The organism is uncultured Tateyamaria sp. (assembly GCF_947494755.1).
Classification (GTDB): Bacteria; Pseudomonadota; Alphaproteobacteria; order Rhodobacterales; family Rhodobacteraceae; genus Tateyamaria.
This window is the reverse complement of the sequence record NZ_CANLVZ010000001.1, coordinates 280,148-395,490: the sequence shown is the minus strand read 5'-3', so window position 1 is coordinate 395,490 and position 115,343 is coordinate 280,148. Positions and strand designations below refer to the sequence as shown.

Here is a 115,343-nt window from a genome sequence, read left to right as displayed (position 1 = left end):
CCGGCATAACCACGTCCGTCACGAACAGATCCACATTCAAACTCGCGTCTTCCAAGGTCTTGAGGGCCGCTTCGGCCGAGTCCGCCTCGAGCACTGTATAGCCGCGCAACCGCAGCGCGCGACTGGCAAAGGCGCGCACCGGCGCTTCATCCTCGACCAGCAGGATAACACCGTCCCCATGTTTCGGTTCAGACGCGACAAGGGGCTTGGCGACCTTCTTCGGCTTCTCTGCCGTCTGCTCGAGAACCGGGAACATAATTGAAAAGCAGGTGCCTTCATCCAGCTTGCTGTCGACAAAGATGAACCCGCCGGTTTGCTTTACGATGCCATAGGCTGTGGACAGTCCCAGACCCGTCCCCTCACCTGTGCGCTTCGTTGTATAAAACGGTTCAAACACTTTTTGCAATTTGTCCGCCGGGATACCGACTCCCGCATCTTTCACGCGCAGACAGACATAATCACCAACGGGCACACTCACACGGTCACGTTCCAACGGTTCGGTAAGGGTGATGCACTCGGTTTCGATCTCAATAACCCCGCCCTCGCGCATCGCGTCACGCGCATTGACAACAAGGTTCATCAACACCTGTTCCAACTGGCGTTTGTCCGCGCGGATCGGTTTGAGGACCGGGTCATGTGTCAGGCTGAGGCTCACCTTTTCACCCACCAAGCGGTTCAGCAAATGGGTCAGGTCAGACATCGTGTCGCGCAGATCAAGCTCTTCTGGACGCAACGTTTGCTTACGTGAAAACGCGAGAAGCTGGCCAACCAAGGCGGCGGCACGATTGGCGTTCTGATTGATCTGCACGAGGTCGCTATAATCAGAGTCGCCCTGGTCATGACGCAGCAAGAGCAAGTCGCAATGGCCCGAGATCGCCGTGAGCAAATTGTTGAAGTCGTGCGCCACGCCGCCAGCCAACTGGCCAATGGCCTGCATTTTCTGGCTTTGCACGAATTGCGCCTCAAGCGTTTTCAATTCGGTTGCGTCCGCGAGCACGCCGACAATGGACACCTCATCAAGGTCATTCATGCGGTTCAGGGCAACCTGAACAAACATCTCCTTGTCGGTCCGTTTCAATCGCAAGAATTCGGATTGCTGAACGGCACGGCCTGACACGGTTTCGCCAAGCCAGTCGGAAATCGGGCGCCCTAGCCCTTCCATGATGGCCGAGATGTGCACCCCTTCGACAAGGTCGGGCCCGATAAGGTCTGCCCCTTTGCGGTTGAAACTGCGCACCGTTCCGTCCGGCGAAAAACGGACCAGCGGAACAGGCAAATCCTCGAAAGAAGACCATGCGCCGGTGTCTGCCTTGCCCTCAGGCGGTGGCAGCAAATAGACCGCTGTGCGCCCGGCACCTGCATCAACACGGGTCGCCAAAACGTCGACCGGTCCCTCGGCTGTTGCGATGCCATTGGTTTGTCCATAGGCAACCGGCAGCTTTTCAAATACCGCATCCAGCGATTTGACGCGCCCCCCGATCAAGGTGCGCGCAGGCTCGTTCATGTATAAAATCGCGCCGGTGCGCCCGATCATGATCATGGGCAAGCCCGGGCCGTCCGCCCCGCGCCCCTGACCGATGTCGGGCACCGCCTCAAGCCGCCATAACAGCCTGGAATCGCCCATGTCATGCACGGCCAACCGCATGTGGCCTTTGCGCGTCACAATATCTTCGCGCGCGGAGCCTGCATCCTTGGCCACGCCCTGCAGGCGGAACAAAATACCGCCCGGATTGGCAAATGTGTTGCGCAAGGTGCCTGCAAGCGTTTCACCGCCGCGCGTGCCATAGGCCTTGCGCGCGGCAGCATTGGCGCGGACTACTTCCCCGTCTTGGTCACAGACGAAGCTGGGCGACGCGTCTTTCTCGATAAAGCCCGACACCGCCTCAATGGTCATATTGCGCCGCGCGTTTGCTTGGCGCGTTGCAAACATGACGGCAAGGCCCAGGCCAAGTAGGCCCAAAGATGCCGCCGTCAGGCCCATCTGGATCACCCGTTCGGGCACCAACGCGGCCATCACCCCAAGCAGTACCGCAGCCCCCAACACACTGTAGGCATGGGTACTGCGCATCTGCGAAAACCGAGAGTTCGTGGCCGGGGAGAGCGCGCTATCGGTCACCAAAAACCTCATCCTTGTCGATTCGTTGCACGTGTTGTGCCTGCAAACCCGTTAATTGCGACTTAATCGACATATAGAAACAGGCGCTCGGAGCACCTTAGCACAACCATACCGATTGTCTCTATGCTTAAGGTTGTGTCGCCGTCAGCGCCGCGCAAGCCGTGCCAGAAAGAAGCCATCCCCCTGATCATCCACTGGCCAATGCGTCATGCTCAAGGCGTCCCAGTCCGGGTTTGCATCCAGAAACCAAGCGATCTGAGCGTCGTTCTCGGCCTGCAAAACCGAGCAGGTCGCATAGGCCAAGACGCCCTTTTCCGAGACCAGAGGCACCGCCGATTGCAAAACGGAACGTTGCAACGCCACAAGCTCCTCCAGACGCGCAGGTGTCAGCGCCCATTTCGCCTCGGGCGCGCGGCGCCATGTGCCAGCGCCCGAACAGGGAGCATCGCACAGAACAAGGTCAAAGTGCGCGCTTTGGTCCACCGCGTCGGGGGCCAAAACCTCGATCGTGTGCCCGCCTCGGTCCGCACGCGCGGGCAGATCCCGCATCCTTGACGGGTTGATATCATGGGCGCTCACGGTCCAGCCCTGCGCGGCCAAGGCCAACGCCTTGCCCCCGCCGCCTGCACAATAATCAAGGGCACGGCCTTGCCCGATCAACTGTGCGATGGCGGCCTGCCCGGAGGCATCCTGCATCTCGACCAGACCCTCATTGAACGCGCGCGCGCCACGGACGCGGCGCGGCCCCTCAATCACGGTTAACGCCGTCGCAGCGCGGGCATTGGGCGCGGTCTCGACCCCGTCAGAGGCGAGCATCTCTCGCGCGGCAGCCACATCCGTCTTGGCGGTGTTGACCCGCAAGGATATTGGGGCCCGTTCGGTCAGTGCCATTGCAGTGGCCTCTGCGCTGTCGCCAAGGCTGTCTTTGAAGATGTGGACAAGCCAATCCGGCATATCCCATCGATCACCCTGCATTTCTGGCGCTTGCCCCGCGGCGCGCTCCTCAACGCTGAGCGGTGCGGGGGCGTGCCCGACGCCGTCAAAGACCGCATCCACATCCAGACCTGCCCCGCGCATACGGCCGATCATCCGCGCACGGCCCGTGACGCCGCCACCGCGCAGCGCATCACTGCGCCAGTGGCGCAACGCATCAAAAACGTGATCACGGATCGCGGCACGGTCTTTGGAGCCTGCAAAGCGGTTGCCCCGCGCCCACCGGGTCAGTGTCTGCTCCGCCGGTTGACCCGCGACAATGGCGTCCAGAATTTCGATGGCCGCAGCCACGCGTGCGCCGGGTGTCATGGCTCCGTCCTTACTTTAATGTAACGCTATAAGCGCCTGTTATATCACATAACCCGATAGTTCGGCGACTCGCGCGTGATCTGCACATCATGCACGTGGCTTTCTTTGAGGCCCGCGCCCGTGATCTTCACGAAGGCGCAATTCTTGCGCATCTCTTCGACGGTAGCGCAGCCAGTATATCCCATCGCAGCGCGCAATCCGCCGACAAGCTGGTGAATGACTGCCCCGGCCGAGCCCTTGTAGGGCACCTGCCCTTCGATCCCCTCGGGCACCAGTTTGTCGCTGGCCGCATCCTTCTGGAAATAGCGATCCGCCGAGCCGCGTGCCATGGCCCCAAGCGAGCCCATGCCGCGATATGATTTGAAGCTGCGGCCCTGATACAAGATCACCTCGCCGGGCGACTCGTCCGTTCCTGCGATCATGGAGCCGACCATGGCGCAGGACGCGCCCGCCGCGATGGCCTTGGCAAAATCGCCCGAGAACTTGATGCCGCCGTCCGCGATCACGGGCACATCACCCGCCGCCGCCGCGCAGTCCATGATGGCCGTCAATTGGGGCACGCCAACCCCGGCCACCATGCGCGTGGTGCAGATCGAGCCGGGGCCGATACCGACCTTGATCGCATCCGCACCCGCATCGATCAGCGCGCGGGTGGCGGCACCTGTGGCCACATTGCCCGCAACGATCTGCACTTCATTGGAGAGGTTCTTGGCCCGGCGCACCGCCTCGGCCACCCCTTCGGAATGTCCATGGGCAGTGTCGATCACAATCATATCGACCCCAGCATCCACCAGCGCCTCGGCGCGCTCAAACCCCGCATCGCCAACGGTCGACGCGGCAGCAACACGCAAACGGCCCAGACCGTCCTTGCAAGCCGTTGGATTCAAAACCGCCTGTTCAGTGTCCTTGAGGGTCAGCAGCCCCGTCAGCTTGCCTCCCTTGTCGGTGACCAGCAACTTCTCGATCCGGCGCGATTTCATCAGGCTGATGGCCTCGTCCCGGTCCGCAGGTTCGACGAGGATGGCGAGCTTATCAGAGGTCATCATGACGGACACGGGGGTCGCGTCGTCACTGGCAAAGCGCATGTCGCGGTTGGTCACAATGCCCACCACACGGCCCTGATCGTCCACGACCGGAAAACCCGTGACCCGGTAGCGATCTTGCAGCGCCTTGGCATCGGCCAGGGTCTGATCCGCACGCAAAGTGATGGGGTTATAGACGATCCCGCTTTCGAACCGTTTGACGCGGCGGATCTCGCGGGCCTGCGCCTCGATGTCCAGATTGCGATGGACAACGCCCATGCCGCCGGCCTGCGCCATCGCGATGGCCATGCGCCCTTCGGTCACGGTATCCATGGCCGAACTGAGCAGCGGGATGTTGAGATCAATGCTGCGTGTGACGCGGGTGCGGGTGTCGGCCGTGCTTGGCAGCACGTTCGACGCGGCCGGAACCAGCAGAACATCATCAAAGGTAAGGGCCTCACGAATCTCCATCACACACCTCGCAACAGGGAGTTTCAGTTGGCACGTCCCTATTTCACGGGCCGGGTTGAATGGAAAGGGGCAATCGCGCGTCTTGCACGTTCCGGCCCGCGCGATCAGAGTGCGCGCCATGACACATGGATATGATGCTGGGCGGTTGAACCTGCCCTTTGTGGGGATCGCGACCTTTGGCAAACGGCCATATGTCGAGGATTGGAGCGCTTTGGACGCCGATGTGGCCATCCTTGGCGCGCCCTTTGATGCGGGAACCCAGTGGCGGTCAGGCGCTCGTTTTGGTCCGCGGGCAGTGCGCGAGGCGTCCACGTTGTTCAGCTTCGGGCATGCCGGCGCTTATGATCATGAGGATGACGCGACCTACCTGCCCGAAAGCGTGCGGATCGTGGACATGGGCGATGCGGACATCATCCACACCGACACCGAAGGATCGCACCGCAACATCGAAACCGGCGTGCGGGCGGCACTCGCCGCAAAGGCGCTGCCCGTCACCATCGGTGGGGATCATTCGATCAACATCCCCTGCATCAGGGCCTTTGATGATCAGGGGCCGATCCACATTCTACAGATCGACGCGCATCTCGACTTCGTGGATGAGCGGCACGGTGTGCGGCACGGTCACGGAAATCCCATGCGCCGCGCCGCCGAGCAGCCTTACGTGACGGGCCTGACGCAAGTGGGCATCCGCAATGTCAGCTCGACCGCGAAAGAAGGATATGCCGATGCGCGCGCCATGGGTGCCGACATCCTGTCGGTGCGCCAGGCCCGCGCCCTGGGCCCCGACGGGGTCGTTGCGCGACTTCCCAAGGACGTGCGGGTCTACATCACCATCGACATCGACGCCTTTTGCCCATCCATTGCACCCGGTACCGGCACCCCGAGCCATGGTGGGTTTCTCTATTACGATGTGCTCGAGATGTTGCAGCGGGTCAGCCGCTCCCATGACGTGGTCGGGATCGATCTGGTCGAGGTAGCACCGGACTATGACCCGACAGGCAGCACGGCTGTTCTGGCGGCCCAGGTGCTGATGAACCTGCTTGGGTTTGTCTTTCATGCACGCGGTCATCACTAGGGTCAGCAGCGATCAGGGGCCAGACCCCCGGCCTGCGGCCTCCCGCCGGAGGGTCGGTTTCCATCCAAATACGACGCTGCATTCGGCGAGGATGTCGTTTGTCCCCTTTCGCACAGCGTGCGCCCCGGTATTGTGACCGAAATTCCAAGACCCGAGGCCCCGCATGAGCACCGATCCACTTGTCGTTTTCACACCGTCCGGCAAACGCGGACACTTTCCCGCCGGCACGCCGATCCTGACGGCGGCCCGGCAATTGGGGGTGGACCTTGATTCCGTCTGCGGCGGGCGCGGGATCTGTTCGAAATGCCAGATCACCCCAAGCTACGGCGAGTTCTCCAAGCACGGCGTAACGGTCGAGGAGGACGCCCTGTCGGAGTGGAACACCGTGGAAGAGCGCTACAAATCCAAGCGTGGCCTGATCGACGGGCGTCGCCTTGGGTGTCAGGCCACCGTGCAGGGCGATGTGGTGATCGACGTCCCCCCCGAAAGCCAGGTGCACAAGCAGGTGGTGCGCAAGCGGGCGGAAGCGCGCGACATCATCATGAACCCCTCAACCAAGCTCTATTATGTTGAGGTCGAAGAGCCGGACATGCACGAGCCTTCGGGGGACCTCGAGCGTCTGGTGCGCGCCATTGAAGCCGATTGGGGCATCACGAACATTCATGCCGATCTGCATATCCTGCAGACCTTGCAGCCTGTGCTGCGCAAAGGCGCGTGGAAGGTCACCGCCGCAATCCACCTGGGCGACGAGGAAAACGCACCTCGCATCATGCATGTCTGGCCGGGCTATTACGACGGGACGGTCTATGGCCTTGCGGTCGATCTCGGCTCGACCACTATCGCCGCCCATCTGTGTGATCTTATTTCGGGCGAGGTTGTCGCCTCTTCCGGCATCATGAACCCGCAAATCCGCTTTGGCGAAGACCTGATGAGCCGGGTCAGTTACGGTATGATGAACGCAGGCGGTGCCGGTGAGATGACGCGCGCGGTGCGCGAGGGCATGAATGCACTGTTCACCCAGATCGCAACCGAGGCCCATATCGACAAGGGACTGATCGTGGATGCGGTGTTTGTCTGCAATCCGGTCATGCACCACCTCTTTCTGGGCATCGATCCTTTCGAATTGGGACAAGCCCCGTTCGCGCTGGCGACATCCGACAGCATGCGCCTGCGCGCCGATGATCTCGACCTCAACATCCACCCCTCTGCCCGCATCTATCTGCTGCCCTGCATCGCGGGCCATGTGGGCGCGGACGCCGCCGCCGTTGCCCTCAGCGAAGCGCCCGACAAATCCGAAGACCTCGTGTTGGTCGTCGATGTCGGCACCAACGCCGAAATCCTGCTTGGCAACAAAGACAAAGTGCTGGCCTGTTCGTCCCCCACCGGCCCTGCCTTTGAAGGGGCACAGATCACCTCCGGTCAGCGCGCCGCCCCCGGTGCCATCGAACGGGTGGAGATTGACCCCACCACCAAAGAGCCCCGGTTTCGCATCATCGGTGTCGATCTGTGGTCGGACGAGGACGGCTTTGATCATGCCGCGGCCGCCAGCGGGATCACCGGCATTTGCGGCTCGGGCATCATCGAGGCGATTGCCGAGATGCGGCTTGCGGGCCTGCTCGATCCGTCGGGCCTGATCGGCAGTGCGGCCCAGACCGGCACCGACCGCTGCATCGAGGACGGACGCACCCATTCCTATCTGCTGCATGACGGGACGGCCACGGGCGGGCCGCGCATTACCGTCACCAACCCCGACATCCGCGCCATCCAGATGGCCAAGGCCGCGCTTTATTCCGGGGCGCGCCTGTTGATGGACAAGTTCGAGGTTGATCGCGTTGATCGCGTGGTGCTGGCCGGGGCATTCGGTGCGCATATCTCACCCAAACACGCGATGGTGCTGGGGATGATCCCCGACGCGCCGCTCGACAAGGTGACCTCGGCGGGCAACGCCGCAGGCACAGGCGCACGTATCGCTCTGCTGAACCGGGACGCACGGCGCGAGATCGAAGAGACGGTGCGCCGCATCCACAAGGTCGAGACGGCCATCGAGCCGCGCTTTCAGGAGCATTTCGTCAACGCCTCGGCCATTCCCAACTCGGCCGATCCCTTTCCCATCCTGAACAGCGTGGTCTCCCTGCCCGATGTCAGCTTTAACACAGGCGGCGACAGCGAAGGGGGCGGCCGCCGCCGCAGGAGGCGCACAGCATGAACACGGATCAGGAAGAATTCTGGGACGTCAGCGCAGGCCCCGCTTGGGTCGCCTTGCAGGAACAGATGGATGCCCTGATGCAGCCAGTGCTGGATCTGGTGTTGACCCATGCGTCGTTGACGCCGGGGATGCGCGTCCTCGACATCGGATGCGGCACGGGGGCCAGCGTTCTGGATGCGCTCGAGCAGGTCGGAGAAGACGGCCACGTGACCGGTGTCGATATCGCAACCTCCATGCTGGCGCTGGCACAATCCCGGTTGGACGGACGCACGAATACTGATCTGATCAAGGCAGACGCCCAAGGTCACAGCTTTGAAGGCCCGCTCTATGATGCGTTGATCTCGCGCTTTGGGGTCATGTTCTTTGACGACAGTGCGGCGGCGTTCGCAAACATGGGCCGCGCGCTGGAACCGGGCGGCGTGATGACCTTTGCCGCGTGGGGGCCTGCCCCGCAAAACCCGTTTTTCATGGACCCCGCCGCAGCGGCTGCCGAGGTGCTGGGCCGCATGCCCAAAGTGGATCGCTCCCTGCCCGGCCCGTTCGCCTTTGAGGACGCGGAGCGGACCTGTGCGATGCTGGAGACCGCCGGATTGGTCGAGATCGAGGCGGACGAAATCGACCTGCATCTCACCCCGCAAGGCAGCCTCACGGACGTCGCCAACCTGTGCTGCGATATTGGCCCCGCTGATCGCGCCTTGCGCCATTTTGAGGCGGATGAGGCACAACGGGCAGCCCTCGGTACTGCGATTGCGGCTCGTTTTGCGGCATATGTGCAGGGCGACAGAGTGCGCATCCCGGCCTGTATCAATCTGTTCACCGCCCGCAAATCGGCTTGACGGCAACCGCCGCCTTGCCTATCCCACGATCAGCGCGCGGGTATGGTGAAAAGGTATCACGGCAGCTTCCCAAGCTTTAGTTACGAGTTCGATTCTCGTTACCCGCTCCAACCACCCATCACAGATCAGACACGAGCTCTCACCGATCCGTGAGGCCGCTGACGCATGGCTTGTGACACGGGGCCACCTGCGCCATGTCGATCCCATGGCTGAGGTAATCCCTTCCTTCTGGTCCATCGCGACCGACCCGACCGTGATGCGGCGCGCGTCCAAGATTGCGCTGATCGTGGGCATCGTCATTGCGTTGATCAACCACGGGGACAAAATGGCGAGCGGTGCGATGACCCCCATCGCCTGGGCCAAATGCATGCTGACCTTCCTTGTGCCCTACTCCGTCTCCACCTACTCTTCGGTCATGGCCGTACGGGATCGGCTGCAAACCCTCGGAGAGTAGCCCGATTTGAACATTCTGTTCGTGATGTATGACCAGTTGCGGTTCGACTACCTCAGCTGCGCAGGCCATCCCACCCTGCACACCCCCAATTTCGACCGGGTCGCGGCCAAAGGCATGCGGTTCACCAATGCGTACGTGCAATCCCCGATCTGTGGCGGGTCGCGCATGTGCTATTATACCGGGCGCTATGCGGCGAGCCATGGGGCGCATTGGAACGGCTTTCCGCTGCGGGTGGGTGAGCAGACGATGGGCGATCATCTGCGCCGCCTCGGCATGTCCTGCCACCTGATCGGCAAGACCCATATGAGGGCAGACGCCGCAGGTATGGAACGCCTTGGCCTTGATCCGGGCAGCGTGATCGGGGTGCGCCAGTCCGAGTGCGGCTTTGACCCCTGGGTGCGTGACGATGGGCTCTGGGCCGAAGGGCCTGACGGATTTTATGATGAAAAACGAAGCCCTTACAACGAATATCTCAAGTCGCAAGGCTATGACGGCACGAACCCTTGGGCGGATTACGCCAATGCGGGCATCAAGGACGGCCAGATCGCATCCGGCTGGATGTTCGACAACACCGACCTGCCCGCCAATATCCGCGAGGAACACAGCGAGACACCCTGGCTGACATCTGAGGCGATCAAATTCATCGACGCAATCGAAGGGCCGTGGTGCGCGCATCTGAGCTATATCAAGCCGCACTGGCCCTATATCGTGCCCGAACCCTATGCGTCGATGTACGGGCCCGACCACGTGCCCGCTCCGGTGCGCAGTGACGCCGAGCGCGTCGATGCACATCCGATCTTTGATGCCTTCATGAACGGCCCCGTAGGCCGTGCCTTTCAGGATGAAGAGGTCCGCGCCAAGGTGATCCCCGCCTATATGGGTCTGATCAAACAGTGCGACGACCAGTTGGGCCGCCTGCTCGACCATCTGGAGGCGACAGGGCAAGACAAAAACACCATGATCGTGCTCACCTCGGATCATGGCGACTATCTGGGCGATCACTGGCTTGGGGAAAAGAACCTGTTTCACGACCCTTCAGTCAAGGTGCCGATGATCCTCTACGATCCGCGCGGCGCGGCAGACAGCACCCGCGGCAAGGTCTCGGACGTGCTGGTCGAATCCATTGATCTGGCCGCCACCTTTGTCGAGGCCGCAGGTGGCACCGTGCCCGACCACATCATCGAAGGGCGCAGCCTGTTGCCCTGGCTGCGTGGCGAGGCTCCGGACTGGCGGCACTACGTGATCTCGGAATACGATTTCTCCGCCCAACCGCCCGCCGCAAAACTCGGCCTCGCCCCGCGCGACTGCCGCCTCTTCATGGTGTTCGATGGGCGCTACAAACTTATGCACTGCGCTGCGGACAGCCTGCGCGAGATGCTGTTTGACCTGCACGAGGACCCGCAGGAATTCAATGACCTCGCCAAAAGCGACACGCATCAAGACGTCATCGCACGGCTGACCGGATATCTGCACGAGTGGGGCCTGCGCATGTCGCAACGGGTCACCAAATCCGAAGCAGATATCGTCACCTCGCGCGGCGCATCAGCCACCAAAGGCGTGCTGCCCTTCCTCAAGGACGGCAGCGAGGTCGAGGCGCGACTGACCGAGAAATATCGCGGCCCCGCCCGGCAGAACCACCTGCCGAAAGACTGAGGCGTATCGGCAAAGACCCGCCAGTATTTCGCGCCCTGCGAGAATAACGCACCGGTCTTTCTGCGCCCATGTCACAAATGTGTTGAAAAGCCGGGCTAAGCCCTGATCACGCGCTATTTCGCGCCTCAACATTCCAGCCCTACGGAGCCAGATATGAAAGATATCGACCTAGCCACCATGTCCCCTGATGAGTGGGACGAGATGAACTTTCCCCGCCCTGACGTTCAGGACTTCGACCGCGTGGTCGAGGCCGCGATTTCGCGCCGTGGGTTCATGGGCGGCGTGGTTGCCTTTGGCTCTGGTGCTGCTGTCATGGGCACCTCTATGCTGAAAGGGACCGCGGCGATGGCCGGTCAATCCGACCGCTTCGCCTTTGAACAATTGCCCATCCAGACAGACGGCACCGTCCATGTGCCCGATGGATACGAATGGAAGGTGATGGTGCGGTGGGGCGATCCGTTGTTTTCCGATGCACCCGCTTTTGACGCCGCCAACGGTGTCCCCTCCGCCGGGTCGGACCGGGTGTTCGGCGAGAACACGGACGGGATGGAGTTGTTTAACATCGGCGGTGGCACCGAGCTGATCGCCGTGAACAGCGAATACGCCAATCGCAAGATCAACCTGCCCAACACCGAAGAGGGCGTCCCCGCCTCGGCCGAAGACGTCGTGTTGTTGCAGCAATTGCAGGGTGTCACGGTGATGGAAGTCGCCGAAGGCCCCGATGGCTGGGAGGTCGTCGTCGACAGCCCCTACAACCGCCGCATCCATCACAATACGCCCATGACCATCGACGGCCCCGCCGCAGGCCATGACTTGCTGAAAACCGAGGCCGATCCGACCGGGACTGCATCGCTTGGTACAATGAACAACTGCGGGTCGGGCCGCACGCCCTGGGGCACCTATCTGACCTGCGAAGAGAATTTCAACGGCTATTTCGGCTCCACCGACGGCTTGCCCACCGACGAAGTTTTGGCCGCCGGCTACACCCGCTACGGCATCGGCGAAGAGGGTTGGGGATATGACTATCACAAGTGGGACGCCCGCTTTGATGTGAGCCAAAACCCGAACGAGCCGCACCGTGTTGGCTATATCGTGGAAATCGATCCCGCCGATCCCGACAGCACGCCGATCAAGCACACCGCCCTGGGCCGCTTCAAGCACGAGAACGCCGCCTGCGCGCTGACGCCCGATGGCCGGGTCGCGGTCTATATGGGAGACGATGAGCGGGGCGAGTTCATTTACAAGTGGCTCAGCCGCGACAAATACGTTCCCGGCGGGGACACCTCGACGCTGCTAAGCGAGGGCCAGCTTTACGCCGCAAAGTTCAACGATGACATGTCGGGCGAATGGATGGCCCTGACCCCTGCCGCAACCGGTATGGATGCGGCCAACATCGCGATCTTCAGCCGTATGGCGGCCTCCGCGGTGGGTGCGACCACCATGGACCGTCCCGAATGGGTTGCGGTGAACCCGACGGCCGTCGAGGCCTATTGCTGTCTGACCAACAACAAGAACCGCGGCGTGAAACCCAATGCGGGCGGGGATGACACCTCAGCCAATGGCCCTAACCCACGAGAAGAAAACAACTTTGGCCAGATCGTGCGCTGGCGCCCCGATGGCGACAACCACGCCTCGACCACGTTCGAATGGGATCTCTACGTGATGGCCGGAAACCCGGTCGTGCATGGCGACACCGCCTATGGTGGCTCGGACAACGTGAACGAGGGCAACATGTTCAACGCGCCCGACGGGATGCAGTTCGACAGCACCGGCATCGTGTGGATCCAGACCGACGGCGATGATGAAAACGAAGGCGAATTCGCGGGCATGGGCAACAACCAGATGCTGGCGGGCGATCCCGTAACGGGTGAAATCCGCCGCTTCATGACGGGCCCACGGGGATCGGAGGTCACCGGCCTTACCTGGTCAAGTGACCGGCGCACGATGTTCGTCGGCATCCAGCACCCGGACGAGCCGTTCCCCGATGGCGAAGGCTCCCTGCCCCGGTCCTCCATCGTGGCGATCAAGCGCACGGATGGCGCACTGGTCGGCTAAAGCGACCGGGCTGCACCAAAGGCACGAACGGGCGCAGAGAAATCTGCGCCCGTTCTTGTTTGCGCCCATGATGGGGCGTGACGTCGACGGTCACCTTGGCGGCGCGATCCACATCAGCGCTCAAGCGTAGTCAGAATGCGGCTGTCCAGCGAATTGAGTGACCCGAGCCGTTGGGCCAGCGCATCTGCATAGCCGCCTGCGGATTCCGTTGTCGGGCGCAGCCCGTCAAAGATCTGGCGGTCCGAGTGGATGACGATGATCTTGGTTTTGCCCAGAGAGGTGTCATCAACCAGAAAGGCCAGCTTGCTGCCGTCCTGCCCATCCGCCGCACTGTGCGCTACCCGAAGCCTCAGATCGCCCTCGCGCCCGGCGCGCAGGTCCGCAAGGCTGTTGTCGGTCATGAACAGGTTTGGCAGCAGATGAAAGACGTTGCCCGAGACATCCAAGGCAGACACAAACAGATACCCCTCCGTCATCTCGGGCGGGACGATGACCTCGATGACCGGATTTTGGCCGACATAGAAATCGCCCGTCGCATTGAGCGCGCCGTCCGCCCCGTTCTTGAAGTCGATGCCGACCCCCGCCTCGGGAACATTTGGCAGGACGCCATCAATCAGACAGAGCGTGGGGTTCAGAATGTCGACCTCAAGCGCGAGGCTGCGGTCCCCGATGGCCTCCGTCAACTGATCCGACAGGCTGTCGCGGGTCGCGGCACTTTCAAGCCGCCCGGCCACAACCACCTGCCCCCCGTTTGGATAGCCGGTTAGCGGCGCATCCATCACCTGCAGATCGCCGCAGTTCTGATGGGCTTGCAGGATCGGGGCCAAGGTCTGTGGGTCCAGAAACCGGGGGCCAAGGTCGATGCGCGCCACAACATCGAGCGCGCCCTTGATCTCTCCATCGGTCAGGGCTGCGGTCAGCGTGTCCTGTTCCGTTTTGTCGTAGGTCAGCCCGCTGATCTGGACGCGCTGTGCATCTGCATGCACGCGCCAATCGGGCAGATGGCTGACCGCATCGACAAGGCGCAGAACATCCGCGTCCCAACTGGACGGGATATCCCCTGTGGCCAGGGTCAGTTCGGTAGTGCCGCCCGACTGCCCGACCAGGCTGTCCAGCGCATCGCGGGCCGATTCGGACGGAACATGACCCACCGCCAGCGGCTGTTCGTTCTCGGCACGCGACACCACCAGCGTGTAGGGATCGACCACGGGGTATCGCGGGCCAAACAACCCGTCCAAGGCACCCGACACGTAAGCGCCCGCGCCCATGGCTGCGACGGCGAGCACGGCCAGAATTGGCACGATGCCCCGCCGCTTGGGGGGCGCAGCAGAAGGCGGTGTGGTCTCGGCTGGAGCAACGGGGGCCTGCGTGACCGTGGGGGCCTCGGGCGTGGGGTCCGGCGCAATGCGGCGTACCACAACCGTGCGGTCGTCGTCGGGCGCATCAGCGGGCGCAAGCGCATCCAGCACCGCTTGCGCGGTTTGCAGGCGATGTGCGCGGTCTGGCGTGGTCATCCGGTCGATCAGTGACTTCAGCGGCTCGGGCACGCCGTTGGTGTCCAAAGGCTGCGCCTTGATCTTGACCACGTCCATCAGGTTGTTGCCGATATTGGGCTTCTTGCCCCGGAAGGTCGACAGCAACAACGCGCCCAACGCGTAGATATCGGCACGCGCGTCGGTCTGACCGCTCAACTGCTCGGGGGCGGCATAGGCGTATTTGCCCGCGAACTCATTGCCCACGATGGTCTCGGCACCGGGATTGGTGTCCTTGGCGATGCCAAAGTCGATGATCACCGCGTCGTTGGGATCACCATCGCGCAGGATGATGTTGTCGGGCGACAGATCACGGTGAACGATATTCTTGCGATGGGCGGCAACCAGACCCTCGGCCACCCGGCGCGCCACGATCAGCAGGTCCTCCGCCGACATCCCACCGTCCTTGAGCTTGCGATCCAGACCCGGGCCATCGACATAATCCATCACCAGATAGACATGCCCATCATCGGTGCGCTGGTTGTCGTAATAGCGCACAATCGCATCATGGCGGATCTCGCGCATCTCTTCTTCGCGGGTCATCAGCGCCAGAAAGGCCTCGTCGCGTGAAAACTCGGTGCGCAGCGCCTTGACCGCTACGACGCGGCCCGAAATCTCGCTTTTGGCGCGATAGACTTCGGATGTGCCGCCAAGGCCGAGCACCTTGTCGATGCGATACGTGTTGTTGAGCACATCCCCGATTTGAAAGATGCCGCGATTGGTCTTGGAACTCACAATCGGTCCTCGCGTCGGGACTTGGTGCCGCAACCCATGTTCACGCCTAGCTCAACGCTTGGAATTCGACGCGCCGGTTGACATCGCTTAACGGATCGTCCGGATCGAACGGGAACCGCTCGCCCGCGCCCACCGCCTCCATCCGCTCGGCCGGATAGCCGCAATCAGAGGTCAAGAACCGCTTCACCTCTTCGGCGCGCAGTTTAGACAGGCGTTCGTTGTAGCTGGCGGACCCTGACGCATCGGTGTGCCCCAGAATGCGTATCTTTTGAACATCAGCCGCCTTGAGCGCATCGCATAGCGCACCCAGCTTCGGCTTTTGATCGGCGCGCAAGGCCGCGGAGTCAAAGTCGAAGGCCACGTTCACGTTCACCTGCTCGTCCTTTGGAACGATCACGGCAAGCTCTTCGGCCACTGGCGCAGTGGTGGTCGTGGTCGCGGCGACCGTGGTGTCATTGGTCGTGGCGGTATCGGTCGTTGCGATGTCGGTGCTTGGCGTTGCAATCACCAATCCACGCGTTTTCTGCTTTTTGAAATTTTCCGTCATCTCTTCGACGGTTTGGTCGGCCGCGTTCTGTGCCATGGCGGGGGCCTGGAGGCCAGCAAGGCTGACCGTGGCTGCGACCAGAAATGTGTCGAGGCGTATCATTGGAATTCCTTCATAAAAATATATGAGCAATCTGCCCAAAGCGTATCGCACCGGGCGGCACATGCCAAATTTTTTCGCCGCAGGGGTTCGGGATGCGCTGGCCGGGTGGTCAAGCTCTCTGTCCTCCTTGCGTCCAGCATTTTGTTGCGACATCCGATCTGACGCGGATACCATTCCCCAACGTCAAGTGGGGACTTCGTCATGATTCGACTGAATTTTCAAATACTGATCGCACTGCTTTTTCTGGTTGGCGGCATGTTGCCTGCCACTGCCGAAAAGCGCACCGCCTTCCTGTTGGGCAACGGCGCCTATGCGCATGCCGCCAACCTGCAGAACCCGTCTGCGGACGTCCGATTGATCGGTGAGGTCCTCGAAAGCCTTGATTTCGACGTCACCCTGCACGAAGACCTCACGCGCGCCGAAATCGGCCAAAGCCTGTCGCAGTTTCTGGACGACAACAAGAATGCGGACGTCACCTTCGTCTACCTCGCAGGGCACGGGATGCAGTTTGAAGGGCGCAACTACTTCCTTGGCACCGATGCCAAGCTGAGCACTGAATTTGACATTCCGTCAGAGACGACGCCGATTGATGCGATCATCAAGGCGGTTCAGAACAGTGCGCGCGCCTCGCTGATCTTTGTGGATGCCTGCCGCGACAATCCGCTAGCCAATGCGTTCTATCAGGACAATTTTTCCGAAAGCCGGGCGTTACAGACCCGTGGACTCGTGCCGCTGAGGGCCTCTGCGCAAGGTGCGATGGTGGTGTTTTCAGCCTCCCCCGGTCAGGTCGCCTATGATGGGGCGGGTGCGAATTCGCCCTTTGCCGCCTCGGTCGCCCGCCATCTGGACACGCCCAACTCCGAAATCCTCAGCGTCATGAAACGCGTCATCGGTGACGTGAAGCTCGAGACCGAAGACAAGCAGATTCCGATCATCAACAACGATCTGGCGACCGAAATCTACCTCAAGATCGGTGAGGGCGAGGCGGGCCAGACCCTCGCCTTTCAACGCGAGCAGGCGCTGTATGAGGCGGTGCGCGAGATGAACTCTCTGCGCGGCTGGTCGGTGTTTCTGGAACGCTTTCCCGACAGCCAGTTTGCCAGCCTTGCCGCGCAGGAACGCGACGCCCTCGCCCGGTCCGACAACATCGCGGTCGCAAATCTCGCAAGCGAGGGCACGGATCGCGGCAGCGACCAGGAAAGCCTTGGCCTGACCGTTGCCGACATTCGGCTGATCCAGACGAAACTCGCCACCTTGGGCTATGAGGCAGGCATCGCAGACGGGGTGATGGGCGACACAACCCGCAAGGCAATCGCGGATTTCCAGCAAGCCAACCAGCTGCCCTCGACCGGCATCATGACCGAATTCACTGTGCGCGCGATGGGAATTGATGTGTCGGGCCTCGAGGTCGGCACCATCCCGATATATTCCTCCCTAGACGCACGTAAATGGGCTCCTGATGCGCTGGCGCAGGTCGAAACGGACCCGCGGCTGATCCGCGCCGCCGAGGTATTGAAGGAGTGGGAGATCCTTTATGGCTGGTATGGCGATCACCTTTACATCGGGGTGCTGGCATGGCGCATGCAATGGCCCGAGGCACAGGCATTGGCCGAACGAGCGGGCGGATATCTCGCCGTGATGAGCGATGCGGAGGAAAACGACTTTGTTTACCAGCTCGTCAGCCGGGATGATCGGTTCTGGCAGGTCAGCAATGCCGGCCAAGGGCGCCACAGCTATGGGCCCACCTTTGGGTTCTATCAAAAGAAAGAGGGCCGCGAGCCGGATGGTGGCTGGTCATGGGTCAACGACCAGCCGGTGTCCTTCACCAACTGGTCTTATGGTAATCCCAACAACGGGGTCGATTACGACAGCGAATATGCAACCTTTTACCGATGGACCAAGGATATGGACCTCGAAAAGTTCACCGGTAATGAATGGAACGATGTGAACCTGCCCCGCACCGGCCGCGCCTTTATCATCGAGATCGAATGATCGCGCGCCTGTCCGGGCTGTCTGTCATACCACGCGCATCGCCCCATAGGCCCGGTGCCCCTGAAAGGTCGACTTGAAATATTCCGAGGCCGCAGCGTCCAGCGTATCAAGTCCAAGGTCCAGCGCCGCGTTCAACTGCACCCCAAGCGCCTCGGTCCGTGCCGCCCGCGCCTCGGGGTCGGTATAGTGCGGCGCAATCCGCTCGGACCAGAAATAATCCATCCACCCATAGTCGGCCACCTTGGCGATGTTGAACCCCTCAAGTGCGGCCATGACACAGCCAAGTCGCGCACCAAATATGGCCCAGTCGCCACGTTCCACATCCGCCCCGACCGAGCACCACACCTTGAGCCGATCAAGGTTGCGCGGCCCGATATGGGTCACAAGCGCCTCAGCCCGCGGCAGGTCCGGATAGGCGTCATAGGCGATCTGACCGTCCGCCAGGTTCAGCTTGACCCCTTCGCGAAATCCGGCCCGAAACGCCTGATAGTCTGATCCCGTCACAACCACCTCGGAGAGCAACCGGTTCACTTGATAATACGGCACCGTCCAGCAGAAATCGACGGCCCCCTTTGAGCCCGCCGCGTTCTCGTGGGTCTGGAGGGTCAACAGCGTGCTGCGCGGCCAGATCTTTACCCCGCCATTGCCATAGCGCAGCCCGTTGACCCTGTTGCGCGCGCTGAACGAAAACACCCGCGCGCGATCCCGTGGCGCGATGTCAAAGCGGGCTGACAGGAATTCCGGGTCAAGCAGCACGTTGTCGGCATCTATGGTGATCACGTGAGGTGAGGCACAGACCTCTCCGGCGCGGCGATGCGCGGCGTCGAACCCTTTGACCCCGGACACCCGGCGCGTGCGGGGCACCGCCTTCTGGATGCGCTCAAAATGGTCCTCCGCATTGGGCTCATCAAAGCTGAGGAACACCACATCACAGGTGGCAAGATCGATCATGGTGCCTCCCATTCCGCGTGGGGGCCCAAGGTGATGATCGCGGCAGGATGCCATTTGTCCCGCAACAGGGTGCGACGCCATGCAAGGTAGCTGGGCCAGTCAAGTTCAGGTGCAAGGGGCGCGTTGAGGGCCGCATTGGGCAGCGTGTCATAGGCCAGATTTTCCGCGATCAGAGGGCGATAGTCGATCAGATCAACGATGAACACCGGCACCATTTCCTTGGTTCGTGCCGTCTCGCGCACGGTGTCCAGATAGGTGGCGATCTGATCCCAGTGCAGCCCCGTGACATCAACCAGCATGATCGACATAAACCGGTCGCTGCGCAGCAATCCCTCGACCTGCGCGCTGTCCGCGTTGAAGGGCCATGCCGCCTCAAACGCGTCGGCGGGGCGGTCTGATCCGTCAGCGTTGTCACCGGGAGGGATCGCGTCAAAAGTCATGGTTCAATCACTCTGTCAGAGCGCGGCGACGCGGCGAGTTCCGTAAACAGCGCGCGCCACGAGGCCCCTAGAACGGTCCAGTCACGCGCCCGGCTGGCGCGCGCTGCGGCCTTGCCACGTGCGGCCCACACTGCCGGTCCCTCGGCCAGGGCATTCCGCAACGCGTCCGCCAATTCATCCCCATCGAACAAAACCCCTGTGGTGGGCATGGCCACCACGTCCCGCAAACCGGGCGTGTCCGTGCCCAATACACCGCGCCCAAGGGTCTGCGCCAGAATGGCAGACCCGGATGTCAGGGAGTCCGTGTAAGGCAGCACCACCACATCAGCGGCCCCGTGCACCTGCGCAAGATCGTCGGCATCCAAAAATTCCATCCGGCTCATAATGCGCGGATCATCCGGGATCGACAGATCCTTGACGTCAGAGGCGCGGTGACCGGCAAGGATCAGCCGATCATCCGCTCCGCCAACCTGTTGGAATGCTTCAACAAGCGCGCCGGGGGACTTGTAGGCGCGCATTTGCCCTGCCAGCAGCACCACCATGCGCGCGCCGTCCAACCCCAGTGCGGTACGGGCCGTGGCGCGGGGCACAACGGGATAGACCCCATCGTAGTTGCCATGCGCGATGATGCGGACCTTGGCCAGGGGCAGCGTGTGGTGCGCCATCGCCGCCGCCAAGGCAGGCAACGAATGGACGTGCACCACATCCGCCAGTGCCAGCAGGCCATTGCGGATCTGTGCGGCGGCGGCGCGCTCTCGCGGGTTGTGGGGCATCAGGTTGTGCATGGTCCACACAATCCGCCCACCCCGGTCGCGAAAGGCGGACAAGGCATCCAGTAACCCCTGGGCCGTCATGGCCCCGCTGGAGATGGCAGCCGTCTCCCAATGCAGATGCAGAACGTGGCTCGATATGGCCCTTGACCCAAGGTCGGCAACACTGGCGAGCGGTGTCGCGATAACAGAGGGTCCAAGGGACCGATAAAGCAGGTCCTGATAGGGATTAAAGTCACGGTAGTCCGGGTAGAAGCACACCTCAACCGGACCGGGAGAAACGGCATTGAACATGTCCAACTCTGGCACAGGCCGGGCGTTTTGGCGAGACCGCGCCGATGCGCGAGGGACCTTAGTTGACACGACCCGGTGCCGGTTTCTATCCTTTGACGTAGGGTAAGGGGGGCCTTCTCATGCGCAGTTGGATTGTGGGACAATTGGTTTTGCTGATCGGCGTCATCGGTTTGCCGGGGGCCGTGCGCGCCCAAAATTTTGGCAGCGATACGTTCACGACACAGGCTCAGGCCGAGAATTATCTGCGTCAAAGCCCGACCGGCCCCCGCGCCAAAGCGGCGTTCATGGCCATCGTGGAATTCCAGTTGGCGCGCGAAAACCCAGGTTTTTCACGCTCTGACATCGCCCAAAGCGTCAATCTCTCGGTGCCGCGCCGCACCGCCAGCCCCAGCCAGACCACCGGCAACACTCAACGAGATGACGGGCGTGGGGATCTTTACTAACCACCTGACCTGCCCCCGGTTTGGGGAGTCATTCCAGCGGACCAAGCTGGGCTGCTGCGTTGTGCTGGCCGCGATCACGGTCGGATCCGCCGCTCTGTCCCAAGACGACACGACGCCCCAAAATGCGTCCCGCGTCGCCCTTGTGATCGGCAATTCGGCCTATCAGAATGTCGAATCTCTGCCCAATCCGGCCAACGATGCGCGACTTATTGCCGAAAAGCTGTGGGAGTCCGGTTTCGAGGTGATCGAGAGCATCGATGCGGATCGCGAGACGATGCTGGCCGACCTTGCCACCTTCCGCAGCCGCCTGCGCGAGGGCAGTGAGGCGCTGTTTTTTTATGCCGGTCACGGGGTGCAGGTGGGCGGGCGCAACTATCTGTTGCCGATCTCGGTCGCGCCGTCCTCGGTCGATGATCTGCGCGCCCAATCGGTCGATGCGCAACTGTTCGTGGACATCATGGATAGGTCCGGCGCGCGGCTGAACATCGTGCTGCTGGATGCCTGCCGCAACAACCCGTTTATCGACATCACCAGCCAGGACGCGGACGAAATTGCGACCCGCGCCATCACCATCGGACAGTCGCGCGATGAGGTACAGCGCGGGCTGGTCCTGTTGTCTGAGGCCTCGACCGGCGGGCTGGCCGAGATGACGGCCGGTGACAGCGAAACGATGATCAGCTTTGCCACCGCCCCCGGCGCGGTCGCCTTTGACGGTGTCGGCCAGCACAGCCCCTACACCGCCTCTATCGCCGAAACCATCGACGAGCCGGGCCTTGAACTGGCCGAGCTGTTCCGCCGTGTGCGCGGCGGCGTGCGGGAACGCACTGACGGCCAGCAGATTGCCTGGACCACGAGCACGCTTGAAAATCCGTTCTATTTCAAGCCCGACACCGCCGATCTGCGCGGCGCGACCACCGGGCTCGGGGCCGAGGGCGACACATTGGGCACCCTGCCCCCACAGCGCATCGTGGACCGTATCTTTTGGCGGGCAATCGAAGGCTCTGACCGGCTGGACGCGTTCGAGGCCTATATCAAGACCAGTCCCGGTGGGGCCTTTGCCGATGATGCAAGCGCGCGCATCGCGGCCTTGGGCGGCGCGCCAGATGCTGTGAGCGCGCCTGACCCGGCCCTGCCCGTTTTGCAGCCCCAGACCGAGGCGGCCCAAACCGAGTTTCGCGCGGATGTCATTGCGCGGCTCGACAGCGACGCCCACGCGGTGCCGATCGGGGTCGGCCCCTCCGAGGTTACCCTGTCGGATGAGGGGACGGAGGGATGGGTCTATGTGTCCCGCGCGCCCCGACTGGGCGAGGTGCGCGCGGCGGATGGCACGCCACTGGCGCAGGGCGCGGTGCATTACGTGCGCGCCGGTGAGACGTCCGAATTCGAACCCCATGTCGGCTCCAACGGTGGGCGTGAGACACTTGAGGGCAAAGTGCTGGGCGAGGGCGGCGCGACCGAGCCGGTTGCGGTTGATGTCGAAAGCTATGTGGATGCCTGCGACATGCTGGCGGGCAACCCTTATGACAGCGAACGGGTCACGGCGGGCACGCGCCAGTTCATCCTTGAGCGGAATTTCGAAGGGGCCATCGTCGTGTGCGAGTTAGCCATCGCCCGTTACCCCGATGTGGTACGCTTCTGGGCGCAACTGGCGCGCGCCTACCGCGCTGCGGGCCGCTATGAGGACGCGCGCGTCTGGCAGGTTCGCGCGGTCGAGGCGGGATATGTCAACGCCATGGTCTATCTGGGCCAGATGCATTTGGATGGACAGGCCGTCGCGCGGGACTTTGGCCGGGCCTATGAGCTGTTCGAGGCGGCTGCGGCTGCGGGCGACACTGCGGCGCTGACTGCGCTAGCCTGGGTCCACCGCGCAGGAGTCGGCGTGCCGCAGGATTACGCAAAGGCCCGCGAATTTTACGAACGGGGTGCCGCGCGCGGCAATGATTGGGCGATGACCAATCTGGGCGAGTTCTACAAGAAGGGGCTGGGGGTAGAGGCCAATCCCGAAGAGGCCAAGCGGTGGTATATCCAGGCGGCCAAGTCCGGCGAGTTGACCGCACAGACCCGCCTTGCCCGCATGTATCAGGATGGGGACGGCATCGCGCAGGACTTTGAACAGGCGCGGTTCTGGTTCGAAACAGCCGCCTCGCGCCAGGTGCCCAACGGCATGACCCGTTTGGGTATCATGTACGAGCAAGGCCAGGGCACCCCCCCCGATGTGGAGGCGGCCGCCCGGCTTTATGTGCGCGCGGCCCAGCAAGGCGACGGCGAAGCCTATTTCCGGCTCGCCCGGCTTTATGCGTCGCAAACACCGCTGTTTGATGACCCGGCGCGCGCCGCTCTGCTGTTTGAACGCGCGATTGAAGAAGGGGTCTATGGCGCGGAGCGCGCGCTGGCCAAACTTTACGAGACCGGGCGCGGCGTCGACAAGGACATTGCGCGTGCGCGCACCCTTTACAGCGTGGCCGCTGAGGGCAATCCATGGGCGGCACGCGATGCCGGTCGGGTCTTTGCCTCAAACGACGGGGTGGAACCGGATTTTGCGACCGCTGCGACGTGGTATCGTCAGGCGGTCGCGGGGGGGGTACCGCGCGCCGCCATTGATCTGGCCAAGCTGACGGAAACGGGCCGCGGGGTTGAACAGAACCGCCCCGAAGCGCTGGCGCTTTATGCAAAGGCGCTGAGCCTGTCCGATGACGCGGCCCTTGCCGAGCAGATCGCCGAACGCGTTGCAAATTACAGCGAGGCCGAGTTTGTCACGGCCGCGCAACTGATGTTGGCGCGCGCGGGCAAACAGCCCGGCGCTGCCGATGGCCAATTGGGTGCAGGCACCCAGGCCGCCTTGGCCGACGTTTTTGCCGAACAAGGAGTTCCCCTGCCCTCAGGACCTATAACGATTGATATTTTAGCCGTCATTTCAGAAACGTATTAGGAGACAGACGATGATGAACCGATATTTCTGTGCCACCGCCCTGGCGCTGCCGCTGCTTTTGGCGGCCTGTGACGAGGCTCCGGTCTCATCCCGCTCGACCGCTGAGGACGTGACGCGCCTTCAGTCGCTCGGGTTCAGCGTGGCGGCGCAAACCCCCTCGGGCACGCCCATGGCGTTGCGCTACACCGGGCCGATCAACGCAGCGGTGCAATGTCAGACCCCATCGGGTCAGGTGCGCACGCCCCAACCGCGCGTAAGGGCAGCCAACGGCACCGTCGAAGAATACAAGCTGAACAGCTATGTCATGTTCAAACCCGGCAGTCGCGGACGGGACGGGCTTTATGTGGTCAGCAAAGCCACCCGCCCTTCCGCCCGTCGCGCCGCCACGCAGGTCGAGACAATCGCCTTTGCCCCCGGTGAACGCGGCACCTTTGCTTCGGGCCTTTCGTGTCGGGCAACCTGACCAGCGGCGCGACACCGGTTGAAGTTGATATCCTGATCCTCGCGGACATCCGCGTGGGCGATATCGCGGCTCCCTGTCACAGCGCCGCCATCACCGCCCTCACAAAGGCCGGATACAGCATCGCCGTCGCGCCGGTGATCAGCGATGCGGTGCGGGCCGATCCCTATACGGTCGATCCTGATCTGCGCGCCTTGGTCAAGGCGGGTGACGTGCGCCGGGTTGGACCGGAGGCTGCCGTACTCTGTACGCTCGCCCTGACCTTCGATGCGCGCCTCTTTGCGGCCAACCTGATCCGCGCGCCCCGGATTGACGCGCAGCACCGCGTTGTCACGGTGGAGCGTCCTGCGGCGCTCGCCAGCCTCGACAGACCTGCCCGTAATCGCCTGCGTGCGCGGGCCGAGATGGTCATGGGCGGTACGACCGTATGGGCTCCGACCTCGATGATTGCGCGCGACGCGATGGTCTATGCCGCACCCGATTGGCCCCTGACGGATCAGGACTGGGCCCCCGTCGCCCCCGATCTGACCCACGTGCGTGCCGACGCAGCCGAACGTGCGCGGCCCACAATTGGACGGACGCGCATCGCGCGGGCACGTCCCGCATCGACATGGCCCGACCCGTTTCGCGCCACCCCCCTTGTTGCCTTGCGCGAACGGGGGCTGGTTAATGAGACGGGCGAGGGTTGCCCCTCCCCTGCCCCGGTCGAAAGATGGCCGGATGATCATCTGCCGCTCGACTCATTTCTGGCCAAGGTCGATCTGCTTGCCAATGCTGACCTTGCCCATGACGACCCGGTGCCGGTCGAGGCGCTGATGGCGATATCGGCGGGGGTTGTGCCGTGCCTGCCCGAACCCTATCGCGAGATCTTTGGCGGTGCGGCGGTCTACGGCGACGCGCACGCGCTGGTTCAGGCGGCCATCGACCTCAAGCTGAACCCGGACCTGATGGAGGGGACCCGGCAGGCCGGCATTGCCGTGCAACGCGAGATATTTGCGCCCGGCCTTTTCGTGGACCGGGTCGCGGCGCTGATCGGTGCGCCCTCAGTCACCGCTTTTGCGCCTGCGATCCATACGACCCCGAATGCGCGCGTGCTGTTCTATTCGACCAATGGGATCGGGATGGGGCATCTCACCCGGCAACTGGCCGTGGCGCGGCGACTGCCCGTCCGCCTTCAGCCGGTGTTCGTGAGCCACTCGCGCGCCGTCGACACCGTCCGCCAGTTCGGCTTTGTCAGCGAACACCTGCCGTATCACACGACCTACGGGCAGGCCAAAGCCCATTGGATCATCGGCCTGGCCGCAGCGCTTGAGGCGACATTCGCATTCTACAAACCGGAGGTGGTGATCTTTGACGGCAATGTGCCGTTTCAGGGGTTGCTGAACGCCTTGGCACGCCGTCCGTGCATCGCGTCGGTCTGGATACGGCGCGCGATGTGGGGGGCAGGACGCGACATCGCGGCACTTGAGCGTGGGGGAGCATTCGATGTTGTTGTCGAACCGCTTGATCCCGCTTGGGCCTACGATCACGGACCAACACTCGACTATGCCGGGCAGACCCGCAGCGTGCCGCCTGTGCGCATTCTGGATGAGGCCGAGCGGCCTGGCAGAGCGGAGGCCTGCGCTGCGCTTGGCCTCGACCCTGCGAACACGAACGTGCTGGTGGCGACAGGATCGGGCAACAACTTTGACCTCGCCGGGATCACCACCCGCGTCATCGACGGGCTGAGCGGGCGGGCGGGCGTGGGTCTTGCCCTTGCGGAATGGCAAATTGCGCAACAGCGTCTGGATGTGCCCGCCACCATCGCGCGGCTGACGGGCTATCCGTTTGCGCAATATCTGTCCGCTTTCGACTTTGCCGTGGCAGCCCCCGGATACAACACCTTCTGCGAACATCTGGCCGCCGGATTGCCCACGCTCTGGGTGCCGAATGAACATGCGCAGATGGATCAGCAGATCGAGCGGGCGCGCTATGCGGTTGACATGCGCTGTGGGCTGATGGTCCGCCGGGATGCGCCCTTTGATGAGGCCGGGGCGCTGTCGCACCTTCTGGACCCCGCCAATCGGGATCGGATGGCGCAGGCAGGCGCGCGGCTTGCGGGTCAGCAGATGCAGGAAAATGGGGCCAGCGCCTTGGCAGAGCTTGTCACCGACCTTGCCGGATCAACAATTGCACGGCTGCCGATCGAGGCGGACCACCCAGAGCCACAGGATCAACCTGCCAGAACACCGGACCACCTGTCACAGCAGATGCATCCGGCCTAGCAAGGACCACATCCGGTCACGTGGTCCGGCGCAACCCGGTCTCGGCGTCAAAGATATGCGCCTGCCCCGGCTGCACCGCAAAACGCATGGTCTGACCATGGCTCGACGGCGCATGCACGCCTTGCAGGCTGATCGTGAAACTCTCGGAGGATCCCGTCAGCTTGCTGTGAAACAGTGTGTTGGCCCCAAGCGGTTCGGTCATTTGAACCAAGGCATGAAGGGGGCCGTCCTCGGCCACATCCATATGCTCGGGCCGGATGCCGAGCTTGACCGGCCCGTCCGGCCCTGCCGTGGCCGTGACAACCCGACCGTCGACCAGAGCCTGACCGCCCTTCACCTCAGCATCGACGATATTCATCGCCGGGCTGCCGATAAACTGCGCGGCAAACAGCGTGCGCGGGGTCTCATAGACCTCAAGCGGGGTGCCGATCTGTTCGACCACGCCGGCGTTCATCACGATCATCCTGTCGGCCATTGTCATCGCCTCGACCTGATCATGGGTCACATACATCGCGGTGATGCCGAGTTTTGATTGCAGCTCCTTGATCTCAAGACGCATCTGCACGCGCAGCTTGGCGTCCAGATTGGACAAAGGTTCGTCAAACAGGAACACCGCCGGTTCGCGCACAATCGCGCGGCCCATCGCAACGCGCTGACGCTGCCCGCCCGAAAGCTGCTTGGGCTTGCGGTCCAGCAAGGGCGAAAGTTGCAGCATCGCCGCAACCTCTTCGACCTTGGCCTTGATCTGATCCTTGGGCATCTTGGCGATCTTCAGCCCGTAGCCCATATTCTGGCGCACCGACATATGCGGATACAGTGCATAGTTCTGGAACACCATGGCCACGTCCCGGTCCATCGGTTCCTTGTCATTGGCGCGCGCATCGTTGATCAGCACCTCCCCCGAAGAGATCGTCTCGAGCCCCGCAACCATGCGCAACAGCGTGGATTTCCCGCAGCCGGAGGGCCCAACGATCACGATAAACTCACCATCCGCAATTCCCGCGCTGATGCCATGGATCACGTGGGTCGGGCCGAAGTTCTTTTTGACGTCGTTGAGGGTAATGGTCGCCATGATGTTATTTCTCACTGTCCACAAGGCCGCGAATAAACAGCCGTTGCATGCTGACCACGACAATCACCGGGGGGATCATCGCAAGGATGGACGTGGCCATGATCACCGGCCAGTCGGCGACATCATCGCCTGACGGGAACATCTGTTTGATGCCCATGACGATGGTGTTCATTTCGGGGTCCGTGGTGATCAAAAGTGGCCACAGATATTGGTTCCACCCATAGATGAACAGGATCACAAACAGGGCCGCGACGTTTGTCCGACTCATCGGGACCACGATGTCCCAGAAAAACCGCATGGGGCGGGCACCGTCCACACGCGCGGCCTCTGCCAGCTCATCCGGGATCGTCAGGAAAAACTGGCGGAACAGGAAGGTGGCCGTGGCCGAGGCAATCAGCGGAAAGATCAGCCCGCTATAGCTGTTGAGCATCCCGAACCCGGCTACAACTTCATAGGTGGGCACGATGCGCACCTCGACCGGCAGCATCAGCGTCAGAAAGATCATCCAAAAAAACACGTTCCGCCCCGGAAAGCGGAAATAGACGATGGCAAAGGCGGACAGTAGCGAGATCACGATCTTGCCCACCGCGATCCCGATGGCCATGACGAGGCTGTTGAACAACATCGTGGCAACCGGGACGTTGACGCCTGAAAACAGGGCCGCTGAATAGTTTTCCCAGAACCTATCGCCCGGCAGCAGCGGCATGGGTGGGCGCACGATTTCGGGTTGCGAGACGGTCGAGGCCACAAAGGCCAGCCAGATCGGAAAGAAAATCACCAGCACGCCAAGGATCATGAACACATGGGTCAGCCACAGCCCGGCCCCGCGCTTTTCCACCATCCCATGTATTTCGCGCGCCATCAGTAATGCACCCGCTTTTCCACGAACTTGAACTGGATCACCGTCAGCAGGCCCACGACGATCAGCAAGATCACAGACTGGGCCGAGGAAGAACCAAGGTCCTGCCCCACGAACCCGTCCGAGAAGACCTTGTAGACCAGAATGGTGGTCGATTGTTGTGGCCCGCCCGAGGTGATGGTGTGGATCACGCCAAAGGTTTCAAAGAAAGAATAGACGACGTTCACGACCAACAGGAAGAATGTCGTGGGTGAGAGCAGCGGCAGCACAATGGTCCAGAACCGCTTCCAGAACCGCGCGCCGTCAATGGCTGCCGCCTCGATCACCGATTTCGGGACCGCCTGAAGGGCCGCAAAGAAGAACAGGAAGTTGTAGCTGATCCGCCCCCAGGCCGACGCGACGACAACCAGCCCCATTGCTTCGCCCCCGTTCAGCACGTGGTTCCAATCATAGCCGAGATTGCCCAGATACCACGACACCACGCCGACGCGGGTGTTGAACATGAACAGCCACAGCACGCCTGCGACCGCCGGGGCGACCGCGTAGGGCCAGATCAGCAGCGTACGATAGACGCCCGAGCCTTTGATCAGCCGGTCTGCGATCACGGCCAGAAACAGGGCCGGGATCATCGAACACAGCGTGACCAGAATGGAAAAGACGGCCGTCGTCGCAAACGAGGCGCGGTAGAATTTGTCGCTGAGCAGGAATTCAAAGTTACCCAGACCCACGAATTGCGAAGACAGCCCGAACGGGTCCGGAATGAAAAGCGACTGCCAGATCGCCTGCCCTGCCGGGTAAAAGAAAAACACCGCCGAAATCAGAACTTGGGGCGCAATCAAAAGCGCCGGCAACCACCAGCCGCGAAACGTGACGCGCTTTTCCATATCACTGCCCCCAAGAAAAACGGGCGGGCCCGATGCAGGCCCGCCCTTATGCCGTCCGCTTAGCGGTTGGCGGCTTCAAAGCGGCGCAACAGCGCGTCGCCACGTTCCTTGGCGCTGTCCATCGCCTCTTGCGCGGTCTTGTCACCCGCCCAGATGCCTTCCAGCTCTTCGTCGATGATGCCACGGATCTGATCGAAAGACCCAAGGCGCAGACCTTTGGAATTGGCTGTCGGTTCCTTGGCCGTCATCTGGATCACAGCGATGTCCGTGCCGGGGTTCTGCTCATAGAAACCGGCGGCACGGGTCGCCACACCCGCTTCGGCGGTGATGGGCAGATAGCCGGTGTTCTGGTGCCACGACGCCTGCACATCGGACGAGGACAGGAAGCTGAGGAATTCACCGACGCCTTTGTATTCCGCGTCTTCATGCCCCTCCATCACCCAGAGCGAGGCCCCGCCGATGATGGTGTTTTGCGGCGCGTTGCCGACCCCTTCCCAATAGGGCAAGGGGCGCACGTCAAATTCGAACTCGGCTTCGGAACTGATGCCCGCATAGCCTGCCGAACTTTCGGTAAAGAGCGCGCATTCACCTGCGCGGAAGTTTGCACCGCCCTCATTACGCCGACCGGTATAGATGAACTTGCCGTCCTGTGCCCACTCGCCCATCGCCGTCAGGTGCGCAATCTGCGCCGGACCGTTCAAGGCCAACTCAGTGTCGAGACCGGCAAAGCCGTTGTCCTGCGTTGCAAACGGCACATCATGATAGGCCGAGAAGTTTTCGAGGTGGATCCAGCTTTGCCATGCGGTGACAAGGCCGCACTCTTCGCCGCCCTCTTTCAACTGGTCCAGAACCGCGCCCACATTCTGCCATGTGGAGAGGTCCGTGTCGGGATCAACGCCCGCTTCCTGCATCGCGTCCCGGTTCACCCACAAAACAGGGGTAGAGGAGTTGAAGGGCAGCGATAGCATCTCACCATCGGTCGAGGTGTAATACCCCTTGACGGCTCCGATATATGCGTCGGGATCGAACTCGGCACCGCTTTGAGCCATCACTTCATGCACAGGCTTGATCGCACCACCCGCGGCCATCATCGTGGCTGTGCCGACCTCGAACACCATCAGGATATGGGGCTGCTCGCCCGCACGAAATGCGGCAATCCCTGCGTTCAGCGTTTCGGAATAGTTGCCCTTGTGGCTTTCGACGACGACATAGTCGCTTTGGCTGGCGTTAAACTCTTCGACCTGGGCCTTGACCAACTCGCCAAGACGGCCTGTGAAGGCGTGCCAGAATTGGACCTCGGTCTGCGCCGAAGCAATCATTGGAAACAGAATTGCGGTGGATGCGGCAAGGCCGCCGAGCAGTGATCTTTTCATTGTTCCTCCCATGCACCGGTACTGGTGCGTTGCCATCGGTTGCCGTACGTTCGTGTCGGCACGCGCTTTTGACCTACAAAACCTGACACGCATGCGACAAAAACTCAAGTTGGCTCATAATTGCGCTGGTGACCGTTCGATGAGGGCGGCGGGAAAAGGCGCGCAGCACGACAAACACCGTTTTATTGCGTCAGATGAGGCGAGTGCCCCTTCTTGCGGCATGCGAAAAATCGGTACGGGACGCACATGTGACCACGAGTAACAGTCGCATCTGCGAAAGTTTTGAATATACGGACCAAACGGCTGTTTTGTGGACGAAGATTCTCGGGAGGGATTATGAGCCAATCACACCATCCATGGACCGCGTTTTATGACCCGTCCATGCGCACTGAGATTGCGACCGCACAGTATCGCACCATTGGCGACATGGTCAGCGCGGTATCCAACCTCTACAAAGACCGGCCTGCCTTTACCGCCTGTTTGCCCAACGGGATGAACGGCACCCTCAGCTTTGCCCAAGTGGACGAGATGTCGGACGGGCTGGCAGTGTACCTGCGCGAAACGGCAGGGCTGAAACGGGGCGACCGGGTGGCGGTTCAGATGCCCAACGGGTTATCCTTCCCGGTTGTGGCCTTTGCGATCCTCAAGGCCGGATGCGTCGTGGTGAACGTCAATCCGCTGTATACAGCCGAGGAGATGGCCCACCAGTTTGCGGACTCCGATCCGCAGGCGCTGATCGTCGTGGACATCTTTGCCGAAAAGCTGACCAAAGCCCTGAAGGGGCATCCCATACCCAACGTCATCGTGACGCAAGTGGCCGAGTTCTTCCCCGCCATGCCACGCGGCATCGTGCGGCTGGTGCAAAAGCACTGGGACCGCACACTGGCCCCGATCACCCTGCCCCATATCCGCCTGCCGGACGCCATCGCGGCAGGCCATCAGTACAGCAAGCGCAACAGCATCGCGGTCGAAAGCTACCGCGCGGCCCTGTCGCCGGAGGATATCGCGTGCCTGCAATATACCGGCGGCACGACAGGTGTGGCCAAGGGCGCGATGCTGACCCATGCCAACCTGATGATGAACATGGAACAGACCATGGAGATGATCAGCGGCGTCGAGAAAGGCAATGAGACGGCGCTGACGGCCCTGCCTCTTTATCATATATTTGCGTTCACTGTGAACCTGCTTGGGTTTTACTACCTCGGGGCGCGCAACATTCTGATCCCCAACCCGCGCCCCCTCAGCAACCTCAAGCGCGCCTTTGAAAACTACCCGATCACCTGGATGAGCGGTGTGAACACGCTGTTCAACGGGCTCACCAACGAGGTCTGGTTTCAGGACACGCCGCCCAAATCGCTCAAATTTGCGTCCTCCGGCGGCATGGCCCTGCAAAGCTCGGTCGCAGAGCGATGGCAGGAGGTGACGGGCAAGCCGGTGCTTGAAGGATACGGGCTGACGGAATCCTCGCCCGTGATCACCTTCAACCCGCTTGGCAAGACGCGTGCGAACTCCATCGGGATCCCCGTGCCTTCGACCGAGGTGCGCTGCGTGGATGAGGCCGGCAATGAGGTCCTCCAGGGCGAGGCTGGCGAACTGGCCGCACGCGGCCCGCAGATCATGAAGGGCTATTGGAACCGCCCGGATGAGACCGCAAAGACCATGCGCGATGATTGGCTGCTGACCGGTGACATCGGGATCATGGACAAGGACGGCTATTTCTCCATCGTGGATCGCAAGAAAGACATGGTGCTCGTCTCGGGGTTCAACGTCTATCCAAACGAGATCGAGGATTGTCTGGCCCGCCATCCCGGCATCATGGAAGCGGCTGTGATCGGGGTGCCTGATGGGGCCTCCGGCGAGGCGGTCAAAGCCTTCGTGGTGGTGCACGACGCCACACTCAGCCCCGAAGCCATCCGCGCCTACTGCAAAGAGCATCTGACCGCCTACAAGGTGCCCAAGACCGTCGAATTCCGTGACGATCTGCCGAAATCCAACGTGGGTAAGATCCTGCGCAAGGATCTGCGCCAGCCCGACACAGCCACACGCGCTGCGTCCTAAGAACACTCTCAACAGGTAGATCTCGACATGGTCGGACAATTCGAACAGGCAATTCTCGCGCTCATGATCTTTGTGATCATGCTTGGCATGGGGGCGTCGCTGACGCCGCGCGATTTCATCCTTGCGCTCAAACGGCCCTATGGGCTGATGATCGGGGTGGCGTCGCAATACGGGGCGATGCCGCTCATTGGCTTTTTTCTGGCCCTTACCCTGCCGGTGTCGGACCCGATCAAGATCGGCATCCTAATCATGTCCTGCATGCCCGGCGGCACGACCTCCAACATCTTTACCTATTTTTCCAAGGGCAACCTCGCGCTGTCGGTCCTCATGACGGTCACCTCGACAGTGTTTGGCGTAGTACTGATTCCCATCGTGCTGGTGGTCTATGCCGGCGCGCTGGATGTCGACATCCCGCGCGAAAACATCATTGCGACTCTGATCCTGCTGCTCGTGCCTGTGGCGATTGGCATGGTGCTGCGCAAACTGAACGCGAATGTGGGCGCGGTGACCGAATTCATGGGCTCACTGCTGGCCGTTTTCTTTATCGCGTTCCTGATCGTGTCCTGGATCCCGCGCAATTTCGCGTTCCTGATGGAGACGGGGTGGGCGACTTATGCGGCGTCCATCGCGCTTGGGCTGATCGGGATCACGGTGGGCTATCTGTTTGCCAAGGCGCTGCGTTTGCATCCGCGCAATGCGCGCACTGTGGGGCTTGAGACGGGCATTCAGAACGGACCGCTCGCCATCGCCATCGTCGCCTTCACTTTCTCGGGTGCTGAGCAACAGGCGGTGAACGCGGTGCCGGTGCTTTATTCGCTGTTCATCGTGATCGTGTCGACGCTTGTGACGCTCTATTTCCGCCGCGCCAACACCGCGGCCGAGCAGAAAATGCCCGACGGGTTGCTGTAAAACTACTCGGCTGCGTGCAGGTGCATCGCAGGGGGCGATGCGTACCCATCGCGGGTTTGCGGCGTCTTGATTCCAAGGGCCGCGCCCGCGATCTGGGTGCGCAGGATTTGCGCGGTGCCGCCGCCGATGGTGAACATGCGCACGTCGCGGTACATCCGTTCAAGCGGTTCATCGCTGCCGTAACCGCGCGCCCCGAACATCTGAAGCGCGTCGTTCACGACCTTGATGCCCATCTCGGACGCGAACAGCTTCGCCCGCGCCGCGCGTGTCATATCGGGGAACTGGCTGCCATTTGGCCCACGTGAGGCCGCCGCATCATGCAGCATCAGGCGCGCGGCGGTGATCTGCGTGTCCATATCCGCCAGCATCCATTGCAGGCCCTGAAATTCCGCAAGCGGACGGCCAAACTGGTGCCGCGCGAGCAGGTAATCTCTGGCCCGCTCATAAGCGCCCGCCGCCACGCCCATCGCGATGGTGCCTGCGCCCACGCGCTGCGCGTTATAGGCATTCATCAGATCGGCAAATCCGCCGCGAAAGCCAGAGGGCGGCACAAGCGCCCATTCCGCGTCGATCACGAGGTTGTCGAACACCAACGTCGCCTCGGGCATACCGCACAGGCCCATCGTGCGTTCGCGACCCGTGATCCTGAACCCGTCAGGCATGCCCCCCCTGTCGGCGTCCACATGCACGATAAACCCGCCGATGCCCTGATCATGGCCCGCCTCATCCTGAACGCGGGCAAAAACGAGATGGAGCTTGGACACGCCTCCCCCCGTGATCCAGTGTTTCGTGCCATTGATCACATAGGTGTCGCCGCGTTTGCGGGCTGTGGTGCGCATGTCGGTCGCGGCACTTCCGGCGTCCGGCTCGGTGATGCAAATGGCTGGTTTGTCGCCCGCCAACACGATGGGCGCGCAGAACGCTTTTTGCGCGTCGGTGCCATAGGCCATGACCGCGCCGATCGCACCCATGTTCGCCTCGACAATCACTCGGGCGGTCAATGTACAGGCCTTGGCCACCTCTTCGACAACCTGCACCACATCAAGATAGCTGGCCCCCAGACCGCCATGTTCCGCCGGGATGCTCATGCCCATGATGCGCGCATCCACCAGATCGGCCACGTTGTCCCAGCAATAACGTCGTTCGGTGTCCCAAATGGCGGCGCGGCGCGCAAAGGCCGGGGCCAAGTCTCTGGCGGCGGCGACGGCGGGATGTGTCATGGTCCATACTCCGAATGGGGTCGGCTCAAGTTTACCCCTGGATTTCTTCAACTCAACGGAATAAAAATGAACATCAAATTCAGGATAACTGAAGAATGCAAACGCGCGCCCTCAGAAGCCTTCTCAAGATCGCAAAAGTCGGTTCGTTCCTGAAAGCGTCCGAGCAACTGAACATGACCCTTTCAGCGCTGTCGATGCAGATGAAGGCGCTTGAGGTGGAGTTGGGCGTGCAGCTCTTTGACCGCTCGGTCAGACCCCCGCGCCTGACGCCGATGGGCCGGGCTGTTGTGGACAAAGCCGAGGGAGTGATCGCGTGCGAAGATGCGCTGCGTGATCTATGTGTGCAGGACGACGATCTGGTGGGGCATTTCCGCGTCGGCTTTGTCACCTCGGCCGCCGCGCGCCTGCTGCCCAGCTTTTTGAAAAACACCCAAGCCAGTATGAGGCGCGCCACATTCGCCTTTGAAACCGGGCTGTCCAAGGCGCTGCAGGAAAAGGTGCTGACCGGGGGCCTTGATGCGGCCGTTGTGACGGGCACCACCGGATATGTGCAAGGGCTGCGCGAAGTGGAATTGCGCCGCGAACCCTTTGTGTTTGCAGCTGCGGCGCGCATTGCAGGTGGCGGGCTTGAGGGGCTGATGACCCATACGCCGTTCTTTCACTTCATGCCGCAAACAGGCATTGGTCAGTTGATCGCGGATGCCATGCCGTCCAACGCGCGCCCCGCCGACGCGCCCACCATCGTACTCGACAACCTCGAAGCGATCATGGGCTGTGTTAAGGCGGGCCTTGGTTTTACCTTGCTGCCTGCCCCGGACGTCCGGCGCTATGGCGCTGGCGATCTGGTGGAGTTTGCAGCACCGGGCACGATCCACCGCTCGCTTATGCTGGTGACGCGGACCGAAGACTTTGCAGGGCGACGCCTGGACCTGCTGACCGCGCAGTTTGACCCGCAAGACGCGCAAGCCTTACAAAAAAAGAGGGGTATTCGTTGAGAATTTCCGTTCGCCGCTTACGTAAGGTCGCACAAGGCGTCTTCGGACGTCCCGATCAACATGCACTGATCCAGCAAGGACCGGGCCAACATCAGTGGAGGATACATCTATGAAGTGGACTGCAACCTTTGCGGCATCCGCACTCGTCGCAACAACAGCATTTGCCCAGGAAGATCGGACAGGCTGGCCAGAGAGCTTTACCGTGGCCACCGCATCGCAGGGTGGTACGTATTTCGCTTACGGCTCCGGCTGGGCCAATCTGGTGGCCGAAGAGTTGGGGCTGACCGGTGGCGGCGAAGTCACGGGCGGTCCGGGTCAGAATATGGCGCTCGTGCACACAGGTGACGCGCAGTTCGGCATGACAACCATGGGCCCCGCAGCCGAAGCGATTGCGGGCCTCAGCCCGATCGCGCCTGGCCTTGAGATGACGAATGCCTGCGCGATGTTCCCGATGTATCAGACGCCGTTTTCCGTGACCGCGCTGTCCTCATCCGGCATCACCACCATTGCGGATATCCCGGCAGGATCGCGGATCGGGTTTGGCCCCGCAGGCTCCACCTCGGACACGTATTTCCCGCGCATGATGGAGACATTGGGCGTCGAGTTTGAGCGTCGCAACGGATCGTGGAGCGACCTTGGTGGCCAGCTTCAGGATGGTTTGATCGACGTGATCGCTTTTGCCGCCGGTGTGCCGGTCCCTGCGGTCAGCCAGCTTGAGGTGCAGACGGATGTGAACATCATTGAGTTCACCGAAGCCGAGCAGGCGACCATCATGGAGGCCTTCCCCGTCGCCCCTTTCGATATCGCGGCCAGCACCTATTCGACGCTGGAAAGTGACGCGCGGTCGGTGTCGATGTGGAACTTTGCCATCGCCAATTGCGATCTGCCCGACAGCATGGTCAACGCGGTCGTGGACATCATCATGTCCGACAACGAGCGGATGATGAACATCCACAAGGCGGCGCGCTCCACCTTGCCCGAAAACTGGAACAAGAATGGCGGCGTGATTGCGTGGCACCCCGGTGCCGCCCAGTGGTTCATCGATAATGCAGGTGCTGATATCCCTGCCGATCAAATCCACGGCAATTAAGCCCTGCGCGGTGACCATACCTGTTGTGTGGTCACCGCTTTTTCATATCATCTGAGGTCCAGGCAGACTGGAATGCTGCGTCACCCGTTAGGTGGCGGCGGCACAGCGGAGACGTATAATGACCGACAACGCCGAAATGGATGCCCTGTCCGAAGAGCCCATCAAGGTCGAAGGTGTTGACGACGAACCCGTTGAAGACAACCGCCGCGCGTTCACCGGTCGGGCCTATCTCGCCATTGCGGCGATCTCGGGACTTTATGCGATCTTCCACATGGCGGTGCTGAACGGCTGGTCCATCAATGCGTGGACCGGTATTGATATTCCCGGCCTGCCGGTCTTTCCGATGGAGACATGGAATTTCCGCATCGTTCATATCGCGGGGGCCCTGATCCTTGGCTTCCTGCTTTATTCCGCGCGGGCCTTTCCAGACAAGGACACGGGCGGCAGGCATCCGCTGGACATGATCGCCTATCTGGCTTTGCTGCCTGCACTTTATGCCTGTTACACCGCCGCAGGCTTTGCCAATCAGATTGCAAACGGTGTGCTGTGGAACGGCATCGATGCGGGCATCCGTAACGCCGAAATCTGGCACTACGGCGTGCCGTTGATCGCGGCGACGGCCATTGGCATCGTCCTTGGCTGGATACGCCCCCGGGTGCGGGGTGCGATTGCGTCGGCTGACCTGCTGCTTGCGGTCTGCGCTGTGGGCGTCGCGATCTATCTGATCACGATCTTTGGCACCTTGATGCGCAATGCCACGGGCACCCCCTTTGCGCCCATCGGGATGAGCCTTGCAGCCGTCGCAGGCACGGCCCTGATCATGGAACTGACCCGGCGCGTGGCCGGTCTTGCGCTGATCATCATCGCCGGCATCTTTCTGGTCTATGTGTTTGTCGGTGACCTTCTGCCCGGCTTCCTCAATGCGCCGGACATCGCGTGGCAGCGTTTCTTCAGCCAGGTCTATACGGACGCGGGGATTCTGGGGCCGACCACGGCGGTGTCGTCCACCTATATCATCCTGTTCATTATCTTTGCGGCCTTCCTGCAGGCCTCGAAGGTGGGCGAATATTTCGTCAACTTCGCCTTTGCCGCCGCCGGGCGCGCGCGGGGTGGCCCGGCCAAGGTGTCGATCTTTGCCAGCGGGCTGATGGGCATGATCAACGGGACCTCTGCGGGCAATGTGGTGGCCACAGGCTCGCTGACGATCCCCCTGATGAAAAAGGTAGGGTACAAGCCGACGACCGCTGGCGCGGTTGAGGCCGCAGCCTCCACCGGTGGGCAGATCATGCCGCCGATCATGGGGGCCGGTGCCTTCATCATGGCCGAGATCACCGGCATTCCCTACACGGACATTGCGATTGCCGCGATCATTCCGGCGATCCTCTATTTCGTGTCTGTCTATTTCATGGTCGATTTCGAGGCCGCCAAGCTCGGGATGCGCGGCATGCGCGAGGACGAGTTGCCCAAGTTCCGCGACATGATCCGCCGGGTGTTCCTGTTCCTGCCGATCATCATTCTGATCGCCGCACTTTTCATGGGCTATTCGGTAATCCGCGCAGGCACATTGGCGACGGCTGCGGCGGCTGTGGTCAGCTGGTTCACGCCCTACCGGATGGGACCCAGATCCATTGCCAAAGCGTTTGAGTTGGCGGGAACCATGTCGATCCAGATCATCGCGGTCTGTGCCTGCGCGGGCATCATCGTGGGGGTCATTTCGCTCACCGGGGTGGGCGCGCGGTTCTCGTCGGTGTTGCTGAGCATTGCCGACACCAACCAGTTGCTCGCGCTGTTCTTTGCCATGTGCATCTCGATCCTGTTGGGGATGGGGATGCCGACGACTGCGGCCTATGCGGTTGCGGCCAGCGTTGTGGCACCGGGGCTGGTACAATTGGGTATTCCGGCCCTCACCGCCCACTTCTTTGTGTTCTACTTCGCGGTCGTGTCCGCCATCACGCCCCCTGTGGCGCTGGCCAGTTACGCCGCTGCAGGCATTTCAGGGGCCAACCCGATGGCCACGTCCGTCGCCTCGTTCAAGATCGGGATCGCCGCCTTCATCGTGCCGTTCATGTTCTTTTACAACTCCGCCCTGCTGATGGACGGGACGTGGTTCGAAGTGTTGCGCGCCGGGGCGACGGCGATCTTCGGCGTCTTCCTCTTGTCCTCGGGCGTGCAGGGATGGTGGGCGGCGCGCAGTGCCGCCTGGCCGATCCGTGGCGGGCTGATCATTGTCGCGCTCTTCATGATTGAGGGCGGCTTGGTCTCGGACCTGATCGGGGTTGGAGGGGCCTTGGCGCTGTTCGTCCTGTCCCGCGCCACAAGCGCCAAACCTGCGGCGTCCTAGACGGCTTCCGAGCCGCAAGACCTTCCGGCCCACCACCTCACTGCAGCATTTCGGCAGATCGCAGCCGCGCCTTGGCAAAGTCGATGAACGATCTGACCTTGGCCGGCGCGCGCCGCCCCTCGACATGGACCAGATGGATGGGCAACGGGGCCGGCTCCTGTGCGCGCAACACGCTTTGTAGCTGACCGTCCTGCAATTCGGTGCCAACCTGATAAGACAGCGCGCGCACCAGACCCCAGCCTTGGCGTGCGGCGGCAATCGAGGCCGCCACGCTGCTCACACGCAGGCGCGGTTTCAGCCGAACCACCTCTGACTGATCCACGCCAAAGCGCCAATCCGTCGTCTGCCCCACCGCTGGTCCCGACACGATCTGATGTTCGGCCAGGTCGGCCAGCGTTTGCGGCGTGCCGTGCCGCTCGCGCCTTCGGCAAAACTCTCGGCCTCGGCGACCGCAATGAACACCTCAAGGCTTCGCAAACGATCCAAGGCGGCACAGCAGTATGGTCAAAACACGAAATAGTGTCTTTCAGACTATCCGCATTCATTCGTCAGACAGCCCAATTACGTTAATCCTCAAGCACAACCTGCTGCACCCAAAGGATCACTGCATGACACCTGAAGCCCCCCGCCATCCGCTGCCCCCTTTCACCGAAGACACCGCACGCGAAAAGGTCCGATTGGCCGAAGATGGCTGGAACGGTCGCAATCCGGCAAAGGTCGCGCTGGCCTACACGGCTGACAGCAAATGGCGCAACCGCGCGGAATTCCCCCAAGGACGCGCTGAAATCGAAGCCTTCCTGACCCGCAAATGGGACAAAGAGCACGACTATCGCCTGATCAAAGAGCTGTGGACCTTCGGCGGCAACCGCATCGCCGTGCGCTACGCCTATGAATATCACGACGACAGCGGCAACTGGTTCCGCGCCTATGGCAACGAGAACTGGGAGTTCGACGAGAACGGCTACATGGCGCACCGGCACGCTTCGATCAACGAAAAGCCGATCACAGAAACCGACCGCAAGTTTCGCTGGCCACTTGGGCGCCGCCCGGATGACCACCCCGGCTTAAGCGATCTCGATCTCTAGATTTCTCCCCCAATTTCAATTGACTACGCCATGACTGTTAAGCTCTTTCGCAACCCGAAATCCAGTCATTGTCATCGGGTGGCATTGATGCTCGCCTTTCTGGGCGTGGCTTATGAGACCAATGGCGCGCACAAGGCACCTGAGTATCTCAAGATCAGCCCCTTTGGCCTTGTTCCCGCAATCAATGACGGCGGCGACGCACTCACCGACAGCAACGCGATTTTGATCTATCTGGTGCAGACCTACGCAAAGGGCTCGCACTGGCTGCCCACCGACCCCAAAGAGGCGGCCGAGCTGCGGCGTTGGCTAACCATTGCGGCGTGCCGGTTGCCCGTTCGGCTCTGGCACGTCCCTCATTGCCGACGCTCGAAAGGACCCATGACATGACGAAGCTGGACCTCAACCAACCTTTTCACGCAGGTGAGTTGACGGCGCAGGCGCGCGCTGGTGTGGGCGATGTGGCGGCATGGGCGGGTGGCTTCATTCGCGACTATCTGCCCCAAGAGCATCAGGCGTTTCACACCTCGCTCCCCTTTCTCTTGGTGTCCGGCGCGGATGCGACGGGGCAGACGTGGATCACCCTTGTCGAAGGGCCCGAGGGCTTTGCACGCGTGCCCCATCCGCGTTTGATCGAACTGGACACGGATATTGACCCGACCGATCCGCTGGCCGACGCCTTTCAGACCGGCACCCAGATTGGTGTCTTGGGCATCGAGTTGGCAAGCCGTCGACGTAACCGATTTAGCGGGATGATGCGCGCGAAGGATGGCAATTATAGCATTGATATCGAACAAACTTTTGGTAATTGCCCTCAATATATCCACGAACGTTCTTGGACCCGTGTGACCAGAACCACCACTGTCCAAGCGCAGAGGACCGACGCGCTGAGTGATGCCCAAATCGCCCTGATCGGGGTGGCAGACACGATGTTCATCGGATCAGGTCACCAAGGTGAAACGGGTGCGGCGTCCAATGGCTATGATGCGTCCCACCGCGGCGGCGCGCCGGGCTTTGTGCATGTGGTGGACGGCACTCATCTGCAAATCCCCGACTATGTGGGCAACAACTTTTTCAACACGATTGGCAATCTGGTGTCGAACCCGCGCATCGGTCTGCTGTTCGTCGATTTCAAAACGGGCGGTCTGCTGCATGTGACCGGACGCGCCGACATCGATTGGGCGGCTCAAAACGCCCATGACCCCGAGGCATGGTCAACGTCGAGATCGATCAGGTGATCTGGCGTCCCGGTGCGATGTCGCTGCGGTGGGACAGGCTGGAATCGCAATCGCGCCAATTGCTACTGGCACGGCGCGACGCCGAAACGGCTGACATCAGCTCGTTTTACGTCGCCCCGGTGGATGGGCGCCCCCTGCCCTCGTTCCTGCCCGGCCAGCATTTGCCGATTTCCGCATGATCACCTGCGCATCGGCGACATCATCGAGGCGCGCGACCCGTCAGGTGTGTTTGTGCTGCCCGAGGGCTGCGGGCCGGTTGTGCTGATCAGTGCAGGCGTCGGGCTGACCCCCATGGTGTCTATGCTGCATGCGGCTGCCGCCACCACCTGAACCGCGTGGTATGCGCATGGCGCACGCACGCAACTCGATCACGCGTTGCAAGCCGAGGTCGCGGATCTGATGGCGCGCCACGAAAACCTGCATCAGCACACGTTCTACAGCCAGGCGCAGGACGCTGACCTTGCGGACCGGGAGGTCGCCCGCAGGGGGCGCGTCACGGCCAAGGACATCGCAGAGATACAGGTTGGGCCGGATGCGGATTATCTGCTGTGCGGCCCGGCCAAGTTCATTTCCGCCATCATATCCGGTTTGGAGGACCTGGGGGTACCAACGGACCGCATTCATTTCGAGACATTCGGGCCGAGCGTCGCGCACAGCTAGGCCGCGCGACTGCGATCAAGTCCCCTAAAGGGACAAACTCGCACGCTTCCAGCAGAGGCAAAAAGTCTGACCAGAACGTCTGCTGTTGCCGTTGCATCGGCCAAAGCTGTGTGGTGGTCAGCCGCTGATCAGGCAGGTTTTCATTGGTGCGGGTCGTGGCAAGGTCAGCAACGGTAAATCGTTTGATATGGGTGCACATTTGGATCCCGGAGCGCAGCCAGCTTTGCTCCTGCATGGTCGTTGCAATGTCTATCCTCTACGGGAGGCAGTCTGGCGTGCGCTCGAACCATGTGTGTCCGTTCGAGATGGTCATGCCCAGACCCGCAGCCACAGGCATCACCCATTTGGGCAAGCGCCGCCGTGCGGCGATGTTGAGCAGCAACGCGACGCCTGCCCCGGCGATCCCGGCACAGACAGTGGTGATCAATTCCAGAAATATAGGCCATCCTAGCGCAGCTTTACCAGACCCGGCAGCCGTTTGCATGGTTTTGACAACGACAAACGCATCGCGCAGGTGGCTGCGTTCAAAGTCGGACAGCACGAACGGATCAAGGCAATTGGTCGGTTTGTTCCCACGTTTGATCCGCTCGGCCTGATGGGCCAGACTCAGGTTTGCCATGAGGTCACAGGCGTAGAGCAAATCTGCACCGCCCGAGGCCGACACCGCTCCGGCGGCTATCGCTGCTGTCAGCCGCGCGCGGGTGTTAACAGGCTCCAGCGTGCCTCGCAGCGTGTAGATCCGTCCCGGATCGACAACCGGGACGCCGCCCTTGTGCCTGAGGTCCAGTTGAATGCGATGATCACGCGATCAGTGTGAGGGATACCTGAACCGCGACTCTTGTTAGCCTGACGTTAGGGCGCTCGGTCGCCCTTATCCACGCCAATCGCACGCAGCAGGTCACCACCCTTCAGCGCTGACCCCGCGAGCACATCCAACCGAGATATCACACATGCGCTGCAAAGCGCGTATCGTCACCCTCCAAGCGCCATCTGATCGCCGATAAGTGCTGTGCGCCAATCGCCCGGTCGTGGGCCCGTGCCCCGGCCCCTACCCGATCAGCACTTCGCCGAACGTCTCGCGCAGGTTCCGCTTGAGTACCTTGCCTGTCGCGTTGCGCGGCAGCACATCGGTGAACACGACACGATCCGGCACCTGCCACTTGGCGATCTTGCCGTCGAAGATCGACAGCACCTCATCCTCGGACGGGTCCTGCCCCTCGGCGGCGACAGCCACGAGCACCGGCCGCTCATCCCATTTCTCGTGACGCGCACCGATGACCGCAGCATCCGCGAGCGCAGGATGCGCAATGGCGATGTTTTCCAGATCGACGGATGAAATCCACTCGCCCCCGGACTTGATGATGTCCTTTGAGCGATCCTTGATCGACAGATAGCCGTCCGGGTCCAACGTGGCGACATCGCCGGTGTGGAACCAGTCATCCGTCAGCGTCTCGTCCCGGGTGCTCAGGAAATAGCTGTCGAGAATCCAGTGCCCGCGCACCATCAGATCACCCTGCGCCACCCCGTCGCGGGGCAGTTCGGCCCCATCCGGGTCCACGATCTTGAGATCCACGCCCCACGGCGGGCGCCCCTGATTTTCACGGAGCGCATGCTGTTCGGCCTGCGGCAAGTCCTTGTGTTTGGCCAGCGGTTGATTGGACGAACCAAGCGGCGACATCTCGGTCATGCCCCAGGCGTGGATCGTCTCGACCCCGTACTCATCACGGAAGGCGGCCATCATCGAGGGCGGACAGGCGGACCCACCCACAACCGTCCGCGTCAGGCTTTCAAGTTTGGAGCCGGATTTCCTGGCCTCACCCAACAGCCCCAGCCAGATCGTCGGCACCCCCAAGGCAATCCCGACCTTGTAGGTGTCGATCAGTCCCACCAGCGACGGCCCGTCCAGACCGGGGCCCGGCAGAACCATACGCGCGCCGACCATCGCGCAGGCATAAGGCGTGCCCCACGCGTTCACATGGAACATCGGGACCACGGGCAGCACCACATCCATGGCCGAAAAGCCGATGCAGTCGTTGAGGTTGGAGGCAAAGGAATGCAGCACGGTCGAGCGGTGGGAATAGAGCACACCCTTGGGATTCCCGGTCGTGCCGGACGTATAGCACAGCGATGAGGCTGTATTTTCGTCGAACTCGGGCCATGCAAAATCGGGCGCGCCGTCGCCGATCAACTCGTCATAGAATTTCAGCCCCTCGATCTCGGCCGCCGCCGCGTCATCACGGCCCTCCATCAGCACGATATGCTCAACCCCCGGCAGCTTGTCGCGGATCGCCTTGACCAGCGGGATGAACGTGCGGTCGATGAACAGCACGCGGTCTTCGGCGTGGTTGATGATATAGACCAACTGCTCGGGAAACAGACGCGGGTTGATCGTGTGGCAGACAAGGCCCGCGCCAGACACGCCAAAGTAGATCTCAAGATGGCGGCGGTTGTTCCAAGCAATGGTGGCACAGCGCGCCTGCGGCTCAAGGCCAAGGCCCAACAGCGCATCCCCCAAACGGTGCGCATTGGCCCCCACTTGTCCCCACGTGGTGTCCTCGACCCCGCCGCCGGTGTTGACCGACACGATACTGGTGTCCCCGTGAAACCGCGCCGCATGGTCAATCAGCGACGAAATGGTCAGGGGAAAGTTCATCATTTGGCCAAGCATGGCGGGCCTCCCTTTGGTGTGGCGAGGCGCCCGTGTCTCCGCACGTCCCCGGTTCCACCAACCTGCCAAGGGGCGCTGCAACTGGCAAGCGATTGATGCGGACGAAAAAGGGGCGGACACATGGCCCGCCCCGTTGGCCGTTGTTTGCGCGCTTACCCGCAGCGCAAGGCGTCAGCATGGGCGATATGCCCGCGATTGGCCTCCACATAAGCAATCAGACCCGCCAATACGCTTGGCTGCCCTGCAAACCCGTGCCAGGGTTTGAAATGCGGGATATGCAGGAAGGTGGTCGGGTCGCGCCGCAACAGGTTGGCAAAGACAGAGGCGACCACGCGCCCCCCCGCCCCGGTCAACTTGCCATTGCCGTGCTGCTCAGCCTCTTGCAGGCAGTAGAACCACAGCGGCGTCTTGGTGATACCCTTGTGTTTCAGCACATCGGGCACGTGGACAGGATCGGTGCCCAGACGGGCCGCGACCTGCTGACCGCTGGCAAGCTGATAGGTATAGCGATCCCGCACCATGTTACGCAGGGCAAGGTTGCGCGATTGGGCCAGCGTCAGCTCTTCGTCGATATCCGCCAGCGCGATGGTGTCATGCACAAAGGGCAGGTTCAGCAAAGGAGAGCCCAGTTTTGGCCCCACGGGTCGCGCCTTTTGCGAGTTCACATCACCATTCATGCCAAAGAACATCGGGTAGTCGATGTTGCCGTCCTCGGGGCGCGGCCCAAAGCCAGGCAAGGCAAACAGTCCACGTGCCGCCTCGCCATCGCGCAGTGCGTATTCAAACTGCGTCGTGGCGTGACCAAACCGATAGGCGGCTCCGGTGAACTCCACCGGCATCACAGGCGCATCCCAGCCAAAGGCGTGATGATCCAGCGCCCAGTCCAGACAGTCCTGCGTGACGAAGGCCGGCAACAACTCGCACCACACGATCCACTGGTAGTGCAGCCGGATAAAGCGGCGCACCTCCTGAAAGTTCGCCAGTTTGGGCGACACATGATCATGCCAGACATGTTTGGGCATGCCCTCATGCGCGCAAGCCTTGATGTCGCTGGCCGCATCACCACCCTCGACCCGCTTGCTCATCAGAATGTTGTGCAGCTCGATAAAGATCGACTGGACTTGCGCGACCAGAACGTTCTCGTCATTGCGCGGATCTCCGATCAGGGCTTTGCCCGCACAGGTGCGCGCGAGATCGCGGTGGTTGTCATCGCGGCCATGGACCAGGAACTGCTCAGCCTCGCCCGCGCCATAAAGATGCGGCGACGCCTCGGGGCCAGCCCCATAAACACAATCCAGATCCAGGCTTGGCGTGCGCACATTCGGGATGGTGGCCGGATCAATCCGTGTGCCCAAAGCCGATGTGGCATCGAGCGTAATGTCGTGATCCACGAACTGACCAAAAAAAGTCATGCCCGCATCCGCAGGGCCATCCGTGTTGTCGGTCGCGGCCATGGTCTGTGAAAGATCATCAAGCGCCTGAATGACGTCGCCGTGTGTGATATTCTTGATATGCACCGGGTTGGCCGGCATGAGCCGCCCAAGGGTCTGGGCAAAGGGGCGCGCGGGCCCCTCACCGTTGATACATGCTTTCATAAGTTGGTCGAGCCGTGACAGCCCGTGATGGGTACCAGCCATAATATTGGCCTCCTGATATGTTAAAAGTGATCAGCGAAAATAAGTCTCGCGTGACATCAGGGTACGCGCTGTGGGGGCTTCACGGCAGGTCAGGAAATCCCCCATGAGGCCCATACGCAAGCGGACAACCGCACACGTATGGGCAAAGACGAGCCGGAACAGCCCGTTTCTTACGACCCAAAATACCGCCGCCGGAGGCACCGCGACTGCCAAAAGCAGGCGCAAAACATCATGTGCGCCGTCAGGCGCTCACTTCTTAGGGTGCGTCCTGGCGATGGGCGTGCAGATAGGCGACAAGGCTTTGCGTGGATCCATCCTTGCCGTCCGCCGATGCCGCACCCTCGACAACCGGCTGCAAGGCCGTGGCCAGTTCCTTGCCCAGTTCCACGCCCCACTGGTCATAGGAATTCAGACCCAGAATGACGCCTTCCACAAACACACGGTGTTCATACAGCGCGATGATCTGACCAAGTGTGAACGGATCCAGCATCGGATAGATCAGTGTGGTCGACGGCCGATTGCCCGCAAACACCCGGTGCGCCGCCTGACGTTCCAACTCGGCCCCCTCAAACGACCCGGAGATCTTGGCGCGCGCCTCGTCGAGCGACCGACCCCGCAGCAGCGCCTCGGACTGGGCCAGGCAGTTGGCGACCAGCAGGTCGTGGTGATGGCGCAGATCGTCCTCATGCCCGTTGGCCGCCACCATGAACTCACACGGAATGACCGACGTGCCCTGATGGATCAACTGATAGAACGCATGCTGCCCGTTTGTGCCGGGCGCGCCCCAAACCACCGGGCCACTCTCAACCGGCAGCGGCGCACCATCCATGCCAACGGACTTGCCGTTGGACTCCATCTCAAGCTGTTGCAGATAGGCGGGCAATTGGCCAAGGCGCTGATCGTAGGGCAGCACCGCGCGGGTGGCATGACCACAGACCTGCCGGTGCCAGATGCCGACAAGGGCCAGCATCAGCGGCATATTCTCGGCCCCCTCGGCGGCACAGAAGTGACGATCCATGTCCTGCGCACCGCGCAAGAACGCGCGGAATCCCTCTGCCCCAATGGCCAACATGATGCTGAGGCCAATCGGCCCCCACAGCGAATAGCGCCCGCCGACCCAATCCTCAAAGCCAAAGACGCGGTCGGCCGGAATGCCGAAATCAGCCGTCTTTTCCATATTCGTCGATAGCGCAGCGAATTGGGCGTTCGGATCGCCGCCGTGATCCTTCATCCAGGCCCGCGCCGTGCGGGCATTGGTCATGGTCTCGATTGTCGTGAAGGTTTTGGAGGCGACAATCACCAGCGTGGTCTTTGCATCCAATCCGCGCAGCGTGTCGGCGATATGCGCCCCATCGACGTTCGAGACGAAATGACAACGCGGCCCGTTGCGGTAAGGCGACAAGGCCTGCACCGCCATGGCCGGACCCAGATCAGAGCCACCAATGCCGATATTGACCACATCCGTGATAGCAGAGCGGCGCACGCTATCCGCATATGCGCTCATGCGATCCAGCGTCGCCAAAACCTCCGGCATGACGTCCACGCCTTCCACCTCGACCGCATCGCCGTCCAGATTGCGCAGGGCGGTGTGCAGCACAGCGCGCCCTTCGGTCTCGTTGATCTTGGCGCCTGCAAACATCGCATCGCGGCGGGCGGCAACTTGCGCCGTGTCCGCCAACTCAAGCAGCAGCGCGCGGGTGTCGGCATCAATGTTGGTCTTGGAATAGTCAAACCGCATATGCTGGGTCTGCACCGAAAACGCATCAGCCCGTGCCCCGTCAAACAGATCTAGGATCGCGCGGTCGGCTACATCCGCCTGTTTGGCCTGCAATTTATTCCACATGGCTCACTCCGCCCAATGCACTGTCAGACCGCTCATCACAGCCCGGATGGGGGCCTCGCGCGGGTCAAGAGATTGCGCAGCCTCCAAAGCGGCGCGCTTTTCGCTACCAAAGATCACCAGATGCTTGGCCATCGCGCCCGCAAGTGCGGGGCCGGAAAAGGAAATGCGCGGCTCCTGCCCGTCAACGGACACGGGCACCACGAGGGGCGCATCATCCGCCAGCATCGCCTCAAGACCGACCGCCCCCGGAAACAGCGAGGCTGTGTGCATGTCCGCCCCCATGCCGAGCAACAGCAGTGATATCGGCATCTCGCCCTGCAAGCGCCCCGACAACTCAAGCGCGGCCTCGTCGGGCGTCTTGCCCGGCTGGTGAAACGGCACGAATTGGGCCTCTGCCGCGCGTTCGACAAACAACCGTTCCTTGAGCAATTTGGCGTTCGAGCGGTCGTGATCTTCGGGCACCCATCGCTCGTCGCTCAGCATCACATGCACCCGGTCCCAATCCAGACGCGCCGCACACAGGCTGTCAAAGATCGGCCCCGGCGTTGTCCCCCCCGGCACCACGAAAGAGGCATGGGGATGCACCAGCAAACAGTTTTTCAACTCGCTTGCCAGCGTATCAGCCAGGCCCATGGCCAGCATTTCACGGTCGGGATATTCGATCAGTTTCATGGAGACACCTTACGCCAGACACGGGTATCGCGGGCCAGCAATTGAACCGCATCGACCGGTCCCTCACTGCCGCTTTCGTAGGTTTTCGGCACATCGCCGCGTGCGTCCCAACCATTGATGATCGGATCGGTCCAGGCCCAGGCGGCTTCGACCTCATCGCCGCGCATGAACAGGGTCTGATTGCCCCGGATCACATCCATGATAAGGCGCTCATAGGCATCGGGCGGATCCTCGGCATCCGCGCCAAGGGCCTGGGCAAAGGACATATCCAGCGGCACATTGATCAGCCGCATCCCGCCTGGCCCGGGCTCCTTGATGGTCACGCCCAACTCTATCCCCTCATTGGGTTGCAGGCGGATCGACAACTCGTTGCGGTGATCCCCCGCCTCTCCAAAGATCGAGTGATTGAGTTCCTTGAACACGATGGTGATCTCGCTGCTGCGCGCCTTGAGCCGTTTGCCGGTGCGCAGATAAAACGGGGTTCCGGCCCACCGCCAGTTCGAAATCCCCAGCTTCATCGCGATATAGCTTTCAGTGCGCGAGCGCGGATCGCCCACCTCTTCGCGATAGCTTTCCGCGCCCTCGGTCGCGTCATATTGGCCACGCACGATGTGGTGCGGCTCAACCGGGTCAAGGGCGCGGATGACTTTCAGTTTCTCGTCGCGCACCGCGTCGGGGTCGAATTTCGACGGCGGCTCCATCGCGATCAGGCACAACAGCTGCATCAGGTGGTTCTGTACCATGTCGCGCATCGCGCCGGACTTGTCGTAATATTCGCCCCGCCCGCCGACACCAACCGTTTCGGCCACGGTGATCTGAATGTGGTCAACGTATTGCGAATTCCAAAGTGGTTCGAACAACATGTTACCAAAGCGCACGGCCATGAGGTTTTGCACCGTCTCCTTGCCCAAATAGTGATCGATCCGGTAAATCTGACCCTCGTCGAAATAGGCGGCCAGATCACGGTTCAGCGCGCGCGCGCTGTCCAGATCGCGGCCAAAGGGTTTTTCGACGACGATGCGGCTGCTGTCATCGGTGAGGCCATGCTGGTTCAGCCGCTCGGCCAGATCGCCAAACAGGCTGGGCGCGACCGAAAAGTAAAAGGCACGCACGACATCCGGGCGCATCAGCTCCGCCATCTCGGACCAGCCCTTTTCGCCGCGCGCGTCGATCGACACAAACGCCATCCGCTCAAGAAATCCGTCTAGCGTGCCGTCTTCGCAGCTGCGCCGTCCGCCAAACTCGCGCACCGCTTCGGCAACAAATGCGCGGTAGCCGTCATTGTCCATGTCACCGCGTGCCGCGCCGATCACGCGCGAATTTTCAGGCATCTGCCCTGCACAATAGCGGCGGAACAGCCCCGGCAGGATTTTGCGACGCGCCAGGTCGCCCGTGCCTCCAAAGATAACCAGATCAAAAGCTTCGACCGGAATGACGCGCGACACCATGGCAAGTGCTCCTTGATATGTTTGCGCAAACATAAACAGTTTCAAACGGATACTCAACGCAGGAAAGGGTCCGCGGCGGCGGCTTATGCCACTGCTTATCACAAAGGCGTCAAACCGGGATAGATGCTCTTTCTATCAAAGACTTGCGGTTCTAGGTCTAGTCACGGCACAAGTCCGCTGCACGGCTATAACAAACGGAAATACCTTCGATGAAAGACCTCGCAAATCTGGGCAAGTTTCAGGACCCCGATGTCACCGCCAAAGGCGAGGCCCGGGCGCGTGTCGCCCTCTCCAACCCCGAGACGCTGTGGTTCAACACCGGCACGCTGTGCAACATCGCCTGCACGAACTGCTATATCGAAAGCTCGCCCACCAACGATGCGCTGGTCTATATCACCGCCAACGAGGTGTCGGACTACCTTGACCAGCTTGAGGCGCGCGACTGGAACGTGCGCGAGATCGCCTTTACCGGGGGCGAGCCGTTCATGAATCCCGAATTTCTGGACATGGTCGGGCGCAGCCTGGTGCGCGGCTATGACGTCCTGATCTTGACCAACGCCATGGCCCCGATGATGCGCCCCAAGGTCAAGGACGGCTTGGTCGAACTGGTCGAGACCTATGGGGACAAGCTGACTTTCCGGATCAGCGTCGATCACTACGCCCCCCACATTCACGACGCCGAACGCGGCGTGGGCACGTTCGAAAAGACGCTGGCGGGCATCAACTGGCTGTCCTCGATCGGGGCGCGCCTCGCCGTGGCGGGGCGCATCGAGATGGCAGAAAGCGAGGATGAGGCGCGCGATGGCTACGCTTCCCTTTATGCCACGCATGGCTGGGACATTGACGCGTTCAACCCCGGTGCGACCGTCCTGTTTCCCGAGATGGACGCGCGGGTCGAAGTCCCCGAAATCACGACACAATGCTGGTCGATCCTGAACAAGCACCCCGAGGCAGTGATGTGCTCGTCCTCCCGCATGGTGGTGAAGCGTAAAGGCGCGGAGGCACCTGCGGTTCTAGCCTGCACCCTGCTGCCTTATGATCCGCAATTCGAGCTCGGCGCGACACTGGCAGAGGCCGAGGGCGACGTACCGCTCAACCATCCCCATTGCGCCAAATTCTGCGTGCTTGGCGGGGCGTCCTGTTCGGCCTGATCGCGGCCCGTTTCTACACGCAACTCCCACACTGGCGTGCGCCGCGAGGTGCGCCTTTGGCGTACGACGGCTTCGATCCGCCAACAGGCATTGCACCTTATATGCTGTATCTGTTAGGGTGACCCCCAAGATATAGACCCCACATATAAACGGGCTGCCTCACGTGAACGACACGCCACAACCCCCTGAAAACGATGATGAAATGATCCCCGAACGGCCCGAATACGACGGGCCGACGGTTTCAATCGAACACGAGATGCGCACGTCCTATCTGGACTACGCGATGTCCGTCATCGTCAGCCGCGCCATTCCCGACCTGCGCGACGGTCTGAAACCGGTGCATCGCCGCATTCTTTACGCCATGCACGAGACGGGGAACACGCACGACAAATCCTACCGCAAATCCGCCCGACCTGTCGGCGACGTGATGGGGAAATATCATCCCCACGGCGACTCCGCGATCTATGACGCGCTGGTGCGCATGGCGCAGGATTTTTCCATGTCGCTGCCGCTGCTCGATGGCCAGGGCAACTTTGGCTCGATGGACGGCGATAACCCGGCGGCCATGCGCTATACCGAGGTGCGGATGGACAAGCCTGCAGCCTTCGTGCTGGCCGACATCGACAAGGACACCGTTGATTTTCAAGACAATTATGACGGTAAGGATCGCGAACCCACGGTTCTGCCCGCCCGTTTCCCCAACATGCTGGTCAACGGGGCTGGCGGCATCGCCGTAGGCATGGCCACCAACATTCCGCCTCATAACTTGGGCGAAGTGGTCGACGCCTGCCTGGCACTGATCGAAGACCCTGATCTTAGCTCTGAGCAGTTGATCGACTATGTGCCCGGACCCGACTTCCCCACCGGTGGGATCATGTTGGGCCGCTCCGGCGCACGCAAAGCCTATCTTGAGGGGCGCGGATCGGTCATTGTGCGATCCAAGACCCGCGTTGAAGAGATCAGGAAAGACCGCTACGCCATTGTTATTGATGAGATTCCCTATCAGGTGAACAAGGCCACCATGATCGAGCGGATCGCCGAAGCGGCCCGCGACAAGAAAATCGAAGGCATCGCCCACGTCCAGGATGAATCCGACCGCAACGGTGTGCGTGTCGTGGTCGAGCTGAAGCGCGACGCCACCGCCGAGGTGGTGTTGAACCAACTGTTCCGCTTCACCCCCATGCAAGTCTATTTCGGCTGCAACATGCTGGCCCTGAATGGGGGACGCCCCGAACAACTAACGCTGCGCCGTTTTCTCACTAGTTTCATAGGCTTCCGCGAGGAAGTTGTTGCCCGCCGCACCGCGTTTGAGTTGCGCAAAGCGCGCGAGCGCAGCCACATCCTGTGCGGGCTGGCCGTCGCCGTCACCAATATCGACGAGGTGGTGGCCACCATCCGTCAATCCGCAGATGCTGCCGAGGCGCGCAGCCGTCTGATGGAACGCCGTTGGCCTGCGGAATCGATCCTGCCCTATATCGCGCTGATCGACGATCCGACCCACACCGCGAACGAGGACGGCACCTATAACCTGTCCGAAACGCAAGCCCGCGCGATCCTTGAACTGCGCCTGCAACGCCTTACTCAGATCGGGGTCAAGGAAGTCACCGACGAACTTGAAGAATTGGCCGGTAAGATCAAGGAATACTTGGAGATTCTGGGATCACGCGAACGCATCATGGGCATCATCGCCGCCGAGTTGACCGAAACGCGTGAGCTGTTCGCCGTCCCCCGCCGCACCGAGATCGTGGACTGGTCCGGCGACATGGAAGACGAGGACCTGATCGAGCGCGAGGATATGGTCGTGACCGTCACCTCGGGCGGCTACATCAAGCGCACGCCGCTGGCCGATTTCCGCAGCCAGAAACGCGGCGGCAAGGGTGTGTCCGGCATGCAGACCAAGGAAGAGGACGTGATCACCACCCTCTTTGTCGCCAACACGCACACCCAATTGCTGTTCTTTACCACCGACGGCATGGTCTACAAACTCAAGACCTGGCGTTTGCCGCAAGGCGGTCGCACCTCCAAAGGCAAGGCGATCATCAATATCCTGCCGATCCCCCAAGGGGTCAGCATTGCCGCGATTATGCCGGTGGACCGGGACGAAAAGGAATGGGATGATCTGCAGGTGGTCTTTGCCACCTCGGCTGGAACCGTGCGCCGCAACAAGCTGTCGGATTTCACCAACGTCATGCGCAACGGCAAGATCGCGATGAAATTCGAGGACGAACACGCCGAAACCACCCTGATCAATGCGCGCATTGCCTCCAACGATGACGATGTGATGCTGGTTACGAACTCGGGCCGCGCCATCCGCTTCCCGGCAACGGATGTGCGCGTGTTCAACAGCCGCGCCAGTGTCGGGGTGCGTGGTATCAAGCTGAACGGGGCCGACAAGGTCGTGTCGATGTCGATCATCCGCCACTTTGACGCGACCAGCGATGAGCGCGCTGCATATCTGAAAATGCGCAGGGCCGTCGCAGGGTTGGCGGACGATGTTGATGTGTCGGATGAAGAAGAAACTGACGCCAACGCCACCATCGACCAGACCCGCTATGCCGAAATGTCGGCGGCAGAGAACCTGATCCTGACGATCACGGCCAAGGGCGCGGGCAAGCTGTCCTCCAGTCACGACTACCCGGTGCGCGGCCGCGGCGGGCTTGGCGTCACGGCGATGGACAAGGCCATGCGCGGCGGTGACATCGTCGCCTCGTTCCCGGTCGAGATGGACGACCAAATCATGCTTGCCACCTCCAAAGGCCAGTCGATCCGGGTGCCCGTCGAGGGCATCAGCTTCCGCTCGCGCAGCGCAGGCGGCGTCAAGGTGTTTGACACCGGCAAGAACGAGGAAGTCGTGAGCGTCGCCTGGATCGCGGATCAGGGGGATGAGGAGGACGGGGCCGAGGGCTGATCACTTCCAGCCGATAATAGCCTCTGACGCGGGCACCGGAACGTACATCAAATCCACCAGGTCCGCACTCACTATCCCTTTGCACTGAGGCGTCGCGCGTGCTTCGTTCAGTATCGCGGCCACTCTGTCCTCATCATAGGACGGACCGGTCGGGCACAAGTGTTGCACCCGGTCGTCTTTCGGGCAAATGGCCTGACGCAGTAGATAGGCACGCAAGGTCGGGCACAGCACTTCGGTTGCATAGTTGATCTCGCCGATCTGATCCCACGTCTCTTGCAGGTCTTCGTGATCGCGGAAGGCGTAGAATTCGGCCTGTCCTTCCTTGTGCCCCAAGTAAATATCCAACGCGATGCTGGGCTTGTCGGCGTAAGCGATCGCGTTCTCAAAGGCGGCATCGACCTCGAAGAGATATCGATTGTCGTCCGCATAGCTCATCTGGATGGCATAGTCCCCCCAGGTTGCACCCGACAGTGGGGTCAGGATCAGACGGCGGCCCATAAATTCCAACAGTTGCAGTTGCCTGCCGAGTTCCCGCGCGCGCTCTTCTGCAAGGTTGAGGATCTCCGGTTTCTTGTCCACAACGCGCACACCGACATTCGGGTCATGCACGACCTCGAAATCGGGCTGAAAGGCGACGCCTTGGACGATATGCATCAGCTTGGCGTTGTAGGGATCCTCCTCCAGAAACGCCTCGGCCTTGGTCAGATGCGCCTTCTTGAACCGCCGCGTGATCGCGTGGCGGCTGTGCACGTGGCTGATCTTTTGCGAAAACCGTCCGGCGATGTCGAACATCTGCATGAACTGGTACACGTCGCCCTCAAATGTCAGCAACGTCTCTTCGAGCCAGTCCACTTGTGCGGTCGTCAGCCGCGCCACCGGATAGGCGTTCACCAAGGCATGGGCCCGCGCGATGACCAGTGTCAGATCGTCTGGGTCGTAACCGGGCCTGACCGCGTAATCGACCCCGTATGCTGTACCGTAATGAGCCTGAGTATAGATCTCGCATTTGGCGGTCGCATCGGGTTTGACCATCGGCCCGTAGGTCAGACACAGCGCCGAGAGGACTTGGTCTCCGCGCCGTCCGAGCAATGGCATGGCCCGCTGCAACGATCCCCAATTCGGATCGCGCATCATCACGTCATGCAGTTCCTGCGCCGGATTTCCGATGCGCGCATCATGGGCAAACATGCGCAGCACAGCATCTGACACCGGGATCAGGGTCGGTTTGAGCGCCAGTGCCCGCAGGGCGTGATCGACGGCGGCATTGCGCATCGTGGTCAGCCGGTCCACCTCGCGATGTTCGAGCCATTGGATCTGATAGGCCTCGTGCCAGATGCTCCAGGCCCGCGCGATCTGTGCATTCGCGTTGTCGGGGGCATCTTCGACCCATTTGCGCACAAAACGCGCGGTCTGCGGGTGCGTGCGTGACAGGTTGATAAACAGATCGCGGATGCCATCGGCGCTCAGCGTGCCCTGGCCGACGGCCTCGTGCGCCTCGTTCAGAAACGCATCCACGCCGACCCGATCATTGTCGCGCACCAGCGCGATCAGCGTGTTGTGGTCAAACTCTCCCGCCACCGCAGGCGTGACCGCCATCACCAGCCCCAAAATCATCGCGCGCAGCATATCCTGCCCCTTTCACAACCTCAGATTGATGCAGGGGTACGCGGTGAATATGTGAGTGATAGGGCCAAACCGTGCCGAAACCGTCGCGATCAGAGCCCGTAGATATCAGCGAACTTCGCCTCGAGATAGGCCAGCAATGGCGCGGGCCCCGGGGTCATACCGCTGGCCCTTTCGATGACCTCGCGCGGGGCATAAAGTCCGCCGTGGGTCTGCAGATTGTCCCTTAGCCAGCCTGTCGCCGCCGAGGTGTCCCCCTGCCCCAACTGCGCGTCCAGATCGGGCAACGCCCCCCGCATCGCCTCGTTCAGACAGCCCGCATAGACATTGCCGAGCGAGTAGGTCGGGAAATACCCGAACAGCCCCACGGACCAGTGCACATCCTGCAGGACCCCGTTCGAGGGCTTGTCGACGGCATATCCGAAATCCGCCTTGAACCGGTCGTTCCAAGCCGCCTCCAGATCGCCGACCTGCAAATCACCCGTCATCAGCGCGCGTTCCAGATCAAAGCGCAGCAGCACGTGTAGATTGTACTGCACCTCGTCCGCCTCGGTGCGGATATAGCCGTCGCTCACCCGGTTGACCGTGGCATAGAACGCATCCTCGCCCTCAATCCCGAAATCGCCGAACGCATCGCGCATCTGGCCATAGAGCCACCCTGTGAAGGCCCGCCCGCGTCCGATCTGGTTTTCGTAGATGCGGCTTTGGCTTTCGTGCACGCCCATCGACACGCCCGATCCAAGCGGGGTCAGCAGGTAGTCGGGGCTGATGTTCTGTTCGTAGCAGGCGTGCCCGACCTCGTGGATGGTGGAATAGAAGCAGTTGAACGGATCGGTCGGATTGGTGCGCGTGGTGATGCGCACATCAAGGCCGGAGCCGGAGGAGAACGGATGCACCGCCTTATCGATCCGCCCGTGGTTTGTGTCATAGCCAAAGGTCTGCGCCAGCAGCGCGCTCAGCTTGAGCTGTGCGGCTTCGTCGAATGTGCCCGACACGCCTTTCGGCGCGGGTTGATCGAGGATCGCGGCCCGCAAGGCGGTCAGGCCGGGGCGCAGCGCCCCGAACATCGCATCTAGATCGGCCGCCGTCGTGCCGGGTTCATAGTCAGCGAGCATCGCGTCATAGATGTCGCCCCCTGCCGCCAGCGCAGCCCCCTCCTGCCGCTTGAGGTCCACGACCTCGGCCAGGACAGGCAAGAAGGCGGCAACGTCATCGGCGGCCCGCGCCTCGGCCCATTTGCCTTGAGCGGTGGACGTCACCCGCGCCAGCGTCGCGGCAAGATCGGCGGGCACCTTCATTGCGCGCTCATAGCTGCGTTTGATTTCGCGCACATTGGCCGCGCCGACCGGATCGAGCGTCGCGCTGTCGATCGCCCCCAGCCAGTCCCCCACCCGCGGATCGGTGCGGCGGGCGTGCAACACACCCTCCATCGCTGCCATCTCTTCGGCGCGTTGGGGTGCCGCTCCGCGCGGCATGATCGTTTCCTGATCCCAGCCCAAGCGCCCCGCCACTTGGGACAAGGCTTGGGTGTCATGGCTGAACGCCATCAGATCGTCATAGGCGGTCATCTCAGACACTCCCTCGGATGGATGTGGATATGGGATAGGCGGCCAGGAAGCGCGCGCGCAGGATCAGCGCCCACAGGATCACGGCAAGGAACTGGTGCACAATCGCGATCTGCCATGGTGCGCCATAAAGGACGGTCACAATGCCCACTGCAATCTGCACCGCCATCGCGGCCATCACCGCGTTGAAGGCAAATCGCGTACGCCCATGGGCCGATTTGCGCCCGCGCTGCCAGACAACGACGGCAAAGGCAAACAGCAGATAGCCCGACACCCGGTGTACGAATTGCACAAGACCGGGGCTTTCAAACAAGTTGCGCCACCAGGGCTCGAACACAAAGGCGGTCGCGGGAAAGACCTGCCCGCCCATCAGTGGCCAGTCGGTATAGGTGCGACCCGCGTCGATCCCCGCCACCAGCGCCCCGATCAGAATTTGCAGGAAGGCAAAGTGCATCAGCCCCGTGGACATGCCGAACAGCCTGGTCTCGCGGGCCCGACGCGCCTGCATCAGGTCCCGCTCGCTCCGGCCCATGTGATAGATATACCAGGCGATGAAGCCGAGGATGACAAAGGCGAGGCCCAGATGTGTGGTAAGCCGATAGCTCGCCACGTCCACCACGCTTTCGCCCGAGGTCACGCCGCTCGACACCATCCACCACCCAATCGCGCCTTGCAGACCCCCAAGCAGCCCAAGTCCCAAGAGCGGCCATGTCCAGCCCACAGGGATTTGGCGGCGCAGCAGGAACCATAGGAACCCGAGCGCCCAGACCACACCGATCACCCGGCCCAACTGGCGATGGCCCCACTCCCACCAGTAGATAACCTTGAAATCCGACAGCTCCATCCACGCGTTTTGCAGGCGGAACTCGTCAATGGCTTGGTATTTGGCAAACTCACTGGCCCAGTCGGCGGCATTGAGCGGCGGGATCGCTCCGGTGAAGGGGCGCCATTCGGTGATCGACAGCCCGCTGTCGGTCAAACGGGTCAGCCCGCCCACGGCGATCATCGCGACCACCAGCGTGAACAACATCCACAGCCACACCCGGATCGCACCGCGCGCCCCGCCCCGGCCTGCATCGATGGCGCCAGCCTGTGCGACCGGCTTTTCGGCGCTGTCTACCTCTTCGAAAATGCTGCGCTTCTTCGCCATCTCTGCCTCGTCGTCCGCGTCGCCGGGCAACCTAGGCCCGCGCGCCGGATAGGTCCAGCGTCACCGCCGCGTCGCCCACCGGACCATCTGACGCAGCATGCCGTGCAGGGTCTGCACATCCGCGCGGGTCAGCGGCATCCGGCTCCACATATTGCGCAGGTTCAGGCGCATGGACTCGGCCTTGTGCTCGGGAAAGAAGAATCCCGCCTCGTCCAGCCGCTCCTCGAAATGGCGCGACAGGTGATGCACCTCGTCCTGGCTGGCCCATTGGCCACCTGCGAGTTCAGTGGTTTGCGCGGTGACCTCGCCCGACACCCGCATCCACTCATAGCCCACAAGCAGTACGCATTGGGCAAGGTTGAGCGAGGGAAACTCGGGGTTCACCGGCACCGAAATCAGTGCATTGGCCTGCGCGATGTCCTCATTCTCAAGGCCTGCGCGTTCGGGGCCGAACATGACCGCCACATGACCTCCGGCAGCGATCCGGGCGGTGGCATCCTTCATCGCCGCCTCCGGACTGAACACATCCTTGGTCAAATCACGCTGGCGCGCGGTGGTGGCATATACATAGGTGCAATCGGCCAGCGCCCCGGCCAGATCGGCGTGCACGGTCGCGCCGTCCAGCACGCGGCCCGCCCCGCTGGCCAGCGCAACAGCCGCCTGATTGGGCCAGCCATCGCGCGGATCGACAAGGCGCATCCGGTCCACGCCAAAGTTCAGCATCGCACGCGCGGCCATGCCGATATTCTCGCCCATCTGGGGCCGTGTCAGAACAAATGTCGGTGTCATGAGCGGCGTCTACCCGATCCTATCCGCAAAGGCCAATCCCTTCATTGTTCTGAAAAATATGCCCGCCGGAGGCATAAAAGTTGTCTTTCCGCCCCAACATCCGCTAGAGCCACGACCAACACAAAGGATGCGCCATGACCGAGACAGAGCAGCCCCCCGAACAGCCCCAACTCTATCTGCTGAGCCCGCATGTGATCGAGCTGTCGCGCTTTCCCGATCAATTGGGACGCGTGCTGGATGCCCACGCCGTCGCCTGTATCCGGCTGACCCTCGCCACCCGCGATGAAGACACCATCGCGCGCGCCGCCGATGCCTGCCGTGAGGTGGCCCATGCGCGGGACGTGGCGATTGTGCTGACAGACCACGTCTCGCTGGCCGAACGGTTGGGGCTCGACGGCGTACACCTCATGGATGCGGCCAAATCGGTACGCGACGCGCGCAAGACACTTGGGCCGGACGCCATCGTGGGCAGCAATTGCGGCACCTCGCGCCATGCGGGCATGTCAGCAGGCGAAGCCGGTGCGGACTACATATCGTTCGGGCCCATTAGCGGCATCGCGGATGAGGCCACAGCCCCCGATGATCTGTTCCAATGGTGGTCCGAAATGATCGAAGTGCCTTGTGTTGCCGAAGGGGGGCTGACGGCACACAGCATCGCCCGCCTGGCCCCCATGACAGACTTTTTCGGAATCGGAGAGGAAATCTGGGCCGCAGACGATCCCGCAGCGGCCCTGACCACCCTAACGGCGGCGTTAAAGTAGCGTCCGCTCGACCACCCAATAGATCGCGATAACCGCAATGATCAGCGACCCTGTCACCGACCAGGCGCGGAACATGACGGGGTACTCCGCCACCAGCTCCTGCACCCCTTCGAACTTGGCGCGCGCGGCGGCCTGACAGCCAAGCCACAGCGCAATCGCGGCCATCGCGATGACCGTCAGCTGCCCCAACTCGACACCGACGTTGAAGCCGATCAGGGCCGGGATGAACTGCGCCTCGGGCAGCCCGAACTCCCCCAACACGGATGCAAAACCCAACCCGTGCAACAGCCCAAAGCCGAACACGATCAGCGTGCGCCATTTGTTCAACCCACGGGCAAAGATGTTCTCAATCGCGACATAGACAATCGAGGCCGCAATCAACGGCTCGACAATGCTGCCGGGCACGTTCACCAGACCCAACGCGCCAAGGGCCAAGGTAACGGTATGAGCCAGCGTGAAGGCACTGACCTGCCACAAGAGCGGGCCCAACTGCGTGGAGAGAAAGAACAGCCCCAAAACAAATAGAATGTGATCCAGGCCCTTGGGCAGGATGTGATCAAAACCGACGGGGACGTAATCTGCGAAGGTGGCCCAGCCACCGGCCACATCGCCCCCTGCAACGGTAATCGGCCCGGAGGTATCACCGCCCAGAATGATCCCCGTGTAAGGCTCGCTCACCCCCTGCTGGCGCAGAACCAGATCGCCCGCGCCGTCCGGCCATGCGATCTCGACACTGGCGGCGGCATCAACAACACCTGTCAATTTCAGTTCCGATATGCGTGGCAATTCGAGGTCCGGCACCACAGGCACGGCAGCACCCTGCAAAGAGAGCGGCACAGGCGCGCCATCCACACGCACCAAAGGCAGTGCGTTCCATGTGGCCACCAGATCGTCCAGACGCGTGGCCAACTCTTCCGTGCTCAGCGCCCGCAAGTCATCATAGGCAGATGGGTTGTCGGCATTGTCGGTATCCTCGATCTCATCCAGATCAATGCCCGACAGTTGCGCCTCGACGTTTACGCGCATCTCGATGCTAACCGCACCATCCGCGACTGTGATATCCGCAATCGTGGGCACGACCTCGTGGGCCAGTGCAGCGCCTGCCGAAAGCACAAGCCAGATGCTTGACATCGCCGCCCAATGCCGCAGCTTGTGCAGTCGAATGAAAGAGGTGTTTTCCATGACTCTGCCCCGTTTTATCCTCGCGCTTTGGTGCGCGATTTGCGCGAGCGTTGCAACCGCTCATGAGTTCTGGATTGAACCGCAAGCCTATCAAGTCTCGTCAGCGGGAAAAATTGTGGCAGACCTCAAAAACGGGCAGGAGTTTGTCGGCACGTCCCTGTCCTATTTTCCGCGCAACTTTACCCGCTTTGACGTGGTCGTAGGCGATACCGTTCGCCCGGTCGAGGGGCGCATGGGCGACCGCCCTGCCCTCGATGTGCCCGCTCCGCTCGATGGCCTTGCGGTGGTGGTACATGAAACAACGCCGTCCTTTGTCACCTATAAAGAGTGGGCCAAGTTCCAGAAATTCGCGGATCATAAGGACTTCGCCAACATCAAGGCGCGTCACGCCGAAAACGGCTTTCCCGAACCGCCGTTCAAGGAACGCTACACCCGCCACGCCAAGGCGTTGGTCGGCGTTGGCGAGGCGCTTGGTATGGACCGCGCGCTTGGCCTCAAGACCGAGTTTGTGGCGATCACGAACCCCTATGCGGACGACTTTGACGGCGCCATGCAGGTGCAGGTTCTCTATCAGGGCGACCCGCGCGCTGACGCACAGGTCGAGGTGTTTGCCCGCGCCCCGGATGAGACGGTCGCCATCACCCTGCACCGCACGGATGAAGCCGGCATTGCCCGCATCCCCGTCAGCCCCGGATATGACTATCTGTTCGATGCGGTGGTGATCGCGCCGATCTCTGACAGCGAAGAAGCCGTGTGGGACACGTTCTGGGCCGCGCTGACCTTTGGGGTTCCTGCCCCCTAAGCCTTGCACCTTGGCCCCCGCCCCGTCACAACAAGGCCCATGAACGCCAGTCCTGACATCTTGTGTATTGGATCGGTCCTGTGGGACGTGATCGGGCGGTCGTCGCGCGCGATGCGGCAGGGGTCCGACGTGCCGGGGCATATCACGCGCCTGCCCGGTGGGGTGGCCCTGAACATCGCGATGACGCTGGCCCGCTTTGGTTTGACCCCCGCCTTGTTGACCGCCATCGGGCGCGATGCCGAAGGGGACGAACTGATCGCCGCCTGTGCCGCGCGCGGGCTGATCACCGATACCGTCTACCGCTCCGAAGATCTGCCAACCGACCGCTATATGGCCGTCGAAGGCGCGAATGGGCTGATTGCCGCCATTGCCGATGCGCATTCGCTGGAAACCGCCGGTGCCAAGATCCTGCGCCCGCTCACAGATGGCACGCTGGCAACCACCGATGATCCCTACCCCGGCCTCGTCGCGCTTGACGGCAACCTCACGCTCGAGCTGCTGCGAGAGATTGCGACCAGCCCGGTTCTGGCGCAGGCCGACTTGCGCGTCGCCCCCGCCTCGCCCGGCAAGGCAGAGCGCCTGGCCCCGTTTCTGAACGAAAGCCGCGGGACGCTCTATGTGAACCTCGAAGAGGCCGGATTGCTGTGCCAGCGCGCCTTTGACAGCGCCCCGGATGCAGCCCATGGGCTGATCGAGCGTGGCGCGGACCGTGTGCTTGTCACCGATGGGGGCGATATGGCCGCCGAAGGGACTAAGGATGGGCTGATCACCCACACCCCGCCTCAGGTGCTTGTTACGCGTGTCACGGGTGCGGGTGACACATTCATGGCGGCCCACATCGCCGCCGAAGGGCGCGGCGCGGACCGTGAAACGGCCCTGTCGGATGCCCTGACCGCCGCCGCAATCTATGTTTCAGGAAAGACCCCCGGATGAGCCAGTTTGCCCCCTCCCCATCTGTCGCTGCGGCCCTCGAGGCCGGCACGCCCGTTGTGGCGCTCGAAAGCACGATCATCACCCACGGTATGCCCTATCCGCAAAACCTTGAGGTCGCGCGACAGGTCGAGGCAGATATCCGCGCCGCAGGGGCCGAGCCTGCCACGATGGCGGTGATTGAGGGCACGCTGCATGTGGGGCTGACCGATGACCAGCTTGAGGCGTTGGCGCAAGCGCGCAATGTCGCCAAGCTCAGCCGGGCCGACATGGCCGCCTGCATGGCAAGCGGTGGCACTGGCGCGACGACTGTGGCCGCCACCATGATCGCCGCACATCTGGCAGGCATCAAAGTCTTTGCGACCGGCGGCATCGGCGGCGTGCATAAGGGGGCCGAGGGGTCGTTCGACATTTCCGCCGATCTGATGGAACTGGCCCAAACGCCGGTGACGGTGGTGGCCGCAGGGGCCAAAGCGATCCTCGACATCCCCAAAACGCTTGAGGTGCTGGAAACGCAAGGCGTGCCCGTCATTGCCTATGGGCAGGACCACATGCCCGCCTTCTGGTCGCGCAGCGCGGGGATAATGGCACCGCTGCGCATGGATGATCCGGCCACAATCGCGGCGGCCCATGTGCAACGCGCGGCCCTTGGCATTCCGGGCGGACAGCTCGTTGCCAACCCCATTCCGGCTGAGGCCGAAATCGCGCGCGATGTGCTAGCCCCCATCATCGCCACTGCGACCAAGGACGCCCAGACCCACGGGATCACCGGCAAGGGCGTCACCCCCTACCTGCTGCAACGCATCTTCGAGCTGACCGAGGGGGCCTCGCTAACGGCCAACATCGCGCTGGTGCGCAACAACGCCCGGCTGGCCGCCGCAATCGCCACCCATTTGAGCGATCAGGCCCCGTCCGCCTGACGCCCATGCCCAAACCCCGCCGCAAGCCATTGTAGAGACTGGCCCGTTGGCCTACCTATCCCCCAGAGTTTAACGCGGAAATTGTATGAACACCCCCTTCGACCCAGAACCCCGCCGTCCCGGCCTGTTTTCGCGACTGCGGGCCTCGTTCCTGACAGGGTTGGTGGTCATCGCACCTGTGGGGCTGACGATCTGGCTGATCTGGACGGTGATCGGGTGGATTGACGGGTTCGTCTGGCCGCTGGTGCCGGGTGCATGGCAACCCGATGCGCTTGTGAACTATTGGCTGGGCAACCCGCGCTTTATCGAAGCCAACGGGGTGCGGATCGAAAACCCCGACTGGATTCGCGTGAACGTGCGCGGCGTCGGTGTGATCGTCTTCCTGACCTTCACCATCTTTATCGGATGGATCGCCAAGGGCTATATCGGCCGCTCGCTCATCCGTTATGCTGAAAGTCTGGTGGAGCGCACGCCCGTCGTCCGCTCGATCTATTCTGGGATCAAGCAGATTTCCGAGACGGTATTCGCCCAATCCGAACGCTCGTTCGAAAAGGCGTGCCTGATCGAATACCCGCGCCGCGGCATCTGGGCGATCGGCTTCATTTCGACCACCGCCAAGGGCGAGGTCAGTGAACGCGCAGGCAATGGCGGCGAGTTGCTGAGCATCTTTGTGCCCACTACGCCCAATCCGACCTCGGGCTTTCTGTTGTTCTTTCCGGCTGAGGACATCATTGAACTCGACATGACGGTCGAGGATGCGGCGAAACTGGTGATTTCGGCAGGGCTGGTTTACCCCAATGGCAAGGATCCGACGTTACCGCCTGAGTGACATTGGTACAGGAGCCGCAGGTCCGAGAGGCTCAGACCCGGTGCATCACAGCGCCGTCCATCCCCCATCCACGCTGATCGTCGTCCCGGTGATCTGATCGGCAGCGCTTGAGCACAGGAACACGGCGGTGCCGCCCATCTGTTCGGTCGTCGCGAATTCCTTGGACGGCTGACGTTTCAGCATGACGTTCTGGATCACCTCTTCGCGGCTCATGTCGTACTCGCGCATCGTGTCGGGGATCTGCTTTTCCACGATGGGCGTCAGCACGTAGCCTGGACAGATAGCGTTGGCGGTGATCGGCTCTTCGGCGGTTTCAAGCGCGGTGGTCTTGGTCAGCCCGACAATGCCATGCTTGGCCGCGATATAGGCGGCCTTGTAGGGCGAGGCCGTCAGCCCGTGCGCGGAAGAGATGTTGATGACCCGCCCCCACCCGGCGGCGCGCATCATCGGCAGCGCGGCAGCGGTCGTGTGAAAGGCCGAGCTGAGGTTGATGGCGAGGATCGCATCCCACTTGTCGACCGGAAACTCGGGGATCGGTGCCACATGCTGGATGCCTGCGTTGTTGATCAGGATATCGCAGGCACCCGCCTGATCGATCAGCGCACGGCATTGATCGCCCTTGGACATGTCGCCCTGGATGTAGCGGGTGTTCGTGCTGGTCGCATCCGCGATGTCGCGGGCCAGCGCGTGGTCCTCTTCAGTGTCGGTGAACGAGTTCAGCACCACATCCGCCCCCGCCCGCGCCAGTTCCCACGCCATGCCCAGACCGATCCCGGAATTGGAGCCCGTGATGACGGCTGTTTTGCCGCCAAGTGAGATTTCAAATGCCATGGTGCCGCTCTCCTAATCGACTGTTGCGCGCAGCATGTCACGGGGAGCCCACAAGCGGAATGGCGGGATGGTCCAGCATGGCTCGGGGTCAAAAAAAAACGCCAGCACGAAGCTGGCGTTAAGTTATTGAGGCAGGTTTCATACAGGCAAGAAACCTATCGAGCAGTGCCCTTGTTATACGCAATGCCGCGCAAAGAGTCCAAGCTAAAAGTTTGATAATGCGTAAAGGTCCGCGCATCGCTATTGTTAACAAAACAAGGGCAGACAGGGATTGTTGACGAAATGGCACTCGATTTTTTCCACTTTGAGCGGGTCAAAAAATGCACCCGGGGCGCGATTCTGGCCGGGCTGGTCGCTGCCCCGGGGTACATACTAGCAGAGCCACAACATGGCATAGCTATGTATGGCGACCCACTACTGCCACCGGATTTTGTGTCTCTTCCCCATGCGAATCGTGATGCGCCCAAAGGTGGGTCGATTACGCTGGCCAACACGGGCAGTTTTGATTCGCTGAACCCTTACATACAGAAAGGCAACGTGCCCTGGCAGCTCCGTTTCTTAACACATGAAAGCCTGATGGGCCGGAACCGGGGTGAGCCATTTGCGCTTTACGGCTTGCTCGCCGAATCGATTGAGACGGACGAGGCGCGCACCTGGGTCGAATTCACCCTCCGCCCCGAGGCGACATTTTCGGATGGCAGCCCCGTCACGGTCGAGGATGTGATCTGGTCTTACGAAACCCTCGGTACCCAAGGTCACGGCCGCTATCGCAGCCTGTGGGACCAGATCGAGAGCCTTGAGCAGACGGGCGAGCGCAAGGTCAAGTTCACCTTCAACGCCGACAACCGCGAACTGGCCCTGTTGGCGGGAATGCGCCCCATCCTCCAAAAAGCGCAGTGGGAGGGGAAGGATTTCGCCGCCGCCACGATCAATGACGTGCCCATCGGGTCAGGTGCCTATGTGATCAGCGATTTCGAGGCGGCGCGTAGTGTCACCCTCACCCGCAACCCCGACTATTGGGGGGCCGACATCAACTTCATGCGCGGCACCTTCAATTTCGACGAGATCACCATCGACTTCTACGGCGACGGTGATGTGGTATTCGAGGCGTTCAAGGCTGGTGACGTGTCGGCCATCCGCGAATTCAACGCCGAGACATGGGCGAGCCAGTACGATTTCCCCCGCGCCGCTGCGGGCGACGTGGTCAAGACCGAGATCGCGCATCAGAAACCTTCGGGCATCACCGGCTTTGTGATGAACACCCGCCGCGCGCCCTTTGACGACTGGCGCGTGCGCGAGGCGCTGATCACCGCCTTCAACTTCGAATATATCAACGACACGCTGACCGGCGGCGCACAGCCGCGCATCACCTCCTACTTCTCGAACTCGCCGCTCGCGATGGAGCCCGGCCCCGCCAAAGGCCGCGTGGCCGAGCTGCTGGCCCCGTTCAACGGCAATCTGCTGCCCGGCGTGATGGAGGGCTACGAGATGCCTCAAAGCGATGGCACCTTGCGCAACCGCGCAGGATTGCGCCGCGCCTTGGCGCTGATGGAAGAGGCCGGGTGGACCACTCAGAACGGCAAGCTGTCGGATGCGGACGGCAACCCGCTGACCTTCACCATCCTGCTCGATCAGCAACGCACCGAAGATCGTGCGATTGCAGACCTTTACACGCAAGCTCTCACCCAGATGGGGATCACTGTCGATACCGATCTGGTGGACGGCGCGCAATTCACCGCGCGCACCTCGACCTTCGATTTCGACATGACTTATCACCGGCGTGCCATGTCGCTCAGCCCCGGCAACGAGCAGTTTTTCTATTGGGGTTCGGAAGCCGCCGATCAGGAGGGCACGCCTAACCTGATGGGCGCGAAGGACCCGGCCATCGATGCGATGATCGAGACGATGCTGGCCGCCACCAGCCGCGAGGAGTCCATCGCCGCCACCCGTGCGCTCGACCGGCTGCTGACGGCGGGACGCTATGTGGTGCCGTTCTGGCAGTTCACCACGGGTCGCATCGCCCATATCGCCGAGATGAAATACCCGGACGTGATCCCGATCTATGGCGACGGGCCGGACTGGATGCCGCAATTCTGGTGGTACGAAGAGTAAGCGCATGATCCACAAGCTGTGGGCCGAGGGGATCGGCACCGCCCTGCTGCTGATCGGTGTGGTCGGCTCGGGCATCATGGGCGCGGCGTTGGCGGGTGGAAATACCGCCATCGCGCTGCTGGCCAATGCGATTGCGACGGGCTGTATCCTCTATGTCATCATCACGGTGCTGGGGCCGATTTCACGCGCGCATTTCAACCCGGCGGTGACCCTGGCCTTTTGGCTGCGCGGAGAGATCACGACGCGGCCTGCGCTGATGTATGTTGCGGTGCAGATCACCGGAGGCATCCTCGGGGTCTGGGCCACCCACGCGATGTTCGATCTGCCGATCCTGCAGACCTCCGAAACGCTGCACCGCACCGGCCCCGCGCAGTGGTGGTCAGAGGTGGTGGCGACATGGGGCCTGCTTTTCGTGATTTTCGGCGGGCTGCGATCGCGCCCTGACGCTGTGCCCACGCTCGTCGCGCTTTACATAACGGGAGCTTACTGGTTCACGTCTTCCACCAGTTTCGCCAATCCGGCGGTGACCATCGCGCGCAGTCTTTCGGACACGTTCGCCGGCATCTATCCAGGCCATGTCCTTGGGTTCATTGCCTTTCAACTTCTGGCTGTCGGGCTGGCCCACCTGACCTTGCGCAAACTCTTTGACCGCCAAGGTTGATCCGTCACCAAATCGACATATAACCCAACCTGTGCGCAGCGGCGCGGCATTATGGGAGATGCAGCGCCACCCACACCGGCCAGTTGGCCGGACCACATGAGACGGGGGACGACAATGACCTGGAGTGACCTGACCCGCGATTGGGCGGCAAGTTACCGCGCGCTCTGCGCCGAATTTCCACATCTTGAGCCGAGCGCCATGCCATTTCTGAAAGCTGATCAGGACCGGTTTGAAAGCTATCTGGCGGCCACGCATGACATGAGCCTCAAGGATGCACAGCGCGCGTTTGATGCGTATCTGGATCGGATGGCAGCATTGCAAACTGCCTAAGCGATTATGCCAGTGAGGTGACCCACAGGATCAGCGCGTCGTCGTCACTGGCCGAGACCACATTGTGCCCCATGGTCGCGTCATAATAGGCACTGTCGCCGCGGCGCATTTCGACCGGTTCGTAGAACTCGGTGAACAGCTTGATCACGCCTGTGAGCACGTACAGAAATTCCTCGCCGTCATGGCGCACCCACCCGTCAAATTCATCCATCGAGCGCGCGCGCACTCTGGCACGATAGGGCAACATCTGTTTCTTGGTCAGGGTTTCGGCGAGCAACTCGTGCTCATAGGTAACCGTGGCTTGGGCGTTGCCCTCACCTGACTTCGTGACCGCCATGCGCCCGTTGATCTGGCCACTTTCGGGAGGCGTGAACAGTTGCGGCACTGAAATCTCAAGCCCCACGGCCAGCTTTTTCAACGCCTCATAGGTCGGCGACATCTGCCCGTTCTCGATCTTGGACAGGGTCGAGCGGGCAAGCCCCGCCTGCCCCGCCGCTTGTTCCAGCGTCCAGTCGCGGGCTTTGCGCAATTCGCGCACGCGGGCACCCAGATCAAGCGGTTCGGCCACGTCCGCATGGCCCGTGGCGCGGGCGATCTGGATCAGGGATTTGGGGTCTTTTCCTTGCATGTCCGACTCTATAGGACGCCGTCCGCAGGCTTGCAACGTCCGCCCCCGCGCACTAGCGATACGTTATGCGCAGCCTTTACGACACGGGCCCTGCGGCCCCCTGCCCTGACCCGTTCAACATGGCCGCGTATGTGCTCGCCCATGCCGACGTGCTGGCCGACAAAGTGGCCGTGTCGGTGCTTCTGCCAGACGGGGTCCAAACGCTGACATATCGGGCGCTGAAGGCGGCGGTGCTTGGCACCGGGGCCGGGTTTCTGCGGGCCGGGTTTGCCCCGGGTGACACCGTGCTGATGCGCCTTGGCAATACGGTGGACTTTCCCATCGCCTACCTCAGCGCGCTGGCCGTTGGGCTGGTACCAATCCCGACATCCGCAGCCCTGACTTCCGCCGAGGTGGCTGCGATCATTGCGGAGCTGAACCCGCGCGTGGTCCTGCGCGACCCCCATGTGGCCTCGGCAGCCGGCGCGCCCGAGATCGGGCTGCAGACGCTGCGCGAGATGCGCAAACAGCCCCCCGCGGCGTGGCATATGGGCGATCCGGATCGGCTCGGCTATGTGATTTACACCTCTGGCACCTCAGGCACGCCGCGCGCGGTGGGTCATGCGCACCGCGCGATCTGGGCGCGCCAGATGATGCACGACGGCTGGTATGGGCTGACCCAATCGGACGTGATGATGCATGCAGGTGCCTTCAACTGGACCTATACGCTTGGGACCGGGCTGATGGATCCGTGGTCAGTGGGCGCAACGGCACTGATCCCCGGTCCTGGCACGACACCCGACATGCTCGGCGGGTTACTGGCCCGACACCGCGCCACGATCTTTGCGGCTGCCCCTGGCGTCTACCGGCAGATGCTGGGGCGCAGCGCCTTGCCTGCGATGCCCGCCCTGCGTCACGGGCTGAGTGCAGGGGAAAAGCTGCCGCCCACCACGCACACCGCATGGGCAGATGCGACCGGCACGCCGCTTTTTGAAGCCTATGGGATGTCGGAATGTTCCACCTTCATCTCGGCCTCGCCCGCGCATCCCGGCACGCCCGAGACCTTGGGGCGTCCGCAGCCGGGGCGACGCGTGGCCATCGTGGATGACGCAGGGCCAGTGCCGCGCGACACGCCCGGCGTGATCGCCATACACCGCTCCGATCCGGGGCTGATGCTGGGCTATCTGAGCCAGCCGGATGAGACGGCAGCCAAGTTTCAGGGCGACTGGTTCCTGACCGGCGATATCGGCGAAATGGACCGTGAAGGGCAGATCACCTATCTGGGCCGCAATGACGATCTGATGAATGCGGGCGGCTACCGGGTCTCTCCGCTCGAGGTCGAAGCCGCACTGGCCAACGCGCCCGGGCTTGGGGCGGTTGGCGTTACTCAGATCGAGGTCAAACCTGGAACCCGCATCATCGCCGCCTTCTATACCGGCCCCCACCCACTGGACGAAACGGACCTGCGCGCCTATGTGCAGGACAAGCTGGCGCCCTACAAACACCCGCGCGCCTATGTTCATCTGCAATCCCTGCCCACAGGGGCCAACGGCAAGTTGCTGCGCCGTCGCCTGCACCTGTTCTGGCCCTCAACGAAAGCGCCCTGATATGGCTGATCCCATCAAACTCGACATCATGTCCGACCCGATCTGCCCGTGGTGCTATATCGGCAAGGCACATCTGGACCGAGCACTGGCGGCCCATCCCGACCACCCGTTCGTCATCGAATGGCATCCGTTTCAGCTCAATCCCGACATGGCCGCTGAGGGAATGGACCGGCGCGCCTATCTTGAGGGCAAGTTCGGCGGCAAGGAGGGCGCGGTGCGCGCCTATGCTCCCGTTGTGGAACACGCAGAAAAGGCCGGTCTCAAGATTGACTTCGAAGGGATGAAGCGCACGCCCAACACGCTTGATGCCCACCGGCTGATCCACTGGGCCGGGATCGAGGGGAAACAAACCGCCGCCGTATCGGCTCTGTTCAAGGCGTATTTTGTCGACACCCGCGACATCGGGGATCACGAAGTGTTGGCCGACATCGCCGACAGCATTGAGATGGACGCCGCCGTGGTGTCCAAACTGCTCGCCTCGGACGCTGACCGGGCCGACATCGCAGCCCGCGATGCGCACAGCCGGCAGATGGGTGTTAACTCGGTACCGACCTTTATCGTCGGTGGCAAACACGCGGTGCCCGGCGCACAGCCGCCCGAACTTTGGGCCAAAGTGATCGCTGAGTTGCAAGAAACCGCCGACTGACCCTACGTAAACCGCTAAAATTTTTACCAATCAGGCAACTTTCAACCTCTGATCGTTGCCAATCGGTGTATAGACCCACAAAGTGACGCCAACGCGCGTCGCCGCCTTCTTGCATCGAGGACATCGCTTCCAATGACCAGCCCCCCCGGCCAACGGGCGAGTAAGCCGGAATTCATCGCGCTGATGGCAATGATGTTTGCCACGATTGCGTTTTCCATTGACGCGATGCTGACCGCGCTGCCCGCGATAGCGACCGACATCGCGCCGGGCGGGGTCGAGCAGGCGGCGCTGATCATGACCATGTTTTTGGTCGGCATGGGCATCGGGACATTCATCACGGGGCCTCTTTCGGACGCTATTGGGCGCAAGCCTGTGGTCTATATCGGGCTTGCCATCTATGCGCTTGGGGCGGTGCTGGCGTGGATCGCCCCCACTCTGGAGTTGATGCTGGCGGCCAGGATCCTGCAAGGGCTTGGGGCCGCCGGGCCGCGTGTTGTGTCAGCTGCGATCATCCGCGATCTATACAGCGGGCGCGGCATGGCGAGCATTCTGTCCCTGACGATGATGGTGTTTCTGCTGGTGCCTGCCGCCGCACCGCTGGTGGGGTCCTGGATCGCCGCGGCCTTTGGCTGGCGCGCCATTTTCCCGTCCTTTGTGCTGTTTGCGCTGATCATCCTGATCTGGTTCGCCACCCGCATGTCCGAGACGCTGCCGCCCGAAAACCGCCGCCCAATGCGACTGCCTCTGATGGCGGATGCGGTCCGTCAGATGTTCGCCCACCCCACCGTTCGGCTGTCGATCTTCGTGCAGACACTGATGCTGATGATCCTGTTTTCGATCCTGACCATGGTGCAACCCATCTTTGAGGTGACCTTTGATCGGGCCGAGAGTTTTCCATGGTGGTTCGGCGCTATCGCTTTGGCCTCGGGGGTGTCGAGCCTGCTCAACGCCGCCATTGTGGGCCGTTTCGGGATGCGTCGCCTTGTGACATGGGCGCTGGCCGCACAGCTGATTATTTCTGGGGTCTTCGTGATGTGGATGATGGCGGATCTGCCGGGGCTCTTTGCGTTCTACATCTTCTGGCAGTGGGGCGTGATGTTTCAGGGCGGGCTCACCGTCGCCAACCTCAACGCCATCGCGATGGAGCCGATGGGCCACATCGCGGGCATGGCCGCATCCGTGATCGGCGCGGTGTCGACCGTGCTTGGCGCGGCGCTGGCCTCGCCCATTGGCATGCTCTTTGACGGGACCCCCATGGCGCTTGTGGCCACCGTGCTGGTCGCCTGCATCGTCGCCTCGGTGATGATGCAGTACATGCGTCGTGCGGAAAAAGCGCAGATGGCTTAGGCTTTCGCCTTCTTCTTTTTCTTCTTGGCGTCGATCACCTTTTCGGCCAGATCACGGGCGATGGCAAAGCCGCCCTTGATCTTGTCCGCGTCCGATTTCCAGTCGCGCCGCACCACGATCTTGTTGTCCTTGACCTTGGCCAAGCCCCTCTGATCGTTGATGAATTCGACCAATCCCTGGGGTGAGGCGAACTTGTCATTGTGGAACTGGATCGTCGCCCCTTTCGGCCCGCCGTCGAGTTTGGCGATGCCTGCGCGCTTGCACATCGCCTTGATACGCACGACCAGCATCAGCGTGTTCACTTCCTTCGGCAGAGGCCCGAACCGATCGATCAACTCGGCAGCGAACCCTTCCAACTCAACCTTCGTGCTGAGGCCAGACAGGCGCCGATAGAGCCCCAGACGCACATCCAGATCGGGCACGTACTCCTCGGGTATCAGCACGGGCACCCCGAGGTTGATCTGCGGGGCCCACTGTTCGTCGCCATCGATGATGCCTTCGGTCTCACCCGATTTGATCTTGGCAATCGCCTCTTCCAGCATGGATTGGTAAAGCTCGAAACCCACATCGCGCATCTGGCCTGATTGTTCTTCGCCGAGCAGGTTGCCCGCCCCGCGAATGTCGAGGTCTTGTGAGGCCAGCGTGAACCCGGCCCCGAGCGTGTCGAGGCTGCCAAGCACGCGTAGCCGCTTTTCTGCTGTCGCTGTGAGTTTCGCGCGCGGTTTGGTCGTCAGATACGCATAGGCGCGGGTTTTCGAGCGGCCCACCCGCCCCCGGATCTGGTAAAGCTGCGCGAGGCCAAACATGTCGGCGCGGTGGATTACCATCGTGTTGGCCGTCGGAATGTCGAGGCCGGATTCCACAATTGTCGTGGCCAGCAGCACGTCGTATTTGCCGTCATAAAACGCGTTCATGCGGTCATCGAGTTCACCCGCCGCCATCTGCCCATGCGCGATCACATAAGTCAGTTCCGGCAGTTGATCCTTTAGAAATTCCTCAATCTCGGGCAGGTCGCTGACGCGCGGCACCACATAAAAGGACTGCCCGCCGCGATAGTGCTCGCGCAGCAGCGCCTCGCGGATCGTAACCGCGTCGAATTCGGACACATAGGTGCGGATCGCCAGCCGATCCACGGGTGGCGTACCGATGATCGACAGATCGCGCACGCCTGTCAGGCTCAGTTGCAGCGTACGAGGGATGGGCGTCGCGGTCAGCGTCAGCACATGCACATCACTGCGCAATTGCTTAAGGCGTTCCTTGTGGGTGACCCCGAATTTCTGTTCTTCATCAATAACTAACAGGCCGAGGTTCATGAAGCGTACGCCCTTGGCCAGCAGCGCATGCGTGCCAATCACGATATCAGCGGTGCCGCGCGACATCGCCTCGCGGGTCGCACTCGCGTCCTTGGCGCTGACAAAGCGGCTGAGTTGGCGCACCTCGATGGGAAAGCCGCGGAACCGTTCGGCAAAGCTCTTGTAGTGCTGACGCGCAAGCAAGGTGGTGGGCGCAATCACCGCCACCTGCACACCTGACATAGCGGCCACAAAGGCGGCGCGCATCGCCACCTCAGTCTTGCCAAAGCCGACATCGCCGCAAATCAGCCGATCCATCGGGGCACCGCTGGTCAGATCGTCGATGACCGCGCCGATGGCCGCCAACTGATCGTCCGTCTCCTGATACGGAAAGCGCGCCGAAAACGCGTCCCACATGCCGGGGGGCGGCTCGAGAATGGGGGCCTTGCGCAAGGCGCGCTCGGCCGCGATTCGGATCAGCCGGTCCGCCATCTCACGAATGCGCTCTTTCAGGCGGGCTTTCTTGGCCTGCCACGCGCCGCCACCCAACTTGTCGAGCAACCCTTCCTCGTGCCCGTATTTGGACAGCAGTTCGATGTTCTCGACCGGCAGATAAAGCTTTGATCTCTCTGCATATTCCAGTAACAGACATTCGTGGGCAGCGCCAGCGGCGGTCACCACCTCCATGCCTTGGTAGCGCCCGATCCCATGGTCCACATGCACCACCAGATCACCGGGCGTGAGGCTTTGCGCTTCGGTCAGGAAATTCTCGGCACGGCGTTTGCGCGCGGGGCGGCGGATGAGGCGATCCCCCAACACATCCTGTTCCGAAATGACAGTGATGCCCGTTGCCTCGAACCCGTGTTCCAGCGCCCAGACGGCCAGATGCAGGCCGCGCTTGCCGATCCGGGTGGCGTCGGTGATGGGCACGGCCTCGGCCACGCCTTCGTCTTCGATGAGGCCTGTCAGCCGTTCGCGCGCCCCGTCCGAATAGCTGGCGATGACGACCGGTCCAACTTCAAGTTTCGCTTTTATATGCGCCGCCAATGCCCCGAAAAGGCTGATGCTTTCCTGCTGGCGTTCGGGCGAGAAATTGCGCCCGATCCGCCCGCCGGCATCGATCACGCCGGGGCCGGTCGCCTGCACAAGCTGGCCGAATTGCAGCACACGGGCATCCGCCACCGCCGCCGCCCAGGCCGCATCATCCAGGTAGAGCCCGCCGGGCGGTGCGGGTTTGTAAACCGAATCCATTTTTGAGCGGTTCACCATCGCCAACCGCCGCGTCTCGTACTGATCCTCAATGCTCTCCCACCGGGCCAGCCGCGAGGGGGTCACCTGTTCATCCAGCGAAGTCGTCGCCCCCGGCAAATAGTCGAACAGCGTGTCGAGATGGTCATGAAAGAAGGCCATCCAATGCTCGGCCCCTTGGGCCTTGCGCCCCGCACTGATCGCTTCATAGAGCGGATCGTCCGTGCCCGCCGCCCCGAATTCCAACCGGTAGTTCTGGCGAAAGCGGGTGACGGCGGCGTCGTCCAGAATGACCTCGGACACCGGTGCAAGTTCGATCATGTCGAGCTTTTCTGTGGTGCGCTGCGTCGCGGGATCAAAGCGGCGTGCGCCATCGAGCAGATCGCCGAACAGATCAAGGCGGACGGGGCCGAGGTCCCCGGGCGGATAGATGTCGATGATACCGCCGCGAATGGCATAATCCCCTGGCTCCATCACGGTCGGGCTTTGCACGAACCCCATGCGGACCAGAAAGGCGCGCAACGCCCCTTCATCCACACGGCTGCCCACGGTGGCGGTAAAGGCCGCCTCAGCCAGCAACGCACGCGCCGGCACCCGCTGTGTCGCAGCATTCAGTGTGGTCAACAGGATGAATTTTTCCGGCATCCCATGCACGAGGGCCGCCAGCGTCGCCATGCGCTGCGCCGAGATGTCCGCATTGGGCGACACCCGGTCATAGGGCAGGCAATCCCAGCCCGGAAACACCAGCACCGGCATGTCGGGCGCAAAGAACCGTAACGCCGCCTGCATCGCCGCCAGCCGCTTGTCATCGCGCGCCACATGCAGGACAGGGCCGCGCGCAGCGACCTCATCGAGGATCAGTTTGGCATCAAACCCCTCGGGCGCGCCGGATACGGTGACATGGTTCATGGACTAACGCCTATGGGGGAAACAGTATGGCGGAAACAGGACGTTTCAATTGGGGCTTCGGGCCGTGCTGTCAACCGCCGAAGGGGCCAACGGACAGGTTTTGGAACATCCCCCACAGCGCGGTGACGAAAATCGATACCATGCCCACGGCCTGCACCCATGTGCGGTGGCGGGTCAAACGGCGCCACAATGCCTCGCCCTGCGCCCCCTCGGCCTGGATCAGCCGCGCGGTGGACAGGTTGAGCGCCCCGACGATGGACAGGGGAAAGCCCAGTAAAAACACAGCCTGTGCAAATTCGACCTTGTAGACAAAGCCAAGCAGGCCAAGTGCTGTCAGGCTGAAACAGACAAAGCCCAGGGCCCAAAGCCCCGACACCTGCCCGATAAAGAGCAGACGATGGGTGTTGATGCGCACGAGATCCTCAAGATCCTCGGCCGATTGCCCCCCGTAGCGGCGCGCGCGGGCCACCATGTCAAAGGGCACGCCCAGCACCCAGTGGCTTGCCGTCGACCACACAACGGCCAGCGCAATCCAGAACCACAGGTTCGAGAACGAGCGCATGTCGATCAATTCCAAGATGTTGTCGTACCAGTTCACGCCTTGCCCTGTCGCCCCTGCCCCACTGTCGCAGATCTGCCGCGCTTGGGTATTTGACGCCCCTCTTAGCGCGCGCGCGCCGCGTGGCCAAGGGTTGCTGCGCGCAAAAATCCATGCCACCCATGAGGTGTCACTCAAACTGGACAGATACGATGCGCCCCACGACCGCCCCCTATCCCGCAACGCGCCTGCGGCGCACCCGCCAAAGTGCCGCGATCCGGGGCCTTGTGCGCCAGAACACCCTGACGGTCGATGACTTCATCTGGCCCGTTTTTGTGCGTGCAGGGACAGGAATCGAAGAGCCTATCCCCTCAATGCCGGGCGTCATGCGCCGATCCGTCGACAAGGTGGTCGAAGCCGCGCGCGAAGCCCACGATCTGGGTATCCCTGCGATCTGCATTTTTCCCTATACCGGGCTCGAAGAGCGCACCGAAGATTGCGCGGGCGCTTGGGATCCCGACAACCACGCCAACCGGGCGATCAGAGCCATAAAAGAGGCCGTGCCCGAGATCGCTATCATGACGGATGTGGCGCTCGATACCTACAACATCAATGGCCATGACGGCTTTGTCGAAGACGGCGAAATCGTGAACGACCGCACCATCGAGGCGCTGGTCAAGATGGCGCTGTCCCAGGCCGAGGCTGGGGCCGACATCATCGGCCCGTCGGACATGATGGACGGACGGATCGGCGCGATCCGCACGGCGCTCGAGAACGCAAACCATCAGAACGTGATGATCCTCAGCTATGCCGCCAAATATGCGAGCGCCTTCTACGGGCCCTTCCGCGATGCCGTGGGCGCCTCCGGCGCGCTGACCGGAGACAAGAAGACCTACCAGATGGACCCGGGCAATTCGGACGAGGCGATGCGGCTGATCGAACGGGATTTGAGCGAAGGCGCAGACATGGTCATGGTCAAACCCGGCCTGCCCTATCTCGACATCTGCCGCCGGGTGAAAACGGAATTTGGCGCACCGACCTTCGCATATCAAGTGTCCGGCGAATACGCGATGATCAAGGCGGCCAGTGACAATGGGTGGGTCGATCATGACCGGGTGATGATGGAAAGCCTTATGGCGTTCAAACGGGCGGGCTGCGACGGCATTTTGACCTATTTCGCCCCGGCCGCAGCCCGGCTGCTGAACGCCTGACAAGGGCGGAGGACACCTCCGCCTTACGGCATCCCGACCCTTCTTTTGACCCAAAATACCGCGGGGAGTCCGCAAGGACGGGGCAGAGCCCCTCAAATCAAAGACTCACGCGCTTGGCAGCAGGCCAAAGGCGCAAAAAACCCCAGCAGAAAGCCGCGCACCCCCCAACCCATAGTGACAAACCCGGTCAATCAGCGTAAGTTGTACACAAGCGTGGACCAACCACGCAGCAATGCAAAGCAGTACAGGCGGTTCAACATGACCCATAAAATTTTGTCGCGGCGCGCGTTCGCCGCAGGCGCACTGGCCAGCACGGGCGTGCTTGCCGCATGTGGCAACGGCGTCGGCGGACAAGGCTCCAACATCATCGACGCGCGCGTCTCAGCCACCCTCGACGAGATGTATCGCGCCTACCCCAACACCCGAAACCTCGCGCAAAAGGCCAATGGCATCCTCGTGATGCCCCTTGTGACCGAAGCGGGGCTTGGCTTTGGTGGTGCCTACGGGCGCGGCGCGCTTTTGATCGACGAGATCACCGTTGACTACTACTCGGTCGTCAAGGGCTCGGGCGGGTTGCAAATCGGTGCCCAGCAATTCGCGCATGTGCTGTTTTTTATGACCGAAGAGGCGCTGCTGAAATTCCGCCGCTCCCCGGGATGGGCCGCAGGGGGAGATGTGGAATATGTGTTCTCCGATCAAGGCGACGGGGTCGCTGCGGACACAACCACAGCGCTTTCGCCGGTTTTGGCGGCGGTCTTTGCACGGGCCGGTTTGCGGCTTGGGGCAACGCTTGAGGGCACCAAATACACACGCATCATTCCGTGATCAGGGGTCGGCGGGCGGGCGCATTTTGACCCCAGGGGGGTCAAAACAGTCCCGTCCCCCGACCAGACACCTTACCCAAGTGCCTTGAGGCGTTTGAACAGGCTTGACGTGTCCCACCGTCCACCGCCCATCTTCTGGACGTCCTTGTAGAACTGATCGACCAAAGCCGCCACCGGCAGGCTCGCGCCATTCTCATTGGCCGTATCAAGGCAGATGCCCAGATCCTTGCGCATCCAGTCGACCGCAAAACCATGCTCGAACTGATCGTCCAGCATCGTTTCATAGCGATTGTTCATCTGCCACGATCCCGCCGCACCTTGCGAAATCACCTCGACCACCGCGCGACCATCCAGCCCCGCCTTGTCGGCAAAATGCAGCGCCTCGGACAATCCCTGCACCAGCCCTGCAATGGCAATCTGATTGCACATCTTGGTCATCTGGCCTGCACCGCTCTCACCGATCCGGCGGCACAGCTTGGCATAGGACTGCATAATCGGCTCGGCGCGGGCATAGGCACCCTCGTCCCCCCCACACATGATCGACAGCGCGCCATTCTCGGCCCCCGCCTGCCCGCCCGAAATCGGGGCATCCACGAAACTGATCTGCACCGCGTCCGCCGCATCATTAAGCTCGGCCGTCACACGTGCCGAGACCGTGGTGTGATCAATAAACACAGCGCCCGACCCCATTCCGGCAAAGGCACCATCTTCGCCCAGGCACACGCTGCGCAGATCATCGTCATTGCCCACACAGGCCATCACGAAATCCGCACCCTGCGCCGCCTCGCGCGGGGTCTTGGCCATCGCTCCGCCGTGGGCCTCGACCCAATCCTGCGCCCGCGATGCGGTGCGGTTATAGACGGTGACGTCATGCCCTGCGCTTTGCAAATGCCCCGCCATCGGGGCCCCCATCACACCCATACCCAGAAATGCCAGTTTCGCCATGCTGATCCCTTCCAATTTTGCGCCGCCCGTGGCTTGCGCTTCTTCCCTTGCCTACCTAACAGTCACGGCCCAAGGGTCAACGCAGCAACAAGGCATGGCGGCAAGCATATGGCAGTGGTTTTTCAATGGCTGGTGCGGATCACGGCGGGGCTGATCCTGCTTGGGGTGATCGGTGTGGGCATGGTCTATTACCTCGCCGCGCGTTCGCTGCCCAACTACCACACCACCGTGCGGGTGCCTGCGATCTCGGCCCCGGTCGAGATTGTGCGCGACAACGCCAACGTGCCGCACATCTTTGGCGAGACGGACGCGGATGTGTTCCACGGGCTTGGGTTTGCACACGCACAGGATCGGCTGTGGCAAATGATGATGCTGCGGCGCACGGCGCAGGGCCGCCTCAGCGAAGTGTTCGGCACCGCCACGGTCGATATCGACAGTTTTGTGAGACGGCTCGACCTTTACCGCCTGTCGGTCGAGTCTGTTGCCGCGCAGGATGCCGCCACCACTGCCGCACTCACCGCCTATGCCGCCGGGGTCAATGCGCGGCTTGACCAGATCAACGCCGAAGCCCTGGGGCGCGGTGCGCCCGAGATGTTCCTTTTTTCCACGCCACTTGCGCCGTGGCGGCCCGCCGACAGCCTTGCCATTGCCAAACTGATGGGCTTGCAGCTTTCGGGTCATTTGACCGAGGAAGTCCTGCGCGCCCGCATCTCACTGGCGCTTGAGGACGACGCGCGCCTTGCCGACATCCTGCCCGACACTCCCGGGGCCGGCATCGCCAGCCTGCCCGAATACGCCCAGCTTGTGCCGGGGGCCGCGCCCACTTACGCCGCCGCCGCTGAGCGGCCCGCACACCCGCTGTCGCCCTTCAAGACCCGCGGCTTTGCAGGTGCGTCCAATGCATGGGCCGCCGCCGCGTCCCGCTCGGCCTCTGGTGGCACGCTTTTGGCCAATGATCCGCATCTTGGCTTTTCCGCCCCCGCGATCTGGTATCTCGCACGGCTCGAGTTGCGCACCGGCGGTGTCATCGGGGGCAGCATCCCCGGCCTGCCGCTGATCCTGACGGGGCGCTCGGATCGCCTGGGGTGGGGGCTGACAACAGCTTACGTCGATGATCAGGACGTGATGATCGAAGAGCTGAACCCCGACAATTCCGAAGAATACCGCACGCCGGACGGGTTCAAACCGTTCGACTCCCGCGCCTCGATCATCGAGATCAAGGGGGCCGATCCCATCACCCTCACCCTGCGCTGGAGCGACAATGGCCCCGTCCTGCCCGGCAGTTTCCGCAATCTCGGCACGATCACCCCTCCCGGCCATGTGGCCGCACTCGCCTGGACGGTGCTCAGCCCCAATGACACCTCCGTCAGCGGCGCCCTCGGGATCATGAAGGCACAGACCGTGGCCGAGGCGATCACTGCGTCCGAGGCGCATATCGCGCCCGCCCAGAACCTGACCCTCGTGGACCGGGGCAGCATCGCGATGAAAACCGTGGGGGCAATCCCGCGCCGCGACGCCAACCACCAAAGCCAGGGCCGGATGCCTGCGCTCGGATGGCGGCCCGAAAACCGCTGGCAGGGCCGGATGCCCTACACCTCGAACCCCGGCTTTGTGTCGCCCGTGGGCGGGATCCTGGGCAACACGAACAACAAGACGGTCGACCGCCCCTTTCCCAATCACGTGAGCTTTCACTGGGGCGACACGCAGCGGGTGCAGCGCTGGAAGCGGCTGATGCAGGCGCGTGAAGTCCATACCCGCGACAGCTTCATCGAGGCGCAGCTTGATACGGTCAGCTTCACGGCCCGCTCGCTTCTGCCACTGATCGGGGCCGAGCTGTGGTTCACCGGCGAGGCCGCCCCAGATGGAACGCCAGAGCGGCAACGCCAGCGCGCGCTTGCCCTGCTGGCCGAGTGGAACGGTGAGATGAATGAGCACTGGCCCGAGCCGCTGATCTATGCCGCCTGGCTGCGCGCCTTGCAGGACCGCATGGCGCGCGATGATCTGGGGCCGCTGGCGGATGCGCTCACCCATGTTGAGCCGCTGTTCATCGAGCGCGCCTTCCGCGATGTGGACGGGGCGGCGGTGTGGTGTGACGTACGCCAATCCGCCCCGGTGGAGACCTGCGCGGACATGGCACGCCTGTCGCTTGATGATGCGCTGATCTGGATTGGTGAGACCTGGGGCACCCAGCTTGAATCCCTGCGGTGGGGCGATGCGCATCAGGCCACGCATGACCATGCCGTTCTGGGCGAGGTGCCGATCCTGCGTTACTTCGTCAACATCCGTCAATCGACCTCCGGCGGTGACAACACGCTGCAACGCGGCCTGACACGCGGCACTGGCCCCGACCCGTTCGAGAATGTGCATGGCGCAGGCTATCGCGGTGTCTATGATTTCGCCGACCCCAACTCTTCGGTCTTCGTGATTTCCACCGGGCAGTCGGGCCACTTCCTGTCGCGCCACTACGACGATCTGGCGCAACTCTGGCGGCGCGGCGAATATATTCCGATGTCTCTGGATGAAGGCTTGGCGCGGGCGGCTTCGGTCGGCATCACCCGGCTCGAACCGCTCCAGTGACGCGCCCCTTGCCCTTCATTGTTCCAAAAATATGCAAGCAACGGCTGCGCGCGTGACCACGATCCTGTTCAACAAGCCCTTCGGAGTGCTGTCGCAGTTTACCGACAGGGGAACCGAGGGATCGCCGCGCCCTACCCTGTCGGCCTATATCGATCTTCCGGGTGTCTATCCCGCCGGACGGCTGGATCGCGACAGCGAGGGGCTGATGGTGCTGACCAGCGATGGCGCGTTGCAGGCCCGGATCGCACACCCCAAGTTTAAGGCCCCCAAAACCTATTGGGTGCAGGTGGAGGGCGAGATTAAAGAGGATGCCCTGCACGCACTGGCCTCCGGTGTCACGCTGAAGGACGGACCGACCAAGCCTGCGCGCGCCATGCGCATGGACGCACCGGCTGACCTCTGGCCGCGTGATCCGCCCATCAGGGTGCGCAAATCGGTGCCCGACAGTTGGCTGTCACTCACCTTGCGCGAAGGGCGCAACCGGCAGGTGCGACGGATGACGGCGCATGTGGGCTTTCCCACACTGCGGCTGATCCGGGCACGAATTGGTGAGTGGTCTGTGGACGGGCTTGCGCCCGGCGCGTGGCGGGCGATCTGAGCACACCGCCTGCCAGAACTTTCCCCTGAAACAGACCAGACAGACTTCAAAGACCGTCGAAGCGCGCCTTTTGAATGGCGCTCCAGCGGACATCGAAGGCAAAGCCATTCTCATCCTGCCGTTCGGCTTCGACCACGTCCTGTTCAAACAACCACGCGCGCTTGCGCCCCTCGGCATAGGGCAGCACAACCGTTTCTGCGATGACCGCACCTTGCAGGGTCTCGGCCACATGGGTCAGCAGTGCCTCGATCCCTTCGCCGGTGATCGCGGACATCGCAAACACCCCGTCTTCGCGGGCTGCGCGGGCGCGCATCGCTTCGGCCTCTTCGGAGGGCAACAGGTCGATCTTGTTCCAGACTTCGAATTGGGTACGCTCCTCCCCGACACCGAGATCAGCAAGGATTGTCTGAACGTCGTCAGCCTGCGCCTCTGTTTCGGGGTGTGAGATGTCGCGCACATGCAGCACGATGTCAGCCGCCAACACCTCTTCGAGCGTGGCGCGGAAGGAGGCGACCAGTTCCGTGGGCAGATCCGAGATGAAGCCGACCGTGTCGGACAGGATCACCTCTGGGCCATCCTCAAGCTCAACCCGGCGCATGGTCGGATCGAGCGTGGCGAACAGCATATCCTTGGCCATCACGTCCGCCCCGGTCAGGCGGTTGAACAGAGTGGATTTGCCGGCGTTGGTATAACCCACCAAAGCGACGATTGGATAGGGCACCTTGGCGCGCGCGGCGCGGTGCAGGGTGCGGGTCTTGACCACCTTGTCGAGTTGGCGGCGCAGGCGCACAAGCTGGGTGTCGATGGCACGGCGGTCCGCCTCGATCTGGGTCTCGCCGGGGCCGCCAACGAAACCAAGGCCACCGCGTTGCCGTTCGAGGTGGGTCCAGGCGCGCACCAATCGGGTGCGTTGATAGCTGAGTGCGGCCATCTCGACCTGCAACACGCCTTCACGGGTGGCGGCGCGGTCCGAGAAGATTTCGAGGATCAGCCCGGTGCGGTCGAGCAGTTTGACCTTCCACGCTTTCTCTAGATTGCGCTGCTGCACAGGGGTGACGGGGCCATCGATCAGGACCAGTTCGACCTCGGCGTCATGGATCAGCTTGCCCAGTTCCTCGATCTTGCCCGAGCCAAACAGCAGACCGGCCCGCACCTTGGGCAGAGGGACAATCGTTTCGCCCACCACCTGCAATTCAGGCAGGGCATGGGCCAGTGAAACGGCTTCGGCCAGCGCAAACCTGGGCTCGCGCCGGTCTTTGTCGGATTTGATATCGGGGTGGAGAACCCAGGCGCGGGTGAACTCCGGCTGCTCACCCATCAAGAAGCGTCTTCGCCCTCATAAAGGCTGATCGGCTGGCTTGGCATGATCGTCGAGATCGCGTGTTTGTAGACCAGCTGGCTTTGCCCATCCCGGCGCAACAGCACACAAAAGTTGTCAAACCAGGTGATAACACCCTGCAATTTCACGCCGTTGATCAGAAAAATGGTCACTGGAACCTTGGTCTTGCGCACGTGATTGAGAAATGCGTCTTGTAAATTCTGTCTGTCCGAAGCCATGTCGGTTAAACCCTTTTTTTCTTGCTTAGGCCTGCGGATCAGACCGTCCCTCGGCGCGGAGTATGTCGCGGGGGTTGCGAAGATTCCACCCCAAAAAACAGTCCGTTACGGACCTAGTGCGCACACCCGCCTACCCGCGCCACAAATCCGGTGTGAAAAGGGCGATGATCGCCAGTGTCTCAAGGCGCCCCAGCACCATGGCGGCGACAAAAATACTTTTGGCGGCACCGGTCATTTCGATCAGTTGAATGGGCATGTCAGCGGCCACATCCAGCAAGGGACCGGTGGTGGACAGGCCCGCGATCGCGATAATCAGCGCCGTGTCGAAATCGACCCCGGCCAGTGACAAAAGGATCGATACCAGCGCGAGCGTCAACGCAAACAGCATGAAAAAGATCCACGCAATGAAGGCCCCACCCTTTTGCAAGCGCCCGCTCATCGTGGCCGCACCGCCAACCGAGGACGGATGCACCAGCCGCTCCATCTCGCGCAGCCCGTTTTTGTAGAGCGCATAGACCCGTAACAGTTTCACCCCGCCCGCCGTCGTCGCAACCCCGCCACCCACAAGGGCCAGCCCCATCAGCAGCAGCCCCGGCGTCTGCAGCCCGGACCACGACTGCGCGTCCACCCAGTTGGCCGATGCAAAACCGGTGGTTGTCAGAAAGGACAGCACCGTGAATGCGCTGCCCCAGAGCGCGCGGCCCGCATCGCGCAACTCGTCCTCAGCGGCGACGTCGAACGCGCCCATGAAGTGGCGAAAGAACAGAACCAGCGGCACCACGATCACCAGTGCAATCCCGATCCGAAATTCCGGGTCGCGCCGCAGCCCACCGCTATCGACATCCGCCGTGACCGTGTCCGTCGAAAAGGTCAGTCGCGACAAGGCAAACAGCATGAACAGCAGCATCACCGCTTCGCCAGCGATCCCTGCGCCCGCGCCCGTCAGCCCGCCCACGGGCGAGATGCCAGAGGTCGCCATGATCGCCATCGCGTGACACACCGCCGTCAGCGCCGGATCGCCACCGACCGCCAGCAACACCCACAACAGCAGCGTCAGCGCGACGTAAATTGGCACCAGCACGGCGGCGACCTTGGCAATGCGGTTGCGCACTTCGGGGGCCGTCATCCCGAAATCGCGCGAGGATTTGCGCCCGCGTTCGGCCCGCGCCGTGACTTCGAACCCTCCGAGGTTCAGGGGGGCCAGAATGGCCGAGGCCGCGACCCACATCATCAGCCCGCCCATCCAGCCCACGATGGCGCGCCACAGATGCAGCGGGCCATTCAGGCGACCGGGGTCGTCAAACAATGTCGCCCCTGTCGTCGTGATCGCGCTGACCATTTCGACATAGGCATTCAGAAAGGTGGTTGTGCGCAACCCCTCATAGAACGGGACGGCCAAGATCACTGGCAGAAACACAAACGCACACAGCAGCGACAACAAGGGGCCAAGCGTGCCATAGCGCGTCTCGCGGCCCGCATGGGCCAGACCTATCAGCGCGAAGGCGGCCAATCCGAGCAATCCAGAATATAAAAACGCCCGCGCCGTAACCAGTTCGCGCACAACCCCTCCGTACACGGCGGGCACCAGCATCGCGGCAGAGAACAGGCCCACCAACAGCAGGAACAGCGGCAATTGCTGCACGCTTGCCCACAGTCCGGGGCGCTGGTGAGCGCGATCCGGCATCAGAAAAAGTCGATGGACACTTGCATCAGGCGCTCCACCTCGGGGACGTCTTTGGCCAGCGCAAAGATCGCGATCACATCCCCCTCATCGATGCGGGTGCGGCCGACGGGGCGGATCACGTCTGTGCCCTTGCGCACGGCCCCGATCAGCACGCCTTCGGGAAAGTCGATCTCGTTGATCTTCTTGCCTGCGAGTGGCGAGGTCGACAGCACTTCGGCCTCGATCACCTCGGCATCCGCGTCCCCGATGGAATAGACCGAGCGCACGCGCCCGTGCCGGATATGGCGCAGGATCGAGGACACGGTGGTGGCGCGCGGGTTGATATAGGCGTCAATGCCAAGGGGGCCCATCATCGGCACCAGCGTGGGGTCGTTGATCAGCGCGATGGCGTAAGGGCAACCCTCGGCCTTGGCGCGCACGGCCGCCAGCATGTTGGTCTTGTCGTCATCCGTGACCGCCAGCATCGCATCAGCCCGCGAAATGCCCGCCTCGGTCAGCAGGGTCACATCCAGCCCGTCGCCATTCAGCACAATGGTACGCTCCAGCGCCTCGGCAGCCAGTTCGGCGCAGCGCCGGTTGCGTTCGATCATCTTGGCCCGCACCCGCTTGACCCGTTTTTCGAGCGCGCGGGCAACGGTCAGGCCCACATTGCCCCCCCCCACAAGCACGACCCGCTCCTGTTTGGCCATCGTCTTGCCAAAGACCTCCATCGTACGGGGCACATCGTCCACATGGGAAAAGACATAGGCTTCGTCGCCCTCAAACAGCTGGTCGCTGGCTTCGGGGGCAAAAAGGGTGCCGTCGCGGCGCACGCCCACGACCACCACACGCAGGGTGGAAAAGAGGTCGGTCAACTGGCGCAGCGGCGTGTTCAACACCGGGCAGTCGGCATCCAGTGCAATGCCCAAAAGCTGGGCCTGCCCGTCAATGAACAACTCGGTGTCAAAGGCGGCGGGCGCGCTGAGGCGTTGCAACGCGGCCGCGGCCACCTCGCGCTCGGGTGAAATCACCACATCGATGGGCATGTGATCGCGCCGGTAAAGGTCGGAATAGATCGCCGTCAGATAGGACTGGCTGCGCAGCCGTGCGATCTTGCGGTTGATGCCAAAGACCGAGTGGGCCACCTGACAGGTCACCATGTTGACCTCATCCGAATGGGTAGCGGCGATGATCATATCCGCATCGCGCGCGCCGGCCCGGTCGAGCACGTCGGGGTAGCTGGCAAACCCCGCAACCCCTTGAACATCCAGCGTATCCGTCGCACGACGCACGAGTTCGGGGTCGTTGTCGACCACGGTGACGTCGTTGCGTTCACCCGAAAGGTGGCGGGCAATCTGCCAGCCAACCTGACCTGCCCCACAGATGATGACTTTCATCGTTGTCCCCGTGTTGGCGCGCCCCGATGCGCCGCCATTTCAGCCACATGGCATGACAGACCGGACGGCCCCGGTCAACGCTTTGGCCCAAAGGGGGCTGTCGTTCAAATTGATCCCGATGGCGCAAATGGCGATTGTCAAAACCCAGGGCTTGGGCCACTCTTGACGGCATGCGAGGTGTTGTTTCAGTTTTGGTGCTGTCGGGGTTGAGCGGATGCGCGCCTGTATCCACCTACTATGCCGAGGGCGTCAGTTTTGCCCAGCTCGAACGGGATAACACGCGCTGCGATGTGGCCGCCTTGCGCGATGCGCCGGTGGCCACCAAAGTCCGGCAATACCCGCCACGCTACATTTCGCGCAAGGTCTGTAATCACAAGGGGCACTGTTACAATCACGGCGGCTATTGGGTTCCGGGTGAGATTTACTCAGTCGACGTGAACGCCGACCTGCGCGCCCGCGTCAAATCGCTGTGCATGGGAGATCGCGGCTATCGCCCTGTCGAGGTACCCACCTGCCCGCGCGGTGTGGCCGAGGCCGCGCCACTTGGCCCCTCGCCCGTGCTGCCCCGCCTCAACTCCGCCAGCTGTGCTATCCGCACCGAGGGTGGCGGGTTCCGTATCGTCACCCAAGGATAAATATGACTGATTTATACCGTGCAAAGGCCTGCGTGCAGGCCCACCACGCCGCCCTTGCGCGCGCCGATGCGGGCACTGTCGGGGACGCGCTTGCCGAGCATCTGAGCGCAGATGCCACTTGGCGCGGCATGCACCCGTTTCACGTCCAGACCGGCCCTCAGGCCATTGCCGACACCTTCTGGACGCCGCTGTTGACGGCGATGTCGCGGGTGCAGCGGCGACAAGACATCTTCTTTGCCGGACAAAACCATCTGGATGAAGGCCGCGGTACCTGGGTCGCCTCGATGGGCCATTTGATGGCGCTGTTCGACGCACCCTTTCTCGGCATCCAGCCCACCCGCAAGATCGTGATGATCCGCTACGCCGAATTCTCACGCGTCGAGAATGACCAGATCATCGAACAGGCGCTGTTCGTGGACCTGCTGCACCTGATGGCGCAGGCGGGCCAATACCCCCTGCCGGACATGACCGCCGCCCAACTGGTGCAACCCGGGCCGATGACTCATGACGGGCTGCTTTTTGACGATCAGGACCCCGCCGAAGGGCAAAAGACGCTCGACCGCATCCACGCCATGATACACGCTATTGATCAGGCCAATGCAGGTGTCCTGCCGCTGACGCCGCAGCAGGAACTGGCGCGCGACTGGAATGACGACATGATCTGGTGGGGGCCCACAGGCATCGGCGCGACCTATACCATTGATCGCTACGTCGAGCAGCATCAGCGCCCGTTTCGAACCCAATTGGGCGCGCGCACCTTCAACGGGCACATCTGCCGCATGGCCGAAGGGGCTTATGGCGGGTTTTTCGGCTGGCCGAACCTGACGATGGAGTGCACGGGGCCGTTTCTGGGCCTGCCGCCCTCGGGGCAAAAGGCGGATATGCGGGTCGTAGACATCTATCGGCGCGACGGGGACAAGCTGGCCGAAAACTGGGTGTTCATCGACATTCTGCACTTTCTGAACATGCAAGGGCTCGACGTTCTGGCCCAGCTTGGGGTGCGGGCGCGCTAGCCCGCCTCGCTGTCCGCCTCGTCCAGATGCGCTACACGTGCGCCCGCCTTGGATGAGGTCACGACCCCAAGCGATTTCAGTTTGCGGTGCAGGGCCGAGCGTTCCATGCCGACGAAATTCGCCGTGCGGCTGATATTGCCGCCAAAACGGTTGATCTGGGTTAGCAGGTATTCGCGCTCGAACGCCTCGCGGGCCTCGCGCAGCGGCAAGGTCGCCAGCGCGCCCGACAGCACCACGCGCCCCTCTTCGCCCGTCGGCTCTTCGGAGCCGGGCAGCTCGCGTGCCTCGATGGGGCCCGTACCTTCACCCAGGATCAGCACCCGTTCGATCATGTTCTTGAGCTGACGCACATTCCCCGGCCACACCATGGTTTGCAGCAGGGCCGCGGCATCCTCGCTCAGCGCGCGCTTGGGCAGGCCTTGGGCGGTGTTGAACTCCTCGATGAAATGGGCTGCCAGAACGGGAATATCCTCGCGCCGCTCCTCAAGGCTTGGCACCGGGATCGGCACCACGTTCAGACGATGATAGAGCTCCTGACGGAAGGTTTCGGCGGCAATCGCCTGCTCCAGATCACGGTTGGTCGAGGAGATGACGCGCAGATCGACGCGCACCTTGTCGGTGCCACCAACCCGTTGAAATTGTTGATCTACCAGCACCCGCAGGATCTTGGACTGGGTGCCGATGGGCATGTCGGCCACCTCATCGAAATAGATCACGCCGCCATGGGCCTGCTCGAGCAGCCCTTTTTCGATGCCGCGCTCGGGCGTTTCGCGCCCAAACAACACCTCTTCCATGTTTTCAGGCGCGACCCCGGCGCAATTCACGGTGACAAAGGGGGCATCCGCGCGGTTGGATTTGGCGTGGATATAGCGGGCGGCGACCTCTTTGCCCGACCCGGCGGGGCCGGTCAGCATCACGCGGCCATTGGATTTCGTCACCTTATCCAGTTGCGAGATCAGGCCACGGAATGAGGCCGATGATCCGACGATGGCTGATTGGGCGACCTCAGGGCGGCGCAGGCTCTGGTTTTCGCGGCGCAGGCGCGACGTTTCCATGGCGCGGCGAATGACGACAAGCAACTGGTCGATGTTGAAGGGCTTTTCGATGAAGTCATAGGCCCCCTGCTTGATCGCGGCGACAGCGATCTCGATATTGCCGTGGCCCGAAATGATCACCACGGGCACATCCGGGTTGTCGCGCTTGACCGTCTTGAGGATGTCGATCCCGTCCATCCGGCTGTCCTTGAGCCAGATGTCGAGGATCATCAGCGCCGGGGCTGCGGTGTTGATCGCTGCCATCGCATCGTCCGAGTTCCCCGCTAGCCGCGTGGCATAGCCTTCGTCCTCGAGGATATCCGAGATCAGCTCCCGAATATCGCGCTCGTCATCCACGATCAAAATGTCGCTCATACCGCTTGCTCCTGCTCAACTTGGCCCGGGATGGTGATGGGCAGCGTGATGACCGCCATCGCCCCGGCATGTGTCTGGCCCTCGAACGGGGCCGCATCTTCGAGGGTGAGGGTTCCCCCGTGTTCTTCGATAATCTTCTTCACGATGGGCAGGCCAAGGCCGGTGCCTTCGTTTCGGGTCGTGACATAGGGTTCAAACAGGCGTGCGCGATCTTCGGGCAGGCCGATCCCGTTGTCTGCAATCGTGATATGCGCGCCGTTGGTGTCTGTGGTCATCGCAACCTCAACGCGGGGCACGTGCCCTTCGGGTGTGAGCCCCTTTTCGTTCAAGGTCACAATGGCTTCGCCCGCGTTCTTAATCAGGTTTGTCAGGGCCTGCGAAATCATTGTTGCGTCCACATCGCCCATCACAGGCGCGTCCGGCAGATCGGCGTCAAAGGTGACATCCGGCTGCCCGGCGCGCTGAAGCAGGATGGCGTCGCGCACGATTAATGCAATGTCATGGGATTGGCGATCGGGTTCGGGCATCCGCGCAAACTTGGAAAATTCATCGACGATCCGGCGCAGGTCGCCAGTCTGGCGCACGATCACATCCGTCATCTGCTCAAGGCTGTCACTGTCCTCGCCCAGTTTGGGGGCGAATTTGCGTTTGATCCGTTCGGCGCTCAGCTGGATGGGGGTCAGCGGGTTCTTGATTTCATGCGCGATGCGGCGGGCCACATCGCCCCAGGCGGCCATCCGCTGCGCGCTCACAAGGTCGGTCACGTCCTCAAACGCGATCACATAGCCCTCAAGCCGCCCCTCTTCGCTGCGGCGGGTCGCCATGCGCACCAACAGGTTTTCCAAGCGACCTTCGCGGGTCACCTTGACCTCGCCCTGGGTCGTTTCCTGCGGCCCCGCCTTGAGCAAGGCAAACAGCGCCGCCAATTCAGGAATCGCAACCGCGAGAGGGACAGATTCGCGATCCTCCCCCCATTCCAGCAGACGCGCAGCGGAGCGGTTGACGAGTGTCACCTTGCCCTCGGGATCGACCCCGATCACGCCTGAGGTGACGGAGGAGAGCACGGAATCAAACAGGCGACGGCGCCGTTCAATCTGTTCGGTTGTGTCCAGCAGACTTTGCCGTTGCCCTTTGAGTTGCTTGGTCATCTGGTTGAAATAACGGCCCAGCATCGCGATTTCGTCGTCGCCTTCTTCTTCGCGGACCTGCACGTCCAGATCTCCCGCACCGACGCGCTGCGCCGCCCCCGTCAGCCGCCCCACAGGGCCTGACAAACGCTCAGCGAACCAGAACCCAAGCCAGATCGCCGCCAGGATCAGTACCACCGCAAAGCCCAGGTAAAGCACGCCAAAGTCAAACAGCACACGGCCCCTGTCCGCCTCAAGCTGTTGATAAAGCCGCACAGTTTCCTGCGTTTCGTCCAGGAGTGACAGGATTTCGCCGTCCACCTCGCGGCTGATATAAAGAAACCGGTCCACGTAGCTGGCCAGCGGCACCAGCGCGCGGAATTCGTTGTTGGGCCAGTCCTCGATCACCAGCCCGCCGGTTTCAATGGCCTGCGTAATGTGGTCCTGCGTCGGCATCTCGAAATCAAAGAGGTAGGACCGGTCGCCGCGCGTGCGCAAAGCGCCGGTGCCGTCCACCAGAAACGCCTCGCGCAGGCCGCGCTGGACCTGCAGTTGCCCGTCTGCGAGCACTTCGCGGTCGGCCACACTCTGGGCGGCCCGCACCTGATCGATATAACGGGCCAAGGCGCGCGCATCGGTGATCAGGTCTTCGCGCTGTTCGGTCTCATAGGCTTCGGCGGCGGCCAGCGAGTTGCCGACCACCTGGCTGACCCGGTCCGAAAACCAGCCCTCAAGACCAATATTGACGGTCAGCCCCGCAAACACGGCCACAGTCACGGTCGGGATCAACGCCAAAAGCGCAAAAGCGCCCGTCAGACGCATGTGCAAGCGTGACCCGGCAGATTTGGCCCGCCGCGCGGCAATCAAACGCCCGATCTGGGACAGGACAAGGGCGGCAACGACCAGCACATAGACCAGATCGGCCAACAAGATCAGCCGCAAGGACGGCGCGCTTGACCCCTGATCAAGCGGGCCAAGAACAAGGAAAGTGGTGATCGCCAGAACCGGGCCCAAAACCACCAACCCAAGGGTCGCGGCGTTGCGCACACGCCTGCGTCGGCGCAAGCGTGCCAGCGTCATCCACCAAGTGGTGCGTGTCCCAGATGCCACGTGGCATGTCCTCGATGATGTGGCACTTGCGCGCCATTACCGCCATATCCGGTGGTCAGCGGGGCGGTGCGCCCCATCAGCCACGGGTGTGTGGCAGTATTACATCAACTTACGACGCCGTGTCACCTCTATATCCAGGTCTGTGATCTTCTTCCGCAGGGTATTGCGGTTAATTCCCAGCAAATCGGCACATTTCGCCTGATTTCCGCCGGTTGCATCCAGCGCAATCTCGATCAGCGGGGCCTCAACCTCGCGCAGAATCCGCTGATAGAGGCCCGAAGGCGGCAACATATTGCCGTGCAGGTCGAAATATCGCTTGAGGTGACGCGCGACGGAGGCCCCCAGCTTTTCTGTGTCGCCCGAACTGCGGATCGGGTCCAACTCGGGCTGGCTGCCGAGGACCTGTTCGACCTCAGCGGCCGAGATTTCGACCGCGCGGCTGGTCAGCCCAAGGCGGCGCACTGCGTTTTCCAACTGGCGGACGTTGCCGGGCCAGCTATAAGTGCGGAAAATCTCTGCCGCTCCTTCTGACAGCACGCGCCGGGCCTGCCCTGCCTTTTCGACCCGGCCCAGAAAATGTTCGCCAAGCAGCGGGATGTCATCGACCCGTTCGCGCAACGCAGGCACTTTGAGCGTCGCGCCAGACAGCCGATAATAGAGATCCTTGCGCACCATCCCCGCCTCCATCGCCGCGGTCAGATCGCTTTGCGACGTGGCCAGAAACCGCGGCACATATTCGCCGGGCGTGTCCATCATGCGCACGATACGGGCCTGCAATTCTTCGGGAATGTCGGCAATTTCATCGATCAGTAGGGTGCCGCCTTTGACGCGGGCCAACACGCGGGCAGGCCCTTCGAGGTCCTGCAGTTCTGCGGCGGTGATGGTGACGAACGGCAGGGTACGCCGGTCGGAGAAGTCGTGAATGGCCCGTGCGATCAAGGACTTACCTGTTCCGCTCTCACCCCAGATCAGCACCGGCAGATCGGTATTCATCACCCGCGCCACAACGCGGTACAGCGCCTGCATGACGGCGGTGCGCCCCACAAGCGGCAGCTCGTCCGGACGCTCGTCACTGTCCACCCGCATCGGGCTATGCGCCTTCATCTCGAGCGCTTTGGCGGTGCGTTTCATCAGATCGGGCAGGTCAAACGGCTTGGGCAGATAGTCATAGGCTTCGGCCTCGGCCGCCTGAATCGCCGTCATGATCGTATTCTGGGCCGAGATCACGATGACCGGCAGGCCGGGGCGGTCCTGATTGATCTTGGGCAACATCTCGAGCCCATTGCCATCCGGCATCATGACGTCGGAAATGACCACATCGCCTTTGCCTTCGCCCACCCATCGCATGAGCGTCGTCAGACTGGATGTGGCGTGGACCTTGCACCCTGCACGTGTAAGCGCCTGCGTCAGAACGGTTCGGATTGTGCGGTCGTCATCCGCGACCAGAACGGTGCCATCCATCGATTAATCCTCGTGTGAGTCAGATGCAGTATCTGCGGTTTCAGGTTTGGGCGTGCGCGGCAGGGACAGGCGGAATACGGTGTGTCCGGGCACGGATGTGACTGAAATCCAGCCCGCGTGGTCCGATATGATCTTGCTGACCAGCGCAAGGCCAAGGCCGGTACCGTTTTCCTTGCCCGATACGAAGGGGTCGAAGATGTCGGCGGCAATCGTGTCCGGCAGGCCGGGGCCATCGTCAATGATCTCGATCTGCAAGGGCAGCGAGGTGCCCGTCCCATCCGCGCGACGCAGCCGGAAAGAATGTTCGAAATAGCTATGCAGCCGGATGGTACCGCCATTGTCCCCGGCGGCCTCGGATGCGTTCTTGAGCAGGTTCAGGACCACCTGCAACAGCTGATCGGGGTCCCCATAGGCCAGCGGCAGCGAGGGGTCGTAATCCTCGATGATCGTCATTTGCGCTCCGAACCCAAGTAGCGCCGAGCGGCGCGCGCGGTCCAGAACATCGTGGATATTGACCGCTTTCAGATCGGGGGGCGAGAGGTTGCCAAACTGCTCCACCTGCTCCAGGAGCTTCACGATCCGTCGGCTTTCCTCGACAATAAGGTCCGTGAGTTCAAGGTCTTGCGGCTCAAGGCTCATGCTGAGGAGTTGCGCCGCACCGGTGATCCCCGCCAAAGGGTTCTTGATTTCATGCGCCAGCATCTCGGCCATGCCGATGGCGGATTTCGCGGCCGATTTCGCCGAATGGTTCTGCGTCATCCGTCCGGCCAGTTCCCGGGGCGAGATCATCATGACCATATGTTCAGGCGCGCCCACAAACGGTGCGATCTGCAAAGCGCATTGCAGCGGCGCGCGCTGCCCGTTACCCACATCCACATCGTTCACAAACAACGGCGTGCCGTTCTTGCGCGCACGCGCCAGACTGTCCTCAAGCGGGGCGTCCACTGCCAACTGATCCCAAACAGGCAGCCCCCGCATCGTCTTCGCCGACGAGTTGAAAAACCCTTCGGCGGCGGAGTTGATATCGACAATCTCGTCCTGCGGCCCGATCACGATGGCAGGCACAGGCAGCGACGCCCAAAGGTCCCCCGCCCCGGTCATGCCGCCGCCACGTCAGCGCCGGGCATGAGGGCGCGGGGCAGAACCTTGAGCGTTTCGGCAGGAGTCTTCGCCGTCAGGACGGCGCGGCGCAGGCCAGCAGGTGTGCCTGCTGTGTCCATGAACCAGCCCAGATGTTTACGCGCGACCCGCAGGCCCAGCACATCACCGTAAAAGCGCAGCATCTCGGCGTAGTGATCGAGGACCATGTCGACAAAATCAGTCCCTTCGGGAACCTCAGGCGCGGGCGTGCCATAAAGCGCATGGGAAATCTCGGCCAGAAGCCAGGGTCGCCCCTGCGCCCCGCGCCCGATCATCACGCCATCCGCGCCGGACAAACGCAGCGCCGCGCGGGCAGAGGCCATATCCACAATGTCCCCGTTTGCAATCACCGGGATCGACACCGCGTCCTTGACAGCCCGGATGGCGGCCCAATCCGCCTGCCCTTTGTAAAACTGGCAGCGCGTGCGCCCGTGGATCACGATCTGCTGGATGCCCGCCGCCTCGGCGCGCGCCGCGATCTCGGGCGCGTTCATCAGCGCGTCATCCCAGCCAAGCCGGGTTTTCAGCGTCACCGGAATGTCCACCGCGCGCACCACCGCTTCGATCAGCGTCAGCGCGTGGTCAGGGTCACGCATGAGGGCCGAACCGGAATAGCCTTGCGTCACCTTTTTCGCAGGACAGCCCATGTTGATGTCGATGACCTGCGCACCCTGCCCGGCCACCATCTTCGCGGCCTCCGCCATGGGTGCAGCCTCGCGGCCCGCAAGCTGCACGGCTGTGGCCGCTGCATCCAATCCCAGTTCCGCCTTTTCGCGGCTACCGGGGCGGGCATTCAGCATATCGTGGCTCGCCACCATTTCGGACACGACCATGCCCGCCCCGAACCGCGCCACGAGGCTGCGGAACGGCAAATCCGTGATCCCGGCCATCGGGGCCAGCATCACAGGTGCGGTCATGTTGAGTGGTCCGAAGGCCATGGATATGTGCCTAATCCTTGTGCGGTCTCTCTCAGCTACCCCAGCCTCAAGGTGTACTCAATCAAGGCAAAGGGTTTCGTGACGATGGTTTAGCACGGTTGCCTGTTTTTTGTGCATATTCCACGCATCGCGCAGGGCATGGACAGCCACAGGCCAAGCGCATAGAGATTTGGGCATGCTGCAAACGCCCGATATCGTCCCATGACCGCTGCCATCATCGTGGCGGCTGGCCGGGGCCTGCGCGCGGGCGGAGACGTGCCCAAACAGTGGCAAATGCTGAAGGGTGCGCCGGTGCTGGCACACACCTTGCAGGTGTTCGAGGCCCATCCACAGATCGACCAGATCGTGCTGGTCCTGCATCCCGATGATGTTCAGCGCGCGGCCCCCTACCTCAGCGACAAGGTGATCTACGTACACGGCGGAGCGACCCGTGCGGCGTCCGTCCAGAATGGCCTTGCTGCGTGTAGCGCGGATCATGTGCTGATCCACGATGTTGCCCGCCCTCTGGTCGCGCCCCAAACCATCAGCGCGGTCATTGCCGCCCTCTCCGGCACCCCCGGAGCTGCCCCCGCCCTGCCCGTCACCGATGCGCTGTGGACGGGGCAAGACGGCCACGTGACCGGCGCGCAGGATCGGGCGGGCCTTTACCGCGCCCAGACCCCGCAAGGGTTTCACACCGCCGCCATCAGAGCCGCTCATGCAGCCCATCACGGCGATGCGGCGGATGATGTGGAGGTGGCGCGCGCCTTTGGGCTTGATGTCGCCATCGTGCCGGGCGACGAAGACAACCTGAAAATCACCCACCCCGCCGACTTCGCGCGGGCCGAACGGATCATGCGAGGACGCGATGGACATTAGACTGGGCAATGGGTTTGACGTGCACGCCTTTGGCCCCGGCACCCATGTGACCCTTTGTGGCGTCAACGTGCCCCATGATGCAGGGCTTGTCGGTCACTCGGACGCGGATGTGGGGATGCACACGGTGACGGACGCGATCTATGGCGCTTTGGCGCAGGGTGACATCGGGCAGCATTTCCCGCCCTCTGATCCGCAGTGGAAAGGGGCCGAGAGCCATATTTTCCTGCGTCATGCGGTCGATCTGGCGTGTGAGATGGGATTCGAGATTTCCAATGTGGACTGCACTCTGATCTGCGAGTTTCCCAAGGTCGGGCCGCATGCGGAACGGATGCGTGAAGTGATGGCCGATATCATGGGACTGGATGTGGCGCGGGTGTCGGTCAAGGCGACCACCTCCGAACGGCTCGGGTTCACGGGACGCGGCGAGGGCATCGCCTGCATCGCGACCTGCGCACTGGTGCGGCCATGATCGCGCGGATGCTCGCCACGGTCGGTGGCGTTGGTTACCTCCGCCCGGCCCCCGGCACGTGGGGATCGGCTGTGGCGCTGCCAATGGCGTGGGTCTTGCACCAGATCGGAGGCTTTCCGCTGCTGGTCGCAGCGACAGCCCTCTATTTTGTCGCCGCGTGGTGGGCGACGGCGCACGTGACCGCCGGTACGACAGATCACGACCCCTCCGAGATCGTTGCAGACGAAGTGGTCGGCCAATGGACCGCGCTCGCCCCGCTGTCCTATGCCGCATGGGATCGCGGCCTCGATATTCTGGTCATGTGGCCTGGCTGGATCGCCGCCTTTGTCCTGTTTCGCCTGTTCGACATCTGGAAGCCGTGGCTGGTGGGTTGGGCTGACCGGCGGGGTGACGCGCTTGGGGTGATGCTGGATGACGTCATCGCAGGCGTTTTTGCGGCCATCGGCGTGCTCGCCCTCGCCGCCCTCGCCCATGGGGTGCTCATGCGATGAGCCTTGCGGCAGAAATCCTTGAGCGCGCCAAAGCCAAAGGCGTCATGATCGCCACCGCCGAAAGCTGCACCGGCGGCATGGTCGCAGCGGCCCTGACGGACATCCCCGGATCATCCGCCGTGGTCGAACGGGGCTTTGTCACCTACACGAATATCGCCAAGATCGAGATGCTGGGGGTCTCGCCCGCCACTCTCGAGGCGCATGGCGCGGTCAGCGAAGAGGTTGCGCGCGAAATGGCCGCCGGGGCCTTGGCGCACGCCCCCGTGCAACTGGCCGTCTCGATCACCGGCATCGCAGGTCCGGGCGGGTCCGAGTTCAAGCCCGAAGGCCGCGTCTGCTTCGCCGTCGCCGATGGGTCGGGAATGCAGTGCGAAACAGTCGAGTTCGGTGCCATGGGGCGCGCCAACGTCCGTAAGGCAGCCCGCGACCACGCCTTGACCATGTTGAAAAACCGCATGGACAACGGCTAGCGCCACCACTTCATCAAGCGCCCGCATATTAATCACCCACCATAAATTTTTGCCCTATTTTTGTGCAGTTTGCGTTTTGCCCGTTCTCGCGCCGCCTTCAGGGCCCATCGCCTCTTTTTTCCGCACGCGTCCTCCGCCATGGCCGCTGAAAACACATCTGTCGGAGGGGACAACATGAACGGAGCGGATACAGCGTGGATCATCGTGGCCACGGCCTTGGTGCTGATGATGACTTTGCCGGGGCTGGCGCTGTTTTACGGCGGGCTGGTGCGGGCGCGCAATGTGCTGAGCGTTTTCATGCACTGCTATGCGATTGCCTGTTTGATGAGCATCCTGTGGTTCGTTGTCGGGTATTCCATCGCCTTTGGCGGTGGGGACAGCGGCTATTGGGGTGGTCTTGATAAACTGCTGCTCAGCGGTGTGACGGCGGAGTCGCTCAGCGGCACCTTGCCCGAAATCCTGTTCTTCGCCTTTCAGATGACATTCGCGATCATCACGCCTGCGCTGATTGTCGGCGCCTATGTTGAGCGGATAGGCTTTGGCTTTGTGCTACTGTTCTCGGGGCTCTGGATGCTCTTGTGCTATGCGCCCGTCGTCCACTGGGTCTGGGGTGGTGGCATGCTGGCGGATGGCGGCATCTTTGGCGAGGTCGGCGTGCGCGACTTTGCGGGTGGCATCGTGGTGCACGAAACCGCAGGCATCGCAGCCCTTGTGCTGGCCGTGTTCCTTGGCGCGCGTCGGAACGCGACAACTCCGCCGCACAACCCCGGCATGGTGATGATGGGCGCAGCCCTGCTCTGGGTTGGCTGGTTCGGGTTCAACGGTGGCTCGCAACTGGCCGCAGACGGTGGTGCTGCGATGGCACTGACAGTCACACATATCTCGGCTGCCACCGCGTCGCTCACCTGGGCGCTGTGGGAAAAGGTCAAGTTCGGCAAGGCGAGCCTTGTAGGCATGGTCACGGGCACAATCGCGGGTCTCGCCTCGATCACGCCCGCCTCTGGCTTTGTTGGCCCGGTCGAGGCGCTGATCATCGGAGGCGTCGCGGGCGTCTTGTGTCAGGAGGCGGTGAACCTGATCCGCAACGCTTTGAAAATCGACGACACGCTGGATGTGTTTGCGGTCCACGGCGTCGGCGGCATCTTTGGCACAATCATGATTGCGGTCTTTGGCGCTGGCGCATGGGCCGCGCAGCTTGGATCGCTGGTGATTGTAGGTGTTTACACCCTTATCGTCACTGTCGTGCTGGTGTTCGTTGTGCGGATCATCACGCCGCTGCGCGTGGACGAGGAAACCGAGGTCAACGGCCTCGACCTGATCGTACATGGCGAGCGGGCCTACGACGTCAGCAGCTGAGCAAATCGCGGCAGGTCATTTGCCTCGATCATCTGCCACAGATCATCCGCCCGTGCGCCCACCAGCGCGCGGGCTTTTGCTTGTATACGTTGGCGGCGGGTCTCAAACGGCAAGGGGGCATCCAGATCGTGGACATAGACCTGTCCGTCGATGTCGATGCGCGCCTGCATTTCCGACAGGCTTTCGTCCCCCGCAACGCGCACTTTCTGCCGGAAGCTCACAAGATCGGGGGCTTGCGCGCAGGCGTCACTGAACGACGCGATATCGCCTGTATCAAGCCCGTACGCCGCCATTGCCAAGACATGCGCAAATGAAAACTTGGCCCCTAACCCTGTCTCCGGTGCGGGCTGGTTGCAGACCGACAGCCAGCGGGGATGGGTGTGGACTGTCACCGCCTTTGCGCCCGCCATCTCAACGCGGCGCACAGCCTCGAGCGCGGCATGCAGCCCGTGGCAGCAAGCGTGAAACTTGTGGCTGACGCCGCCCATGCGCCAGTTGAACGGAGCCGGGGCATTGGTGCCGTGATGCGTCTCGCCGAACCCGAGCGGACCTGCCAGCCCATCGGCCGCGGCAGTCATGCCGGCCGCCGCCCACTGCGCAGCCTCGACACCTGTGCGCGCGGCCAGCCCGGCGTTCAGCGGTTTGCCCATGGTACCGAACTGCGCCTTCAGCCCCGAGGCCATGCTGGCGCACAGGCCCAAGGCCTGACGCATCTCAGCACGCGTCAGCGCCAACAAGCGACCCGCCGCCACGGTTGCTCCAAAGGCCCCTGCCGTTGCGGTCTGGTGATACCCGACCTGATAGTGATCGCGCCCCAGCCAAAGGCCCGCCGCCACCGACGCCTCCGCCCCGACAAGGGCCGCATCAAGCATCTGGGACAACGTCGCGCCCTGCCCTTCGGCGACAGCCAGCGCTGTCGAACACATCACGACCGATGGGTGACCGATATGGGCAAAGTGGGTGTCGTCGTAGTCGAGCGCATGGGACAAAGTGCCGTTCACCAGCGCCGCCTCGGTTGCGCTCGCTTGCACACCATCAAAGCGCACGCATGGTCCGGATGTGCTCAGCGTGGCGCTCCACTGCGCAAACGCGCCCTCGGCATGGCCTGCAATCCCGCAAGCCGCCCAATCCAGCAGCGACAGCGCCGTGACATCGCGCACCTCGGATGGGGGCGTGGCCTGCGCATAGTCCAGCAGCAAATCGGTGATCTCACCGCCCGCGTGTTGCAAAACATCCTCCCCGCCGGGTCAGGCCAACCCCATGCCGGGCTCAGCTGTAAAGCGCGGCGGCCCGCCGCTCGAACGCACGCACAATGCGCTGCATCGCTTCGTTGAACACGACGCCGATGATGCCTTGCAGGATCGCATTCTTGAACTCGAAGTCCACGAAAAACGACACCTCACAGCCGCCCTCGGCCTCCGAAAACGCCCAGTTCGACTTCATATAGCGGAACGGGCCGTCCAGATATTCCGTGTCGATCTTGTGGGCCTCGGGATACAAAACCACCCGACTGGTGAAGCGTTCGCGAAACACCTTGAAGCTGATGACCAGATCGGCCTCCATCACCTCGTGATCGCCTTTTGGGGTCACCTTGCGCACCCGCGCCGCCGCACACCATGGGAGAAATTCGGGGTACGAGGCCACATCGGCGACCAGATCATACATCTGTTGCGCTGTGTAGGGCAGGAAGCGGGTTTCGGAATGGGTGGGCATTGGGTTAGACAGGGCCTTGCAGGAACGGTTGCGCATGGATGTGTCGCGAAAGGTCCGTAAAATCAAGGGGACGACCATGTCGCAGCGGCCATATGTCATAGACCAGATGATCTCGGCCAAGGCCATCGCGGCCAGGATCGAGGCGCTGTGCCGCGAAATTCAGACCGAGTTTGACGGCACCGACAAACTGGTCGTGGTGGGCCTGTTGCGCGGCAGTTTCGTGTTCATCGCAGACCTTGTGCGCGAGCTGGACCTGCCGATCGAGGTCGATTTCCTCGAAGCGTCTTCCTATGGCGACGGCATGGAAAGCAGCCGAGAGGTACGCATTCTCAAGGATTTACGCGGCGCAATTGAAGGGCGCGACGTACTGGTGGTCGAGGATATCGTGGACACCGGATATACGATGCACCACGTCATCCGCCTGCTCAAAGGGCGCAACCCCGCCAAGCTGCGCACCATTGCGCTGCTCGACAAGCCAAGCCGGCGCGAAGTCGACGTCAAAGCCAATTGGACGGGCTTCGAAATACCCGATGAATTTGTTGTGGGCTACGGGATCGACTTTGCCCAACGCAACCGGAACCTGCCCTATATCGGCAAGGTCCGGTTCACCGAAACGGCGTAACCCGTCCGACCACGCCGTTGCGAATGATGTCGTCGCGCGCATATTCGGTCGCCCGCCCTGCACTCACCGCCTCAATTGCGGCAATCGCGTCGCGTAAATGACAAATGGCTACGTCCGACTGCTTTGGATCCAAACGGCTGATGATGCCTTTCAATTTCTCAATAATCGTCGATTTATCGCTCATGTGGCCCCCCCATTGTGTTCAGTTCCCTTGCTTTCTATCGTCGGTTGAACACCCAGACCTGTCAAGCAAAACCGCCACACGCACAGGTTGTTGTCCTTTGCGTTTTTTCCCGCTTAATCCGTGACTTACGCAAACGTCACCATGTCATATGACACCTCAGACAGCCCTAGGATGCAGGCGGGCCATCACCATAAGAAGCCCGATTTTTACAGCACCCGGCAGTTGTGATTATGGCGCGCGCGGCTTTTGCGCTACCACTGTGGCACAGCCAAGAAAAAGGAGTTTCATACAATGCGTCTTTCCAGTCTCGCCATGACGACCCTCGGGGTGACAGCCGTGACCGTTGCCGCTTTTGCTGCCAGCCACGCCAATCCGGCGCTTGAAGGGGCGGTCAAAGCCCGCAACGCACAAATGGGCATGATTTCCTATCACACCGGGCTGCTTGGCAGCATGGCCAAGGGCGAAACGCCTTATGACGCCGCAACGGCCACGGCCGCCGCAGAAAACCTGGCGGCCGCCGCCTCCATGAACCGGGCCGTGTTGTGGATTGCAGGTACAGAACAGGGTGCCGTTGCCGGATCGCGCGCCAAGGCCGAAATCTGGAGCGACGCCGCAGGCTTCGAGGAAAAGGCCATTGGTCTGGAAACCGCAGCAGCGGCGATGGTGGAAGCCGCTGGCACGGACCTTGAGGCGCTGCGCGGTGCGATGAAAGGTGTGGGTGATGCCTGCGGGGCCTGCCACAAACCCTATCGCGGTCCACAGAACTAAACGCGCGTCATGAGATGGGTTCTGCGGGTGGGCGTCGTGCTGGCGGTTTTGGCTGCTGGCTTGGGCTGGGTTTTGACCCGGCCCGCATCCCTGCCCGACACGTTCGCAGCGGGCCACGTTCCCGACCCCGACAACGGCGCGCTGATCTTTCACGCTGGGGGATGTGCGTCTTGCCACACCGCCCCCGAGGCCGAAACCGACAGCGCGGCCCTGCCCATTCTTGCGGGCGGGCTGCCTTTTGTGACCGAATTCGGCACGTTCTATGCTCCCAATATCTCGCCCGACCTTGATCAAGGCATCGGCGAGTGGTCGGCGCAGGGTTTTGCTCGCGCGGTGACCTTGGGCGTCTCACCCCAGGGACAGCACTACTATCCCGCTTTTCCGTATGCGGCCTACCAACGCGCCACCCCCGGCGATGTCATTGACCTTTTTGCCTATATCCAGACGCTGCCGCCCAGTGAGGTTGAAAACCGCCCCCATGATGTCGGCTTTCCCTTCAACATCCGGCGCGGTCTGGGGCTGTGGAAGCGATTGTTTGTGGCCGAGGATTTCGTGGTGGCAACGGATAACCCTGTTGTGCAGCGCGGCCGTTATCTCGCCGAAGGGCTGGCCCATTGCGCCGAGTGCCACACATCGCGCAACGCCCTTGGCGGGCTTGATCGCACAGGCTGGATGGCCGGTGCCCCCAACCCTTCCGGCAAGGGCACCATCCCCAACATTACCCCGGCAGCACTAGAGTGGAGCGAGGCCGACCTGATCGCCTATTTCACATCCGGTTTCACGCCTGACTACGACAGCGCAGGCGGCGAAATGGCAGAGGTCGTCGAAAATCTGTCACAGCTGCCCGAAGCAGACCGCGCCGCCATCGCAGCCTATGTCAAAGCCCTGCCCGCAATCCCTTGACCTCTTCAGGCGAGGTTCAGCTTTTTCTGCCGCGCATCGCGCAACTGCGCAAAATCCTCCCCCGCATGATAGGACGAGCGGGTGAGCGGCGTGGCCGAGACCATCAGGAACCCCTTGCCATAGGCCGCCTTTTCATAGGCTGAAAATTCGTCGGGATGCACAAAGCGGTCGACGCGGTGGTGCTTGGGCGTGGGCTGCAAATACTGCCCAATGGTCAGGAAATCGATGTCGGCGGCGCGCATGTCTTCCATGACCTGCATGACCGATTGGCGGTCTTCGCCAAGGCCAACCATGATGCCCGATTTGGTGAACATGGACGGGTCCATCTCCTTGACCCGCTGCAGCAGCCGCAAAGAATGGAAATAGCGCGCACCCGGGCGCACCTCGGGGTAAAGGCCCGGCACGGTTTCGAGGTTGTGGTTGAACACGTCCGGGCGCGCTTCAACAACGACCTCCAACACACTCGGATCACAGCGAATAAAATCAGGGGTCAGGATTTCGATGGTCGTGCCCGGACTGCGGTGACGAATGGCGCGGATGGTCTGGGCAAAGTGGTCTGCCCCACCATCCTCGACATCGTCGCGGTCTACGGAGGTGATGACCACATGGTTCAAGCCCAGTTTCTCGACGGCGTGGGCCACGCGGCCCGGCTCGAACGCATCGAGATCCTCGGGCGGCTTGCCGGTGGCGATGTTGCAGAACGTGCAGGCGCGCGTGCAGACCTCGCCCATGATCATCATCGTGGCGTGCCCTTGCGACCAGCATTCGCCCACATTGGGGCATCCGGCCTCTTCGCAGACCGTCACGAGGTTGTTGTCGCGCATGATCTTGGCCGTTTCGGTATAGCCCGCGCCGCCGGGGGCCTTGACCCGGATCCAGTCAGGCTTCTTTGGCTGCGGATTGTCAGGACGGCGCGCCTTTTCAGGGTGGCGCTGTTCAGGGATTTTCAAATCGCGCATGGGCAAAGCCTCGGAATAGTTCAGCGTTAAACTGTTTCTAACATAAGGCGGGCGCAAAAGAATACCACGCGGCGCATGGCCGCTATGCGCCGCGCCCTTTCCACCACGCGCCCACGCTCCAACGATCGCGGTGGATCAACAGGATCAAGGCGATCATTGCGCCCAGCACAGCCAGATCAATGACCTGATTGCGGTGAATGGGAAATCCGCGATCATTGAGGGCGAAGGGATCAAAGAACCCCTCCCACCGGCGCAGAACGGTAAATAGATGCATCAGCGCCAAGGCCGGATAGCTGATCCAGCGCACGGCCCCAATGGCCACCAACACACAGATCAGGATTTGCACAGCCGCCACAGCATAAATGGTGGTAAATTCCAGATCGACACCATCAAAATGTCGGGCAAGCCCCTGATATTGCTTGGGCGTGATGATTTTGTGCGCCGCCCACAGAAAAATGAACCACGCCAAACCAAGGCGCAGGATCAACAGCGCCAGCCCCTCTCTATTCTGCTCCGACATCATACCTCCCGCCGCCACAGCCTCAGCCCCCTAATGCCGATCCAGCTTCATCTTGCCAAGTAAACTCCGGGGGAGGCCGCACGGCCGGGGGCAGAGCCGCCTTAAATATCGTGTCGCGCAGCACCAATCAGATCACGCCAGATAAAAAAAATGGCGCTGCGAGGGAGGGATCGCAGCGCCATTTCAATCAGGATCAAAAGAGGTCAGCCAATCATGCCGCCCCCTGGTCCCGTCGTCTCCGCATAATGCTGTTTCAGGCGCATCAGCGCGATGCGCAGCACGATCTTGCCGGACCGCGCCGACCAGCCGAGCCGTTTTTCCGCCGATTCCAGCCCTTCGAGGTAACAACAGCAGCGCAAAACCACATCCGACAGACCCGGCCCAAGATCCTTGAGCGCATGGCCCACACGACGCCGCGCGCCCTCAGGTCCGTTGCCCACCCCACTGTCCTGCGCAAATCCACCGCGCCCGCCGCCGGTCAGAAACCGGTCCCAGTTCTGGGCCACGCGCGGGCCCATCTGCGCCAGCTCGAAATCTTCGCGCAAACGCTCGCCCGCCGTCACCAGATCATCCGTCAGGAACGGTGCGCCCCCCTTGTCGCGGCGCCGCGCAAGGGCGGTCAGCGGAGATTCGGCCAGATTGTAGCGCACCTTGCGCGGCTGCCCTGTTTCGTTGTCGCGCACCGTGCGTTCACCCCACACGCGATGCTGATCCGCAAATTCGGCGGGCGTTTCGGCCATGCCCTGCATGTCATGCCCGACCTCACCCATCATGTCGGCCAAAGCGGCGCGGCCCGCGGGCGTGATCTTGTAGCGGGTGATGCGTCCGGCGGTATCGGCGACAATCCAGTCCTGCAAGGCCATGGCCTCGGCCACCTTGCGATCGACCACGGCCGTGCGGGTGCTTGCCCCCGTTGCGCCATCGCGCACGACAACGGCCTTTTCCATATCGACCGCAACGGCCAGCACCGCCCCGGTCTCGCACAGGCGGCGCAGGATACGTTGCGCATCCCGGTTCAGGGTCGGTGTATCGGGGCTTTGATCAAGTGCGACAGCATGCATATCAGAGCATTCCTTTTGTTGCGCAGGTGCAGTCGACGAACCTTTGCGGGTAACCCGTGATCCCAGCTTGCGCAGCACCGCATCGATCAGCGGATCATCGCGCCGGGTCTCGAACCGGCGGATCTGGCGCAGAACGGTAGAGGCGTGGCAGCCGGACTTGCGCGCCAGTTCGCGGATCGGCAAACCGGCCTCGGTATGCGCAAGGTAGTGCAAGGCGGCGTCGGGCACCCAAGGGGGCATCCCCGACAGCACAGGGTGTGGCCTGTCAGTCTGGTACATGATGTTGTGTCCGTCCTCTTCCTACCGGGTCCGAAGTCATTGCGCGACGCTTCGGTTTTCCACAGTTTATCCACACAACCTAAGGGTGCATTGGTTACTTGTTCGTTAACATTCGTCGATGTGCCCAGCATTGTTTCCAAAAGATAAACAGTTGATAAACGAACGAACGGGCACTCAGCGCTGTACGCAACACCCGCTCAGGTTGTGTCAAGGTGACAGGGTCATCGCCGGTGGGGATCGGTATGACACAGACCTGAAGGAGCACCGGAAATGCAAGATATCCTATCCATGTTGAACGCCCTGCACCGTCCACGCCTGTTGATGCGCGCTGCCCGTATCGGAGCCGAAGATTACCGTCGCACGGCCCATCTGCCCCGTCTGTTGGGATATGGCAGCCTGCCGCGCCACGGGGCCGCCCTGATGCGTCTGATGGAGATCGAAGGTGATCTCAACACGATGCGCATAGGCGATGATTCGTCCTACAGCCTGTTACGCCATATCGACATTCTGATCGCCATTGTGGGCGAAGCGCGCATCCTGCGCGCCGCTCAGGCCGATCCGGTGGCGTCCTGATCGACCCGGCAGGCCCGACTACATAAAGCTGTCGGGCTCTGCGGCCTTTTTCTCGGCGACATAAGTATCCAGCGCCTCGCGGATTGCCGGATCAAGCGCGGGTTGCTGGTAGTCGCCCAGCATCTTCTGAACCCGCAGGGAGGCCAGTTGCGCCGTATCGCGTGCGCCTTCGTCTTCCCATGTCTCAAACGGTTTGTAGTCCAGCAGATCGGACTTCCAGAACGCCGATTTAAAGTTTTCCTGCGTGTGCGCGCAGCCCAGATAGTGCCCGCCGGGGCCAACTTCTCGAATCGCGTCCATGGCCTGCGCATTGGCATCCATCGAAACGCCCGCTGCCAGATGGTGCAGCGCGCCAAGCTGATCCGCATCCATCACGAATTTCTCGTAGGAACTGACCAGCCCGCCCTCAAGCCACCCGCAGGAGTGCAGCATGAAGTTCACACCCGCCAGCAGTCCCATGTTCAGCGAATTGGACGTCTCGTAAGCCGCCTGCGCGTCGGGCAGCTTTGAGCCGCAGAATGACCCCGCCGAGCGGTATGGCAGCCCCATGCGCCGCGCCAACTGTCCTGCCCCGTATGTGATATGGGCCGCTTCTGGCGTGCCGAATGTGGGTGCCCCGGAATTCATGTCGATCGAGGTCACGAAGGCCCCCATCACAACAGGCGCGCCCGCGCGACACAACTGCGAATAGGCAATGCCGGCCAGCACCTCGGCAAACACTTGCGTCAACGTACCCGCAACAGACACAGGGGCCATGGCTCCGCCGACGATAAAGGGCGAAATGATGCAGGCCTGATTGGCTTGGGCATAGACCTCAAGCGCACCCATCATCACATCATCAAAGGTCATGGGCGAGTTGATATTGATCAGAGACGTCATGACCGTGTTGTCGGCAACAAAGTCCTTACCGAACAGAATTTCCGCCATCTCGACCGAATCGCGTGCCCGGCTTGGTTCAGTCACCGACCCCATGAACGGCTTGTCCGACAGCGTCATGTGGGCGTGCAGCATGTCGAGGTGGCGTTTGTTAACGGCGATATCCGTGGGTTCGCACACTGTGCCGCCCGAATGGTGCAGCCACTTGGACATGTAGCCCAGCTTCACGAAGTTGCGGAAATCCTCCATCGTGGCATAGCGGCGCCCTCCGGTGGCATCGCGCACAAACGGCGGGCCATAGACCGGGGCCAGCACAAGGTTCTTGCCCCCCACCACAACCGAGCGCTCGGGGTTGCGCGCATGTTGGGTATAAGAGGCAGGGGCTGTCGCGCAGAGTTTGCGCGCAAGGCCCTTGGGAATACGCACCCGGTCGCCGTCAATATCAGCCCCCGCATCGGCCCAGCGCCTCAGGGCTGCGGGATTGTCGGGAAAGTTCACGCCAACCTCTTCGAGGATCGTCTCGGCGTTGGTTTCGATGATGTCGAGCGCCTCTTCGGTCAGCACTTCGAAGTTGGGGATGTTGCGCTCAATGTATTTGGCCGTCTCAAAGGACACCGCCGTGCGCTCTGCCCGGCGGGCAGCACCACCGCCCCCGCGCCCTCGTCTGCGTGTTGCCTCCTCGGTCATCGCTGATCCCCTTCAACCCAACTGGTGGACTGCTGATTACCCTATCGGGATGTTTGCCGCGCGCGGATAGCGCCGCAACCGGGAAAAAAGCGACACTTCCCCTGCCAGCCCCCCAAAAAAATCGGTGGGCGCACGCGGGCTGCCTTTCGGCTGACCTTGCCACCAGCGGGGTGCCCGCCTATTGCACAGTCATGACAGAACAGACCCATGACCGCCTCCTCATCATTGATTTCGGCAGCCAGGTGACGCAGTTGATCGCGCGCCGCCTGCGCGAGTTGAATGTCTATTGCGAAATTCACCCCTATCAGAACGTCACCGAAGCGTTCCTGCGCGAGATGGCGCCGCGTGCGGTGATTCTGTCGGGGGGACCTGACAGCGTCACCCGCGAGGGCAGCCCACGCGCGCCTGACGCCCTGTTCACCATGGGCGTGCCCGTCCTTGGCATCTGTTATGGGCAACAGGTGATGATGCAGCAGCTTGGCGGCGCGGTCACGGGCGGCAAAATCTCGGGCGGCGGCGGCACGGCAGAGTTCGGGCGCGCCTTTGTGACACCGGCAAGCCCGCTTGATCTGGTTGAGGGCTGGTTTGCCGACGGGCGCGAGCAGGTCTGGATGAGCCATGGCGACCATGTCAGCCAGCTTGCCCCGGGTTTCGAGGTCTACGGCACCTCGCCTAACGCGCCTTACGCCATCACCGCCGATACGAGCCGCCACTTCTATGCGGTGCAGTTCCACCCCGAGGTCCACCACACCCCCAAGGGCGCGAAACTCTACGAGAATTTCGTGAAATTGGCCGGGTTCACCGGCGACTGGACGATGGGTGCCTACCGCGAACAAGCCATTCAGGCGATCCGCGATCAGGTGGGCGACAAACAGGTCATCTGTGGCCTCTCGGGCGGTGTCGATTCGTCGGTGGCCGCGGTGCTGATCCACGAGGCCATCGGCGACCAGCTCACTTGCGTCTTCGTCGATCATGGCCTCTTGCGCAAGAACGAGGCGGACGAGGTCGTCGCCATGTTCCGCGACAATTACAACATCCCGCTGATTCATGCGGACGAGGCAGACCTATTCCTTGGTGAACTAGAAGGGCAATCCGATCCTGAAACCAAGCGCAAGATCATTGGCCGCCTTTTCATCGACGTGTTCCAGAAATACGCCGATCAGGTCGAGGGGGCCGAATTTCTGGCCCAAGGCACGCTTTATCCGGACGTTATCGAATCGGTCTCGTTCAGCGGTGGCCCCTCGGTCACGATCAAATCCCACCACAATGTGGGCGGCCTGCCGGAAAAGATGGGTCTGAAACTCGTTGAACCCCTGCGCGAGCTGTTCAAGGACGAGGTGCGCGCCTTGGGGCGCGAGTTGGGCCTGCCCGCCAGCTTTATCGGGCGTCACCCCTTTCCGGGTCCGGGCCTAGCGATCCGCTGCCCTGGTGAGATCACGCGGCCCAAACTGGATATCCTGCGCGAAGCGGATGCGGTCTATATCGATCAGATCCGCAAACACGGGCTCTATGACGAGATCTGGCAGGCCTTTGTAGCCATCCTGCCTGTGCGCACCGTGGGTGTCATGGGCGACGGGCGGACCTATGATTATGCCTGCGCGTTGCGGGCCGTGACCTCGGTGGACGGGATGACGGCAGACTACTACCCCTTCACCCACGACTTTCTTGGCGAAACGGCCACGCGGATCATCAATGAGGTGCCGGGGATCAACCGGGTGACCTATGACATCACATCGAAACCTCCGGGCACGATTGAATGGGAGTGACCCTGACCGGCACCTTGCGCTGCGCCACCGCAGGCGAGGCAGCACGGGTGCGCGCCGCCTTGCCAGAGCATATCGGGCTGACGCGGGCCGAGGCGGGGTGTGTGTCCTTTGAGGTCACTCCAACCGACGACCCGCTGATCTGGGACGTGGCCGAAGAATTCACCACGCCCGACGCCTTCACCGCCCACAACACCCGCGCCGCCGCCTCGGATTGGGCGATCCAGACCAAAGGCATCACGCGCGACTACAAGATCACGGGCATGCCATGAACCCCGTGCTCAAGGCCGCGCTGTGGATGTCGGGATCGATTGCATCCTTTTCGACCATGGCCGTGGCCGGACGCGAGGTGGCACACCAACTCGATACGTTTGAGATCATGATGTATCGCAGCGTAGTCGGGGTGGTGATCGTCTGCGCATTGCTCAGCATGACAGGCCACTGGCGCAGCATTCAGACACAGCGGATCGGCACACACCTGCTGCGCAATGCGGCACATTTCACCGGCCAGAACCTGTGGTTCTACGCAGTAACGGTCATACCGCTGGCCCAGGTGTTCGCCCTTGAATTCACATCTCCGATCTGGGTGATCGTTCTAAGCCCGCTCATCCTGGGCGAAAAGCTCACCCCTGTGCGCGCCCTTGCGGCTGTGCTTGGGTTCATCGGCATCCTGATCGTGGCGCGCCCCGATATGGCGGGCATCAATGCAGGTTTGATCACCGCCGCCTCCTCCGCGATCTTTTTTGCGCTGACGATCATGCTGACCAAAAAGCTGACACGCAATGAGGGGATCGGGTCGATCCTGTTCTGGCTGACGTCCATGCAGCTGGTCATGGGGCTGGTCATGGCAGGCTATGACGGAGATATCACCCTGCCCGATGCCAATACGGGGCCGTGGGTGTTTCTGATCGGGTGCGCAGGGCTGCTGGCGCATTACTGTCTGACCAATGCGCTGTCGATTGCGCCTGCGACGGTGGTAGTGCCGATCGACTTTATCCGACTGCCCACCATCGCTGTGATCGGGATGCTTGTTTACGGCGAAGTCGTTGATATCTGGGTTTTTGTCGGGGCGCTGATCATCTTCGGGGGCAATTACCTCAACATCTGGGTCGAAACGCGCCCAAAAGATGGGCTGTGACCCGAAAGTCACAAAAATATGACGCTTCGTCACGACGATCCGCTCTGCCCTAGGGTCAATATTGACCGATAGGGGTTGAAAAAGGCTTATTCCCTCCCAAGGCGCATCATCGGGGAACACAGATGCGCATTTTTGGGAGGATTACGAATGAAGACTCGCGTACTCGCAGCCGCCGCACTCACGGCCTCTGCGTTCACGGCACAAGCTGGCGGCATCGACCGCTCGTCCCAGTTTCTGGGGCCCCTTTTCGAAAAAGGTGGTGAGACTGGCAGCTATGTTCAATTCAGCTATGGGCATATCGAGCCAAACGCACGCGCCGACGGTGTTGACGACCCGCTCAAAAGCTTTGACACGCCGGGCCTCGCCTTCAAGACCGACCTGACAGACCAGATCAGCGTCGCGCTGATCCTTGAAGAACCCTATGGCGCGGACATCCAGTATGACGATGACTCGCCGTTTTTGGGAGGTGGTGCAGGCGTAAGCTCGAACCAGATCTCGCTGATCGGGCGCTACAAGTTCAACGACAACTGGTCGGGTATCATCGGGGCACGTGCACTGAAGGTAGACGGGTTCATCGACACCTTCACGGCTAATCCGTTCTTTGGTGGTCTGCCTCCCATCCCTGTCCCTGCGCTTGTGGCGCTGAACGCAGCGCCTTCGCTGCCGATCTCTCTTGAAGCAGACAGCGACTATGACTTCGGTGCCGTGGTCGGTGTCGCGTATGAGCGTCCCGAGATCGCGTTGCGGATCGCGTTGTCCTATAACGAAGCCATCGAGGCAGAGTTCGAAGGTACGCAAACTTTCTTCACCGATGTCGCCCGCACGGCGATCCTCGATCAGAAAGAAGTCCAGTTCGGGGTCTCCTTCCCTGAAAGCATCAATCTCGAATTCCAGACAGGTATTGCCGAAGGCACCCTGTTGTTCGGGTCTATTCGCCATTCCAAATATGACGGCTTCAACCTGACGACGCCGGATACAACCGCAGGTGTCGCCGGCACTCCGTTTGCCGCGGACGTGGACGGTATCAACTTCGTCAACTTCGCTGACGACAGCACCGCCTATAACATCGGTGTGGGCCGTCAGTTCTCCGAGCGTTGGTCGGCCTCAATCTCGATCAGCTATGAAACCGATAGCGTAACACCATCCACAACCGCATTGGCCCCCACAAGCGGGTCGCGCGGCATTGCAATCGGTGCGCGCTATGTAGGTGACATCGCCACAATCTCGGGCGGCATCAGCTATGTCGAGCCCGGCGATCAGCTGGTGAACTCGGCCAGCGGCGTTGCAGACTTTGACGACAACGACGCCATCGCTTTCGGCTTCCGCATCGGCTTCAACTTCTGATCTGCACCGCTTCGCAGGCAACACGATATCACCCCCGTCCGGATCACCGGGCGGGGTTTTTCTTTGCGCAGGATTCGGGTGGTGGCCTGCCCCCCGCTCTGCCATTGATCGCCCAATGACACTCCAGAAAACCATGACGGGCCGGGCCTGGGCCGAGATGCTGTTGCTTGCCTTCATTTGGGGCGGCTCGTTCCTGTCGATTCGCATTGCGCTGGACGAGGTGGCTCCGCTGACCTCTGTGGCGCATCGCACCGGGTGGGCGATGCTGGCGCTCTGGGCCGTGGTGATCGCGATGCGCCTGCCGATCCCGCGCGATCCGCGCATCTGGGTCGGATTTCTGGGCATGGGGCTGCTCAACAACGTCATTCCCTTTGGGTTGATGGCTTGGGGGCAGCTGCATATCGAAACCGGGCTGACCTCGATCCTGAACGCGGCCACAGCCATTTTCGGGGTGGTCGCCGCGGCACTTTTCTTTGCGGATGAGCGGATCACCTTGCGCAAGGGGATCGGCGTCACCTTGGGCTTTTTCGGAGTCGCCACCGCCATCGGGCTCGAGAATTTCCGCAGCTTCGATCTGCGCAGCCTTGCGCAACTGGCGATCATCGCGGGCACGATCAGCTATGCGCTCGCCGGGGTCTGGGCGCGCAAGCGGCTTGGCGGGCTGGCCCCACAGGTGGCGGCGGCGGGTATGCTGACCGGATCGACGCTGATCACCCTGCCGATGGCGTGGATCATCGACGGGCCGATCACGCTCGCCCTGCAAACCGATACGATACTTGCCATCGCCTATTACGCGCTGATCGCAACGGCGGGGGCCTATCTGCTCTATTACCGCGTGCTGGCCGTGGCCGGGTCAGGCAATCTGATGCTGGTCACCCTGCTGATCGCGCCCGTCGCCATTACGCTTGGTGCGGTGGTGCGGGGCGAGGCGCTCAGCCCTAACGCATTTGCAGGCTTTGCCCTGCTGGCGCTCGGCCTGATGATCCTTGATGGGCGCATCTGGACCCTGATCCGGGGCAGAGCCGTTGACCGCCCCCGCCCCCCCGGCTAGGACATCCCGCACGACCACGGGGACAGGAACCACGCACATGCTTTACCGCGATGCCGACCACTGGCGCGCCGCCGCGCAAAAACGCGTGCTGGTCTATGGCATGTCGGGCTTGGGCAAGACGCATATGTCCACGACCGTGCGCGCCTCAGGCAATTGGTTTCACTACTCGATCGATTACCGGATCGGCACACGCTACATGGGCGAGCTGATCGCCGAC

At 62.1% G+C, this 115,343-nt stretch carries 100 protein-coding genes, 1 tRNA gene and 2 pseudogenes (2 of these 103 running past the window's edge); 57 read left to right on the top strand and 46 right to left on the bottom strand.

The genetic code is table 11. The annotated features are described in order from the left end of the window. From Q0908_RS01945 to guaB, 3 genes are all read right to left on the bottom strand, one after another. Positions 1-2,014 carry the 5' portion of an ATP-binding protein gene (locus tag Q0908_RS01945; protein WP_299280883.1) on the bottom strand. It extends 188 nt beyond the left edge of the window, so only the first 2,014 of its 2,202 coding nucleotides appear in the window; its start codon is at positions 2,012-2,014; the stop codon falls past the left edge of the window. Between the two features lie 246 nt (positions 2,015-2,260). After that, positions 2,261-3,418, bottom strand: a complete 1,158-nt coding sequence (locus Q0908_RS01940; RefSeq protein ID WP_299280746.1) for an RsmB/NOP family class I SAM-dependent RNA methyltransferase — start codon at positions 3,416-3,418, stop codon at positions 2,261-2,263. Positions 3,419-3,462: 44 nt separating this feature from the next. After that, positions 3,463-4,911, bottom strand: a complete 1,449-nt coding sequence (gene guaB / locus Q0908_RS01935) for an IMP dehydrogenase (protein WP_299280745.1) — start codon at positions 4,909-4,911, stop codon at positions 3,463-3,465. Positions 4,912-5,029: 118 nt separating this feature from the next. On the opposite strand from guaB, the gene speB reads away from it, so the two are divergent. The 7 genes from speB (at position 5,030) to Q0908_RS01900 (ending at position 13,190) form a co-directional block, all read left to right on the top strand. Beyond that, the gene (speB, locus tag Q0908_RS01930; protein ID WP_299280744.1) at positions 5,030-5,986 is read left to right on the top strand and encodes an agmatinase; all 957 of its coding nucleotides are present in this window, start codon (positions 5,030-5,032) and stop codon (positions 5,984-5,986) included. Between the two features lie 163 nt (positions 5,987-6,149). Then, positions 6,150-8,192, top strand: coding sequence for an ASKHA domain-containing protein (locus tag Q0908_RS01925; RefSeq protein WP_299280743.1), 2,043 nt, complete (start codon positions 6,150-6,152; stop codon positions 8,190-8,192). Further along, entirely contained in the window at positions 8,189-9,028 is an 840-nt protein-coding gene (locus Q0908_RS01920; RefSeq protein ID WP_299280742.1) for a class I SAM-dependent methyltransferase, read from the top strand. The genes Q0908_RS01925 and Q0908_RS01920 overlap by 4 nt, the downstream gene beginning before the upstream one ends. Before the next feature lie 36 nt (positions 9,029-9,064). Next, positions 9,065-9,138, top strand: a tRNA-Gly gene (locus tag Q0908_RS01915). 95 nt (positions 9,139-9,233) lie between these two features. Continuing rightward, a complete protein-coding gene (nrtS, locus tag Q0908_RS01910) occupies positions 9,234-9,482 on the top strand; it encodes a nitrate/nitrite transporter NrtS (protein ID WP_299280741.1) in 249 nt (82 codons plus the stop codon). A gap of 6 nt (positions 9,483-9,488) precedes the next feature. Beyond that, a complete protein-coding gene (locus Q0908_RS01905; protein WP_299280740.1) occupies positions 9,489-11,135 on the top strand; it encodes a sulfatase-like hydrolase/transferase in 1,647 nt (548 codons plus the stop codon). Between the two features lie 153 nt (positions 11,136-11,288). Then, entirely contained in the window at positions 11,289-13,190 is a 1,902-nt protein-coding gene (locus tag Q0908_RS01900; protein ID WP_299280739.1) for a PhoX family phosphatase, read from the top strand. A gap of 113 nt (positions 13,191-13,303) precedes the next feature. Here the strand turns inward: Q0908_RS01900 and Q0908_RS01895 are convergent, their stop codons facing one another. Together Q0908_RS01895 and Q0908_RS01890 are read right to left on the bottom strand one after the other, a co-directional pair. After that, on the bottom strand, positions 13,304-15,457 hold the full coding sequence (locus Q0908_RS01895; RefSeq protein ID WP_299280738.1) for a protein kinase: 2,154 nt from the start codon (positions 15,455-15,457) through the stop codon (positions 13,304-13,306). A gap of 46 nt (positions 15,458-15,503) precedes the next feature. Next, on the bottom strand, positions 15,504-16,106 hold the full coding sequence (locus Q0908_RS01890; RefSeq protein WP_299280737.1) for an OmpA family protein: 603 nt from the start codon (positions 16,104-16,106) through the stop codon (positions 15,504-15,506). A 201-nt stretch (positions 16,107-16,307) separates the two neighbouring features. Between Q0908_RS01890 and Q0908_RS01885 the strand changes: the two genes are divergently transcribed. Then, positions 16,308-18,098 carry a caspase family protein gene (locus Q0908_RS01885; protein ID WP_299280736.1) on the top strand — a complete coding sequence of 597 codons (1,791 nt, stop codon included), beginning with the start codon at positions 16,308-16,310 and terminating at the stop codon, positions 18,096-18,098. 24 nt (positions 18,099-18,122) lie between these two features. Here Q0908_RS01885 and Q0908_RS01880 read toward each other — a convergent pair whose 3' ends face one another. Genes Q0908_RS01880 through Q0908_RS01870 form a run of 3 tightly spaced genes read right to left on the bottom strand, consistent with a single transcriptional unit; the run spans position 18,123 to position 20,553 of the window. Then, complete coding sequence (locus Q0908_RS01880) at positions 18,123-19,049, bottom strand: hypothetical protein (protein WP_299280735.1); 927 nt, start codon at positions 19,047-19,049, stop codon at positions 18,123-18,125. Further along, entirely contained in the window at positions 19,046-19,489 is a 444-nt protein-coding gene (locus tag Q0908_RS01875; RefSeq protein WP_299280734.1) for a hypothetical protein, read from the bottom strand. Before Q0908_RS01875 ends, Q0908_RS01880 begins: the two co-directional genes overlap by 4 nt. Further along, positions 19,486-20,553, bottom strand: coding sequence for a glycosyltransferase family 4 protein (locus tag Q0908_RS01870; RefSeq protein ID WP_299280733.1), 1,068 nt, complete (start codon positions 20,551-20,553; stop codon positions 19,486-19,488). Before Q0908_RS01870 ends, Q0908_RS01875 begins: the two co-directional genes overlap by 4 nt. A gap of 119 nt (positions 20,554-20,672) precedes the next feature. On the opposite strand from Q0908_RS01870, the gene Q0908_RS01865 reads away from it, so the two are divergent. From Q0908_RS01865 to Q0908_RS01850, 4 genes are read left to right on the top strand one after another with little or no spacing between them, the layout of a single operon-like run. Then, a complete protein-coding gene (locus tag Q0908_RS01865) occupies positions 20,673-20,996 on the top strand; it encodes a hypothetical protein (protein WP_299280732.1) in 324 nt (107 codons plus the stop codon). Further along, complete coding sequence (locus tag Q0908_RS01860) at positions 20,980-23,925, top strand: caspase family protein (protein ID WP_299280731.1); 2,946 nt, start codon at positions 20,980-20,982, stop codon at positions 23,923-23,925. The genes Q0908_RS01865 and Q0908_RS01860 overlap by 17 nt, the downstream gene beginning before the upstream one ends. Positions 23,926-23,935: 10 nt before the next feature. Then, positions 23,936-24,388 (top strand): pyruvate/2-oxoglutarate dehydrogenase complex, encoded by a 453-nt coding sequence (locus Q0908_RS01855; protein ID WP_299280730.1) that lies wholly within the window; start codon positions 23,936-23,938, stop codon positions 24,386-24,388. Continuing rightward, complete coding sequence (locus Q0908_RS01850) at positions 24,373-26,649, top strand: glycosyltransferase (protein WP_299280729.1); 2,277 nt, start codon at positions 24,373-24,375, stop codon at positions 26,647-26,649. The genes Q0908_RS01855 and Q0908_RS01850 overlap by 16 nt, the downstream gene beginning before the upstream one ends. Before the next feature lie 16 nt (positions 26,650-26,665). Here the strand turns inward: Q0908_RS01850 and ugpC are convergent, their stop codons facing one another. The 4 genes from ugpC to ugpB are packed head-to-tail and all read right to left on the bottom strand — an operon-like array spanning position 26,666 to position 30,837. Then, complete coding sequence (gene ugpC, locus Q0908_RS01845; RefSeq protein WP_299280728.1) at positions 26,666-27,721, bottom strand: sn-glycerol-3-phosphate ABC transporter ATP-binding protein UgpC; 1,056 nt, start codon at positions 27,719-27,721, stop codon at positions 26,666-26,668. A gap of 4 nt (positions 27,722-27,725) precedes the next feature. Further along, on the bottom strand, positions 27,726-28,562 hold the full coding sequence (gene ugpE / locus Q0908_RS01840) for a sn-glycerol-3-phosphate ABC transporter permease UgpE (RefSeq protein ID WP_299280882.1): 837 nt from the start codon (positions 28,560-28,562) through the stop codon (positions 27,726-27,728). A gap of 20 nt (positions 28,563-28,582) precedes the next feature. Further along, on the bottom strand, positions 28,583-29,464 hold the full coding sequence (gene ugpA / locus Q0908_RS01835; protein ID WP_299280727.1) for a sn-glycerol-3-phosphate ABC transporter permease UgpA: 882 nt from the start codon (positions 29,462-29,464) through the stop codon (positions 28,583-28,585). 59 nt (positions 29,465-29,523) lie between these two features. Next, complete coding sequence (gene ugpB / locus Q0908_RS01830; protein ID WP_299280726.1) at positions 29,524-30,837, bottom strand: sn-glycerol-3-phosphate ABC transporter substrate-binding protein UgpB; 1,314 nt, start codon at positions 30,835-30,837, stop codon at positions 29,524-29,526. A gap of 336 nt (positions 30,838-31,173) precedes the next feature. Between ugpB and Q0908_RS01825 the strand changes: the two genes are divergently transcribed. Both Q0908_RS01825 and Q0908_RS01820 read left to right on the top strand, forming a co-directional pair. Then, complete coding sequence (locus Q0908_RS01825; RefSeq protein WP_299280725.1) at positions 31,174-32,895, top strand: AMP-binding protein; 1,722 nt, start codon at positions 31,174-31,176, stop codon at positions 32,893-32,895. 27 nt (positions 32,896-32,922) lie between these two features. Further along, a complete protein-coding gene (locus Q0908_RS01820) occupies positions 32,923-33,804 on the top strand; it encodes a bile acid:sodium symporter (protein ID WP_299280724.1) in 882 nt (293 codons plus the stop codon). Between the two features lie 2 nt (positions 33,805-33,806). Here Q0908_RS01820 and acdA read toward each other — a convergent pair whose 3' ends face one another. After that, on the bottom strand, positions 33,807-35,024 hold the full coding sequence (acdA, locus tag Q0908_RS01815) for a 3-sulfinopropanoyl-CoA desulfinase (RefSeq protein WP_299280723.1): 1,218 nt from the start codon (positions 35,022-35,024) through the stop codon (positions 33,807-33,809). Positions 35,025-35,119: 95 nt separating this feature from the next. Here acdA and Q0908_RS01810 point away from each other — a divergent pair, with 95 nt between their 5' ends. From Q0908_RS01810 to Q0908_RS01800, 3 genes are all read left to right on the top strand, one after another. Then, positions 35,120-36,019, top strand: a complete 900-nt coding sequence (locus Q0908_RS01810) for a LysR family transcriptional regulator (protein ID WP_299280722.1) — start codon at positions 35,120-35,122, stop codon at positions 36,017-36,019. A gap of 109 nt (positions 36,020-36,128) precedes the next feature. After that, positions 36,129-37,109: a TAXI family TRAP transporter solute-binding subunit gene (locus Q0908_RS01805; RefSeq protein WP_299280721.1), complete on the top strand. Its 981-nt coding sequence runs from the start codon at positions 36,129-36,131 to the stop codon at positions 37,107-37,109. A 118-nt stretch (positions 37,110-37,227) separates the two neighbouring features. Next, the gene (locus tag Q0908_RS01800) at positions 37,228-39,450 is read left to right on the top strand and encodes a TRAP transporter fused permease subunit (RefSeq protein ID WP_299280720.1); all 2,223 of its coding nucleotides are present in this window, start codon (positions 37,228-37,230) and stop codon (positions 39,448-39,450) included. 37 nt (positions 39,451-39,487) lie between these two features. On the opposite strand, the pseudogene Q0908_RS01795 reads toward Q0908_RS01800, so the two are convergent. After that, positions 39,488-39,853 (bottom strand): annotated as a pseudogene (locus Q0908_RS01795) (LysR substrate-binding domain-containing protein); the annotation flags it as partial. A gap of 205 nt (positions 39,854-40,058) precedes the next feature. Between Q0908_RS01795 and Q0908_RS01790 the strand changes: the two are divergent. From Q0908_RS01790 to Q0908_RS01765, 6 genes and pseudogenes are all read left to right on the top strand, one after another. Next, complete coding sequence (locus Q0908_RS01790) at positions 40,059-40,535, top strand: nuclear transport factor 2 family protein (protein WP_299280719.1); 477 nt, start codon at positions 40,059-40,061, stop codon at positions 40,533-40,535. Between the two features lie 30 nt (positions 40,536-40,565). Next, positions 40,566-40,922, top strand: a complete 357-nt coding sequence (locus Q0908_RS01785; RefSeq protein ID WP_299280718.1) for a glutathione S-transferase N-terminal domain-containing protein — start codon at positions 40,566-40,568, stop codon at positions 40,920-40,922. Further along, the gene (locus Q0908_RS01780) at positions 40,919-41,770 is read left to right on the top strand and encodes a pyridoxamine 5'-phosphate oxidase family protein (protein WP_299280717.1); all 852 of its coding nucleotides are present in this window, start codon (positions 40,919-40,921) and stop codon (positions 41,768-41,770) included. The genes Q0908_RS01785 and Q0908_RS01780 overlap by 4 nt, the downstream gene beginning before the upstream one ends. Then, complete coding sequence (locus Q0908_RS01775; RefSeq protein WP_299280716.1) at positions 41,743-41,949, top strand: hypothetical protein; 207 nt, start codon at positions 41,743-41,745, stop codon at positions 41,947-41,949. Before Q0908_RS01780 ends, Q0908_RS01775 begins: the two co-directional genes overlap by 28 nt. Next, positions 41,894-42,100: a hypothetical protein gene (locus tag Q0908_RS01770; RefSeq protein ID WP_299280715.1), complete on the top strand. Its 207-nt coding sequence runs from the start codon at positions 41,894-41,896 to the stop codon at positions 42,098-42,100. Before Q0908_RS01775 ends, Q0908_RS01770 begins: the two co-directional genes overlap by 56 nt. Before the next feature lie 18 nt (positions 42,101-42,118). Next, positions 42,119-42,430 (top strand): annotated as a pseudogene (locus Q0908_RS01765) (ferredoxin); the annotation flags it as partial. A 256-nt stretch (positions 42,431-42,686) separates the two neighbouring features. Here the strand turns inward: Q0908_RS01765 and Q0908_RS20360 are convergent. The 6 genes from Q0908_RS20360 to zwf all read right to left on the bottom strand — a co-directional run bounded on the left by Q0908_RS20360 (position 42,687) and on the right by zwf (position 50,698). Further along, a complete protein-coding gene (locus Q0908_RS20360; protein ID WP_366868607.1) occupies positions 42,687-43,223 on the bottom strand; it encodes a putative nucleotidyltransferase substrate binding domain-containing protein in 537 nt (178 codons plus the stop codon). Between the two features lie 255 nt (positions 43,224-43,478). Continuing rightward, positions 43,479-45,098: a long-chain-fatty-acid--CoA ligase gene (locus tag Q0908_RS01755; RefSeq protein WP_299280714.1), complete on the bottom strand. Its 1,620-nt coding sequence runs from the start codon at positions 45,096-45,098 to the stop codon at positions 43,479-43,481. 152 nt (positions 45,099-45,250) lie between these two features. Continuing rightward, positions 45,251-46,735, bottom strand: a complete 1,485-nt coding sequence (locus Q0908_RS01750; protein ID WP_299280713.1) for a peroxidase family protein — start codon at positions 46,733-46,735, stop codon at positions 45,251-45,253. A 256-nt stretch (positions 46,736-46,991) separates the two neighbouring features. Then, positions 46,992-48,578: a glucose-6-phosphate isomerase gene (pgi, locus tag Q0908_RS01745; RefSeq protein ID WP_299280712.1), complete on the bottom strand. Its 1,587-nt coding sequence runs from the start codon at positions 48,576-48,578 to the stop codon at positions 46,992-46,994. Positions 48,579-48,581: 3 nt separating this feature from the next. Next, positions 48,582-49,250: a 6-phosphogluconolactonase gene (pgl, locus tag Q0908_RS01740; protein ID WP_299280711.1), complete on the bottom strand. Its 669-nt coding sequence runs from the start codon at positions 49,248-49,250 to the stop codon at positions 48,582-48,584. Further along, complete coding sequence (gene zwf / locus Q0908_RS01735; protein ID WP_299280710.1) at positions 49,247-50,698, bottom strand: glucose-6-phosphate dehydrogenase; 1,452 nt, start codon at positions 50,696-50,698, stop codon at positions 49,247-49,249. The genes pgl and zwf overlap by 4 nt, the downstream gene beginning before the upstream one ends. 209 nt (positions 50,699-50,907) lie before the next feature. On the opposite strand from zwf, the gene Q0908_RS01730 reads away from it, so the two are divergent. Both Q0908_RS01730 and gyrA read left to right on the top strand, forming a co-directional pair. Beyond that, positions 50,908-51,849 (top strand): radical SAM protein, encoded by a 942-nt coding sequence (locus Q0908_RS01730; RefSeq protein ID WP_299280709.1) that lies wholly within the window; start codon positions 50,908-50,910, stop codon positions 51,847-51,849. A gap of 202 nt (positions 51,850-52,051) precedes the next feature. Then, positions 52,052-54,757 carry a DNA gyrase subunit A gene (gyrA, locus tag Q0908_RS01725; RefSeq protein ID WP_299280881.1) on the top strand — a complete coding sequence of 902 codons (2,706 nt, stop codon included), beginning with the start codon at positions 52,052-52,054 and terminating at the stop codon, positions 54,755-54,757. Here gyrA and Q0908_RS01720 read toward each other — a convergent pair whose 3' ends face one another. The 4 genes from Q0908_RS01720 to Q0908_RS01705 form a co-directional block, all read right to left on the bottom strand. Further along, the gene (locus Q0908_RS01720; RefSeq protein WP_299280708.1) at positions 54,758-56,383 is read right to left on the bottom strand and encodes a hypothetical protein; all 1,626 of its coding nucleotides are present in this window, start codon (positions 56,381-56,383) and stop codon (positions 54,758-54,760) included. Between the two features lie 89 nt (positions 56,384-56,472). Beyond that, positions 56,473-57,948 (bottom strand): carboxypeptidase M32, encoded by a 1,476-nt coding sequence (locus tag Q0908_RS01715; RefSeq protein ID WP_299280707.1) that lies wholly within the window; start codon positions 57,946-57,948, stop codon positions 56,473-56,475. A 1-nt stretch (position 57,949) separates the two neighbouring features. Beyond that, positions 57,950-59,095: a heme A synthase gene (gene ctaA / locus Q0908_RS01710; protein WP_299280706.1), complete on the bottom strand. Its 1,146-nt coding sequence runs from the start codon at positions 59,093-59,095 to the stop codon at positions 57,950-57,952. Between the two features lie 60 nt (positions 59,096-59,155). Next, on the bottom strand, positions 59,156-59,884 hold the full coding sequence (locus tag Q0908_RS01705; protein WP_299280705.1) for an RNA methyltransferase: 729 nt from the start codon (positions 59,882-59,884) through the stop codon (positions 59,156-59,158). 134 nt (positions 59,885-60,018) lie between these two features. On the opposite strand from Q0908_RS01705, the gene Q0908_RS01700 reads away from it, so the two are divergent. Next, on the top strand, positions 60,019-60,645 hold the full coding sequence (locus tag Q0908_RS01700) for a thiamine phosphate synthase (protein WP_299280704.1): 627 nt from the start codon (positions 60,019-60,021) through the stop codon (positions 60,643-60,645). On the opposite strand, the gene Q0908_RS01695 is transcribed toward Q0908_RS01700, so the two are convergent. Then, positions 60,637-61,827 carry a HupE/UreJ family protein gene (locus Q0908_RS01695; RefSeq protein ID WP_299280703.1) on the bottom strand — a complete coding sequence of 397 codons (1,191 nt, stop codon included), beginning with the start codon at positions 61,825-61,827 and terminating at the stop codon, positions 60,637-60,639. The two genes, Q0908_RS01700 and Q0908_RS01695, sit on opposite strands and share 9 nt — an antisense overlap. Here Q0908_RS01695 and Q0908_RS01690 point away from each other — a divergent pair. From Q0908_RS01690 to Q0908_RS01675, 4 genes are all read left to right on the top strand, one after another. Further along, the gene (locus tag Q0908_RS01690; RefSeq protein ID WP_299280702.1) at positions 61,826-62,629 is read left to right on the top strand and encodes a DUF4198 domain-containing protein; all 804 of its coding nucleotides are present in this window, start codon (positions 61,826-61,828) and stop codon (positions 62,627-62,629) included. The two genes, Q0908_RS01695 and Q0908_RS01690, sit on opposite strands and share 2 nt — an antisense overlap. Positions 62,630-62,668: 39 nt before the next feature. Next, a complete protein-coding gene (locus tag Q0908_RS01685; RefSeq protein WP_299280701.1) occupies positions 62,669-63,562 on the top strand; it encodes a PfkB family carbohydrate kinase in 894 nt (297 codons plus the stop codon). Beyond that, complete coding sequence (locus tag Q0908_RS01680; RefSeq protein WP_299280700.1) at positions 63,559-64,479, top strand: pseudouridine-5'-phosphate glycosidase; 921 nt, start codon at positions 63,559-63,561, stop codon at positions 64,477-64,479. The genes Q0908_RS01685 and Q0908_RS01680 overlap by 4 nt, the downstream gene beginning before the upstream one ends. A gap of 85 nt (positions 64,480-64,564) precedes the next feature. Next, on the top strand, positions 64,565-65,308 hold the full coding sequence (locus tag Q0908_RS01675) for a DUF502 domain-containing protein (RefSeq protein ID WP_299280699.1): 744 nt from the start codon (positions 64,565-64,567) through the stop codon (positions 65,306-65,308). Between the two features lie 45 nt (positions 65,309-65,353). On the opposite strand, the gene Q0908_RS01670 is transcribed toward Q0908_RS01675, so the two are convergent. Next, complete coding sequence (locus Q0908_RS01670) at positions 65,354-66,139, bottom strand: 3-hydroxybutyrate dehydrogenase (protein WP_299280698.1); 786 nt, start codon at positions 66,137-66,139, stop codon at positions 65,354-65,356. A 399-nt stretch (positions 66,140-66,538) separates the two neighbouring features. On the opposite strand from Q0908_RS01670, the gene Q0908_RS01665 reads away from it, so the two are divergent. The 3 genes from Q0908_RS01665 to Q0908_RS01655 all read left to right on the top strand — a co-directional run bounded on the left by Q0908_RS01665 (position 66,539) and on the right by Q0908_RS01655 (position 69,242). Further along, the gene (locus Q0908_RS01665) at positions 66,539-68,251 is read left to right on the top strand and encodes an extracellular solute-binding protein (protein ID WP_299280880.1); all 1,713 of its coding nucleotides are present in this window, start codon (positions 66,539-66,541) and stop codon (positions 68,249-68,251) included. 4 nt (positions 68,252-68,255) lie between these two features. After that, positions 68,256-68,912, top strand: a complete 657-nt coding sequence (locus Q0908_RS01660) for an MIP/aquaporin family protein (RefSeq protein ID WP_299280697.1) — start codon at positions 68,256-68,258, stop codon at positions 68,910-68,912. Positions 68,913-69,026: 114 nt separating this feature from the next. Further along, positions 69,027-69,242 carry a hypothetical protein gene (locus Q0908_RS01655; protein ID WP_299280696.1) on the top strand — a complete coding sequence of 72 codons (216 nt, stop codon included), beginning with the start codon at positions 69,027-69,029 and terminating at the stop codon, positions 69,240-69,242. A gap of 4 nt (positions 69,243-69,246) precedes the next feature. On the opposite strand, the gene Q0908_RS01650 is transcribed toward Q0908_RS01655, so the two are convergent. After that, positions 69,247-69,870, bottom strand: a complete 624-nt coding sequence (locus Q0908_RS01650; protein WP_299280695.1) for an XRE family transcriptional regulator — start codon at positions 69,868-69,870, stop codon at positions 69,247-69,249. Between the two features lie 65 nt (positions 69,871-69,935). Here Q0908_RS01650 and Q0908_RS01645 point away from each other — a divergent pair, with 65 nt between their 5' ends. From Q0908_RS01645 to Q0908_RS01635, 3 genes are read left to right on the top strand one after another with little or no spacing between them, the layout of a single operon-like run. Then, positions 69,936-71,456 carry a class I adenylate-forming enzyme family protein gene (locus Q0908_RS01645; RefSeq protein ID WP_299280694.1) on the top strand — a complete coding sequence of 507 codons (1,521 nt, stop codon included), beginning with the start codon at positions 69,936-69,938 and terminating at the stop codon, positions 71,454-71,456. A gap of 1 nt (position 71,457) precedes the next feature. After that, on the top strand, positions 71,458-72,102 hold the full coding sequence (locus Q0908_RS01640; RefSeq protein ID WP_299280693.1) for a DsbA family oxidoreductase: 645 nt from the start codon (positions 71,458-71,460) through the stop codon (positions 72,100-72,102). Positions 72,103-72,150: 48 nt separating this feature from the next. Further along, positions 72,151-73,449 carry a multidrug effflux MFS transporter gene (locus Q0908_RS01635; RefSeq protein WP_366868605.1) on the top strand — a complete coding sequence of 433 codons (1,299 nt, stop codon included), beginning with the start codon at positions 72,151-72,153 and terminating at the stop codon, positions 73,447-73,449. Here Q0908_RS01635 and mfd read toward each other — a convergent pair. Then, positions 73,446-76,898 (bottom strand): transcription-repair coupling factor, encoded by a 3,453-nt coding sequence (gene mfd, locus Q0908_RS01630; RefSeq protein WP_299280692.1) that lies wholly within the window; start codon positions 76,896-76,898, stop codon positions 73,446-73,448. The genes Q0908_RS01635 and mfd overlap by 4 nt on opposite strands. A gap of 70 nt (positions 76,899-76,968) precedes the next feature. Beyond that, positions 76,969-77,496, bottom strand: coding sequence for a component of SufBCD complex (locus Q0908_RS01625; RefSeq protein WP_299280691.1), 528 nt, complete (start codon positions 77,494-77,496; stop codon positions 76,969-76,971). Between the two features lie 152 nt (positions 77,497-77,648). Here Q0908_RS01625 and hemB point away from each other — a divergent pair, with 152 nt between their 5' ends. Both hemB and Q0908_RS01615 read left to right on the top strand, forming a co-directional pair. Beyond that, complete coding sequence (gene hemB, locus Q0908_RS01620) at positions 77,649-78,647, top strand: porphobilinogen synthase (protein WP_299280690.1); 999 nt, start codon at positions 77,649-77,651, stop codon at positions 78,645-78,647. 258 nt (positions 78,648-78,905) lie between these two features. Next, positions 78,906-79,472 carry a YSC84-related protein gene (locus Q0908_RS01615; protein ID WP_299280689.1) on the top strand — a complete coding sequence of 189 codons (567 nt, stop codon included), beginning with the start codon at positions 78,906-78,908 and terminating at the stop codon, positions 79,470-79,472. A 71-nt stretch (positions 79,473-79,543) separates the two neighbouring features. On the opposite strand, the gene Q0908_RS01610 is transcribed toward Q0908_RS01615, so the two are convergent. Then, positions 79,544-80,422, bottom strand: a complete 879-nt coding sequence (locus Q0908_RS01610) for an NAD(P)-dependent oxidoreductase (RefSeq protein ID WP_299280878.1) — start codon at positions 80,420-80,422, stop codon at positions 79,544-79,546. Between the two features lie 102 nt (positions 80,423-80,524). On the opposite strand from Q0908_RS01610, the gene Q0908_RS01605 reads away from it, so the two are divergent. Then, positions 80,525-82,993: a penicillin acylase family protein gene (locus Q0908_RS01605; RefSeq protein ID WP_299280688.1), complete on the top strand. Its 2,469-nt coding sequence runs from the start codon at positions 80,525-80,527 to the stop codon at positions 82,991-82,993. A gap of 31 nt (positions 82,994-83,024) precedes the next feature. Continuing rightward, positions 83,025-83,591, top strand: a complete 567-nt coding sequence (locus tag Q0908_RS01600) for an rRNA large subunit pseudouridine synthase E (RefSeq protein WP_299280687.1) — start codon at positions 83,025-83,027, stop codon at positions 83,589-83,591. 46 nt (positions 83,592-83,637) lie between these two features. Here the strand turns inward: Q0908_RS01600 and hflX are convergent, their stop codons facing one another. The 4 genes from hflX to trkA form a co-directional block, all read right to left on the bottom strand. Continuing rightward, positions 83,638-84,909, bottom strand: a complete 1,272-nt coding sequence (gene hflX, locus Q0908_RS01595) for a GTPase HflX (protein WP_299280686.1) — start codon at positions 84,907-84,909, stop codon at positions 83,638-83,640. After that, complete coding sequence (gene hfq, locus Q0908_RS01590; protein ID WP_007119530.1) at positions 84,909-85,148, bottom strand: RNA chaperone Hfq; 240 nt, start codon at positions 85,146-85,148, stop codon at positions 84,909-84,911. Before hfq ends, hflX begins: the two co-directional genes overlap by 1 nt. A 130-nt stretch (positions 85,149-85,278) precedes the next feature. Next, positions 85,279-86,832: a potassium transporter TrkG gene (locus tag Q0908_RS01585; protein ID WP_299280685.1), complete on the bottom strand. Its 1,554-nt coding sequence runs from the start codon at positions 86,830-86,832 to the stop codon at positions 85,279-85,281. Beyond that, positions 86,832-88,208, bottom strand: coding sequence for a Trk system potassium transporter TrkA (gene trkA, locus Q0908_RS01580; RefSeq protein ID WP_299280684.1), 1,377 nt, complete (start codon positions 88,206-88,208; stop codon positions 86,832-86,834). Before trkA ends, Q0908_RS01585 begins: the two co-directional genes overlap by 1 nt. A gap of 170 nt (positions 88,209-88,378) precedes the next feature. Here trkA and Q0908_RS01575 point away from each other — a divergent pair, with 170 nt between their 5' ends. Together Q0908_RS01575 and Q0908_RS01570 are read left to right on the top strand one after the other, a co-directional pair. Beyond that, positions 88,379-88,843: a hypothetical protein gene (locus tag Q0908_RS01575; protein ID WP_299280683.1), complete on the top strand. Its 465-nt coding sequence runs from the start codon at positions 88,379-88,381 to the stop codon at positions 88,841-88,843. Between the two features lie 2 nt (positions 88,844-88,845). Next, positions 88,846-89,856, top strand: a complete 1,011-nt coding sequence (locus Q0908_RS01570; protein ID WP_299280682.1) for an ester cyclase — start codon at positions 88,846-88,848, stop codon at positions 89,854-89,856. Here the strand turns inward: Q0908_RS01570 and Q0908_RS01565 are convergent. The 5 genes from Q0908_RS01565 to dusB form a co-directional block, all read right to left on the bottom strand. Next, positions 89,853-91,265 (bottom strand): sigma-54 dependent transcriptional regulator, encoded by a 1,413-nt coding sequence (locus Q0908_RS01565; RefSeq protein WP_299280681.1) that lies wholly within the window; start codon positions 91,263-91,265, stop codon positions 89,853-89,855. The two genes, Q0908_RS01570 and Q0908_RS01565, sit on opposite strands and share 4 nt — an antisense overlap. Further along, complete coding sequence (locus tag Q0908_RS01560) at positions 91,262-93,472, bottom strand: PAS domain-containing sensor histidine kinase (RefSeq protein WP_299280877.1); 2,211 nt, start codon at positions 93,470-93,472, stop codon at positions 91,262-91,264. The genes Q0908_RS01565 and Q0908_RS01560 overlap by 4 nt, the downstream gene beginning before the upstream one ends. 129 nt (positions 93,473-93,601) lie before the next feature. Next, the gene (locus Q0908_RS01555) at positions 93,602-94,963 is read right to left on the bottom strand and encodes a response regulator (RefSeq protein ID WP_299280680.1); all 1,362 of its coding nucleotides are present in this window, start codon (positions 94,961-94,963) and stop codon (positions 93,602-93,604) included. A gap of 3 nt (positions 94,964-94,966) precedes the next feature. Then, a complete protein-coding gene (locus Q0908_RS01550) occupies positions 94,967-96,064 on the bottom strand; it encodes an ATP-binding protein (protein ID WP_299280679.1) in 1,098 nt (365 codons plus the stop codon). Further along, the gene (gene dusB / locus Q0908_RS01545) at positions 96,061-97,041 is read right to left on the bottom strand and encodes a tRNA dihydrouridine synthase DusB (protein WP_299280678.1); all 981 of its coding nucleotides are present in this window, start codon (positions 97,039-97,041) and stop codon (positions 96,061-96,063) included. Before dusB ends, Q0908_RS01550 begins: the two co-directional genes overlap by 4 nt. Positions 97,042-97,242: 201 nt before the next feature. Here dusB and ispD point away from each other — a divergent pair, with 201 nt between their 5' ends. The 5 genes from ispD (at position 97,243) to Q0908_RS01520 (ending at position 100,685) form a co-directional block, all read left to right on the top strand. Then, positions 97,243-97,899, top strand: a complete 657-nt coding sequence (gene ispD, locus Q0908_RS01540; RefSeq protein ID WP_299280677.1) for a 2-C-methyl-D-erythritol 4-phosphate cytidylyltransferase — start codon at positions 97,243-97,245, stop codon at positions 97,897-97,899. Continuing rightward, positions 97,889-98,368 (top strand): 2-C-methyl-D-erythritol 2,4-cyclodiphosphate synthase, encoded by a 480-nt coding sequence (gene ispF, locus Q0908_RS01535; RefSeq protein ID WP_299280676.1) that lies wholly within the window; start codon positions 97,889-97,891, stop codon positions 98,366-98,368. The genes ispD and ispF overlap by 11 nt, the downstream gene beginning before the upstream one ends. After that, the gene (locus Q0908_RS01530; RefSeq protein WP_299280675.1) at positions 98,365-98,859 is read left to right on the top strand and encodes a phosphatidylglycerophosphatase A; all 495 of its coding nucleotides are present in this window, start codon (positions 98,365-98,367) and stop codon (positions 98,857-98,859) included. Before ispF ends, Q0908_RS01530 begins: the two co-directional genes overlap by 4 nt. Then, complete coding sequence (locus tag Q0908_RS01525; protein ID WP_299280674.1) at positions 98,856-99,329, top strand: CinA family protein; 474 nt, start codon at positions 98,856-98,858, stop codon at positions 99,327-99,329. Before Q0908_RS01530 ends, Q0908_RS01525 begins: the two co-directional genes overlap by 4 nt. A 174-nt stretch (positions 99,330-99,503) precedes the next feature. Beyond that, positions 99,504-100,685, top strand: a complete 1,182-nt coding sequence (locus tag Q0908_RS01520) for an ammonium transporter (RefSeq protein ID WP_299280673.1) — start codon at positions 99,504-99,506, stop codon at positions 100,683-100,685. Here Q0908_RS01520 and Q0908_RS01515 read toward each other — a convergent pair. Together Q0908_RS01515 and Q0908_RS01510 are read right to left on the bottom strand one after the other, a co-directional pair. After that, positions 100,667-101,914 (bottom strand): MmgE/PrpD family protein, encoded by a 1,248-nt coding sequence (locus Q0908_RS01515; protein ID WP_299280672.1) that lies wholly within the window; start codon positions 101,912-101,914, stop codon positions 100,667-100,669. The two genes, Q0908_RS01520 and Q0908_RS01515, sit on opposite strands and share 19 nt — an antisense overlap. Positions 101,915-101,954: 40 nt before the next feature. Then, positions 101,955-102,398: a type II toxin-antitoxin system RatA family toxin gene (locus tag Q0908_RS01510; protein WP_299280876.1), complete on the bottom strand. Its 444-nt coding sequence runs from the start codon at positions 102,396-102,398 to the stop codon at positions 101,955-101,957. 76 nt (positions 102,399-102,474) lie between these two features. Here Q0908_RS01510 and hpt point away from each other — a divergent pair, with 76 nt between their 5' ends. Next, positions 102,475-103,020, top strand: coding sequence for a hypoxanthine phosphoribosyltransferase (hpt, locus tag Q0908_RS01505; RefSeq protein ID WP_299280671.1), 546 nt, complete (start codon positions 102,475-102,477; stop codon positions 103,018-103,020). Here hpt and Q0908_RS01500 read toward each other — a convergent pair. Continuing rightward, positions 103,004-103,204, bottom strand: a complete 201-nt coding sequence (locus Q0908_RS01500; RefSeq protein WP_299280670.1) for a hypothetical protein — start codon at positions 103,202-103,204, stop codon at positions 103,004-103,006. The genes hpt and Q0908_RS01500 overlap by 17 nt on opposite strands. A 291-nt stretch (positions 103,205-103,495) precedes the next feature. Here Q0908_RS01500 and Q0908_RS01495 point away from each other — a divergent pair, with 291 nt between their 5' ends. Together Q0908_RS01495 and Q0908_RS01490 are read left to right on the top strand one after the other, a co-directional pair. Then, positions 103,496-103,972, top strand: coding sequence for a cytochrome c (locus Q0908_RS01495; RefSeq protein WP_299280669.1), 477 nt, complete (start codon positions 103,496-103,498; stop codon positions 103,970-103,972). Positions 103,973-103,981: 9 nt separating this feature from the next. After that, positions 103,982-104,875, top strand: a complete 894-nt coding sequence (locus Q0908_RS01490; RefSeq protein ID WP_299280668.1) for a cytochrome c — start codon at positions 103,982-103,984, stop codon at positions 104,873-104,875. 5 nt (positions 104,876-104,880) lie between these two features. On the opposite strand, the gene lipA is transcribed toward Q0908_RS01490, so the two are convergent. From lipA to Q0908_RS01475, 3 genes are all read right to left on the bottom strand, one after another. Further along, positions 104,881-105,834, bottom strand: coding sequence for a lipoyl synthase (lipA, locus tag Q0908_RS01485; protein WP_299280667.1), 954 nt, complete (start codon positions 105,832-105,834; stop codon positions 104,881-104,883). An 82-nt stretch (positions 105,835-105,916) separates the two neighbouring features. Then, a complete protein-coding gene (locus Q0908_RS01480; protein WP_299280666.1) occupies positions 105,917-106,354 on the bottom strand; it encodes a hypothetical protein in 438 nt (145 codons plus the stop codon). Positions 106,355-106,557: 203 nt separating this feature from the next. Beyond that, complete coding sequence (locus tag Q0908_RS01475; RefSeq protein WP_299280665.1) at positions 106,558-107,694, bottom strand: DUF6456 domain-containing protein; 1,137 nt, start codon at positions 107,692-107,694, stop codon at positions 106,558-106,560. A gap of 270 nt (positions 107,695-107,964) precedes the next feature. On the opposite strand from Q0908_RS01475, the gene Q0908_RS01470 reads away from it, so the two are divergent. Then, on the top strand, positions 107,965-108,267 hold the full coding sequence (locus Q0908_RS01470; RefSeq protein WP_299148251.1) for a DUF6477 family protein: 303 nt from the start codon (positions 107,965-107,967) through the stop codon (positions 108,265-108,267). Between the two features lie 18 nt (positions 108,268-108,285). Here the strand turns inward: Q0908_RS01470 and Q0908_RS01465 are convergent, their stop codons facing one another. Further along, positions 108,286-109,830, bottom strand: a complete 1,545-nt coding sequence (locus Q0908_RS01465) for a trimethylamine methyltransferase family protein (protein WP_299280664.1) — start codon at positions 109,828-109,830, stop codon at positions 108,286-108,288. Between the two features lie 191 nt (positions 109,831-110,021). On the opposite strand from Q0908_RS01465, the gene guaA reads away from it, so the two are divergent. The 6 genes from guaA to Q0908_RS01435 all read left to right on the top strand — a co-directional run. Next, positions 110,022-111,596 (top strand): glutamine-hydrolyzing GMP synthase, encoded by a 1,575-nt coding sequence (gene guaA / locus Q0908_RS01460; RefSeq protein ID WP_299280663.1) that lies wholly within the window; start codon positions 110,022-110,024, stop codon positions 111,594-111,596. After that, positions 111,587-111,865, top strand: coding sequence for an antibiotic biosynthesis monooxygenase (locus tag Q0908_RS01455; protein ID WP_299280662.1), 279 nt, complete (start codon positions 111,587-111,589; stop codon positions 111,863-111,865). The genes guaA and Q0908_RS01455 overlap by 10 nt, the downstream gene beginning before the upstream one ends. Further along, positions 111,862-112,731, top strand: coding sequence for a DMT family transporter (locus Q0908_RS01450; RefSeq protein ID WP_299280661.1), 870 nt, complete (start codon positions 111,862-111,864; stop codon positions 112,729-112,731). Before Q0908_RS01455 ends, Q0908_RS01450 begins: the two co-directional genes overlap by 4 nt. A gap of 147 nt (positions 112,732-112,878) precedes the next feature. Beyond that, positions 112,879-114,075, top strand: a complete 1,197-nt coding sequence (locus Q0908_RS01445) for a hypothetical protein (RefSeq protein WP_299280660.1) — start codon at positions 112,879-112,881, stop codon at positions 114,073-114,075. Positions 114,076-114,190: 115 nt separating this feature from the next. Then, positions 114,191-115,126: a DMT family transporter gene (locus Q0908_RS01440; RefSeq protein ID WP_299280659.1), complete on the top strand. Its 936-nt coding sequence runs from the start codon at positions 114,191-114,193 to the stop codon at positions 115,124-115,126. Between the two features lie 37 nt (positions 115,127-115,163). Then, positions 115,164-115,343, top strand: partial view of an ATPase gene (locus Q0908_RS01435; RefSeq protein WP_299280658.1) — the beginning only. Its footprint extends 684 nt past the window's final position; the window shows 180 of its 864 coding nt (coding positions 1-180); it begins with the start codon at positions 115,164-115,166; its stop codon lies beyond the right edge, outside the window.

What these genes read in the sequence shown, in the direction of transcription:
- Q0908_RS01940 (WP_299280746.1), bottom strand. Translation starts at nt 3,418, where the DNA reads ATGACACCCGGCGCACGCGTGGCTGCGGCCATCGAAATTCTGGACGCC.
- guaB (WP_299280745.1), bottom strand. Translation starts at nt 4,911, where the DNA reads ATGGAGATTCGTGAGGCCCTTACCTTTGATGATGTTCTGCTGGTTCCG.
- speB (WP_299280744.1), top strand. Translation starts at nt 5,030, where the DNA reads ATGACACATGGATATGATGCTGGGCGGTTGAACCTGCCCTTTGTGGGG.
- Q0908_RS01925 (WP_299280743.1), top strand. Translation starts at nt 6,150, where the DNA reads ATGAGCACCGATCCACTTGTCGTTTTCACACCGTCCGGCAAACGCGGA.
- Q0908_RS01920 (WP_299280742.1), top strand. Translation starts at nt 8,189, where the DNA reads ATGAACACGGATCAGGAAGAATTCTGGGACGTCAGCGCAGGCCCCGCT.
- nrtS (WP_299280741.1), top strand. Translation starts at nt 9,234, where the DNA reads ATGGCTGAGGTAATCCCTTCCTTCTGGTCCATCGCGACCGACCCGACC.
- Q0908_RS01900 (WP_299280739.1), top strand. Translation starts at nt 11,289, where the DNA reads ATGAAAGATATCGACCTAGCCACCATGTCCCCTGATGAGTGGGACGAG.
- Q0908_RS01890 (WP_299280737.1), bottom strand. Translation starts at nt 16,106, where the DNA reads ATGATACGCCTCGACACATTTCTGGTCGCAGCCACGGTCAGCCTTGCT.
- Q0908_RS01885 (WP_299280736.1), top strand. Translation starts at nt 16,308, where the DNA reads ATGATTCGACTGAATTTTCAAATACTGATCGCACTGCTTTTTCTGGTT.
- Q0908_RS01880 (WP_299280735.1), bottom strand. Translation starts at nt 19,049, where the DNA reads ATGATCGATCTTGCCACCTGTGATGTGGTGTTCCTCAGCTTTGATGAG.
- Q0908_RS01875 (WP_299280734.1), bottom strand. Translation starts at nt 19,489, where the DNA reads ATGACTTTTGACGCGATCCCTCCCGGTGACAACGCTGACGGATCAGAC.
- Q0908_RS01870 (WP_299280733.1), bottom strand. Translation starts at nt 20,553, where the DNA reads ATGTTCAATGCCGTTTCTCCCGGTCCGGTTGAGGTGTGCTTCTACCCG.
- Q0908_RS01865 (WP_299280732.1), top strand. Translation starts at nt 20,673, where the DNA reads ATGCGCAGTTGGATTGTGGGACAATTGGTTTTGCTGATCGGCGTCATC.
- Q0908_RS01855 (WP_299280730.1), top strand. Translation starts at nt 23,936, where the DNA reads ATGATGAACCGATATTTCTGTGCCACCGCCCTGGCGCTGCCGCTGCTT.
- ugpC (WP_299280728.1), bottom strand. Translation starts at nt 27,721, where the DNA reads ATGGCGACCATTACCCTCAACGACGTCAAAAAGAACTTCGGCCCGACC.
- ugpE (WP_299280882.1), bottom strand. Translation starts at nt 28,562, where the DNA reads ATGGTGGAAAAGCGCGGGGCCGGGCTGTGGCTGACCCATGTGTTCATG.
- ugpA (WP_299280727.1), bottom strand. Translation starts at nt 29,464, where the DNA reads ATGGAAAAGCGCGTCACGTTTCGCGGCTGGTGGTTGCCGGCGCTTTTG.
- ugpB (WP_299280726.1), bottom strand. Translation starts at nt 30,837, where the DNA reads ATGAAAAGATCACTGCTCGGCGGCCTTGCCGCATCCACCGCAATTCTG.
- Q0908_RS01825 (WP_299280725.1), top strand. Translation starts at nt 31,174, where the DNA reads ATGAGCCAATCACACCATCCATGGACCGCGTTTTATGACCCGTCCATG.
- Q0908_RS01820 (WP_299280724.1), top strand. Translation starts at nt 32,923, where the DNA reads ATGGTCGGACAATTCGAACAGGCAATTCTCGCGCTCATGATCTTTGTG.
- acdA (WP_299280723.1), bottom strand. Translation starts at nt 35,024, where the DNA reads ATGACACATCCCGCCGTCGCCGCCGCCAGAGACTTGGCCCCGGCCTTT.
- Q0908_RS01810 (WP_299280722.1), top strand. Translation starts at nt 35,120, where the DNA reads ATGCAAACGCGCGCCCTCAGAAGCCTTCTCAAGATCGCAAAAGTCGGT.
- Q0908_RS01805 (WP_299280721.1), top strand. Translation starts at nt 36,129, where the DNA reads ATGAAGTGGACTGCAACCTTTGCGGCATCCGCACTCGTCGCAACAACA.
- Q0908_RS01800 (WP_299280720.1), top strand. Translation starts at nt 37,228, where the DNA reads ATGACCGACAACGCCGAAATGGATGCCCTGTCCGAAGAGCCCATCAAG.
- Q0908_RS01790 (WP_299280719.1), top strand. Translation starts at nt 40,059, where the DNA reads ATGACACCTGAAGCCCCCCGCCATCCGCTGCCCCCTTTCACCGAAGAC.
- Q0908_RS01785 (WP_299280718.1), top strand. Translation starts at nt 40,566, where the DNA reads ATGACTGTTAAGCTCTTTCGCAACCCGAAATCCAGTCATTGTCATCGG.
- Q0908_RS01780 (WP_299280717.1), top strand. Translation starts at nt 40,919, where the DNA reads ATGACGAAGCTGGACCTCAACCAACCTTTTCACGCAGGTGAGTTGACG.
- Q0908_RS01775 (WP_299280716.1), top strand. Translation starts at nt 41,743, where the DNA reads ATGGTCAACGTCGAGATCGATCAGGTGATCTGGCGTCCCGGTGCGATG.
- Q0908_RS01770 (WP_299280715.1), top strand. Translation starts at nt 41,894, where the DNA reads ATGGGCGCCCCCTGCCCTCGTTCCTGCCCGGCCAGCATTTGCCGATTT.
- Q0908_RS01755 (WP_299280714.1), bottom strand. Translation starts at nt 45,098, where the DNA reads ATGCTTGGCCAAATGATGAACTTTCCCCTGACCATTTCGTCGCTGATT.
- Q0908_RS01750 (WP_299280713.1), bottom strand. Translation starts at nt 46,735, where the DNA reads ATGGCTGGTACCCATCACGGGCTGTCACGGCTCGACCAACTTATGAAA.
- pgi (WP_299280712.1), bottom strand. Translation starts at nt 48,578, where the DNA reads ATGTGGAATAAATTGCAGGCCAAACAGGCGGATGTAGCCGACCGCGCG.
- pgl (WP_299280711.1), bottom strand. Translation starts at nt 49,250, where the DNA reads ATGAAACTGATCGAATATCCCGACCGTGAAATGCTGGCCATGGGCCTG.
- zwf (WP_299280710.1), bottom strand. Translation starts at nt 50,698, where the DNA reads ATGGTGTCGCGCGTCATTCCGGTCGAAGCTTTTGATCTGGTTATCTTT.
- Q0908_RS01730 (WP_299280709.1), top strand. Translation starts at nt 50,908, where the DNA reads ATGAAAGACCTCGCAAATCTGGGCAAGTTTCAGGACCCCGATGTCACC.
- gyrA (WP_299280881.1), top strand. Translation starts at nt 52,052, where the DNA reads ATGATCCCCGAACGGCCCGAATACGACGGGCCGACGGTTTCAATCGAA.
- Q0908_RS01720 (WP_299280708.1), bottom strand. Translation starts at nt 56,383, where the DNA reads ATGCTGCGCGCGATGATTTTGGGGCTGGTGATGGCGGTCACGCCTGCG.
- Q0908_RS01715 (WP_299280707.1), bottom strand. Translation starts at nt 57,948, where the DNA reads ATGACCGCCTATGACGATCTGATGGCGTTCAGCCATGACACCCAAGCC.
- ctaA (WP_299280706.1), bottom strand. Translation starts at nt 59,095, where the DNA reads ATGGCGAAGAAGCGCAGCATTTTCGAAGAGGTAGACAGCGCCGAAAAG.
- Q0908_RS01705 (WP_299280705.1), bottom strand. Translation starts at nt 59,884, where the DNA reads ATGACACCGACATTTGTTCTGACACGGCCCCAGATGGGCGAGAATATC.
- Q0908_RS01700 (WP_299280704.1), top strand. Translation starts at nt 60,019, where the DNA reads ATGACCGAGACAGAGCAGCCCCCCGAACAGCCCCAACTCTATCTGCTG.
- Q0908_RS01690 (WP_299280702.1), top strand. Translation starts at nt 61,826, where the DNA reads ATGACTCTGCCCCGTTTTATCCTCGCGCTTTGGTGCGCGATTTGCGCG.
- Q0908_RS01695 (WP_299280703.1), bottom strand. Translation starts at nt 61,827, where the DNA reads ATGGAAAACACCTCTTTCATTCGACTGCACAAGCTGCGGCATTGGGCG.
- Q0908_RS01685 (WP_299280701.1), top strand. Translation starts at nt 62,669, where the DNA reads ATGAACGCCAGTCCTGACATCTTGTGTATTGGATCGGTCCTGTGGGAC.
- Q0908_RS01680 (WP_299280700.1), top strand. Translation starts at nt 63,559, where the DNA reads ATGAGCCAGTTTGCCCCCTCCCCATCTGTCGCTGCGGCCCTCGAGGCC.
- Q0908_RS01675 (WP_299280699.1), top strand. Translation starts at nt 64,565, where the DNA reads ATGAACACCCCCTTCGACCCAGAACCCCGCCGTCCCGGCCTGTTTTCG.
- Q0908_RS01670 (WP_299280698.1), bottom strand. Translation starts at nt 66,139, where the DNA reads ATGGCATTTGAAATCTCACTTGGCGGCAAAACAGCCGTCATCACGGGC.
- Q0908_RS01665 (WP_299280880.1), top strand. Translation starts at nt 66,539, where the DNA reads ATGTATGGCGACCCACTACTGCCACCGGATTTTGTGTCTCTTCCCCAT.
- Q0908_RS01660 (WP_299280697.1), top strand. Translation starts at nt 68,256, where the DNA reads ATGATCCACAAGCTGTGGGCCGAGGGGATCGGCACCGCCCTGCTGCTG.
- Q0908_RS01655 (WP_299280696.1), top strand. Translation starts at nt 69,027, where the DNA reads ATGACCTGGAGTGACCTGACCCGCGATTGGGCGGCAAGTTACCGCGCG.
- Q0908_RS01650 (WP_299280695.1), bottom strand. Translation starts at nt 69,870, where the DNA reads ATGCAAGGAAAAGACCCCAAATCCCTGATCCAGATCGCCCGCGCCACG.
- Q0908_RS01645 (WP_299280694.1), top strand. Translation starts at nt 69,936, where the DNA reads ATGCGCAGCCTTTACGACACGGGCCCTGCGGCCCCCTGCCCTGACCCG.
- Q0908_RS01640 (WP_299280693.1), top strand. Translation starts at nt 71,458, where the DNA reads ATGGCTGATCCCATCAAACTCGACATCATGTCCGACCCGATCTGCCCG.
- mfd (WP_299280692.1), bottom strand. Translation starts at nt 76,898, where the DNA reads ATGAACCATGTCACCGTATCCGGCGCGCCCGAGGGGTTTGATGCCAAA.
- hemB (WP_299280690.1), top strand. Translation starts at nt 77,649, where the DNA reads ATGCGCCCCACGACCGCCCCCTATCCCGCAACGCGCCTGCGGCGCACC.
- Q0908_RS01615 (WP_299280689.1), top strand. Translation starts at nt 78,906, where the DNA reads ATGACCCATAAAATTTTGTCGCGGCGCGCGTTCGCCGCAGGCGCACTG.
- Q0908_RS01605 (WP_299280688.1), top strand. Translation starts at nt 80,525, where the DNA reads ATGGCAGTGGTTTTTCAATGGCTGGTGCGGATCACGGCGGGGCTGATC.
- Q0908_RS01600 (WP_299280687.1), top strand. Translation starts at nt 83,025, where the DNA reads ATGCAAGCAACGGCTGCGCGCGTGACCACGATCCTGTTCAACAAGCCC.
- hflX (WP_299280686.1), bottom strand. Translation starts at nt 84,909, where the DNA reads ATGGGTGAGCAGCCGGAGTTCACCCGCGCCTGGGTTCTCCACCCCGAT.
- hfq (WP_007119530.1), bottom strand. Translation starts at nt 85,148, where the DNA reads ATGGCTTCGGACAGACAGAATTTACAAGACGCATTTCTCAATCACGTG.
- Q0908_RS01585 (WP_299280685.1), bottom strand. Translation starts at nt 86,832, where the DNA reads ATGCCGGATCGCGCTCACCAGCGCCCCGGACTGTGGGCAAGCGTGCAG.
- trkA (WP_299280684.1), bottom strand. Translation starts at nt 88,208, where the DNA reads ATGAAAGTCATCATCTGTGGGGCAGGTCAGGTTGGCTGGCAGATTGCC.
- Q0908_RS01575 (WP_299280683.1), top strand. Translation starts at nt 88,379, where the DNA reads ATGCGAGGTGTTGTTTCAGTTTTGGTGCTGTCGGGGTTGAGCGGATGC.
- Q0908_RS01570 (WP_299280682.1), top strand. Translation starts at nt 88,846, where the DNA reads ATGACTGATTTATACCGTGCAAAGGCCTGCGTGCAGGCCCACCACGCC.
- Q0908_RS01565 (WP_299280681.1), bottom strand. Translation starts at nt 91,265, where the DNA reads ATGAGCGACATTTTGATCGTGGATGACGAGCGCGATATTCGGGAGCTG.
- Q0908_RS01560 (WP_299280877.1), bottom strand. Translation starts at nt 93,472, where the DNA reads ATGACGCTGGCACGCTTGCGCCGACGCAGGCGTGTGCGCAACGCCGCG.
- Q0908_RS01555 (WP_299280680.1), bottom strand. Translation starts at nt 94,963, where the DNA reads ATGGATGGCACCGTTCTGGTCGCGGATGACGACCGCACAATCCGAACC.
- Q0908_RS01550 (WP_299280679.1), bottom strand. Translation starts at nt 96,064, where the DNA reads ATGACCGGGGCGGGGGACCTTTGGGCGTCGCTGCCTGTGCCTGCCATC.
- dusB (WP_299280678.1), bottom strand. Translation starts at nt 97,041, where the DNA reads ATGGCCTTCGGACCACTCAACATGACCGCACCTGTGATGCTGGCCCCG.
- ispD (WP_299280677.1), top strand. Translation starts at nt 97,243, where the DNA reads ATGACCGCTGCCATCATCGTGGCGGCTGGCCGGGGCCTGCGCGCGGGC.
- ispF (WP_299280676.1), top strand. Translation starts at nt 97,889, where the DNA reads ATGGACATTAGACTGGGCAATGGGTTTGACGTGCACGCCTTTGGCCCC.
- Q0908_RS01530 (WP_299280675.1), top strand. Translation starts at nt 98,365, where the DNA reads ATGATCGCGCGGATGCTCGCCACGGTCGGTGGCGTTGGTTACCTCCGC.
- Q0908_RS01525 (WP_299280674.1), top strand. Translation starts at nt 98,856, where the DNA reads ATGAGCCTTGCGGCAGAAATCCTTGAGCGCGCCAAAGCCAAAGGCGTC.
- Q0908_RS01520 (WP_299280673.1), top strand. Translation starts at nt 99,504, where the DNA reads ATGAACGGAGCGGATACAGCGTGGATCATCGTGGCCACGGCCTTGGTG.
- Q0908_RS01510 (WP_299280876.1), bottom strand. Translation starts at nt 102,398, where the DNA reads ATGCCCACCCATTCCGAAACCCGCTTCCTGCCCTACACAGCGCAACAG.
- hpt (WP_299280671.1), top strand. Translation starts at nt 102,475, where the DNA reads ATGTCGCAGCGGCCATATGTCATAGACCAGATGATCTCGGCCAAGGCC.
- Q0908_RS01500 (WP_299280670.1), bottom strand. Translation starts at nt 103,204, where the DNA reads ATGAGCGATAAATCGACGATTATTGAGAAATTGAAAGGCATCATCAGC.
- Q0908_RS01495 (WP_299280669.1), top strand. Translation starts at nt 103,496, where the DNA reads ATGCGTCTTTCCAGTCTCGCCATGACGACCCTCGGGGTGACAGCCGTG.
- Q0908_RS01490 (WP_299280668.1), top strand. Translation starts at nt 103,982, where the DNA reads ATGAGATGGGTTCTGCGGGTGGGCGTCGTGCTGGCGGTTTTGGCTGCT.
- lipA (WP_299280667.1), bottom strand. Translation starts at nt 105,834, where the DNA reads ATGCGCGATTTGAAAATCCCTGAACAGCGCCACCCTGAAAAGGCGCGC.
- Q0908_RS01480 (WP_299280666.1), bottom strand. Translation starts at nt 106,354, where the DNA reads ATGTCGGAGCAGAATAGAGAGGGGCTGGCGCTGTTGATCCTGCGCCTT.
- Q0908_RS01475 (WP_299280665.1), bottom strand. Translation starts at nt 107,694, where the DNA reads ATGTACCAGACTGACAGGCCACACCCTGTGCTGTCGGGGATGCCCCCT.
- Q0908_RS01470 (WP_299148251.1), top strand. Translation starts at nt 107,965, where the DNA reads ATGCAAGATATCCTATCCATGTTGAACGCCCTGCACCGTCCACGCCTG.
- Q0908_RS01465 (WP_299280664.1), bottom strand. Translation starts at nt 109,830, where the DNA reads ATGACCGAGGAGGCAACACGCAGACGAGGGCGCGGGGGCGGTGGTGCT.
- guaA (WP_299280663.1), top strand. Translation starts at nt 110,022, where the DNA reads ATGACAGAACAGACCCATGACCGCCTCCTCATCATTGATTTCGGCAGC.
- Q0908_RS01455 (WP_299280662.1), top strand. Translation starts at nt 111,587, where the DNA reads ATGGGAGTGACCCTGACCGGCACCTTGCGCTGCGCCACCGCAGGCGAG.
- Q0908_RS01450 (WP_299280661.1), top strand. Translation starts at nt 111,862, where the DNA reads ATGAACCCCGTGCTCAAGGCCGCGCTGTGGATGTCGGGATCGATTGCA.
- Q0908_RS01445 (WP_299280660.1), top strand. Translation starts at nt 112,879, where the DNA reads ATGAAGACTCGCGTACTCGCAGCCGCCGCACTCACGGCCTCTGCGTTC.
- Q0908_RS01440 (WP_299280659.1), top strand. Translation starts at nt 114,191, where the DNA reads ATGACACTCCAGAAAACCATGACGGGCCGGGCCTGGGCCGAGATGCTG.